The sequence below is a fragment of the Vibrio injensis genome, from assembly GCF_001895205.1.
Classification (GTDB): domain Bacteria; phylum Pseudomonadota; class Gammaproteobacteria; order Enterobacterales; family Vibrionaceae; genus Vibrio; species Vibrio injensis.
Window position 1 is genome coordinate 115,344 of record NZ_BDJF01000016.1, and the last position, 115,343, is coordinate 230,686.

Consider the following 115,343-nt stretch of genomic DNA (forward strand, 5'->3'; position numbering starts at 1 on the left):
ATTATTGATTCGTGTCTCGATGCTTACGGCCATAACATCAGCCGTGACGCCGTTCGTACGCATCTTTTCTGGCTGCAAGAGAATGGTTTGGTATCTCTGCGTGAAGTAGCAAGCTGCCAAGTGGCGCGCTTAACTGGACGCGGTGAAGATGTCGCAACAGGTCAAGCTGTTGTTCCTGGTGTGAAGCGTCCACGCGCTTAAGGGGTAATCATGCAAGTCGCCAGTAACCGCAAAAGCAAGGTTGAACTGCTGCCGGAAGAGATTCGAAATACCCTGAATATCTTTATCCGCAGCGGCAACATGACGCAGAAAGACATTCTTGAAGCGGTCAATCAAATGATTGATGAGGCCGGACTGCCTGATGATGCAAAGCTGAGTCGCACAGGGTTTAACCGCTACGCCAAGCGGATGGAAGATTTAGGCCAGCGCTTGCGCCAGTCTCGCGAAGTCGCTGAGGTCTGGGTTTCCAAGCTCGGTGAAGCGCCCACCAGTGATGTCGGTAAGCTGCTGCAAGAGTTCGTTAGAACGATGGCGTTTGATACTTCCATGAAAATGATGGAGCAGTCCGAAGGTGAAGAAGGCGAAGTGATTTCACCGAAGGCACTCGGACAGCTCGCGCTAGTCGTGCAGCGTATCGAAACCGCCGCCATGTCTAGCATGAAGCGCGAGAAAGAAATCCGTGCCGCTTATGCAGCTGAGGCGGCAGATGCTGTCTCTGATGAATTGCGTGGGGTTGATGGAATGAGCGAGCAGCTTGAAGATCGCATTCGTGGCATCTTGTTAGGTAAAGCATGATGACAAAAAAGCAACCCACACTCAAAGCGCTGACAGCACCAAGAAAAATTGATCTCGCGGAGGAGATGGCGAGTCTTGGTGTGGACGTGCCGACAGCAGAAGAGTTTCAGGTTCCAGACAAAGAGCCTGTTTTTTTACCATATCAACAGCGTTGGTTTGAAGATGAAAGCCAGATCATGTTCGCCGAGAAAAGTCGTCGTACAGGTCTGACTTGGGCTGAAGCTGGGCGAAATGTGCTGACCGCATCTAAACCAAAGCGCCGTGGTGGCCGTAACGTCTTTTATGTTGGGTCAAAGCAAGAAATGGCGCTGGAATACATCGCCGCATGTGCTTTGTTTGCGCGTGCATTTAATCAGCTTGCACAGGCTGACGTGTATGAGCAAACCTTCTGGGATAGCGAAAAGAACGAAGAAATTCTGACTTATATGATCCGCTTCCCGAATAGCAGGTTTAAGATCCAAGCGCTGAGTTCTCGCCCCTCTAACTTGCGTGGTTTACAGGGTGATGTGGTCATCGATGAGGCCGCATTTCATGAGAGCCTAGAAGAGCTACTAAAAGCAGCGCTGGCACTCACTATGTGGGGCGCGCGTGTACGGCTGATCTCCACTCACAATGGTGTAGACAATCTATTCAACTTGCTCATTCAGGAAGCAAGAGAAGGCAAGAAAGACTACTCGATACATCGCATCACCTTAGATGATGCAATTGCTGACGGCTTATATAAACGCATCTGCTTTGTGACTGACCAGCCATACAGCAAACAGGCAGAGCAAAAATGGCGTGACGACTTGTACAAGAACGCGCCTAATAAAGAATCTGCTGATGAGGAATATGGCTGCGTTCCTAAGAAATCTGGCGGCACTTATTTATCGCGGATCTCTATTGAGCAAGCAATGATTGCAGATCGCTCATTGCCAATTGTCCGTCTCACTTGTAGCGACGATTGGCTGGAGTGGACGCCAGAGCGAAGAACGCTGGAAACGACTCAGTTCTGTGAACAGACGCTAAAGCCGTTGCTCGATATGCTCAGCCCTGACCATGTCCACTATTTCGGCGAAGACTTTGCGCGCCGTGGCGACTTGACGGTCTTTGTGCCGCTTGAGGTGACGAAAAACTTACGTAAGCGTGTGCCGTTTATTTTGGAAATTAAAAACGCTCCATACGAAGTTCAGAGACAGGTGATGGAGTACATCATGAGTCGCTTGCCAAGATTCCGAGCCTCAGCTTTCGATGCAACGGGTAACGGTGGTTACTTGGCTGAGGCGGCGGCATTAAAGTACGGCACCGAGGTCGTTGATCGAGTAGACCTAAGCCAGAAATGGTACGCAGAGTGGATGCCAAAGCTCAAAGCTGAATTTGATGATTTCAACCTCACGTTACCCCGACATCAATCCGTTTTGGATGACTTAAGCAGCATTAAAGTCGTGAATGGCATCCCTCAAGTTGACAAGGGGCGCACTAAAGACACCGATGGCAAAAAGGGTGACAAGCGCCACGGTGATATTGCTGTGGGTCTAGCTATGGCTATTCGCGCAAGTTGGATGGAAGGTAGCGCGATTGAGTTCACACCGCTGCCCTCCAAAATTGAATCAGATGAAGACGATGATGATTACCACAGTTTTGACCGTGGAGCATGGTGATGTATGACTAAAAAACTTTCGACCATTGTAGATATTTGGGGACGTCCGATTGAGTCGGGCGTATTTGATGAGCCGCAAACAGAAGCGGATGCGCGCCTTGGTCAGTTGCATCGTTTGTATGCCGATCACCCGTCGTCTGGTTTAACGCCGGGCCGTTTGGCTACGCTAATGCGTGATGCCGAACAAGGTGACTTAAAGGCTCAGTGCGAACTCGCCGAAGATATGGAAGAGAAAGATGCACATATCCAAAGTGAAATCGGCAAGCGTCGCATGGCGCTACAGAGCGTGGAGTGGAACATTAAGCCACCCCGCAACGCCACTGCCGCAGAGCAGCGCGATACAGAAATGGTACAAGAGTTACTTGAGGATGCAACGTGGCTTGATGATGCCATCTTTGATTTAAGTGATGCCACGCTTAAAAGTTTCTCAAACCTCGAAATCGAGTGGGATTATCAACTGGGTACTCACTACATCGAAAATGTTCATCATCGCGATCCCTCTTGGTTTAAGACTCACCCCGATAGACGCAACGAGTTGCGTTTAATTGATGGCTCGTATGAGGGACTTGCTTTGCAGCCGTTCGGCTGGATAAGCCACACCGCTAAAGCTAAGTCGGGCTACTTGTCACGTCGCGGCTTAGTCCGTGTACTTGCGTGGCCTTTCCTTTTTAAAAACTACAGTGTGCGCGATCTCGCTGAGTTCTTAGAGATTTACGGCTTGCCAATCCGCCTTGGTCGCTACCCTGAAGGGGCCACCAGTCGCGAAAAAGCCACGCTGATGCGCGCCGTTATGAGTATCGGCCATAACGCTGGCGGTATTATTCCGAAAGGCATGGACATTGATTTTCAGAATGCCGCCGAAGGCCAGTCCGACCCATTTATGGCAATGATTGAATGGTGTGAAAAGTCGCAATCAAAAGCGATTCTAGGCGGCACGCTAACTAGCCAAGCTGATGGAAAAACCAGTACCAATGCGCTCGGCAACGTGCATAACGAAGTGCGAACCGAGATACGCGACTTTGATTTAAAGCGATTAGCTCAAACGCTAACGCGCGATGTCGTGTATCCGCTCTATGCACTGAACGGTAAAAGCTATCAGCACCCGCGCCGTCACCCGCGATTTGAGTTTGAAATTGCGGAAGCTGAAGACATTAAAGCGCTGTCTGAATCTCTTCCTGGTCTAGTCGGCTTAGGGATGCAAATCCCTGTTCAGTGGCTGCATGATAAAACTCAGATCCCAATGGCGAAAAATGACCAAGCTGTATTGCAACCCAAGACAACGCCCTCGCCATTTGCCGATCTTGCTGCGCTGAGCGCTCAAGCTCCGCGTGATAAAGCCGTCCCCGCGAGCTCTATTGTTGATACTCAGCTTGAGCGGTTTGGGGAAGAAAGCGCGGGGTTAATGTCGATGATGGTTGAGCCTGTTCGCGAGCTAGTTAAGAGCGCTCAATCGCTAGAGCAACTGAGAGACGACATTCTAGCGTTGGAAGGTAGCATTAGCATTGATGATATGGCAGAGACGATTGCTATGGCAATGGCGGCGGCAACGTTGGCAGGCATGGACGACGCTAAGGGGGCGTAATGGTTGCAGCGAAATACGGCAAATTACCTTTTAAAGAACAAGTCGCCTTTTTGCGCCAAAAGACCAATGTGCCAACTAAGACATGGGATGGCCTTTGGAAAGAGTCTCATAACAGTGGGTTTATGGTTGCTGGCGCAATGAAAGAAGATTTGCTTGCTGACTTTCGTAGTGCGATAGATACGGCAATCAGTGAAGGTAAAGGGCTTAACTGGTTTAAAAAGCAGTTTGATCAAATTGTCGAGCAGCGCGGCTGGGAGTTTAATGGCACAAAAAACTGGCGCGCGGAAGTGATTTACGGCACCAACGTCCGCAGCTCGTATGCCGCAGGGCGTGAAATGCAAATTGATGCGATAAAAAAACTTCGTCCATACGCGATATACAAGCACTCAGGTTCAGAAAACCCGCGTCATCAGCACTTGGCATGGAATAATCTCGTGCTTCCGGTTGATGACCCGTTTTGGGAGGCTCATACGCCGCCGAACGGCTACGGTTGTAACTGTAAAAAGTTCACGCTATCAGAGTCTGACTTAGAACGTCTTGGACTCGAAGTTAGTCCGTCGCCTGCGGTTAATACTTACAACTGGACAGATAAAAAAACAGGCGAGAGTCATCAACTGCCTGTAGGCGTTGATCCCGGTTTCGATTACACGCCTAGAACGCCTGTTCAGTTGCGAAGAAAAATAGAGCAAGCGGTTAAGTCTAAACCGCCTATCGCCGAACGATTAACGCCAAGAGTGGTTGACAGTGCTTATTCGACTGTGAGTGATGTGAGTGCAAAGTCGCTGAGTTTAGCACTCGATTCTGCGGCCAAAGTTGATGTATCTCCACTCAGAAGCTTTATACAGCAACAGCAGATTAAAACGGTGATCATTAAGCCGAGTGATCGTGCAGGTTTGTCGTCTGGCGTTATGAGTGATATCAAAGATTATCTTGGTAGTGCTATTGCTTTGGATGCCGTGCAAGATGCTGTCGCAGCGACATCGAAGGAGTGGAGTCATATCTTACTTGTCGCCAGTAGCGGCCAAGGTGTTTCTCGCTCGTTGCTAGAAAGCTGGCTAGTTCAACTGGGTCGTCAAGTGTTCTTTCGTCGTTCGATTCGATCAATGGATGAGATGGAGTTTGCGCAGTTGTTGGCGAGATACGTGCTCTCTGACACATCGTTACTACCAAGTGAGCGCTCAGCGCTTAAAGCAGCATTAGGTGTTTGAAATGACAGCAAGAATTAGAGTTGAGCTGGATGGTTTAAAAGAGGTTCGGGATTCGCTTAGCGATCTGATTGCTCGTAGTAATGATCTCACGCCAGCCATGGCTAGCATCGGCGAGCTGTTGCTGTTAAGTCATGATGAGCGTTTTACTAGCCAAACGGCTCCTGACGGTACACCTTGGCTGGCTCTGTCAGAAACCACTCAGGCGATGAAACCAAGGAACTCAAACTTAATTTTGACGTTCAATGCTAATTTAAGAAAGCTTAACTATAATGCTTCAGCCAAAAGTCTTGAGTTTGGTTCCAATGAACCCTATGCAGCAATGCATCACTTTGGTGGCACTACGTCTCCAAGAAGTATGATCCCTAATAAAGAGATACCGGCTCGTCCATTTCTTGGCGTGAGCAAGAGTGATGAAGAGGGAATTCTGTCGGCTCTCTCTGATTATTTAATGCAATTATAAAAAACGCTCTAAAATCGCCATTAAGCGCGATACAATGCAAATCCTCACAATCTGGCGACTAAAAAAGTTTAAACGCATGTGGAGCGATTTAAACGGTGTTTAAACGGGGTTGTGTGGTGCACTTCCCCTCTCTTTCTTATTTTCTCATCCGTTCCAATAAAAATCATTAATTCGTCTTAATTTGGATTTCTCTGCCCAAAATCCAAAATGGTCACTGTTATCTCAGTTTTCTAACCGGACAGTGGCATGAACAAAACCTTTATCGCAACCGCTATCAGTCAAGCTGCCTTAAGTGCCTCTGCTTTCGCAGGGTTCGCAGGGTTTGCCTCGTTAACGGCAAACCTTGAAGCGGAAGATGGTTGGTATCAACTGCTGCCCGCTGGCAAGTTCAAAGCACGTGATGGTCGTCCGCACGACACGGCTGACGGTCATTGGCATTTGGATGCTGATTCAGCAGCCGCGCTGATTGCTGCGACTAAACAAACTTCTGATCGCGTTCTTGTGGATTATGAGCACGCCACACTACGCGCAAAAGAAACTGGAACGCCTGCTCCTGCGGCGGCTTGGTTATCCAGTAGCGATATTGAATGGCGTGAAGGGAAAGGTTTGTATATTCGTCCACTGTGGACTCAGCGCGCGCAAAGCCTGATTGATGCTAAAGAGTACGCCTATCTTTCCGCTGTCTTTCCTTACGACAAAGATGGTCGCCCCTTGCTGTTGCGAATGGCTGCGATCACTAACGACCCCGGTCTTGTCGGCCTTGAGCCTATTGCCGAGCTGGCCGCGGAATTCAACCTTAGTTTTTACCACCCAAACGGTTCCATCAATCTGCATGGACAAACGGAGGACTCCCTCGTGAATAAGTTACTAAAAGACTTACTCGCTAAAGTCGGCATTGATGTGCCGGAAAATGGCGAGCTAACGCAGGAGCAGCAAACCGCTGCGCTCTCTGCGCTCGATGCGCTCAAAGCAAAAGCGGAAAGCGCAGACACGCTGCAAACACAAGTTGCAGAGCTGTCAGCAAAAGATGCTGGTGTTGATTTTGCCAAGTTTGTGCCCATCGAAGCTTACAACGCGTTGGTCGGTCAAGTGGCTGTGCTTTCTGCTAGTTCGTCGGAAATGTCGCTTGAGAAAGTGATTGCCAATGCTAAAGCCGAAGGCAAGGTAATTGAAGCGGAAACCGACTACTTAACACAGTTCGGTCAGCAACAAGGTGTTGCGGCGCTCTCTGCAATGCTGGAAAAACGCCCTGCCATTGCTGCGCTGACTGCAACGCAAACCAAAAATAAGCAGCCGCCAGAAGACAAAAAAGAGTCAACTGACGCGCTATCTGAAACTGAATTGGCAGTGCTAACAGCAACGGGCTTGACCCAAGCGCAGTACCTCGCCGCAAAGAAAGAAGGATAAGCGATCATGAGTTCTGTTTTAGCTCGTCGCGCTGGCATTAAGCGCGGCTACCCAATGAAGGCCAGCACAAAGATTCGTGCCGTGGTTGCAGTTTTTCTTGCTAGCGGCTTGGCCGTTCCGTTTGCTGACGCAACGGGCACGTCAAAATTCGTCGGGGTATCGACTTTCGAACGTGACAACGTGGGCGCAGATGGCGAACTGATCATTGAAGTTGAACATCAAGAGTTTGCGTTGCTTAACTCCGGTGACATTACGTTTGCCCATGTTGGTAGTGAGGCTTACTTCACCGATGAGTACAACGTGTCGATTGACAGTGACACAAACGCGCGGCCCATCGCGGGCACTATTACGCAGCTTGAAGGTGAGCTGGTCTGGATTAGCCCTGCTGTGGCTTAAGCCATAGCAGTACAGGTTTACATAGCGTAGGAGCTATACAAATGATTACATCAGGTGCAAACCTATCCATTTTGTACACGGCAGTGAAGGCGAACTTCCAGCAAGGCCGTGGCATGTATACGCCAATGTGGCCTAAAGTGGCGACGTTGGTATCTTCAACCACTTCAACAGAAACTTATGCTTGGCTGGGCGACTTTAGCCGCCTGCGTGAGTGGATTGGCGAACGCCAAGTTAACCGCATGAAGCAGCATGGTTACTCGCTCACTAACAAAAAATTTGAAGCCACAGAAGGCATTCCTCGCGACTACGTCGAAGATGACACCTACGGCGTCATGATGCCGAAGTTTCAGGATATGGGTTATGCAGCAGAAACTCATCCGGATGAAATGACTTTTGCTCTGCTAGCGTCGGGCTTTACCACTAAATGCTATGACGGCCAAAACTTTTTTGATGCAGACCACCCTGTGGGTGAAGAGGGCCAAGAAGAATCTGTATCCAACATGCAATCGGGCGCAAGCAATCCTTGGTTCTTGCTCGATACCAGCCGCCCATTAAAACCGCTGATCTTTCAGCGTCGCAAGGACTACAACCTCACTAACAAAACTGATGCATCTAGCTCTGACCATGTCTATATGACCGATGAGTTCCTCTACGGTGTTGATGGTCGTGGTGAATGGGGCTTTGGATTCTGGCAGCAGGCTTTCGCTTCCAAAGCGGCATTGAATGAAGAGAATTTCGATTCTGCTGTACAAAAGATGATGGAATTCAAATCCGACAAAGGTCGTCCACTTGGAATTAAGCCGTCCATTTTGGTGGTTGGCCCATCAAACCGTGCCGCTGCTCGGGCTTTGATTGAAGTTGAGAAAAAAGCGAACGGTGGCGACAACCCGAACTACAAAGCGGTAGAGCTGCTTGTGGTGTCTTGGCTGAAATAAGCTTTTCTGCATAAGCATAAACAGGCGTTCGCGCCTGTTTGATGAAACTTAGGAGAGACAATGCAATGTCTGATACGAATCCAATCATTATCGTTAAAAATGCTGCGCACGCTGGGTATCGCCGCGCAGGACTGGCTTTACAAGAAGGTGAAAACCGCTTTGACAAAGCCAATATCACCGACGCCCAGTTGGCCCAGCTTAAGGCCGATCCTCGCTTGGCGGTTATTGTTGAGCAATCTCAAGCAAGTGCGAGTGGTCACGCGTCGGGGGCCGTGGATGGGGGCAGTAACGGTAACGCTCTGTCGATAGCCGAAGCGATCATGCAGCTTGATCCAAGCAACGAAGCGCACTTTACAAAGTCAGGCAAGCCAGAGCTTAAAGCGCTGTCTACCATTCTTGGTCGTAACGTGACTGGTGCAGAGCGAGATGATGCTTGGAGCGCAATGCAAGAAGCGACTGACGCGGCAAGCGGAGAGTAACGATGTACTGCACTGCTGAAGATATGATTAAGCGTTTTGAACATGATGAGATTGTGAAGCTCACAGACAAAGACGGCACCGCTGGTGAGATTGTTGTGCCAGTGCTTGAACAGGCGATCAGTGATGCGACAGCAACCGTCAACGGCTATTTGTCGGGTGTTATCCGTTTGCCGCTGTTGAGTGTGCCTGAAAACCTGAATCGCATCTCAGCAGATATCGCTCGTTACTACTTGTATGACGACGTGCTCGATGACGCTCACCAAGCAGCGCGTCGTTATAAAGAGTCTATTGATTATCTAAAGCTTATCGCTGCTGGAAAAATTCGTTTAGACATGCCCGCCGAAGCTGCCAATGCAAGCGCCACTAATCTGGCTGAGTTTTACAGTGCTGGCAGCGTGTTTGCGCGAGATAAGTCGAAGGGATTTTTATGATTGACATTAACAATGTTATTCAAAGGCTTAAGGCTGGCTCTCCTGCAGAGCCGCTTTGGACTGACGTCAAAGCAATCTCTGATTTATCAACATTGGATGTCAATCGCAGTGGTTTACGCGGAGTAACGCTGTTTGTTGTTCAGCAAAGCGAGTCGGCATCTGCTGATGTGCGCGGGTCTGGACCTTATTTGCAGACGTTAACTGAAACGCTAGGCATTGTGATTGTTGCAAAAGTCGTCAATAGCGATCAGTTCGATTTTAAACCAGTGCGACAGATGTTGCGTGAGCGTCTTTTTGGATGGTCACCCGATGATGACCACGAACCGTTTTGGCTGGGCAGTGGTCGCTTGATGAATGTTCAGCGCGGTCAAGTAACGTGGGTGGACAATTTTATTACTGAATACACAGAGGATCAGAATCGCTATGGCTCGTAAAGCTCGAAAAAAAGTGATCGCTTATGCCACCGAAACGGTTTACGGGCAAGATGCGATCCAATCTGGAACGCCTAAGTATTTGTTAGGGCGTGAATTCTCAATCACCCCAATGGCGGGCGAATCTACCGCTTTGGATTATGACGACGGCTTGCTTGGCCGTTCAGGTGAAATTGTCACTGAGCTGTATGTCACTGTGGAATTTACTGTGGACTTTGCTAGCGGCGGCGCGGCGACCACGCCTGCCCCATGGGGTGATTTGATGGCGGCATGCTTGCGAAAAGTTGTTTCGCATACTGTTGATCCCGATGGAGCGGATGAAACCGTCTATCAAATCGATGATGAAAGTACGGGATCATTGACGTTCTATTACTATCAGTCGGGCGTATTGCATCGTGTCGTTGGCGCGCGCGGTTCGCTCTCTTTAAGTGCTGCGGCAAAAAACTTCGGCGGCATTAAATTTACTTTCACTGGCTTGCACTCACTGGTCAACAGTGCCGCGCTACCCGCTGCGGATTTTACGCCGTGGCAAACGCCGCTGAAAATCGGTGTTGAAAACTCGGCATTTACCATTGATGGCGCGGCAGTGAAGATGATTAGCCTTGAATACGACCAAGCCAATACCGTGGTTTATCAAGAGTATGTCGGTCATGAAGAAGTATTAATCACCGACTTTGCCCCCACCGGAACGCTAGTGATTGAAGCCCCGACACTGGCTGAACTTGATGTGTTCGCTTTGGCGAAAAACGCCAGTGAGCATGCGGTTGTATTCACAAACGGCCCGGTTGGCGATCAGGTCGAGTGGTCATCAAGTCGGGTGCAGTTTGGTCGCCCAACTTATGCAGATCAAGACGGCACGCAGACGTATAGCATCCCCATTATGCCACTTGGCAATAGCGATAAATTCGCCACTCGTTAAGTTATTGAATGCGCCTTAAGGCGCGTTCAAACCCTATTTAAAGCCCGTTTATGGAGAAATAAATCATGTTCGTTTTGCAAAAAGAGCGGTTAGTAAAAGCGTGGCCTGCGGTTGTTCGGTTGCCAGTGGATGGTGGCGAAGTGATTGAAGAGAAAATCACTTTAGATATGGCCATCCTTGATGGAGATGGCAGTTATAAACTGCTCAGTGGTCATGAAGAGACGTTTAAGAGCGTGATTAAGGGCTGGTCTGGCATTGGTGGCTCAGATGGTGCTCCGCTGCCATTCAATAGCGAGAACTTAAGTTTGCTGATCAAGGATCAATATTTTGTTGCTGCGGCTATTCGCGCTTATCAACAAGCGGCGGGTGGTCAGGCTGCTGAAAAAAACTAACAGATGCGGTGTTGGCGTTTTTAAGCCACTCCGCCCCTACTCAGCATGACAATGATGAATGGCAAGCAGAGAAAGCTTTGTGGGGTATTGAGAGTCTAGAAGATGAAAAGCCAGAGCAGATTGAGTTGTGGGAAGAAAACCTTTCTGTTGTCGAGTGGTGGCTCTCTATCCCTAGTTTTTTGAAGTGGAATTTTAATAAGTGCGTCGGAATGGACGTGATAGCGGTAAAAGCTGATGCAGAGATGGCTCAGCGAGACATTGATCCTGATGATTATCACAAGTTGAAAGTCATCGCTCGAACCGTAACCGAGGAGTTAAATCGACGTGAGCAATAATGAGTTAAAGCTAACGCTACGATTTGACGCTGATAACAAGGCGTTTGTCGGCAGTGTTAAAGCGTCTGATGAGGCGGTTCGTCACTTCTCTACTCGTGCCGATCAATCCAGCGCGTCGGTTAATAAGCTCAGTAAAGAAACCACGGCTGCAACCAGCGAGTTTGCTGGGCTAAATAGCACTCTGAAAGGATTGGCAGGTGGTTTTGCTGCATTGCTCGGTGCTGGAGCGATGAAGAGCATGTTTACTCAACAAGCTCTGCTTATCGACCAGACAGCAAAGCATGCAGATAAAATTGGCATTACCACTGAAGCATTAACACAGTTGCGTTACGCCTCTGAATTGACGGGGGTTGGTTCAAGTAACTTAGATACCGCACTGCAACGTATGACGCGCAGATTAGCTGGCTCTGATGCGAATACAGGTCTGTCTTCTGAAGTAAAAGAGCTGGGACTAGACTTAAAAACCCTTCAGGCGATGTCGCCTGATGAGCAGCTTGCTGCAATTGCAGATGGCTTTAAGAACGTCGAAAGTCAAGCGACAAGAGTGAAGTTAGCGTTCCGTTTCTTCGACACAGAAGGTGTTGGCATGGTTAACATGCTCGCCAATGGTTCGGCAGGCTTGCGTGAGATGCAAGCGGAAGCTGATCGTGTTGGCGTAACGCTAAACCGAATTGATGCCGCCAAGATAGAAGCCGCTAATGACGCGATTTTTCGGGCGTCTGAAGTCGCTCGCGCGTTAAAGCAAAGCTTGGTGGTTGAGGCCGCTCCATCCGTCGAAAAGCTGGCTGATTTGATGTTAGTGCTTAATGATAACGGGCAGTTAGTTGCTGATGTAATCGGTGTGACATTGGTTATGGCGGCAGCTCGTGCAGCGGCCTCGGTTGTCAACTTAACTAACGCGAAAGTCAGCGCTGTTTTAGTTGAACGTCAAAAACTTCAAGCGACGGTAGCCAGCACGAAAGCAGAGTTAGCGGCAGTGCAAGCTGAAATCGCAAGAATAGAAGCAATGAGAGCCTCTAATGCACAGGGGTTAATTAGCGCTCGTCAATCTGAAGCGCATGCAGCCTTGCGTGTTAGAGAGAAAGCATTAATTGATTCGCTAACGGCTTCTCAGGCCCGCTTAAATGTAGTGGCAAGAGCGGGTTCGGCTGTAATGGCTACTCTCGGTGGCCCCGCAGGTATAGTGATGCTTGCTGCTGGAGCTATTGGGTATTTTGCAACGCGAACAAAGACTGCTAAAGAATCTACGGATCTTCTTTCAGAGTCTGTCGAAAAGTTAGGCAATAAAACGCTTGAGCTTAGACGAATTCAAATAGCAGAGGAGTTGTTCAACTTTGACTCTGTAGAGAGTGACTTCAGAAGAGCAGAAAAACGAATTGATGATTTGCGAAAGCTTATCGATAGACCTATTGGCTCTACGGGTGGTTTTAGTAGCGTTTTTGGTATGAGCGATGAGGCGCTCGCAAAGGAAAATGAGCGAACCGAAGCTTATAAAAGAGAGTTGGCTGAACTTAATGCGTTTATTGAACAGCAGCAAGAAAGGCGTGAAGCATTATTAAAACGCCAGACTGAAATTCAAAATGCGTTAGAGAATGCTAGGTCGGAAAACACTGGCCCAGCGGCGCTGGTTAATGAAGAAGCCGTTAAATCTGGCGAAAAAATGCTGGCAATGCTGTCTCGTCAAGTGGCTCTGTATGGACAGACTTCCGAAGTTGCTAAGGTTCGTTACGAACTTGAGCATGGCGAGCTAAAAGGCATTAATGATGAGCTAAAAACCCAACTGCTTTTGCAAGCTCAGTTGCTTGACTCAAAGCGTCCACAGGATTCGGCGGTCACCGACTTCTTTGCTGAAACTGATGAAATGGAAAGCGCTTGGCTTAAGCGTCTTGCCATGAACGCGGCGATGGAAAATCGCGCTATCGTCGAGCAGAACTACGCACACAATGATCGCTTATCAAACCTTCGTGAAATGTATGATCGCGCAGTAGAGGCAGCGCGTGGCAATAAAGAGCAGCTTGCTGCGATAGAGGCTGAATATCGCTATCAACAAGAAATTGCTGAGGCTGAGCATCAACACCGTTTGAACGAAATTGAGGCAGAGCTTCGCAAGCAGCGTGAAGAAGCTAATAAGGGCTATTGGCAGCGTTATTTAGAAAGCGCTAAGTCAAACTTGGAAAACTTTGACAGCTTATCTAAGGCAACGATTGATTCGTTTTCGTCGGGAATGGGCAATGCGTTTGAGTCGATGATTTTTGATGCAGATAACCTCGGCGATGCGATGTTTAACTTAACCGAAAATATGAGTCGAGCAGTGATTAATGCGCTTGGCCGCATGGCTGCGGAGTGGTTGGCCTATCAAGTCGTCCAGCTTTTGGTTGGTAAAACGATGGCTCAGCAACAAGCGCAAATGGCTGGGATAAACGCTTACACTTCTACCGCTGCTGTACCTGTTGTTGGTCCTGCGCTTGCTCCTGGTGCAATGGCGGCGGCATTGGCAACCACAATGCCTGTGGCTTCATCTATTGGTGCAATGGGCATTGCAGGTATGGCTCACGATGGCATTGGCCGAGTCCCCAAAGCTAACGAAGGTACGTGGTTGCTCAAAAGAGACGAAATGGTCATGAACCCTGAGCAAACCGATAACTTTTATTGGATGCTCGATGTGATGCGTCAAATGAAAACCATGTTTTCTGCTATGAGTGCTGGCAGTGCTAGTCAGTCTCAATCGTCTGGTGTTGTCGTGAATATTCACACGCCGTCTGGGGTTGCGGCTCGACAAGAAAGTAGCACCACTCCTGATGGCCTTCCCCAACTGGATATTTTTATTGAAGAAGCGAAAAACGCAACGCTGAACGCATTGTATGACGATGCTGACAACGGCGGGCCTATTTCAACACGCATTCGTATAGGTGCCTAATGAGTATCCCATTATTGACAACAAAGCTGCGCCCTGTGCTTTCCGATTTCAAACTAAAAAGAACCGAGCGCATTAATACCAGCAAATTTACTGAAGCATCGCAGTCTATCTCCAGCCCGACTGGACTTTGGACGGTATCGTTACAATTTCAGAACATTCGCCGCGCTGACGCTCAAGAGCTGATCGCTTTTTTATGGTCGCTGCGCGGTACTTATGGGCAGTTTCGTTTGTTTGACTGGTCTGCTCCGAGCGCTAATGGCGCTGGCGGCTCTTACCCTATTACTCAGTTGTCCAGCGCTTTGCCCGGCATGGTCAAGCTGATAAGCGCTCAGGCATCAACAAAGTTGGCTAGTGCGGGTGATTACGTTGAGATTAATGGCGAATTGAAAGGGCTGCTTGCTGATGTGGTGACGGACACCTCTGGTATTGCCACTGTCATTTTTGAGCCGTTCCTGCGCGCACCGGCTAACGCCGCAACGACGATTAATTTTAATCAGCCGACGGGCATTTTTCGCTTAGCGCCGGGTTATGAAGTACCTCGGCCAACGTCACGCAAGCTTGTCATGACTGACCTTACTATTTCTTGCGTTGAGTACGTAACGGCTTAAGGAGCGAGTGATGGATTTTTTCTCACCTGAAATGATGGATGCGTTATCGGCTCCCAATGTCCGAGTGATATACGCAGTACGGTTGGACTGGCCGAATGAGATTGTACGCTTGCATACCGAAATCGGCGTGTTTACTCACTTTCCGTTTGATGCGGGCTCGGCGTACTACGGCTTGGGCGGTTTGGCATCAGTCGGTGATGTGACTTATGGCGATGGCGATGAAACTTCGCCGTCCATCACGTTAGAGCTGTCAACTAAGGATGATGCGGTTCGATCACAAATGTTGGCTGGCGGCTACCAAGGCCGAACGGGTGAGCTGTTTATGCTCGTGCTCGATGAGCAAGGTGCAGTGACTGCGTGGGCGTTGCTGTTTGATGGCGTGATGGATAGCGCAACCATTAAACAAGGTGAAAACAACGTGATCCAATTGCCACTCACAGCTCCTGATGATGCGCTTGAAAAAGGCTTAAATTGGCGCTGTACCGATGAGAGCCACAAGGCCCAATTTTCAACGGATAATTTTTATAAGTACATCAAGCACATGGAAAATTTTGTCATGTATTGGGGCAGCAAGAAAGACGGTATTCCGCTGAGGAAGTTTTAAATGAATAAGCTCGAATTATTAACTGATTTTTTGAATGAACATCGAGATAAGCCATTTGAGACGGGCCAGAACGACTGTGCCCTTTTTATTAGTGATTGGTTTCGCTTGCTGACTGGTATTGATTTTTCTTGTGAGTTCCGTGGGTGCTATAGCTCAGATGCGGGTAGCGCAAAGCTTATTGCCGAAAAAGGCTATGGCGATCTATTTGGATTAGTGTCAACAGTGCTCGATGAGCACGGCGTTCGTCTTGAAACGCCTAAGCTTGCTCAGCGCGGTGATATTGCATGGTGTAAACGCGGTGATGTGACGTTGTGTGGCATCGTGGGTGGTGACGGTATTTATGCGTTGTCAACAGATGGTTTGGTTTGTGTTCCTTTACGCTTTGCGAGTGTTGCTTGGCGTGTAGAGCTTGGGGAGCGTTGTAGTGTCGTCTGCTAAAAAAGTTTTAGGTGTTGTCTTTCCTGTACAAGCGATAGGTACCGCTCTTTTTGGTGCACCTGCTTACGTTGCTATAGAGGCTCGCCGTCAAGCGAAAAAAATGAAAAACGCGATGGCTCAGCGTGGTGCCGGAGAAGCCTCAAAGCAGATGTTTAAGGATGCTGCATCGCCAAAGCAAATCATTTTGGGTCACCCTGTCTTGTCTGGCCCGATGGTCTTTGCTAGCGAAGAAGGTGCGCCAAACGATGAGGGCGTGGGTGAATGGGCAAACGTGGTCGTGCATCTTGCAGGTCATGTGTGTGACGATGTGACGCATGCTTGGTTAGATGATGAGCTATTGGTTCGGCAAGCTTCTACGACGTCAGGCGCTGATATCGAGTTTCGCCATAAAAATGGTGCTGGATGGGTGTATATCTATTTAGGCGATCACAATAAAGTGCCACCAACGCTGGCGGGCTTGCCTGACTGGGATGGTTCAATGCGCGGTGATCAGCAATGCTTTGCTCATATAAAGTTGCGCTCTGATCCTGATAAATGGCCGAGTAGCATTCCAAATGCCAAATTTTCAGTTAAAGGCATGCGCTTATTCGATCCGCGAACTGGGCAGACTCAATGGAGCGATAACCCCGCTTTGATGGTTCGTTGGTACAGAACGGCGCTTAAGCTTGGTGTGCCTATCGATGAGAGCTACATCTCATCGGCGAACATTTGTGATGAGCTGGTTTCTACGCCAGTCGGTACTGAAAAGCGCTATCGCTGCAATTATGCTTTTTTTGCTGATACGAATCCGCGCCAAGTGCTGCAAACTATTCGCTCGACCTGCGCTGGCGAATCGCTGCGGGTGGCTGGTCGTCACGCGATGCAAGTCGGTGCGTTTTACGGGCCCGGTGTTGTTACATTAAATGAGAATGACGTGGTAGGCGACATTACTGTTAATCCCGATGTGCGCCGTCGTGATCTCATTAATACAGTCTCTGCTAAATATGCCGATCCAGAGGACAACTGGAATACGGTTGATATGCCTGTATTCACTCATGCTGGCTTCGTTGCCCAAGACGGCTATGAAGTGGTCGATGATTTAGATTTGATGTCTGTCCCATCCCCCTACCAAGCGCAGCGGCTTGCAAAAATTCACTTACTAACAATTCGTGATGCGTTAACGATTAACTTTTCATGCACGCTAAAAGCCATGCAGCTCCTGCCCGGTACCGTTTTTCGTTTCGATTTCCCTGAAAACGAGTGGCAAGGCGTTGAGTTTATCGTCACAAACTGGAAGCACTCCAAAAATGGCGTTGTGGCTCTTGAGGCCCGCCAAACTAAGCTAAGTCATTATGAATTTAACGGCAGTACAGCCAAAGTGCCTGAGCGCCCCGGATTGCCATCTTTAGTCAGTCGCGATGTTGAAGCCGTCACTCATCTCACTTATACAACGCTCTTTGATTCGAATACTTTGCAAGCATTGATCACTTGGCAGCACCGTAGCTTAGGTGGCACTTCGTTTGAATTGAGCTTTTATAAAGATGGTGAGTTCCTGCGCAAAGAAAACGTGATCGACAAGCAATACCGATTGCAAGATGGCTTTAGCGTTGGTCAGTACGAGGTGCGAGTTGTTGCGATCAGTTATGAGCGACGCTCTCCGGTGGCTAGTTTGGCGTTTAATGCTGCGGCTCCTCAGACCCCAATCGGCTGCGAAGTTAATGCGGGGAACTGGGTGTTAGAGTTAATGCCTGTTTCCGCTGGCGCTGTCAATTTTGACACCATGTATGACTTTGCATTGGGCTTTGAAGAGACGGCAACAGATACAGAGCTTGAGCCATTTATCGTTGGTCGAGCCAAAGTGATCACAGTCAGCAACTTAAAAGCGGATACACTTTATCACATTGCTGTTCGTGAGGTGTCGCGTTGGGGCATGTCAAGCTGGTACCGTACAAGCGCACAAACCACGTTCAATAGTGATGATGTTTGGGAAGTGATTCACGGCGATATTGATCGCGTCTTAAATGAGTCTCTAGAAAGCACAATTAATCAAATTGAGCAGCGCACGAACAACTTAAATGAAAAGCAGGATGCAGGGCTGAATGCTCTCTTAAATGAAATTGGTGACTATCATCGTGAGGATGAAACTCAGCGCCAAAAAATCAGTTTAGCGTATGCGCGACGTATGCTCAGTCAGCAAGCGGATGATATCTCGGCCCAAGCCAAGGAGTTATTGGATCTGCTCGCGAAATACGATGAGAACACGGCATATATTCAAGAGCTAAGTAATGCTGTCGCCAATAACGAACAAGCGCTGGCTGAGTCTCAGCAACTGCTGCTCGCTAAAATCGAAGATGGTGATGAGGATACGCTGGCGCGTGCTAACAATTATACGCGCGCTGCGGTGGGTTATTGCGTCGATGCCGAGGGCAACGTGACATCTCATACTGATGCGGTAGCTTGTGTTGCCGCGGGACATTCTTGGCTTGATGGGCCTCTGGCTGAGTTTATTCGTAATTTGCAAGTTGATAATGGCAGTGGTCAAACTGCGTCAATTTCTCAGTTAATGCAGGTTTTTGAAGATGTGGATGGTAACTTGATTGCTCGCGGTGGGCTTATCGTTAACAACCAAGGCCGTATCACTGGTTTGGTCAATACAAATGACGGAGCGACAACATCATTAGACTTGATTGCAGAGCACTTTAGGGTTGGTGATCAAGATGCGTCTGGTAATTTCATCCCCACGTTATACATCGATTCAACTAGCAAGAAAATGGTCTTAAAAGGTCGTTTAATACTCGATGACGGTCAGATGATTACGTCACGAGATGAGCTGCAAGGAAAATCAGGGACTATTTGGGGGACGTTGAAGTTACGAAATGGTGTATTCCCTAGCGATGCTCTGGCTACCGCTGATTTTACTGCAAGATATGGCCGCGCCCCGATACTTGATGACATGCTGACGTATGTATCTAACGATGAGCTAGTCTCAAGCGTCAAAAGCTTCGATGGTGTGTCATGGGTATCTCCGGGGGTTCGTTTTAACGGTAACCTCATCACTCCCGGAACGGTTTTCGGTGATCGCTTCGTGGCTGGTTCGGAGCTATCAGCCCCTGTGATCAAGGGTGGGACTGGGTGGTTTGAAGGTTATGTATATGCAAAACAGATGATTGGTTCACAGTCGTCTAGCGTCATTGCCACGTCGTCAAGGGATAATGGCGCCCAAGCTGTGTTTCTAGACTTTCCGGCTATTTCTAATTATGTCTTTGGTACCACTCAGTTGCAGTTCGTGACCGTCGGCGAGATTCTAATTCCTCAAGCTGACTTTAGCCAACGCTTGCAAGTTGAGTTATTTATGGATGCGATGATAGATAGCTCAGGGGTTACAAATGGGCAGTTAAATGAAACCATTGCTAACTCATCATCTTATCCGCATCAAGCAAGCTTGGCCGTACGCTTACGACGTAAGTTTTCTAGCTCAGTGTTCCCTCTAGAGTCAAGTTGGGGGCGCTCAACGCTAACGATGGTATGGCGACCTTTTAACACGGGTTACGTTTATCGATTTACGCGCAATTCATTCAGTTACATCGACCTGCCGAGCACGGATATTGGCGAGGACTTCCCACCAGTCGCTTATGAGCTTCAGGTCGCATTGCGCCCTAGGAGCGGTCAGTCTACGCCAGCTATTTCGCTCATGGTTGAAGATGTAGTTATGCGTGCGCTACTCAGTAAAACAGAAGACTATGATTTTTCAGCGTCAATTAAGTATTAGTAAGAGGATTAGCAATGAGTTGGATTCAGTTAACATCCGTCACTGCGACTAACAACAGCAATGTTATCGTTGTAAATACAGGTAGCACCGTCGGTATAAAAACGGGTGATGCTCTACTACTAGCGGGTTTCGATTTAGTTGAAGTTGAAGGCGTTTTTGCCAACCAGTTACAGTTGCGAAAACCATGGGCTTACGCGACCCAATCAAGCGTTCAAGCGGTTGTCGTGCCGACATTCGGTGATTTTAACAACGCTGTTGAAGAGGTTAGAAATCTAAGAAAAGCAGCATCAGATACCCTCAACGAGCTTTATGCTAATTTTGTAGAAAAGGAAGAAGGCAAGGGATTATCCACTAACGATCTAACTGATGAGTTACTTGAGGATATAAATAACAAAGTCGATAAAGAAGAAGGGAAAGGCTTATCTACTAACGACTATGATGATGATGCCAAAGAAAAAGTTGATGGCCTTAGGTTAACGACACCGAGGTTCGGCGTGTCCGATATGGACGAAGCCCATACGTTATTGACTGATGTATATAGAGCGGATGGCTCGGTAGCCAATAGGCCACAAGGTTTGTCTGGCACTTATTCCGTGCTAAGAAACGGTCAATTTGTGACAGTCTTTTACACGGCACTTGTGCAGTCTCGTAGGTTTTTCCGTACGTACAGTGCGGAGCATGGCAGCTCTGGATGGCTTAGCGGTTGGCAGGAAATTTTGCATTCTGGAAATGTGGTGAATTCACCCACGGACGTGACCGCGGGAAAAGTAGCTATTGTGGGCTATGGTGGCATCGGCAGAATAACTTCACCTATTCAATCCGATTATAACATTCCACTGCCTAGCGGAATGTACTCTTTTTCTAATGTAGCCGCTCCATCACCTGGGGCTGGGGCTAGGACAGTACTTAATCTAGTAAATTCGAATAACTCAGGGGTGCAGATTGCAGGTCGAGCTATAAACAATCAAATATCAATAAGGTCTGTCAACGGAGAAAACGCAGACCCCTTTGTTGATTTGTACCACACCGGCAACGCAGTAGCTCCTGTATCTGCTGGAGGCTTGGTAGAGTTCGGAGTAACCCCGAATGGTAGGTTCTGGCGCTATGCTGGAGGAATGCAAATTACACAAGCGCAAGTATCAATAGACTTTACAAACTATCTGTCATTGCTTAGTGGTGGTGTATTTTCGCTTACGATTCCAGCGGTGGCCCCATTTCAATCGAGCCAGAACCCATCAGGGTTTATTTCCATGGTACATGCGGCATATTCAGCAGTCGCGAATAGGTTTTTAGCTAATACGCATCTCAATGTTGACCCATCGAACGGGTCAGCAACATTATACAGGATAGATAATAGTGATATGTCTAACGCCGATGTCTCGAGATCGTTTCTAGTCACTCTGATAGGGAAGCACAACATATGAAAATAGTTTTAAGTCCTTACCCGGTGTGTCATACAACTACAGTATCCGTAAATGGGCTGATTATCACTGTTGATGGACAAGAATATGATTTGTCCATTATACCAGAAGGTGGGCAAGCAGAGGCGGAAGAAGGTAGTCCGTTCATTGGTATTGTTACTCGTGATGAAGTAACAGTTCAATACTGTTACGATTCTAGTAAAGCTGAACCACTTCAATCTACTGAGTGGGCAGATTACACTTTCGATATTGAGCAAGGAGAAGTTCCTTGCCCTATTCGCTGGCTACCTGATCCTGATATTGAATTGTCTGGGGGTGACTCTAATGACATTTAAAAACATTAAAACCGCAGAAGACTTAGAACGTGAAAAACATGAGTCGGAAGCTGCGCGAGTGCGTTCGCTGCGAGATATGAAGCTTAAAGAGCTCGACCAATTTGTGATGAACCCTTTGCGATGGGGTGAGTTGTTAGATGATGAAAGGCAGGCGCTTGCAGTGTATCGGCGGGATTTGCTTGACGTGACAGATCAGGAGGGTTTTCCGTTGGAGATTGAGCTACCCACTGAGCCGGATTTAATGCGGGTTTAAACGAGTTTTAAACATAATGACTGGTTAAATGAGCACTTTTTTTAGTGCTCATTCTTTTAGTCCGAAGTGCTCACAACTCGCGGCGCGCTACATCCGTTAAATAGAGCACGCGGCCATCTTTTTGCATCACACGGCAATATTCCAAGTAATACATATTGGCGCGCTTTGAGTGCAGGATGGTTTTTAAATCGGAAGGGGATAAATCGTCCATGTTTTATTCCTTATGCATTCTCGCTGATCTCGACACTCAACGCTCACCTACAACGCCACATCATTTAACGCCAGATCAAGTGGTTTACTATCTTGATTTGGCACCTAACACTATCGTCTCACCCTAACATAAGCACACCTAAGAGGCTTTAGGCTCTGTTGCATAATGCCGAATCAATCATGCTTTTATTACTGCCTTAATTCACATTTTCGCGAACTGCGTTCACGGATAGCTGCACATTCTGTTGCAGTTTCACGATATACTGATGATCTTATTTTTATCTTGGTTATCAGGGCTAAACGTACAGTCCATCATCGTTAGGCGGGGGCATGAAACTAAAAAGTTATTTAGCATTAACGACGATTGCGACAACGTCTTCGATTGTGATTGTCGTCACTTGTGCGATCTTCTTTCTGCTCCAGAACTCTTATACTGAGGGGCTTAAAGCTCGTGGCTTAGAGTTAGCACGCGTTATCGCCAATGACCCAGCCGTGATTGATGCGGTTAAAGCACAAAATTTAGCTCTCCCTAATGCCTCAATTGCTGATTATATGGAACATATCCGCGCCCAAACCGATGCTTCTTATATTGTGGTTGTGGATAAAAAGGCGATTCGGTTAAGCCACCCCGATGCAACGCGAGTCGGTCAAAAATTCATTGGTGAGGATATTTATCCGGTATTAATCCAAGGCGCTGAATACAGCAGTATTCATTCAGGAACTTTAGGTAAAGCCATTCGTAATTTCTCACCTATTTACTGGCAAGACGAAGTTATTGGTGCGGTTAGTATCGGTTATTTATCTGAGAAAACATCGGATATTTTATTGGCACAATATGGTCATCTTGGTGGCTTAATTGCTCTTGTCTATTTACTAGGCATCGGGATCAGCAGTGCGTTTGTTTTTAAAATGAAACGAACGTTTCTTGACTATGAACCGGAATTTATTATTCATAAGTTTCGTGAGCATGAAATGGTGTTAGACAGTATTCGTGATGCGATTATTGCCATAGATAACAATATGAATATTACCACCATCAATAATAGTGCGATGCAGAAGCTCTCTATGGGGGTATGTAATCGTTATGATTATTTAAACCAACCACTCTCCCGTTATTCAACACCATTAAGTCACTTGGTTTTAGCTAAACCGAGCCAATTACATCAAGGTGAATTTTTAATTGGTCAATTAAACTACAAAGTAGATATTTACCCTATTACTACTCCGAAAGGACTTAAAGGCCAAGTTATTGTCTTTTTTCCTAATCTGGAACAAAATGAACTTGAACGTGAGGTGGTTTATCTTAAAAATTATGCTCAACTCTTACGCAGTAAAACTCATGAATACTCTAATAAATTAAATGTCTTATCTGGTATGTTACAAAGTCAAAAATACCATGAGGCGATTGAATTTATCCAACAAGAAACCGATCGTTACCAGTCTATCATTCATAATATTGTTTTTTCAGTCAATGATAGTGTGGTTGCAGGTCTACTACTGGCTAAGTTTAATAAAGCTTCAGAAATTGGCGTTAAGTTTATTATTGATGAAGATACTCATTTATCGAGCTATCCAAAAAATCTTTCTGAAAAGTTTGTGACTATCTTAGGCAATCTTATTGATAATGCTTTACTTGCGGCGTGGAAAAATCGGGCGAGTTGCTCTCCTTTAGTGCATATTTATCTTAGTGATCGAAGTAATCATATTATTTTTGAAATACAAGACAGTGGCACTGGAGTGAGCGAGCAAATTGCCAAACATATTCTAGAGTTTGGGGTAACAACGAAACTCGATCATGAACAAAGTGGCGTAGGCTTGTATTTGGTCAAACAATGGGTCGATAATTTTAATGGCAGTATTGACTGGGAAAGAACCGACGAGAATACCACCCTATTTAGTATTTACTTAGATAAAAATAAAGTTCTCCATTATGAATAAAACAACTGTGATGTTACTTGAAGATGATCACCGAGCTAGCTATATGCTTGAATCAGCGATTAATCAACATCCTGATTTTATCGTCGTTGCTGTCAGTGAAAGTTGTGCCGATGCTTTATTGCAATATACCGCTTTTCAACCGCAGCTGATTTTTGTCGATATTAGCCTACCAGACGGCAGTGGCATTGATGTGATTCGTCAATTACGCAAGCAACAAGTAAGCTGTGATTTTATTATGACGACCGCCGAGCGTGAAACCACCACCGTACAAAAAGCCATTCAATTAGGTGTAACCGATTATTTGGTTAAGCCACTGCGAATTTCACGAGTCCATCAAGCATTAGATGATTACAAACATTACACAGCAAAATTGGCACGTACTGCCACCGTTGATCAAGGTGATATCGATGATATTCTCGGTAAATCAGCCATTAAATCATTAAGGCAAACTCCCAAAGGGATCGACGCCACGACCTTAGCATCATTGAAAACACTCCTAAAACAACCACAGTTAGCCGAATTTTCAGCGGATGAGATTGGTGAACTTATGAATGTGAGCCGAATTACTGCTCGTCGTTATCTGGAGTTTTTAGAATCAGAAGGAGTGGTTCGCTTAGCACTAAACTATAAAACGGGCGGTAGACCGCGCCGTTTGTATCATTTGGTCAAATAATTTTTGCTCTCTTGAGTTCACTCATCCTTAGCCAGCTCACCACTTAATCGCTGGCATAAGAATGAGTGAATCATGAGTGCGCCTAATCGTTAACCATTAATGGCCATCGATAAAAAATAGCCCACGATGGTTGCAGTTGAAACACCGATAAATCCTGGCATCAAGAAGCTATGGTTTAATACATACTTGCCGATCCGAGTTGTCCCTGAGCGGTCGAAGCTTATTGCAGCGAGATCGCTTGGGTAGAAGGGAAAGAAGAAATACGCGTAACAAGCTGGTAATACCCCAATGATCACTTCTGCTGGGATCCCTAACGAAAAACCCAATGGCAACATAATGGTTAATACCGCCGCTTGGCTTTTTAAGAAGATAGAGACAGCAAACATCGCTATCGCAAAAGTCCATGGATGATGATTCACCACATCACGCACCATATCGATCAAAAAGGTTTTATGATAACTGATGATAGTGTCACTGAGCCAAGCAATACCAAAGATAATAATTACCGCGGTCATCCCAGCAATAAAGACATGGCTGTTGACGATTTTCGACGGCTGAATATTGGTGGTCAGTAAGATGATTGCCCCAACTGACAACATTAAAAACTGAATCGCAACCGACATATTGACGCCATTCGGTAGTAACCCTAACTCTTTACCAAACATGGCAACAAAAATGACAGAGGCAATACCCAGCATAAACACCAATAAACCTGTTTTGGCTTTTTTATCTTCGCTAGAGCCCTCAACGACTTCGGCTTCAGGATCGATAAGGCCATTACGGAATTCTTCATCTTGGCAACGTGCTTGAAACTCAGGATCTTTATCGAGATCTTTGCCTCGGTTTAAACTCCACGTACAAGCAACCAATAGACCTATCAGCGTGGCTGGTATGGTCACCATCAACACGTTGTGTAAACCAATATCTAAATTATTGTCAGCAGCAGTGGCCATGAATACCGCAGCCGCAGCGGCGATGGGGCTGGCTGTAATGCCCATTTGTGATGCCACTGACGCAATCGCCATTGGTCGTTCAGGTCGAATGCCTTTTTTATACGCAACATCGTAAATCACTGGTAACAGCGGATAAACCGAGTGACCAGTGCCGACTAATACGGTTAATGAATAGGTGCAAAGTGGGCCGAGATAAACAATATGATTAGGGTGTTTACGCAACATTTTTTCTGCATATTTAACCAACAATTTTAATCCGCCGGTGGCTTCTAATGTCGCTGAAGCCGATACCACTGCTAAAATGATCAGCATGACGCCAATTGGCGGCGTTCCGGGAGCGACACCAAAAACAAACGCGAGAACCGAAACCCCTAAGCCACCAAGCAAACCAAACGCGATACCGCCATAACGGATACCAGTAAAAATCACTGCAAAAAGAAGCAGCATATGTAGATAGAACATGTATTTTCCTTTATCGAGGGGGCAATTAAACGCTTATCGAAACCACTAAGTTGTGACTCGACGTCACTCAGAGACTGTCATCAGTGTCGGTCAATCTAGAGCCGATACCGCGCTCAAAATACGATCACGCATAGCGATGCTTCCCGAAGTACAATCGAAGCCCAATCATACTATTGGTAATTATAGTGCTGACTATCACTAACACAACTTAACCCGTAAAGCGTTAATCGAAGGCGTCATTTTAAGAGTTCGATGATGAAGGTCGCCATGATTAGCATCAAAGCCCCACCAATGCGTGATGAAATTTGCGCGAAAGGCATAAGCTCCATCCGTTTGCTGGCCGCAAGCACCGCCACATCTCCCGTTCCACCCATGTTTGCCATGCATAAGCCGGCGGTGATCGCCGCTTCAATAGGATGAAAGCCGATTAATCGGCCCATCAACGCAGCCCCAACTACTGCACCGAGCACGGTTGCCAGAACCATTAAGAAATAGACCATAGTTAATGAAGCGAGAATTTGGTTAAGATCAGTGTAAGCAACACCGATTCCGACCAGTAACGCTGGTGTTAAGTTATCCACTACAAACTTATACCAACCATGAGCGGCTTTTTCTAACTCCCGTGGAATCAACCCCATGACTTTGACCAATGCGACAAATAGGATCATTAAAGCATAAGGGTGCATGCTGATCACATCGCTCAACATCGTGCCAACGAAATACATAGTGATAGCCAGCAGTGCACCTATCCCTAACACATTGATCGATACCGGTAACTCTTTTTCAGAAACCGCTGGTTGTTCACGACTGCCTCGAAGCAGTTGTCCGTTGCCAGTTAATGACGGATATTGTTTACCCAACTTATCCAGCAGCCCTGCGATCACAATCGCTATCGCGTTACCTATCGCTAATGCAGGAACCATTTTCGACAACAGCATTTCGGCTGACATGCCTGTATTACCCGACATAATTTCAACCAAAGGTACCGCACCAGCGCCCATACCGCCGCCCATGATCGGTAAAGCAATCAACATGACAGAAGCAAAGAACCCCTCACCTAATAAACTGCCAACAATGCCCGCAAATAAAAAAGCACACCCAACACCGCCTAAGATCACTGGAATGTATTTTAGCGCCGCTTTTTTAAGAACCTGCGTGTCCATGCCAAGAATGGATCCAGTCACTAGACTGGCGATAAAAAAGGATAAAAATCCACCGCCTTTAACAAAAGTGGTCACGGTTTCGGTGGTTTCATGTGGCATTATGCCGCTATGAAAAAGGTAGGAAGAGCCAAAAATGACCACAATCGCCCCACCACCAAAGAATTGATTTACAATCGGCGTTTTATCGCCAATTAGGTTTAGGATATAACCAACCACAACCATGATGCCAATCGCACCAATGATTCCTGTTGGTAAGTTATTGGACAGAGTCGAAAAGAGTATCACAGCAGCCGATAGAGCAAAGATGATATTAATCATCCGCTTATCTTTTGAGGAGGTCACATTATTGGCTAACATATTCTACCTTTTTATAAGATTGTTAAAATTATGCCGTTATTCTAACAACCCTTCATCAATCGAATATTGAGCACCCGATTAATGTAACTATCTTTATCTTTTGTAACTTTTGTTCATGGCGGTAGGAATTCCTATAACGCAGACAGACATACTGTGTTCATTAGATAGGAATGACAGCATTTGCCCCTTTTTCATCAAACGAAGATTTAACCAAAGAGCAACTCATTGCTTATTAAATGATATAAAAATCAAATTGAAAGTTATTTATAATCATGACAAGATTGTTATGTTATAACGTATTTCAATCAATCCAAAAGTTCGTATTATGAAAAATAAGAAAAAGATTTTAGATGTCAGAAACTTAAGCTTACGCATTGATGGAACTCAACTTTTGGATAACGTTAGCTTTCAGTTATATGAAGGGGAACGCGTTGCTTTATTAGGCGCTTCGGGATCGGGGAAATCACTGACCGCTCGAGCGATCAGCGGAACTTTACCCCCTTACTGCCATATTGAGGGAGTCATTGATTTCGATGGCGATAATATCGCAAACCAACCCACTCTGATTCGTCAAGCTCAATCACGTGTCGCGACGATATTTCAAGATAGTTTCAGTGCACTTAACCCACTGATGAGCGTCGGTAAGCAGATGATGCTCAGTACTCATCTTCGTTCACAGCATGAGCTACAAACACTAACGGATAAGATGCAATTAACCAATATACTGTCTCGTTTACCTTGTGAACTGTCTGGCGGACAACGCCAACGCTTATGTATTGCTTTTGCACTGCTAAGTGGATCAAGCCTGCTCGTCGCCGACGAACCAACTACCGCACTCGATGTCATTAATCAAAAACAGGTCATCACGTTACTTCAGCAATGTTGCGGTGAGCGTTGTCATCACGATCAACAGCTACATAGCCGTCGTCTCTCTTTACTGTTCATTACTCATGACATTAATGTCGCAGCTCAACTGTGTCAAAGAGCGATTGTGATGCAAAATGGTCGAATTATAGAAACAGGCAGCATGAATGAGTTACTCACATCCCCCACTCATGTCTATACCCAGCAGTTGGTTCAAGCGACAAGTAAGAATCATCTCAATAACCTTATCGTACCTGCTAGGATGGCCAGTGCATGCTAAAAAATATCGACCCGTATGTGCATTTCCTTATGCTCAATGCCATCAATTACGGTTATCACTCGACAGGTTGGAGAGCGGACAAAGCACACCCCATCATTAATCAACTGTCGCTAACTATTGGCCAACAAGAACGCATCGGCCTAGTCGGTGAATCTGGCAGTGGTAAATCGACACTATTAAAGTTAATCCTAGGCTTAGCCGCGCCCCAAACTGGACAAATATATTGTGCTGGAACTCCTATTATCCATTCTTCTTGGCGAGTGCTAAAAAATTATCGTCGCTTAGTACAATATATCCCACAAGATCCTCATACCGCCTTGCCTCCCAGTCAAACCGTAGCAAAACTGCTCGCGGAACCGTTGAAGCGATTAACCGCAGGAAAACCTTGCCAAACCGCGTTAGAACGTGCCGTAAAACAAGTCGAGTTACCGGTTAGTATTCTTTATAAGAAGGCTGGTGAACTGTCAGGTGGTCAAGCTCAGCGGATTGCATTAGCTCGTGCATTGATTATACAACCTAAATTTCTATTAGCAGACGAGCCAACAAGTGGCCTTGACCTACCATTGAAAGAGCAAATTAAGTCGTTACTGAAAAGGGTCTGTCATGAAAACCAGATGGGATTACTCGTCGTGACCCACGACATTTCGTTGGTATCGGATCTTTGTGAACGAATGTTAGTCATGCATCAAGGACAACTTATTGAAGATCGTGCGACACATGATGTGATCCTATCACCCGCACACGCTTACAGCCAAAGATTGATTGAAGCAGTACCTAGAATCAATTTCCACCCTCTCCATGATCGATCATCTTCCCACACAGTTTAATTATGTAAGGATTCACAACGCGATGCTACAGGTAAAAATTGGATTAATATTTGGCCTTGCTGCCCCTTTGTTTTTATTAACTGGCTGTTTTGACTCAGATAACAAGACGGCCCCCTTCGCTGAAAATGATAATCATCGAATTAGAATTGCTATGTTATTACCGCCACGCTCAGGTTTAACGCCGTTAAGTGATGATGCATTCAAATTATCTCGATGGAGTACGGCCGAAACACTACTTAATTTAAACGATGAAGGGCACCTCACTCCTGCATTAGCAACTGAGTGGCAAAGACTTAGTCCAACGACTTGGCAATTTCAGTTACGTTCTGAAGTGATTTTTCATGATGGTACGCCCTTTAATGCCAAGGCTGTTGTCAATGCTATCAATACCGCAGCAACAGCGAAACCTAAGCCACGTATTTTGGATGGCGTTGATCTGACTATTGAGGCTGACGGTGAATACTCGGTAATTGTACATACTGCAACGCCAGACCCACTGCTACCGCAACGTTTAACAAGTCCACAGTTATCGATTTTGTCACACAATGCTTATGCTGATAATGGCGTAATTAATCCTATTAATGCAGGAACGGGGGCGTTTGTATTGGCTACGGTTAATGGAACGAGTAGTGCTCAGCTGAATCGTTTTGAACATTATTGGGGCGAACCTGCCAAAGCAGCGGGGATTGACGTCAGTTTTGTTCCCGATGGCCTCGCCCGAGCTGCCGCACTGCGTACACATTCTGTCGATATCGTCGAAGCCGTGCCGGTATCTCAAGCTCCTTTATTAGACCCAAGCCTAGTTCATGAAGTGCCGATGCCACGAACCAACACCTTGTATCTTAATACTCGTCAAGGAGTTATGGTCGATCCTACGATGAGAGCGGCCGTTCGTGAAGCGATTAATCGAGAACAAATCGTTAATACTGTCTATGAAAAACGTGCTGATGTAGCTCAAGGTCTACTTGGTCCAGCTATCCCTTGGGCAGCGAAATTACGCCAACCCATTGAGCATCCAATATCAGCACGTCACCCTAATGGTGCCACCATTACTTTAGCCACATTTACCGATCGCACAGAGCTTCCAGAAGTCGCGGTATATTTAGCTCAACAGTTGACGCAAGCAGGGTTTACGGTCAAGCAAGTGGTACGTGAATACTCTCAAATTGAAGCTGATGCTTTAGCGGGAAAATTTGACGCCTTTATTCTCTCTCGGGCAACCGTGCTCGATTCTGGCGACCCCGTGGCTTATATGTACAGTGATTTCAGTTGTAAGGGGTCGTTTAATATTGCCCAGCTCTGCCAGTCAGACATTGACAAAGCGTTGGAAAAAGCTTCTCAATTACCAGCAGGTTTAGAAAGACAACAAGCTATTATGGACGCTGAAGCACTGATTTTAGCTAGTGATGCGGCTATTCCTATGCTGCATGAACGAGTTATTCAAGGAGAATCTACTCGTGTTCGCCATGCCGAACGTGATCCTCGTGAGCGTACTTTAATTAGCAATCAAACTTACCTGGCCACAAGTATTGAAATATCCCAATAATGGCCTCGCTATCTATGATAATAACACCACGATTCACGAGAAAAATAGGCATGCCTTGGCAAGTATCACGCATTAATATTCCGACGTTGGTGACGCTCTGCTCGCGCATTTTTACCATGGCGGGCGTTGTCGTTATCATTGCTTTGTTGCCTTGGCTATCAGGGCAAGATCCCGCTTTAGCTTTACTGAGAGCACGTTCAGCTGAGCAAGATCCAAGTGAGGAAACCTTAAACGCTATCCGTGAATCTCTAGGATTAGACCAAGGTCCTTTACCATTAATGTTGCACTGGTTAACGAATCTGCTACGCGGCGATGCGGGAATATCATGGGTTACTGGCAAGCCAATTCTTAATGATATCTTGAACGCAGCAAGCGTATCATTACAGTTAATGACGCTTGCTCTTGGGGTGGCGTTTTTTATCGCATTCTGTCTAGTTCTGCCAACACTGCGTCGAGGGTTAAAAGGTCAAGCCTATCGAAGCAATGGCATCCTTGCTGTTGGATTAACCGCACTACCGGAGTTTCTACTCGCATCGTTACTGCTCTTAATTGGTGCGGTATGGCTGCGCTGGTTACCACCGTTCGGTTGGTATGGTTTTAGTTATACTATTTTGCCTGCGTTAGCATTAGGTATTCCTGCGGGGGGGTATTTAGGTCGTTTATTTTCTGATGCGATCGCGCAAGTTTTTACTGAAGCTTGGGTCGCAACTTGGAGCGTGGCTGGCATTCGCCGTATCCATATTATTTTAGCGGTATGTAAACGAGCTTTAACAACCGTCCTACCAATGATTGGTTTAGTCATCGTGTCATTGACAGGAGGGGCGATTGCGGTCGAAAAAGTGTTTGCTATACCGGGCTTGGGAAGAACAACTCTCGAAGCTGCAATCGCAAAAGACTTACCCACTCTGCAACTGGGTATTTTATTCATTCTTCTACTGGCGTTTATAGTTGGCGTGGTTGTAAACATCATCAAGGCTTTGCTGTTAGGTCGAGCTCTGACACAAGGTGCAATGCCGCTACCTAAAGAATCAGATATCACGATGAGTAAAAACACACGGCGAGTTCCTATACTATGCATCATGATATTGGCTGGTGTGATGTTATTTGGCTTGGGGCGAGATCCTTATACCATCGAATTTATGCGACTCGAATCGCCTTCATTGTTATTACCCTTTGGAGCCGATGCTATGGGACGAGATCTACTAGCTCGAGTTGCTCATGGAAGCCTTTATACTTGCTTATTGGCGATTGGCGTTGCCATCTGTTGTCTTATGATTGGTTTGCTTATTGGTCAATTCCCTCGATTAATGACCGGTCCGATCGAAGTCGCTAACGCACTCCCTCCGGTAGTGAGTGGCTTGTTAATCGCAGCAATCTATGGCCCTGGCTTATATGGCGCAGCCCTCTCTGTTATTCTTATTAGTTGGGCACCTATCGCCGCTCATGCGGCAGCATTGACAACCGAAGTTCGAGCCAGACCTTATATCCAAATGTTACCACTTATGGGTGTTGGGGTGATTCATCGCCACCTATTTTATATATGGCCAGCCGTTATTAAACCATTATTACGTCATGCTATGTTACGTGTACCAGGCATTGCTCTTGCTCTCGCCTCTCTTGGTTTTTTAGGCTTAGGAGCCATGCCTCCCAGTCCTGAATGGGGGCGGATTCTTGCAGAAGGAATGCCCTATATTGAACGCAGCTATTGGGTCGTCCTTGCCCCATCAGTGGCATTAATAACGTTATCCGTGTTTGCGGTCAGTTCAGTGAATGCTATTGGATCGAGAAAGCTCCTTAAATAAAGCAGGGGGGAGCTCAAAAACTCTCAGTAGTTTTGCAGTACTCAACGTTCATCGGGCTAAGTTTTGATACCCGACGAACGTTGAGCGGTTAAACAAGCATTGAATTTTACCTTACGGTTTTAAAACGCTGCACGTGACGTTTGCCGATGCAGCCATACACCAGAGAAAACACCTAATAAGGCTAATGTTATCCAAATCCAGTTGGTTGAAAAATTCAAACCTAGCAACCAACCTGCGAGACTATTGCCAATAAACGCAAAAATACCGCCAATACAAGCTTGTAAACCGTAATAGCTAGCCAATTTCGTTGAAGAGGCAAAATTAGGCACGTAAGCGCTCAGTAACGGAAAAACCATCATTGAGCCAAAACTAAGTAATGCGGCACATAAAACAAACGGCAATGCAGGCCAAAGCGGAAAAGATAGAGTCAGGATTAAGAATGCCCCTCCCATCAGTGACATTCCCCATCCCATCCCTTTTGCTGTGCCTAATGAGCGATCTATCCAACGGCTTATTATCATTTGTAGTGTCACCCCCATCAGTGACGAAACCATAAATACCCAAGTAATAATGCTAGGGTCATTAGTTTCTACGCGCGCATGATAAGGTATTGCCATATACAGTTGATGAAATAATACCTGATAAATTGAAGCGGCCATCACAAAGGCCATAAAAGGTTTATTGTGTAACATCTCTAGCCAGTCTCGCCAAAATGGCTGTTGAGCTGAGCGGTTTATTTGATGTTTTTGATCCGGTAGAAAAAACCATTGCAACAACAGTAAGAGGACAAAAATACCAGCAGATAACACGCCAACCAACGTAAAACTAACGCTTAATAACATCAAACCAAGCAAAGGCCCTAATAACATGCCGGCTTCACTAGCAAGGTTTTGTAATGCAAAGACTCGATTTCGTTGTTGATTTTCAGGATATTCCGCAGCCAGAAACGCTTGACTACTCGGTGTAAACAGTGCACCAGCAAATCCAGTGGCGAAAGCCCCAACGATAATCCACGGTAATTCAACACTCAGTGCAAGCATTAAAAATCCGACAATACGCACCATACATCCAAACAAAATCATTGGTTTATAGCCAAACCAATCACCGAGAGTCCCTCCAACTAAAAAGAGCCCCTGTTGACTAAGAACCCGTAAACCTATAACCAGCCCAATATAGGCGCTACTTAAACCTAAACCTTGTAAATGGTCAGCTAAATAAGGCATCAACATATAGAAACCTAAGTTAAAACTTAGGCTATTCGCGACCAAAACTTTTCCTGCCGAGGAAAGAAGCTGCCAATCATTAAGAAGAGCAACCGGTGGGCGTTTTATCATTGGATTAAACTCGTTTGTTGATTGAGAAGAAGAAACTGAATGAGAAAATTGTAATATTATAACAATAATCAATCATTAAACGCTATTGAATACTAATGATAGGCATTAACAGATATTGCTAGATCACTGACGGCATTGAAAACGGTAAAAAGTAAGGGGAAACAAGAAAGGAAACTTAGGGATAGATACAACAAAGCCCGCTAAACAGCGGGCTTTGTCTAAAATTTGGTGGGTCTAGGCAGACTCGAACTGCCGACCCCTACCATGTCAAGGTAGTACTCTAACCAACTGAGCTATAGACCCAAATTCTTATCTGTTCACATTGGTGCGTCCGAGTGGACTCGAACCACCGACCCCCGCCATGTCAAGGCGATACTCTAACCAGCTGAGCTACGGACGCATCACTTGAGAACGGGGTGGATATTAGCGATTGATTTTGCTCAGTGCAAGCGTATTTTTACTATTTTTAAATCAACTGACGCTTAGGTGATCAACTTGATGTTTTTTTGCCCTAAAATGAGCGTTGCTATAACATTTATTGTTGAGTTCTCTTTCACACTCAATGAGTCATAAGCAGGAAAAGTGATAAACCTAATGACATCAAAAATCCAAAAGACGAGTAATTAGAACTAGCTCTTCTTTTTGTGATTTAGATTCAAAAATAACGTTGATTGGTGAAAACAAATGAGTACTATAACGGCTATTGGAATGAATATGCAATTGAGTCGGTAGAACATGGATGCAAAACTGTTTAATAACTCGCAAACATTAAGAGCATCCGTGCTTCGTGGGCTCAGCTTATTTTTGTGTTTTATTGCTCTGTGCATGGCGATCTTCAACATTGTCTACCATCAAACACTAGGACTAGCGAGTATTGAAGTCCTGTTCGCTGGCTACTCTTTTTATATCCATCAATGTGCTAAGCAGAATAACTACTCTGAACGCTATGCTCAGTTCTACGTGTGCTTACTCTTAACAATCATTATCTTGGCCACTTATTTACAACCGATTAGCCATGGAACGTATATATGGGGATTATTTGCTCCGGTAGTGCTTTACGTCTTTCTAGGTTTAAAACTGGGAGGAGCGGTGACAGGGATCATTTTAGTGCTCATCAGCTGTCTGCTATTTATTCAACTCCCCTACACATCGAATCCTAACGCCATACCTATACTGATTAATTTTAGTTTTTGCTATAGCGGCCTTTGGTTTATTGCTCATATTTATGAATCTAATCGCCATAAAATTGAATTTACGCTGACTCATTTAGCCACTCGAGACCCATTAACTGGATCTCATAATCGACTGTCTCTGCACTCTGCCTTTGACTATTTTGAACAAAATAAGAGCGCAAATACCTCGCTTTGTTTATTGATTATTGATTTAGATTACTTCAAACAAATCAACGATCAGTTTGGCCATGATACTGGCGATAAAGTACTAGTAGAAACTTGTCGATTATTTGCTCAACATGTTGGGGAGAAAAACTTATTTCGAATTGGTGGAGAAGAGTTTTGTATTACTCTCTTTGATCATTCATTGTTACAGGCAGAGCAAATCGGCGAAAGGCTACGCAATCTTGTTGCTAATTACTCATTTTCTCAACAACAAGCTATCCAGTTAACGCTCAGTGTCGGTATTTGTGAGTATCGCAACGGAGATAACTTGAATGATTTAATTAAATTAGCGGATATGGAATTATACAAAGCGAAAAAGAATGGTCGTAATCAGGTCTGCATTTGTCAATCATCAGCAGAGCAAGAGTACATCGAACTCCCACAGGTAGATTCAATTTAGCCGTTTAATCTCAGAAATTGGCATCTCATTTTCTTCACTTTCAAAAACAACATTATAGTTCTCAGTATAAGTACAATGAGGTAAACGACTACAAGTAAAAAAGCGTCTCCCCTTAAACTCACCTTGACTAGCCGTTTTGATGACCATTGGGCTGCCACAACGTTTGCAGAAACGAACCTCTTTATCCGGCTCAATCAGATCAATATGTGCAGCAAGCAGTCGGCGTAACTTACCGACTTGATAACTGTATTTAATATTGGCACCAATTAATGGAATATTGGCTGACTGACACACCTGCAATAGCAGCTTTTGCCGTTCTATTTTCCCTTTATTCAGCGGTTTTCCATCATCAAGCTCAATGATAACTCTTGGTTCTAATGTTCTGGCATCACAAACCACAAAACTAAAAGAATGTTTAGCGATCCGACTATGAGCAATAAACCACTGCTTTTTATTTTTCAATGACTTGGGTGAGACAACATGATTAACGCCGACTTTAGCAAGCACAATACCATGCTCACCGACAGCGGTAGTTAATGCATTAAAGAAGGTACTTTCTGCGATATTCAGTAATGGCCCATTTTTTTTGTAAGTGTAATCTTTACTATCATCATTACGAATTAAATATTTTTGAATGAATAGAAAAAAACCGACTAAAAGAGCAACAATAATAAAGACGTTCGCCATAGTACCTATTCTTCATAACGCTAACAAAAAAGCTTATCGTTATATTGACTATTATTAAAAAATAAAGCTATCCATTAAACCAACCATCTTACCAATTTCAGGTTTAGTGATGGTATCGTTAGCACCCAAAGCAAGTGCTTTAGCTCGGTTATCATCACTCATCAATGATGAGAACATGATGATCGGTGTTTGATTATAAGCTTCATTCTCACGTAACCGTTTGACTAAATGCATCCCGTCCATACGTGGCATTTCTACATCGGTGACAATCGCATTAACTAACTCACTAACAGAGGTATTTTCTTCTTTAGCCACACGTTGAATCTCCATCAATTTTTCGTATGCTTCTCCTCCATCTTTACAAGCAATCACGTTATAGCCCGCTGAACTTAATGTTTCCTGAATCATGCTACGAATGAAGGCCGAATCATCAACCACCATAATCGTTTTCGCGTTACGCTTACTGACCATTTTCTGGTTCAAATCAATCGAGCGATCCATTTTAACATCGTACTTACCCATACTTAATTCTGGGTTAATGTCGGCAATGATCTTCTCAAAATCTAAAATCATGATCAGCTTTTTATCTTTACGTACTACTGCAACCACGCAATCTTGCTCACCAGCTTCTAAAAATTGACTCGGTGACTCAACATCATTCCATGAAATACGATGAATTCGACTAATACTGTCAATTAAAAATCCGTTGGTCATGCGGTTAAAATCAGTCACTATAACGTATTTATTCTTGATGTCGGGACGAGTGGGAACACCGAGCCAACCAGCAAGGTCGACCAAAGGGGTTAAAATTTCCCGAGAAGAAAATACGCCTATCATATGAGGCTGAGCATTGGGATAATCGGTGGTTTCAGGTACACGAATAACTTCTCGGACTTTAGCCACGTTAATTCCGTAATAACAAGTTTTCGTCTCGCCACTAGGCAATAGTTTTTCTAGATGGAATTCAATAATTTCCAGCTCATTAGTACCACTTTCTAATAAAATTGTATTATTTGGATTGCTCATAATCATTCACATCTTTTCGGCAAAGCGTTAAGTTCGTTCCTTTTTGTAGTATATACGCAAGTCGCTCAAAGAAAATGATAATGGCGTAGATTGTTTATTTAATTTGTTATCTATACCCAATTACTAAGAAAAAAGTGTCTATTTACCCCACCTCAGCCCTCTTGAAAAAGACCATTACCAGCAAGTCTATGAATATCGGTGAATAGTTGTAAAAAAAGCGCCAGAGTGAGAATGATTAACCAGTTAAGATGGAAAAATCGCACCTCAATAGAAACTCTTTTGCATATCAATATGTGACATCGATCACCTATAATTTCGCTTATTTTTTACTCAATAGATACATTCTTCTATATACTGATAGGTGCAGTGAGGTGCTCAATGATCAGTCATTCCCTACTCACACAATTATTTTAAAAGACTAGGGAGCGATAAACTTATCTCATTTACATCGTCAGGAGGAAAGTCATTATGGAAAAAGATGCCTTAGGTATATGCCTTTCACGAGACATGCTAAGCGAGCATCTTCTGTCAACGTTCACTCATGTTCGGGCTTACGAACTGGCGGTAGAGAACGATGAACAAGTCCGCGTATTATTCGCTTTTCCACAAATGTCAGGCAAGGATGTGCTCACTACGATGCAAGGCACGAAAAAGTTGATTTGGCGAGCAGATTTCTTCTGTCCCCATTTCCCTCATCGATAAAACAAAGCTGGTTCGTTACTACGAATCAGCTTTGTCTCTTGTTACAACAAAATACTACTCTCTCGAAAAAAAACTCGCTACTATAGAGTAATCACTCTAAATCGAACTCTGAACGGTAACATGAAGCTAAAAACCATTACTTTGATGTTGTGCTCGTGGGCGGGTAGTGCTTCTGTCCACAGCATGCCTATTTCGTTTCAGCAAGCTTGGGATATTTTGCAGCAAAGCAATCACTCATTAGCCGCCGAACGGGCCAATGTCGAACACTACCAGCATTTGCAAAACGCAACGAGTCATCTTAATTATCCTTCTCTATCCGTTAGCGCAACTTATGCTAGAATTGCTGAACGAGATATCACGCTTCCTACACCTCATTTAGAATTACCACTACCGATCCCCAATACAATCGGTATAACTTTAGCCGATAAAAATGCTTATAGTTCATCCATTCGCGCTATCTGGCCTATCTTTACTGGTGGACGAATCACCGCAGCACAAACAGCTGCAGAAGGACAAAAACAAGAGGCTGAAAGTCAATTTGCCATGGTAGTGCAAGCTCGTTATGAGGATTTAGCCAAATACTATTTTAGCGTGATACTTGCTCAAGAAGTATTACAAACACATATTGCTGTCGAACAGGGCCTAACCAAACATCGCGATAATGCATTAAAACTTGAACAACAAGGACAAATTGCCTTAGTTGAACGTTTACAGGCAGAAGCATCGTTAGATAAAGCCACTATTGAACGTAAAAAATCAGAAAAAACATTAGACATAGCTCAAAGTGCATTGACACAGATTCTGAACCAAACTCAGCCAGTCTCCCCCAGTGGTCAATTGTTTATTAATAAAAGTCTTCCCCCGTTAACTGCTTTTATTGAGCAAACATTAGCCACCTACCCAGGTTTAGATCTCTTGAGTGCTAAAGAGAAACAAGCTAATAGCCTTATTAAGGCTGAAAAAGGTAAATACTATCCCGACGTATATCTGTTTGGTCATTACAGTTTGTACGAAGATGATTCACTTCTCAGCCAACTCACACCCGATTGGATGGTCGGTGTTGGAGTAAGTATTCCGCTGATAGAGAACACTGGGCGCAGTCATCAAGTACGAGCCGCAAACAGTTTAGTCTCTCAAGTCCGTTCTTTACGTGCACAAGCAGAACAAGACTTAACAGTATTGGTTGAAAAAACCTACAAAGAAGCTGAACAAGCTTTAGAAGAAGCTCAAGGACTTAACTCGAGCTTACGGTTAGCTAAAGAAAACTTATCCTTACGTCAAAAAGCATTTAATCAAGGTTTGGCTACATCGCTTGACGTGGTCGATGCCGAACTCTATTTAGCCAGCATTAAAACTCAACAAGCCGTGGCTGGTTTTAACTATCTTATTTCTCTGAGTAAACTTTTAGCACTATCGAGTGAGATGCAAACCTTCTCTCATTATAAGCAAATGGCAGTTCCTTTAACTATGCTGCCAAATCACCTTGTCCATTCACAAAGGGAACCTTCATGAAAGCGGTTAAATCTTCTGTTATTGCAATCTCTGTCGTCGCCGCCGTCGCTTGGATAGGTTATAGCTTTTATCAAGCTTATCAGCCTCAACCCATTCGTCTCCAAGGGCAAATTGAGTCTCAACAATACAGTATCTCATCCAAAGTACCTGGACGTATTGATCAAGTTTTTGTTCGTAAAGGCGATCTCGTCAACAAGGGGCAGTTAATTTTCACCATTCATAGTCCAGAGATCGAAGCTAAGTTAGAGCAAGCGATGGCGGGACAAAGAGCAGCTGGCGCATTAGCTCAAGAAGCGGAAACCGGTTCACGTAGTCAACAAATACAAGCGGCAAGAGACCAATGGTTAACCGCAAAAGCTGCCGCTGATTTGGCTGAAAAAACGTATTTACGAGTGAATAATCTCTTCGAACAAGGCGTTGTTGCTGAGCAAAGACGAGACGAAGCAAATACTCAATGGCGCGCAGCCAGATACAGTGAAAATGCCGCTCTACAAATGTATGAAATGGCTAAAGAAGGGGCTCGTAAAGAGACCATACTCGCCGCCTCTGAAAATGAACGTATGGCCGCAGGAGCAGTGGCTGAAGTTGAAGCTTATGCTGCCGATACACGCATCGAAAGCTGGTTTGATGGTGAAGTGTCTCAGGTGTTAATGCAAGCCGGTGAACTCGCACCACAAGGCTTTCCGGTTGTTACGGTTGTTGATCGCGCCGACTCTTGGGCTGTATTTAATGTCCGAGAAGATCTGCTGCGCCATTTTCAACAAGGTTCAACCTTTAAAGCCTTCTTACCTGCGTTGAATCAATACGTTGAGTTTACCGTAACGCATATTGCGGTAATGGGCGATTTTGCTACTTGGCGCTCAACGGACTCATCACAAGGTTTTGATCTAAGAACCTTTGAAGTTGAAGCCCGCCCCACACAACCTATTGATGGGTTAAGAATGGGCATGAGTGTTGCTGTTGAGTTATAAGACGATGCCAAATCATCTACCTTCACAGTGGCAGTTATTACGTCACGATCATTGGCTACTCTCATGCCTAACCTGGGTGCCCATTGCGCTCGCGGCTCTATTATGGTGGATATTTTCCCAAGGTATCCTCCATAATTTACCGATAGGTGTTGTCGACTTATCACACAGTCAGTTATCGCGGCAAATGATTCGTCAACTGGATGCCACTTCAACCTTATCGGTAACCCACCATTACCAAAGTGCCTCAGAGGCGAAACAAGCATTAGTATCAAGTGATATTTATGCTTATGTGATTATCCCTGCACAATTTGATAAAAGCATTTATCGTGGAGAGCAGCCTCAAGTTAGCACTTTTTACAATAGCCAATACATTTTGATTGGACGCTTAATCAATTCAGCGGTTCTTCAAGCGCAAGGGACATTCAATGCTCAACTGGATGGTGCTCGAACCTTAGCGAAAGGAGAGCAAACGCTCCTCAGTGCGATGGGACAAGCAGTACCTGTGCGCACTCAAGTCACCCCACTGTTTAATAAAAACAATCACTATGCCCAGTTTTTAGTCTCTGCGGCAGTGCCTGCACTGTGGCAAATTTTTATCGTGGTCACGACAATTTTGATTTTGACTGCGAACTATCGTGAATACGGACTACAAAGTTGGTTAGCGGCTCAACCTTTACGAAACCTGAGTAAAACACTGGCCCCCTATTTTGTCATTTTCCTTCTACAAGGAGTTGGCTTTTTAATTTGGTTCTATCAAGTCATGCAATGGCCAATGCATGGTCGTTTTTCAATCATTATTCTGGCCCAGATAGCAACCATTTTAGCGTGTATGATTATGGGCGGTTTTTTCTATTTTTTAACCTTGGATCCGGCTCGGGCAATGAGCTTTGCGGGCGCGTTTACCGCACCGAGCTTTGCGTTTATGGGCGTCACTTTCCCTGCCTCTGATATGAGTAATGTCGCTCTTGCTTGGCGAAGTTTATTGCCCATCAGTCATTACATTGAAGTACAGATTAGTCAGGTCAATTATGGGTTAAACGCTCTACAATCACTCCATCATTTATCGCCAATGCTCGGTTATGGATTGCCTTTGATAATCACACTGGCACTTATCAATAAACATAAAAACAAAGAAACTGCGCTAAGGAGTAATCATGACTCTGTTTAATCTGCTTAAAGCTGAGTTAAAAGCGCTACTCACTAATCCTGTCGTGATGTTAACCATGATTGGAGGAGTGGTTTTTTATTCTTTCCTCTATCCATTACCGTATAGCCAGCAAACCCCTCGTGAATTACCCATTACTGTTGTCAATTTAGATAAAAGCCAGACTAGCTATCAACTTGAGCGAATGGTAGACGCTACCCCACAGATAAAAATCATCCAACGAAATCACTCTATTGAGGATGCCAAAACCGCTTTTTTAGCTGGCGAAGTAAGCGGTATTTTGGTGATTCCTGAACATTTTTATAAAGATTTGCTGCTCGGCAAAAGTCCAACGTTAGCGTACGCTGGAGACGCGGCTTACTTTCTGGTCTATGGCACAGTAGTTGAAGGATTAGTGCAAGCCGGAGGGACATTGTCGGCAAAAGCTAAAGTGGCGCGCTTAGTCGTCGATGGGGAACCTTTAGGTCTCGCAATGGAACACTGGTCTGCATTGCAGTCCAATATGAAGCCCACTTTTAATCCTAAAATGGGTTATATCGATTACGTTGTGCCCGGCGTATTTGTGCTGATATTACATCAAACACTGATTATGGCGGTGGGATTAATGGTCGGCACCCAAAAACAGGGCAAAGGCTACTGGCAGCGCGTCTCTCCATTTCGATTGATTGCAATAAGAACGCTACTGTTTGTCGCCTGTTATTACCTCCTCAGTATGTATTACTTTGGCGCTAGTTTTAGTCGTTTAGGTATCACGACCCTCGCGAATATGGGGCAATTGCTGACACTTTTATTGCCCTTTTTATTGAGTGCTTGTTTTCTCGGTATATGGCTTGGCGCACTCGTACCAAGGCGAGAGCTCGTTACCGTTGTTGTCTTAATCAGCTCGATGCCGTTAGTTTTTTCTTCTGGCTTTATTTGGCCACTAGAAGCGATTCCGCCGCCCATCACTTGGCTGGCTAGCCTATTTCCAAGTACGCCGGGAATACAAGGTTTTCTTGCTCTGAATCAAATGGGCGCTGAATGGTGGCAAATAGCGCCACAATGGACACTGCTTTGGTTACAAACCTTAGGCTGGGGTTGGCTAGCGTGGTGGCAATACCGTCGAACCGGCAAAGGAAAACTCGCTCATCATGACTAACTAATCTCTACTCAGGATAATGAAAATTCTACAAGCTTTCTTATCCTGAGCTAGCATTAAATCATAAGAGCAAAAGCATGACTCCGGTTGCTTGAACAGCGCACAAGCCTTTCTTTTATCGCCATCACTCCCCCTGCTACATACATCTGTTACCGCTATTAACACGATATCTTTCCTTTATCTTATCTCTTATCGAAGTTAAATAAATATCCATGATAGATACCACTTAGCTATCGACTTTTAAAGTTGCATAGGTTATAAGTCTAGAAGTATAGACGTCCATTAGCTTAGGGAGCAAGCCGTGCCAATTAAGATCCCCGATCAACTACCTGCAACCGATGTGCTACGCCAAGAAAACATCTTTGTTATGTCCGAATCTCGTGCATCAACGCAAGGTATTCGACCTCTTAAAGTATTAATTTTAAACTTAATGCCCAAAAAAATTGAAACCGAGACACAGTTCTTACGACTGTTGTCTAATTCCCCTTTGCAAGTCGATATTGAGTTATTACGCATCGATGACCGTCCGAGTAAAAATACACCGGAAGCTCACCTCAATGCTTTCTATCGTCAATTTGATAAAGTCAGTCAACGTAATTTTGATGGCCTTATCATTACTGGCGCGCCTCTCGGATTGGTTCAATTTGAAAATGTCGCTTATTGGGATCATCTACAGCGCGTCATGAGTTGGGCTAAACATCATGTCACTTCAACGCTATACATTTGTTGGGCTGCGCAAGCCGGGTTAAAACTGCTGTATAACCTTCCCAAACGCACCCGAGAAGAAAAACTCTCTGGGGTTTACCAACATGAGATTCATCAGCCTTTTCATCCTCTGCTAAGAGGATTCGATGACACCTTCCTCGCCCCACATTCTCGTTATGCCGATTTCGCCGCCGATTATCTAGAACAACATACGGATCTCGATCTGCTTGCAACATCAAGCATTGCGGGTGTTTATCTAGCGGCAACGAAAGATAAACGAAATGTATTTGTTACTGGCCATCCCGAGTATGATGCTGATACCCTACACCAAGAATATATTCGAGATCTTGCAGAAGGTTTGCAACCGCCAATACCGCTCAATTATTATCCTGATGATAATCCGGAACATTCACCGCGTGCGAGCTGGCGAAGTCATGGACACTTATTGTTTGCCAACTGGCTTAATTACTGTGTTTATCAACAAACGCCTTATGATCTTGAGCACTTTAGTGAAGATAAATTCACTAAAGACGATTAATACCACCTCTCCTCTTACCTTAGGCTAACTGAGTTTGCTAACTGACTCGCATCCTTGTCAGTTAGCCATTTTTCAAATACCCAATCATTCTATTATAGACGCCACAACAACTTGAATTTACAGCTGTATTTGGGCTTCACCAAGATTTCTAAATCGCTCTGGCTAATCCTATCGATGATGCGATGTCAGAAAATCACTGTAGTAACACGACTGAAAATTCAAGCAAAACAAACGTCACAGCGTTGCTGAATGGAGAAATGGCATGAAATGGGGATTCGTATTGGGCTTAGGGATCAGTGTCTTGTCGCTAAGTGGCTGCGTTACTATGACTGAACAGGGACAAGCAGAATTACGAAGTACTCCAATTGAAATGGCAGAATCAAGAATTGCGTTAGGCTTAGGTTATCTTGAACAAGGTAACCGAGTAAGGGCTAGGCAAAGCCTACAAAAAGCGCTCCAACATGCACCGCACTATTACCGTGCTCAGCTATCAATGGCGCATTACTTTGAAATAGTCGGAGAGACTAGCGCCGCTCAGCAGCTTTATCAAACGGCATTAAGAGAGCATCCCAGAAATGGGAACGTACTCAATAACTACGGTGCTTTTTTGTGTAAACAAGGAGAATACAGCCGAGCCGATCAGTACTTTATGCGTGCCGTTGAACAGCCTTATTATTATCTGATTCCCGCCAGTTATGAGAATGCGGGATTTTGCGCTTTAACCTCGGGTGATAAACAAAAAGCGTACTACTACTTCGAACGCTCGTTAGATCATGATCCCAATCGTGTTCGTTCAATCCTACAACTGGCTAAATTGGAAATAGATGATCGTCAGTTTATTCCGGCACGACTGCGTTTAATGAAGTTCCATCAACAGTATGGTTATCAAAAAACATCACTAGAGCTACTGATTGAACTAGAAAAACGCAGTGGTAATCCTGCGTTAGAAAACAAGTATCAGACATTGTTAGCAGATCTAGTCTGACTATTTTTTGATGTTGGTTGGACGACCGTCTCTACCGCCTTTACGATCGCGATAATTGACACGGCGCTGCTTTTTAACGGCTTTAGCACGCTCAATTTTTTTATATTCACGATAAGCGATACGGATAAACTTAACCAGTCCGGCTAAAAGTAGCAAACCAAAGACAGTCATAAAAGGCACGCAAAGCCACTCAGGTTGACATGGCATGTAGAAGTCGATGTCCATTTGTGGCCTCCTTAGATTTAGGCGCTATTTATACCTCTTACTGATTTATCGGCAGATAAGCCATATTCTTGACCCTCATGTCATTATACACGTAATTTACTCAAAATTTTTGCTTTCAGAATGACTTAACCTTGTTGAGATCTCAATTCTAGTACCATCATGTATAACCGAGCATCAAACTCTAACTGATGATAATTAGGTTCCATATGACAACACAGCTGATAAAAAGCTTTATTGTGGTCTTTTTCGCGTAAATGGGCTAATTCGTGCACCACGAGCATACGTAATAAAGCTTCTGGTGCTTGTTTAAAGACACTAGCAATACGAATCTCGTTTTTGGCTTTTATTTTGTTGCCATGTACCCGAGAAACATAACTGTGTAGACCGAGCGCATTATTAATGAGATGAATTTTACCATCGTATACCACTTTACTTAGCGGTGATGTCTTCTTCATATACTGATTTTTAATTGCCAGTGTGTAATTAAACAGCGCTTTTTCACTCTGTATAGCGTGCCGCTCAGGGTAACGCTGCTCAAACCAAGGGATCAACTTATCTTGCGTGATTAATTGTTGAATTTGTTCTATTAGCGAGGTGGGATAACCTTGAATATATTTTAATACCGGATGCATAAATTCACTCTGTCGCATCGATTTTCGACATGGCAGTGTAACTTAAATTGGTCAAGAAGTAATGCCGATTGCCAATGCTAGCTGGCTTGTGCATTGGCTCAGCCAGCGTTAGAATTCGCCCTTTTGCATCAAAGTGAGTCTAAAAATGAAACGTGTTGTCCTCTATGTCAAAGACAAATGTCCTCATTGTAAAGATGCCCAGCGTTATTTGGATACGAAAGGCATTCCGTACCGTTTGTGTAATGCGAAAATGGCGCGCGGCCGCAAAGAGTTAGATGCCCTCGGAGCAAGAAGTCTACCTGTACTCAAAATTGGCGATCAACTTTTAATCGGTTGGAACATCAGTAATTTTGAACGACTCTATACTAAAAAAGACTAAGCACGGCTGATTAAACGTATTGCTTTACAAATTCAATAAACGTTCTATCAGCATTCGATAGATAGCCCTCTTTACGCCATGCTAAAGCGAGATCAATGGAGACGGGAGGCGTGAAGGGGATTGCTCTGACTTCTGGTTCATTATCAGCAACCAACTTTAATAATGCGGTAATCGCATGCTCTTGTTTAACAATACTAAGAATCATCGGTAGTAAGTTAGTCTCAAAAGCAATCTTGGCATCATGTTGATGTGTTTTACACACCTTATCAATAAACTCTCGGTGGAAATAACCCGCTTTAAACATCACCAATTGATGGTCAAAAAATTGCTTAAAGTCGATCTGCGTTTGAGCGGCCAGTGGATGATGCTGCCCTACAACAGCAACCATCGGCGAAGAGAGTAACGGGTCAGTCTCTAAATCAGCAGGCACATCTTGATTTAAAATCACGCCAACATCGAGCTCTCCAGCTAATAACATTTTGCGTATCGATTGAGTTCCCGCATCAATGACCGTCATTTTTAAATTCGGGAACTGGGTTTTAAACGCCATTACTATCGGTGGAAAAAAATAGCTGCCCATCATACTTGGTGCACCTAAGCGCACTTCCCCTTTCACCAGTCCTTTGAGTTCATCCATCGCCAATTGTGCATTGTCGATTTGCTGCAAAATTCGCCGAGCATGGTCAACTAATACCGTACCTTCATGCGTTAAGCTTACCTTACGATCACCACGCTTAAATAAATTGACACCCAGCTGTTGCTCAAATTTTTTAATAGCAATACTTAATGCAGGCTGAGCGATATGCAGGTGCTGTGCGGCGTGGGTAAAGTTTTCATGTTCTACCACCGCAAGGAAATACCGTAATTGACGACTGTCCATTGACTATTAATTAAAGTTATTGCTTCGATATTTATAATATATTTTATTAATCCAGATAACGCTGCTAGTTTGATCACATTAAGCTTACTAACGACTTAACCTGACCAATAAACCTATGATTGAACAACACAGCCAAGCCTATCGTCGAGTCACTTTTGCTCTTGCCCTTGGATCTTTTTTGATCTTCTGTAACTTGTATCTTTTCCAACCTATGCTGCCTTATCTGGCTCAACACTTTGCGGTGTCAGAAACTCAAATTAACTGGCTATTTGCCGCCTCAACGTTAGCATTATCAGTAAGCTTAGTACCTTGGGCGATCAGTTCTGAAGTTTTTGGCCGCCGCGGAGTGATGCTAATCGGGCTATTCGCGATGCCATGGTTTGGTTTACTGAGCTTGTTAAGCGATCAATTATGGATCTTAATCATCAGCCGAGCCTTAATGGGAATTGCGTTAGCCGCTTTTGCATCTGTTGCTGTAGCTTATATGGTTGAGGAATTATCGCCACAAGCATTCAATAAAGCGATTGGGGGATATATTGCCGCCAATTCACTCGGTGGGATCAGTGGTCGTATTGCTGGCGGGTTGTTAACGGATGCTTTTGGCTGGCAATCGGCCGTCGTTGCGATGGCTATTTTTACTTTATTGGGTGCATTGATTGTTTATTTTTCTTTACCCGTACAACGCCATTTTACGCCACAACGTGGGCGTTTTTTACAACATAATCAAGCACTGCTCTCGCATCTAAGGCAACGTCACTTGTGGCTAGCCATGCTCATCGGTGGAACCAACTTTGCGTTATTCGTCAATCTCTATTCGGTAATGGGCTTTCGATTAGTCGCAGAACCATATGCACTACCCGTTGGCATTGCCTCATTAATCTTTCTCTGTTACCTCGCTGGAACCATCAGCTCACGACTAACTGGCCGCTGGGTATCTTATTATCATCCTGTTGCTGGAATGATTCTTGGTGCAATGGTCAGTATGGCCGGAATGTGGCTAGCCGCCGTCGAATCATTATGGTTCATGGTGTGTGGTTTACTTTTAATAAGTTTCGGTGCTTTTTTCACTCACACCTTAGCTTATGCCTGGGTCAGTCAAAAAGCGCTTCAAGCCAAAGCGACCGCGACTGCTTTGTACTTAGTGCATTATTACGTAGGAGGAAGCCTAGGAGGATTTTATCTGCTCTATTGTTGGCAACAGGGTGGCTGGGTAATGGTCACTCTCGGTGGTTCAGTATGTTATTTGATTTTGTTCTTACTTTGCTGGCAGCTATACCCAAAGCAAGAAAAAGTGGCCATCAATAGTAAGTAACCGATACAATCCTGTACTCATCGATGTCTGAGTCGTATTATGCTACTCAGACAATTATTCATCACTATACCCAAACGACTTGGAAAAATAGATAAGCAACCAGTGAATCAATTGCCATCAGCATCAAGCAACGATGTGATTGAAATAAGTGCTCTCGCCAACACCACTGTAATTTCAAGTCGTAGAGGTATACTAATCACTGTGCTTAATCATTATGTCAACACTTAGTCCCTCGAAGATTACCGAACATGTCAATCAATGGCTCAATGAAGTCGTGATTGGCTTAAACTTATGTCCGTTTGCTGCAAAACCTCAACGCAATCAGCAGATTAAAATTTTCGTTAGTCAAGCGAGCCGTGAAGAAGAACTACTACAAGACATCCTTGATCAATTGCTTGAACTGGATACGAAAGAAGCACAAGAGCTAGAAACAACCTTAGTGGTAGTCCCGAATATGTTAGATGATTTTATGGACTACAATTTTTTTATCGATTGGGTTGAAGCCTTGATACGTCAGCAAGATTGGGAAGGCATTTTCCAAGTCGCGACTTTTCACCCCCAGTATTGCTTTGCTGGAACCTGTCCAGAAGATGATGAGAATTTAACTAATCGCTCACCCTACCCTATTTTTCATTTAATTCGGGAGCAAAGCATGGAAAAAGTACTCAAACATTATCCAAACCCAGAAGCAATCCCTGAGATAAATATCCAACGCGTTAGTCAGCTCTCTGCCGAGGAACGTAAAGCGCTTTTCCCTTATTTGTTTAATCAATAAAAGCGAGTAAAAAAGCCGGATGACTCTTTGTTCGCAGTGGATATTATCGAAATCTTAATGGGATTTATGCCTTGAAAATGCTACCCTAGCAGCATCATTCTTAGTGAGAGAATAAAATGAGCAAATTAACCGCAGACATTCAAGCGAACCTAGATCTTTTCATCAAAGAGTCCCAAGAAAACAAATTAGTATGGGGACTACGTAATGAAGAAGGTTGGCTTTCTTGTGAATCGACTGAGTTTGAAGACAGTGAAGTGATGCCTTTTTGGTCTTCAAAAGAAGATGCTCAACTGCATAACGTTGAAGAGTGGTCTGATTTTGAAGTGCTTGAGATCCCTTTAGATATCTTTGTCGAAGATTGGTTAATCACTTTAGCTGAAGATGGTGTGCTAATTGGACCGAACTGGAATGCAACGCTAGACGGTAAAGAGATGGAATCATCGGAACTGGCTAAGCTGTATCTATAATCTCAGTGAATCACAGACAAGACGCAGAGCGCGTCTTGTCTGTCTCCTTAAGCGGTAAGAGCTCAGTAATCAATACCCCCTCTCCTGAACAATAATCCATTATTCTAGTTATAACGTTCTTTGAGAGAAGCAACGATCACCACGGTATTATTACTGTAAGTGGCCGATAAATGGCTGTCACTAAAGCCTTACCTGTAAACTCTTTTAACTATTTCAACCACGGACTAGACCATGCATTTATCTAAGCTGACTGACGATATCTATCAACACCTCTATCGTGATATTAGCGAATTTCGCCATACGTTTGATCTCCCTGTCGCGGATCCATCGAGCTTAGATAGCCAAGCCGATACCCTGCATACGTCGCTAATTATTGAAGAGCTGACGGAGCTAGCGGAAGCCGACAGTAAAACTGAGCAAGCTGATGCAATAGTTGATAGTGTCTATGTGTTAATGGGACGTCTGGTTCATTTAGGTCATAATCAGATTACCGACAATCTAACAATCAGTTATCTTATTGATTTACTACTAAATGTTGCCGTTAATCGTGGCATTGATTTTCTACCCTGCTGGGATGAAGTACATGCGTCAAATATGAGTAAAGTTTGTCGTAACGAGCAAGAGTTCGCCGATACTGAAGCGTTTTATGCCAAACAAAATATCTCGCTGACGGCGGTACAAAAAGGCGACTATATCATCGCCAAGTGTGCCCATGATGTAATGATGGAAGGCAAAACTATCCGTCAAGGTAAGGTGCTGAAATCGGTGTATTATCGTCCGGCGGACCTAGCCGCACTCACTCAATCCTAAAACAGCTTTAATCGCTCTGTCGTCTGGCTTACCTAAGATAAAAAATGGCCGTCTCGTTAAAGAGACGGCCATTTTATTACGCTTTATTAAGCACGAGCGTTTTATGCAGAAGCTTCTGACTCAACTTTCCCTTGATGTAAGTCTTTGGCTAACAGTAAATACATAGCCGGTACAACGAACAAAGTAAATAACGTACCAATTGACATACCACTGGCAATCACTAAGCCCATTGCATAACGAGAACCTGCACCGGCACCAGTCGCAATTAACAGCGGAATCATCGCCAATACGGTTGCCGCTGTCGTCATTAAAATAGGTCGTAGACGAATCGCGGTGGCTTCTTCAATCGCATCGCGCTTACTCTTACCATCCATTTGTAATTGGTTAGCAAATTCCACAATCAAGATACCGTGTTTAGCGATCAACCCGACCAGCGTCAACAAACCCACTTGGGTATAAATGTTGATACTCGTAAAGCCGAGGCTGGTGAAAATCAATGCACCACAGACACTCATCGGTACGGTAACCATGATAATGATCGCGTTCTTAAATGACTCAAACTGAGCGGCAAGGATCAAGAAAATCACAATCAAGGCAAAGAAGAACGTCACAACCAGTTGCTGCCCTTCACTCTTATATTGACGAGATTGTCCGGAATAATCGACGCTAAACCCAGCAGGCATCACTTCCGCCGCAATATTATCCAGTACGGCTAATGCTTCACCCAATGGAACACCCGGACGTGGCACACCAGAAATTTTCACCGCATTAAGTTGTTGGAATCCACGTAGTGCTTGTGGCTGAACAGATTCACTCAGTGTCACTAAGGCAGACAGTGGTACTAACTCCCCTTGTTTATTACGAGTGTAGTAGTTAGTCAACTGGTCTGGATTTAGACGCTCACTGCGCTCAACCTGTGGAATAACGCGATAAGAGCGGTTATCCAGTGAAAAGCGTCCGGTTTCAGCGCCCGATAATAAGCTGCCTAAGTCAGCGGCAATTTGCTGCATCGACACGCCCATAAGCGCCGCTTTTTCACGGTCCACTTCGACGGTTTGTCGAGGACGGTTAATTTTTAAATCGCTGTCAACAAAGATAAAACGTCCACTCGCCATCGCTCGGCCTAAAATCTCTTGTACCACCTCTTGCAGTGCTTCAAAAGGTTGAGTTGAGCCGATAATAAATTCAACTGGCGTGCCTCCACCTGGAGAGGGTAAGGACGGTGGCACTAAAGCAAAACTATTAAGCGCGGGTTGCTGAGCAAGAAAAGGCTGAATGTCTTTAGCCAGCACATCATGAGTGAGCCTATCACGACGTTCCCAAGGCGCTAACACGATCCCAGCAATGGCCGTGTTGGTTCCACCCAACCCATTAATGATGAAGACGTTCTCAATTTCTTCCACATCATCAACCAATCTATCGAGCTCTCGAGTACTTTGTGTCAATGCATCCAGTGTGTGATAACTGTCACTTTCCAAGATCGAGAACACAAAACCTTGGTCTTCTGGTGGCTCTAACTCTGAAGGGCTAGTGACAAATAAGAAGTAACAAGAAACCAGTACAATCGCACCAAAGGTTAACACGACACTCTTACTATCCAGTAAGCTGTGCAGAGTACGTTGGTACGAATGATGTAATCGGTCAAACTGCTTATCTAACCACTGCTCAAGCGATTTCTCTTTTTTGTTATCGCTGCTGTGTGGTTTAAGAATATAAGCACACATCACTGGCGATAACGTTAACGCAACAATACCCGATAGAATAACCGATGCTGCAAGAGTAAAGGCAAATTCAACGAATAATACGCCCGTCAAACCACCAACAAAACCGATCGGCAGAAAAACTGCAACCAAGGTCGTTGACATGGTAATGATTGGCCATGCAAGCTCACGAGCCCCTTGGATCGCCGCATCAATACGACTTTTGCCTTCTTCAATATGACGGTGAATGTTCTCGAGCATGATGATCGCATCATCGACCACAACACCGATCGCCAGTACCATCGCCAGTAGCGTCAGTAAGTTGATGGAGAAACCTAACAACCACATCAAGAAAAAAGTACCAATCAACGATACTGGAATCGCCACCGCTGGGATGATAACCGAGCGAAATGAACCTAAAAACGCATAAATAACGAAAACAACGATTGCCAACGCCAAAATAATCGACATTACCACTTCATCAATCGCATTTTCGATATATTCAGTCGAGTCATAAGCGATGTACGCAGAAAGTCCTTGAGGCAGCTGAGGGATAACATCTTGATCCCACACTTGACGAACATCCGCGATCACATCCAAGGCGTTAGCATCCGGAGAGACTTCGATACCAATAAAGGTTGCAGCTAAGCCATTAAAGCTCACCGAGCTCTCATAACTTTCTGCGCCTAATTCAACGTCTGCCACATCCGCTAAACGCACAACACTTTGACCATCACTACTGATCACCAGTTGTTTAAACGCTTCAACATCGCGTAAATCAGTCGCCGCCGTTAAATCAATCGCGACCATCTGCCCTTTAGTACGACCTAACGCCGCTAATACGTTGTTACTGCGTAACGCCGTCGCGACATCGCTCCCCGTTAAGCCATAGGCAGCCATTTTGACTGAATCTAACCAGACTCGCATTGCAAACGTACGCGCACCAAGAATTTCCGCACGTTGCACGCCAGGAATGGTCGATAACTGAGGCTCAACGACTCGAACTAGGTAATCGGTAATTTGGTTATCACCCAAGACTTCTGAGTAGAATGCCAAATACATCGCCGCGACACTTTCGCCGACTTTCAAGGTCACCACCGGCTCACGAGCATTTTCCGGTAACTCTGAGCGAACTTTGTTCACCTGAGCAGCAATTTGCGTCAACGCTTGGTTAGGATCGTAATCGAGGCGTAGATACGCTTCAATAGTACTGTTACCCGCAACCGAGGTAGAGACTAAATAATCAATCCCTTCTGCTGCGGCAATTTCCCGCTCTAATGGTGTAGTGATAAAACCTTGGATAAGATCCGCATCAGCTCCGACATAAGTGGTACTGACACTGATCACCGCATTTTGGATCTCAGGGAATTGGCGAACATTCATATCCATAATGGCTCGTAAACCAAGTAAGATAATGAATAGGCTCACCACCGATGCTAAGATCGGTTTTTTAATAAAAACATCAGTAAAACGCATGAATACTCCTACTGATTCACGGGTGATGGGTTCACTTCCGCACTCGGTTGAACTCGCGGATTGTCACTGATTATGATTTGTGACCCATTACGCAGCTTAAGCAAACCTGAAGTCACAATTCGATCACCAACCTCTAAGCCCTGCTCTACCGCAATCAGATCACCGCGGCGTTCACCCGTTTGCACAAAGCGTTGCTGTACGACCAGCTTGTCGTCTTGCTCTTCAATCACAAACACTGAATTACCATAAGGGTTAAACTGAATCGCGGTTTGCGGAATTAAGCTGACTGAACGAGGTTTACCCGTATCCAACTGTACGCGAGCAAACATCCCCGGACGCAATGCGAGATCTTGGTTATCCAGAGTGGCTTGCACTTCAATACTTCGGCTCGCTTCACGTACCGAAGGCGCTATCGCTGTAATTTTTCCGCTAAACACTCGACCAGCAACGGAATCAACATTGACCTGCACACTTTCTCCCAAGCGAATATTAGCCAGTTGCTGCTCTGGTAAAGTGAAGTTGAGATAAATTGGGGCAAATGATTGCAACGAGACAACGACACTACCCGGAGAAAGTAGCTGACCTAAGCTGACTTGACGCAACCCAGCAATACCATCAAAAGGCGCACGAATGGTCTTTTGCGCGATCCGAGCTCGTTGGCTTTCTACAGCGGCAGACGCTTGCTTTGCTTCACTTTCGCTACGACGCAGCTCTGACTCAGAGACATTCTTCTCGCGGAATAGGCGCTGATAACGCGTTAACTCAATATTGGCTAACTCTTCCACCGCTTGTAATCTTTTCAGCTCTGCTCTATCGACCGAATCATCCAAAGTGACAAGTAGTGTCCCTTTTTTGATATTGCTACCGTTAGCAAAATGGATACCGTTGATGATACCACTCGCTTCAGTGGTCAAATCGGTACTATTAACGGCAACAAAACTGCCTATTGCGCTGACAAAGGGCTGCCATTCATCGGTGGTGACTTCGCTGGCAGTAACGGTTACCGGTGGAATCGGCATGTTATCGAAAAATTGATTCATAAAATGGTTGCCGACCGCTTTGTAGGCAAAAATGCCACCAAAAATCAGCGTACTGACGATTAACATCAGGATCATGCGTTTTAACATGAAAACTCCTTGCTGGTTGATCCTAAAAATAAAAAGGGTTAGTGAAAAGCTGGATGCTTTTCTAGTTCGATCTTTAATGCCGTTACTTTTTGTAAAATAACGCTATCCTCCAGTGATAATAAAGGCTGCCACTCCATCCCATTGAGTAACATAGTAATGTTGCGATAAAGCTGCATCGAATTAGGCGACACCGCCAATGCTTCCAGTAAACCATCAGCGTTGACTAAAGCATGATGACCTTGGCACTGTGCCCAAGGCGCTAAAGAGAGATCCATAGCGTGATAGCCATAATCAGGTAACTCACCACAATCAAGCGCATCTTGGGTTATTCTACTGACGATATCGCCAATAGGTTTACAAGATTGGAAAATTTTCTGTTTATGGGTAACAGAGACATTTTCCCACACCGCTTCGGTAAAAACGTATTGTTCTAATTTAGTATGCTGAGGATAGCGCTGTTGGAACCAACGGTCTGCAATCGCTAAAGCTAACATTTTATCGCGCCCATTAACGTCTAATTGAGCAATACACTCAAAACGTTCGGTTCTATCCGCTGCTTTTAAGCCAACGATAGCAGCTAATAAATCTTCTCGGCTTGAAAAATGTTGATAGAGCGTCCCCGTCGCGTATTGACACTGCTTGGCCAACTTCGCCATATGTAAATTCAAGAATCCATCTTGCTCAATCATGTCGCAAGCGGTCATTAAGAACAGTTGTTCCCTTTCTTGCCGCTCACGAAGTTTTCTTTCTGATGTTGTCATAATCAAACCATACTTGAATGGGAAACAGATTATGAACGTGATTCAAAAAGCGATCAATTTTCATTGTTCACACTTAGTTCACAATTTGTATCAAAATGTGAACCAAAGCATAAATACAGATATTCAATAACTCAATATCGATAAGGCCATCGCGAATGGGCAAAAATAAAAAAAGCCACCTTAAGAGCAAGGTGGCTAAAGACTATAACAGCCTAACAAGAACGAGAATGTATCAATACTTTTAATGCGATTGGCATGCCAAGTTTTTACAATCAACCATCTTATTGTTTATAAAGGATTTTTATAAAACGCCATTGCCAAAGGCTAATCATTATTGAACCACGATGGTGCTTGATGCACCACCATCAATCAAAGACTAAATAAGGCTGCCCGGCAATCTCCACTTGTTGAACGGCAGTATGAAAGACTTGTCGGATACGCTCGGCGGTTAACACTTGTCGAGGTTCACCTAATGAATGCATCACCCCATTATCTAACAGTAATACTTTATCTGCATAACGTAGCGAACGGTTCAAATCGTGATTAGCCATGATGACCGTGATCCCATCGCTGGCAATACGCTGGATGAGGTCATACAGCAGTCGCTCTTGCGCAATATCTAACGGAGCAGCAGGTTCATCGAGGATCAGTAATCGACCAAATGGATTTAACGTCGGCCAAATTTGCAAACAGCTCCCCGCTAAACGTACTCTCTGCCACTCGCCACCAGATAAATGATGGATGGAACAATAGAGCTTATTTTGTAAACTAAGCAACGAGACCAATTCTTGCAACACTTCACTGACCCTAGGATCCTGATAACGGATCCCTTGCGGAAGTGATAACGCTAAATATTGAAATACATCTAGATGAAAAGCTGGTTTATCGCTTTGCGATAAGTAAGCGCGAACCTGAGCTTGTGCGGGTAATGATCGTGATAACAAATCAACACCATCTAACTGCACCAATCCTTGGCTAGCAATTATCCCCGCTATCGCCGCCAATAAAGTACTTTTACCACTCCCATTAGGACCAATAACATGCAGTACCTCTCCAGCGACGGATTGAAAAGAGAGCGGTAGCAAGCGTTGCCCAACCTGTAAATGACTAACGTCTATCATGACTTCTTACCAGCATCCAAATAAAGATTGGCGCTCCGATCGTTGTTGTCACTACACCGACAGGCAATTCTGCAGAGGTAAGAGAAAGTCGAGCCAGCATATCTGCCGCCACCAACAGAAGAGCACCGCACACCGCGCAAGCGGGTAACAGCATACGATGCTCACTCCCCAATAAAAGACGCAACAAATGTGGGATAACCAAACCGATGAAGCCGATGATGCCAGCCAAAGCAACACTGACACCGACTAATAAAGAGACAGCAACAATCAATTTCCAACGAATGGCTATGATGTCTAATCCAAGTTGTTTGGCATGAGTTTCACCAAGCATCAACTGATCGAGAGCTCGTGCTTGAAACAGTAACCAGACAATCACCGGGAACGCAAAAAGAGACAGGGCATGTTGATACCAACTGACACCACTTAAACTGCCCATCAGCCAATACATTAACTGCCTTAAGCTTAGGTTATCACTAAAATAAAAAGCCCATGTAACGACAGAACCTGACAAAATACCTAAAGCAACCCCAACCAACAAAAGACGCGTCGTCGTTAAATTGGTCAGCTTGGCAATCAACACCAAAAGAAAAGTAAAAACTAATGCCCCTATTACGGCTGCGAACATGAACACCGATGGTACGGCAAGAGCGGGGAAAAAGAATAAAACGATCACCATCGCCACACTCGCACCACCTGAAATCCCCAACACTCCCGGCTCGGCTAATGCATTGCCTAATAGCACTTGTAGAGTGGCTCCGGATAATGCCAACGCACTACCGATAACGATAGCCGCCAGTAAGCGAGGTAAACGCAACTCTAAAACTAATTGTTGTTCAAGAACAGTCCAGTCCGAGCCTGGGCCAATAAAACGCTCACCGACCATTAAATAGGTCGCACTTAACATCAATAATAAACAAGTAAAACTACCAATAACCCATCGCCAGCGGCGCTGTTTATTAGCAATTAAGTGGTTAAAGTCCATGAGCCTAGCAGTATAAAAAATAATGGGGCTAACCTTATCGTTAACCCCATGGAAGCTCAAGTGCTTTACTTAATCATAGACCAATTGATCGTCTTCATATCGCGTATCTACTTTACAGACCATCAACGCCGCGCGTTGACCTATCGCCACCTTTCGATTGGGAAACACAATCGCCTCCCCTTCATTTTTCGCCATTAAAGGTTTATCTCCATCATGGCCAAATACTTCCCCATGCATAAAGGAAGTGAAGTTTTCTACATCGTCACCAAAGCGAAAATCGAAATCTTCATGCAAGCGAACAATCGTTCGGCTCACTCGATACATAGTGGTTTTCTTCGCTAAATGTTCCGACTTCTCTGCCGCGACTAAATCGCGTAATGCCAGATCAAATGCAGCAAGGCGTGCCAAATCATTTTCACCCAGTTTTGCCACTTGACCTAACTCGACAGTCATCGCTTGTGCGGCAAAATGCTCGGCACTGAACCAGCTAAAGGTACTTGCAGGGGCATTAGAAAGCATGACCGCTTCAATATGAGCGCTCTCAATAAATTCCATTAAAGCACGGCTACGAACTGGGTGGCGAGTTTTCGGGCTCACTGCAAATGAATAGTGCTTTGATAAACGAATGGCACAGTGTAAATCCAAATGCCAACGAGTCTCAGGGGCGGTTTGAGCAAAAAACTGGCTCACCTGCGCTTTTAACTGATTGGCGATATCGGCCTCTAAACTGGCAGCATGAGGCTTATCATCAAACAATCGATTGAGGTTTTCTTCTATAAAACGGGTATGGCGTAAGGTGGCCTGTGGATGAGCGATGATAAATAAGCAGCGTTGCTGTACACGTTGAAATCCGCTGACGATATCGTCAATGAGTTTGTCAACCAGCTCCATCGGCGCCGTTTCATCGCCATGCACACCACAAGAAATCACCATGTTTTTACTATCAGCAGAATAGTGTGCTGGTAATACTTCAAGAACACCACGTTGCCACAATTTAAGCCTGACACCTGCTTGAGTGGTTATTTCTCCGCTTGGCATCGGCTGGTCAATATCTAAACTATCGAAAAGAAAAGATCGACGAAAGAGGGATGTCGTCATGCGCTACTCCTTTATTGCACAGCGGGTATGGTAAAGAATTGTTTAGCCAATTTATGTAGAGAGGATCTCACTTATCAACACCCGAAGGCTGAATAACCTGCAAGTAAGCATCACAAACGGATTTAACTGCCCGAATTCTAACACTAAATATTGCTATTACACTAGAGTTGGGTTATTCGTGCTGATAATCAACCACTGGATATGCTGAGCATAAACCGTCTGACTATCGATGCGCTTTAGGAGTCAATATGAATAACACAACTCGAGATCCGGTGATCATGATTGCTGGAGCTACTGGCCTAGTGGGCTCTTGTGTATTGCAACGTTTATTAGCAGAGCCAGCCATCGAGCATGTCTATACCTTGAATCGACGGAGTTTATCGCTACCTCACCCTAAATTAACCGAGTTGATTGATTCTGAACTCAGTATTACCCATTGGCCAGAGCGGCAGCCTCGTCCCCAATATGGCGTTATCGCACTGGGTACAACACTCAAACAAGCTGGTTCTAAACAGGCTTTAGAAAAAGTGGATTTTGCATTGGTCTGCCAAGTAGCGCACAGCATGAAGATATTAGGCGTGACTCGAATTGTTATTGTTTCTAGCTACGGAGCCAATCCTAGCGCCCGCTCCCATTACTTACGCTGCAAAGGACGTATGGAAGAAACCATTCGACGACTTGGTTTTGAACATGTGGTCTTTATCCGTCCAGGTCCTTTGGTCGGTCAACGTGAACAGCCGAGAAAAGATGAGATTTGGTTACAACGTGTTATGAAATTAGGGCGCTTTTTTCTATTTGGCCGCCTAAAAAATCTGCTCCCGATTGACGCCGATCTGGTCGCTCAAGCACTCTTGTACGCTTTGTTTGATCAATCAACAAAACGAGTGGTGGTTTTACATTCCATAGAAATGCGTGACTTGCTGAAAAAATACCAATAAACCGATTATTTCACAACCACCTCGTCGATAAGGCATACAAACCAAGGGTTCAATAACTATTTGTTCTAAATTATACCGTTTTGGTCTTTTAAGGTTGATTTGGATCACGCTATTCTCAGCCTGTCTTATCACCTCTATACCTACATCATTGATTGACGCAGAACGGTAGCCGCTGAAATGCGATGGATGACCCTACCAGATAACGTTAATGGACTTAACGCTCTGCATTGTTAAATTCAATGTTGTTTTTATCCCTGTTAAGGATGTCTATTATGTCAGTTGCAGCTATCGCTATGCTTGCGGTATTTGTCGGTATTTTGCTGTTCCTGTTTGGTCAACAGAAAAAAAGCCATTCTCTGTCGCGCTTAGTTCTATTAGGTCTTGTGCTTGGTAGTGTCTTTGGACTCGCGCTTCAGCTTATTTTTAACGAAGGCAACCCTATTATCCGTGATGTACTTTCATGGATTTCCATTGTTGGCAGCGGTTATGTCGAACTCCTGAAAATGGTTATCATGCCATTGGTATTAGTGTCGATGATTTCTGCTGTAGTGAAATTGGATAACAGCGGTTCGTTGGGTAAAATCTCATTTTTAACCATCTCAATTTTGTTGTTCACAACAGCGATTGCCGCTTTGATAGGTATTTTGATCACTCATGCGTTTGGCTTAACCGCTGAAGGGCTAACCGAAGGCACACGCGAAGTTGCTCGGATGGGGCAACTTGAATCTCGCGCATCAACAGTTGCTAACTTAACTATTCCGCAAATGCTGATCGGTTTTATTCCATCAAATCCTTTTGCTGATCTGACTGGCGCACGTTCGTCTTCAATCATTGCCGTGGTTATTTTCGGTATCTTAGTCGGTATTGCTGCACGTAAAGTGATGCAAGAGAAAGAACAACTTGAAGCCCCTATTCGTCTCTTTGTTGATGCGCTGCAATCCATTGTGATGCGATTGGTTAAAATGATCATCGCTCTCACGCCTTACGGTATTGCTGCTCTGATGGCGAGAATGGTTGCAACTTCAAGCGCAAGCGATATTTTGAACTTACTCGGCTTTATTGTCGCTTCTTATCTCGCCATTGCTTTGATGTTCGTTGTGCATGGTTTATTGGTTGCTTTGGTTGGCGTTAATCCTAAAACCTATTTCCAAAAAATTTGGCCCGTACTGACTTTCGCGTTTACTTCACGTAGCTCGGCGGCCACCATTCCATTAAACGTCGAAGCTCAAATCACTAAGCTTAATGTGCCACCAGTGATTGCTAACTTGTCAGCCTCATTTGGAGCAACAATTGGACAAAATGGCTGTGCCGGAATTTATCCTGCAATGCTAGCGGTGATGGTTGCTCCATCAATGGGGATTAATCCACTGGATATCCATTTCATCTTGTCATTGATTGCCATGATCACCATTAGCTCGTTTGGTATTGCTGGCATTGGTGGTGGCGCTACGTTTGCCGCGCTGATTGTACTTCCAGCGATGGGGTTACCTGTGACAATCGCAGCACTGCTTATCTCGATTGAGCCTTTGATTGATATGGCTCGTACTGCGCTCAATGTGTCGGGATCAATGACGGCTGGAACAATCACCAGTCGACTCATGAAACAAACTCATGAGCCAGAAGCTGAAACACAACCTGTCCAAGCGTCTTAATCATTAACGATTGCTTAATCACTAAAAAGCCGACCTGTATATTGGTCGGCTTTTTTGTCTCTTTTTTCTATCCATGAACACTTAATTCTGCTGTTAATTATCGCCAACGCAGGATCCCTAAACGATACAGTGCTAACGCCGAAAGTAACAAAGCACAGCCAAAGATTTTATTCAAAGGCATAGTTTCCGCATAAACCAGCATACTAAGAATCAAAGTCCACACAGGTTCTAATAACATTAATAGCGCCGCATTGGTTGGATTAGCATGCTTTTGACCAATAGTTTGCATCAGATATCGTAAGCTCGTAGCCAATAGCACACTCAGCGCAAACCACTTCCAAGTCATGAGGCTGACAGATTCAGGCCAACGCTCAAAGAGCCAACAGAGCAGTACCCCCAAACAACCGACAGTAAAAAGCTGTAACGTGGTTAATAACATTGCGGGCAATTTCGCCGAGTATTGACTGTTGAAGTTAAAATGTAATGCCAGCCCCATCGCCGCGGCTAAAAACCACAACTGATTGACCGCAATTTGCCAAGCGCCATTCCAAGAGAGCAGAAACAATCCTAATACTGCAATTGGAAAAGCCAGCCAAAAAGCTCGATTCGGTCGATTACCGTGTAGTGGCCAAGCCAGTAAAGGGACAAACAACATCGACAAACTCATGATGAATGCACCTTCACCCAAGGTGGGACTCAATGAAATCGCATGTATCCAGCAAAAGAGCGACCCACCCAAAAATACACCGACCCCCATTGCGCGCAGACAATCTTGTCGAGAGGTTTTTTTTAAAGCAGGGAAACAAAACGGCAGCAAGATCAGAGAAGCAGCAATGAATCTCAAACCAATAAAGCCAAACGGTGGTAATTCTTCAATGGCTTGTTTTGAGAAAACCCAACCCGCAGCAGCGAGCAATGTTGTTAATACAAAAATCGATTCAGCGCGAAATTTAACCATCATGGTAAGGTCACACAAAGGCAGGAAAGAGTGAACAGATTGTGCGCCAAATGTAAAAATAAAACCACTCTTCATCGACTAAATATCAATGATTTAGCTTTGCTATAACGTGTTAACACCCCATCTGCAAGCAACACATAAATAGAGATTGATTCGATATCTGAATCATCAAGAACAGCCGTTCTCATATTCATACAACTCTAAAAATTAACTTAAAATAGAAATTAAAACCCAATAAAAACAATTAAATTAGAATAAAAAACCAACATTTTCACTTTTACATAGTTCCATTGGGCCGGCAACTTAGGATTAATCAGTGAATGTGACCACCACCACAAAAAGCCTTCATCCACTAAATGTGATAAGTTTTACCACATTATCATTTCTATATGGCTCTAATTTCAGTGAAAGACTCCCAAGAAACATTGCATTTCAGCAGCACTCCAGAAAAGACCGCCTGGAATCGACATGACACTTATTGGTCACTCAGCTTATTTGGTACTGCCGTGGGTGCTGGCATTCTTTTTTTACCCATTAATCTAGGGCTTGGTGGGTTTTGGCCGTTATTGATTATGGCGCTTCTCGCTTACCCAATGACGTACTACTCTCATCGCGGCCTAGCAAGATTCGTTTTATCTTCTGCTCATCCTAACAGTGACTTTACGGATGTGGTTGAAGAACACTTTGGAGTCACGGCCGGCAGAGCGATTGCTTGGTTATACTTTCTGTCTATTTTCCCTATCTTATTAATATATGGCGTGGGACTGACCAATACTGTTGATAGTTTCTGGGTTAACCAAGCGCAGCTCAGCGCTCTGCCTCGTTGGTTACTCTCTGGTGTTCTGGTCAGTGGCTTGATTGCGATTATGCTCAGCGGTGAAAAAATCATGTTACGCGCGTTTGCCGTCATGGTTTATCCACTGGCAGCTATTTTAGCGGCTTTATCGCTCTATTTGATTCCCCGCTGGCATCTGCCTTCTCTTGCTTTGCCGAGTGCTGGGGAATTTATTCATACCGCTTGGCTATCAGTGCCGGTGATTGTTTTTTCATTCAGTTACGCTGCGGCTATTTCTAGTTTTGCTCATAAGCAGCGACGCTATTATCAGCAACAAGCCCTAAAGAAAAGCGAACAGATATTAAGACGCACGAGTATGGTGTTGATTGCTTTTGTACTGCTGTTTGTTTTTTCATGCGTATTAACGCTATCCCCCGAACAACTCCACGATGCAAAGACACAAAATCTCTCTATTTTGTCTTACTTAGCGAACGCGACTGATAATCCGTTTATTGCAACGCTCGGCCCACTGGTGGCTTTTATTGCCATTACCTCCTCGTTCTTAGGACACTTTTTAGGCGCTCGTGAGAGCCTAAATGGATTGCTGACTAAGCACAGTTCTCTGAATTACGCTCAGGCGAATAAATTAGGAATTGGATTTCTATTTCTGACTATCTGGGCGGCGGCAATACTCAATCCAAGTATTTTGGGCATGATGGAAGCGTTATCTGGGCCAGTTATCGCCTTAATTTTATTTATCATGCCAATGATTGCCGTTTACCGTGTTAGCGCCCTCACTGGTTATAAAAAAAACCTTAGCACTTACTTTGTATTTGCTGTTGGCATGATGGCTGTCTCGGCTTTGCTTTATCGCCTACTTCATTAAATCTCGCAGGTCTCTTCTCTCCTCTCCACTGAAAACTTATCGCTGGAGAGGAAATCATCATGCTCATGGATAACCCTCTTTTTTATCAGAGAGTTAGTTCAATCACTGATCTACCTTGGTTAAAATACTTGCAGAACTCATTGACTAATATTTAACCAAGTCGTACCTTGTAATGTAATCTTCATCACATTAGGAGGCTATTCCATGAAACGCTCTAGCGCAACTTCACGTCTGCAAATGATTAAAGAGGTTGCAAAACGCAACACCTCTCCTACCAAAGCCGATCCTATGGCGCAATATATCAATACATTAATACACAGCAAAACCAGTCAACCGAAACAAGACCCGAAACGGACTTTCTCTGGCTTGCATTTTGATGAGCATGCTGGGGGATGGGTTAGCGATCATTGGGATAATAAATAACCCAATTCACTAGCTATTTTATTGCTCATACCCTACCGATGCGAAGTCTGAACATTAAGCTAGATTGAACCAACAGATTGGTCTTTAGGGTATGATAGGTAATGTTGTCATTAGAAATGGATTTCGTTTGATGCTTAACCGCCACTCACCACACTGACTGCCCTGAAAAAACGACACTATCGGCTAGAACAGTTCGTTTTGTCGATCCTCATTAACCATTTCCACCCTATTCTTGGTCTGATTCTGCTGCGAACGTTGTTTACGCCGATAACGTTGCCGACAAAGATGGATGACATGCAGTTGTTGAGCTGGCGTCATGTCTAGCCACGTAAAACGTTCCTCTCTTTTACGCATACAGCCCTGACAATAGCCTTTCTCATCCACGCTACAGACACCCACACAAGGGCTTGGGATCTGGAAAAACTCCAACTGCTCCATAACCACTCCATTGTTTTATGTCCTATCTGACCCCATAAAAAATTCGGTTAGCGATTAGCTCATGATCGCCCACGCTTTAGGCATGACAGTCCGCTAACACAACTTAACCATGGCCCGTTATACTCTATGCCAATCATCTCATCAACTTAACGTGATTAGGTTGTCCTGATGCTATTTGATATCCGATTGTTGATTAGGAGTTCTCACATGAAGCTTAGTTCAAAAACCCTACTTGCCGCAATATCCTTACCGGTCTTACTCTCTGCTTGTGCAGGTTACCAAGATAAAACCGAGATTACTGCCGACGCACTGCAGCATCATCATTGGCAACTGACTCATATTGATGGGCAGCCGTTGGTCATGGATGAGCATTATGATGCACCAAGACTCGAGTTTGGCGAAAAAATGATGGCCAGTGGAAATGCAGGCTGTAACAACTTTTTCGGTCAAGCCGAGCTAAAAGATAACAAACTGCGTATTGAAAGAATGGGCATGACGATGAAAATGTGTATCGGTGATGTTATGGATACTGAGCAACTCGTCTCTCAATCATTAAGTGACTGGAATGACGTAACATTAACCGAAGAAACGCTAACCTTAACAAACCAAGTACATACGTTGACTTTCACGTTGAGTGATTGGGTTAAGTAAACGCCATCGGTTTTTCATATTCCCAGTGAGCAATATAAAGACAGCAAAAAGCTGTCTTTTTTATTAAGCTAATTTTGTTACACAGAAGGTTAACTTATTTAATGATTTTCCTTCATAATGGATTGATGTGACTGTTCGATAAAGGGTGAGGACTGCGGACTCTTGTTGCAAAATGGCTCTGCATTAGCGATCAACGCCACCCTCAATAGAAAAAAAGATTAAGGATAATAATGAAAAATTGGCTAGCTCTACTCTGCGCAAGTTTACTGTCGTTTGCGCTTCACGCTCAATCTTGGCAAGAGATCACTCAACAAGCTCGGGGAGAAACGGTCTACTTCCATGCTTGGGGTGGTAGTCAAGAAGTTAACAACTACTTACGTTGGGCGGCTGTACAACTCAAACAACAGCACGATATCAATTTAGTACATGTTAAAGTGTCTGATATTGCCGAAACGGCCAGTCGATTAGTCGCAGAGAAAGCAGCAGGCCGGAATGATGCTGGTAGTGTTGATATGGTGTGGATCAATGGTGCGAATTTCAAGTCCATGAAAGATAATGGGTTATTATACGGTCCGATCGTTGGCATGCTACCCAACTGGGCAATCGTCGACTCATCACTTCCTGTTGATCGCGATTTTGCTGAACCCACAGAAGGGTTAGAAGCCCCTTGGGGAGTCGGTCAGTTGGTGTTTATTCATGACCGCCAAAAGCTCAATAATCCACCACAATCTTTTGCAGAATTACTCAGTTATGCCAAGGTATACCCTAACCGGATTACTTACCCTCGCCCACCTGAGTTTCATGGTGCCAGTTTTCTTAAAGCATTATTGATTGAATTAACCGCTAACGATGCCGCATTAGGTTTACCGGTTGATCAGGCTTCTTTCGCCATTATAACCAAACCATTATGGGATTATTTGGATCAACTGCATACCGTTGCTTGGCGATCGGGGCGACAATTTCCATCCGGCTCATCAGAAATGCTCCAATTACTGGATGATGGGCAAATTGATCTTGCGATTACTTTTAATCCTAATGCTGTTTTTGCCGCTCAAGCTGCGGGTAAGCTATCGAAAAGTACACAAAGTTACGCGATGCAAAACGGCGCTCTAACCAATATTCATTTTTTGGCTATCCCTTGGAATGCCAATGCCAAAGCGGGCGCTTTAGTCGCAATCAATTTTTTACTTAGCCCTGAAGCCCAATCTCGTAAAGGGGATTTGGCTATTTGGGGAGATCCTGCCGTTATCCAAAGGCAGTACCTTAGCGGCTCTGCCAGCCATTCAATATTGTATCCTTCGATAGATGAACCTCATCCCAGTTGGCAAACCGCGTTAGGGGAAGAGTGGCAGCGTCGTTACGGTCATCGTCAATAACGATCATTATGCGATTACGACTGGCTTATTGGGGCGTACTACTGATTTGCGTTGCGCCCATTATTCCTGGAGTGCTCGGTATCGTCAGCTCTGCATTAGGTTATATCCCCACCGTAGGATTGAATAGTGTTGGCGTTGAGGCTTTTCAGCAAGTTGGGCAATGGACAGGTATTGAACGTTCCTTGCTGCTCTCGCTTAGCTCAACCCTATTGAGCACCTACCTTGCCTTAGCGATCAGTTTTGCCATTTTAGCCTCGCTTTGGCACTCTCCATATTGGCGAAGGGTTGAACATGCGTTATCCGCACTGCTTGCTCTTCCTCATGTTGCTTTTGCCATTGGCTTTGCCTTCCTATTTGCACCGACAGGAATGGTTTCGCGTTTGCTCCATGCCATATCGGGTTATCAACCCTCTACTCAAGGTGCCACTTGGCTAGTTCAAGATCCCTACGCATTGGGACTCACTATCGCCTTAGCATTAAAAGAAGTTCCTTTTCTGCTCTTGATGAGCCTCTCGGTGGTACAACAATTACGTATTCCGTCCTTACTCACCGTTGCGGCTTCTCTCGGCTACTCACCTCGTCAAGCTTGGTGTAAGTTGGTTTTTCCACAATGGCTATCTAAAATGCGCTTTGCCTTATTTGCCGTCACTAGCTACGGTATTTCGGTGGTCGATCTCAGTCTAATTTTAGGTCCGAATACCCCTCCGACCTTCGCCGTCTTAGTCTGGCAATGGTTCAGTGATGCCGATTTGCAGCAAATTCCCCGCGCCGCCGCTGGCGCGTTACTGCTCTTAGGATTAGCGAGTATCATGCTGCTGTTAGTATTACTGATTGAGCGCATACTCTTGGGCTTATGCCGCCAATGGATGTGGTCAGGCCGTTACGCCTTATTCTTACCAGGAAAAAGCTTACTCTGTTTAGTGTGCTTTATTTCTTTGAGTATTTTCCCTCTGATGATGTTATGGAGCATTGCCCAGCGCTGGCGTTTTCCTGAGTTGTGGCCCAGCGAATACAGTTGGCGATTTTGGCTAGCGGAGTGGCCGACTATGCTACCTACCCTCTATCAAAGTGTTGGTTTAGCGCTGATCAGTGGTAGCCTAGCATTGCTTTTTGCTGTTCTGACTCATGAATATCGTCAAGCTTCGCCTCGCTCAGTACCGACCTATTTGATCGTCATGCCAATGCTAGTCCCTGCGCTCTCTTTATTGTTTGGCGTACAAATTCTCACCTTGCTGATCGCAGGCTCAAACTATGTCTTATGGGTCATTTGGGGGCATCTCTTCTTTGCCTTTCCGCTGGTGTATCTTGCGCTTGATGGGGCATGGAAAAGCTATCCTACTGACTACCATAAAATCGCCACCAGTTTAGGTAAAAGTGATTGGTCTATCTTTTGTAAAGTCAAAGCCCCACTATTGAGACCGGCTATGCTCTACGCTTGGGCAGTAGGAGTCAGTGTGAGTTTAGCGCAATATTTACCAACGCTGATGCTTGGGGGCGGTCGCTTCGCCACCATTACTACCGAAGCAGTGACACTATCCAGTGGTTTTGACCGCCGGGTAATGGCTATTTATGCCCTTTGGCAAGCCGTGCTACCGTTTATTTTTTTCTTGCTTGCGATTATTCTTAGTCGCGCCTTTCAGCCTCAATCTTTAACAAGAAGCCGTTAACTAATGAGTTTTTATCTCAAAGATCTTACCCTATATAAGCCAGATGGCCAGCCACTGCTAAACCACTTTGATTTAACCATTCATCGAGGTGAGATCGTCAGTCTAATGGGGCCAAGCGGCTGTGGTAAATCGACCTTACTCAATGCTATTGCCGGACATTTACCTACCGATTTTCGTTATCGTGGAAAGATGACATTTAACCAGCAAGACTTAACCACGCTGCGTCCGCATCAACGTCAAATTGGTTTACTGTTCCAAGATGACTTGCTGTTTCCGCATCTTAATGTGTGGGAAAATTTAGCCTTTGCTTTACCTAATGCAGTCAAAGGTCAACATCGCAAACGACAAGCGCAACAAGCTTTAGAGAACGTATCGTTACTCGCTTTAGCGGAGTCCTTCCCAGATCAACTGTCAGGTGGACAAAGAGCCAGAGTCAGTTTGCTGCGTATGCTGCTCGCTCAACCTCGCCTAGCGCTACTTGATGAACCGTTCAGTAAATTAGATAAAACACTACGGATACAATTTCGCCAGTGGGTATTTGAACAGTTAAAAGCCTCGCAAATTCCAACCTTAATGGTCACTCATGATGAAGAAGATGTGCTTCACTGTGATCGCGTAATCCAATGGCCAGAGGAGCAACTCAATGCTTGATCGCTACATTATCCCGGTTATTCGCCGCCCCTTATCCTATGCGGCAGAGCAATTGGATGAACTCAACGTGACCGCTAATCAAGTAACACTCTTCGGTTTTGCTTTGGGGTGTTTGGCTTTTCTAGCGTTATTATTAGAGCAGTATACCTTGGCTTTATGGCTGATCCTCGCTAACCGGCTTTGTGATGGGCTGGATGGAGCATTAGCGCGAATTCAAGGACTCACTGATGCAGGGGGATTTCTCGATATTAGCTTAGATTTTCTGTTTTATTCGTTAATCCCTTTTGGTTTTATTCTCGCGAATCCCGAAGCAAACAGCATTGCGGGCGCTTTTTTGATTTTTTCGTTCATTGGTACCGGGTGCAGTTTTCTCGCTTTTGCCGTCATGGCCAGCAAGCACGGGATCATCAACCCTATTTATCAACATAAGTCTTTGTATTATATGAGTGGATTAACCGAAGGGACAGAAACGATCGTCTGTTTGGTTCTATTTTGTCTCTTTCCTGATCATTTTTCACTGATTGCCTATCTGTTTGCAGCGGCTTGCTGGATGACAACTGGGACACGGCTCTATTCTGGTTTTCATACACTATCAACATTAGAGAAAACCAATAACTCACATTAAGACGTTCCTACACAACCCATTAGTGACAGTATCACTAATGGGTGACCCGAAAAAGAACGACACTATTCAACGGTTAATATAGCAACTCATCACGACACTTCGCTCAGCGAGCTTTGATCTCCGGCCAGACGATCTTCCAAGGTTTGATCCAACTATCAATACCTTGACTAACCATAGGTGAAGACCATTTTTCGCCCAGTACAGGAGTATTTCTTGGATCACAAACAAATTCAAAGTGTGTGCCCTGAAAAGGGAAACGCAAAGCAAAAGCATGCAAATAGCCACGATCCGCTTGGCTAGTCGGCAAATAAATCGGATCACCGACGATAGGCGAGCCTATCGATTTGAGCGCTACTCGAATTTGATGGGTTTTACCAGTGTGCGGTTTACATAAAAACAGCCGCTCGCCTGGCTCAGCCGGTAAAGAGAAAAATTGCGTGATGGCGGGGTTATCATACGTTGGTACTAGTTTCCAACTGGCTCGACGTGAACGTTGCATATCACCACTGATCAACCCTTGTTTCTTCTTCGGTTTTTTAGCACCTATTGCGAGATAATATTTCTCAACCTTTCGCTTAGCAAAAGCCTGCGACAATTCACTGGCTGCCGCCGCATTGCGGGCGAGCAGGAGCAAACCAGAGGTCATTTTATCTAAGCGATGCACCAAATACAGTTGTGTATCGCCACTTTGCTGCCCGATTTCATGCAGCAACATCGTCTCCCCATCATCTTTATGAACAGAAACATTAGGGTGTTTATTAACGACTAAAAAATCCGTATGCGTCACAACTATATCAAACATGGTATTTTCCGAATAAAAACGACATTCATCTACAGCGACTTCAGACTGTAGATTAAAAATAGATACCTAGGATCATAAAGCAACGACTAAGTTTCACCTAGGTTTAGTTAATAAGCGAAACCGACGGTTTCTGTCGCGAACAAGGTGGAGTGATAGCTAGACGTTAGCGAATGCTGAAAGTTCATAACCACTTATTCAATACCCCATAAACACAAACACCGTCATAAAAGACGGTGTTTGGGGAGAAAATTAAACGGGTTATTTAGGCAAAAAAGACCAATAACATCAACACGGGGCAGACGATACGCACATACGTAGGCCAAATTTTCCAAAACCAGCTTTGTTCGATTTCTGGATAACCCTGCTTTAACTCATTGAGAATGTGGTTACGATGCCAAATCCAACCGACCATTAAAGTGATCAAGAGAGCAATAATTGGTTGAGAATAAACGGTAGTAAATTGAATCACTAAACCAAATAAGGCCGAGAAATTAAATACAATCACCGCTGAAAATAACGTAACTAAACCTCCAATCCACAATACTGCCGAGCGGCGGCTCTGCTGCAACTCTTCAGTGGCACACGCCACGGGCACTTCAAGCATTGATATTGATGAAGTCAATGCAGCGATAACCATCAACAAGAAAAACACTAAACCGATCAAAGTACCAACGGTGCCCATAGTATCAAACATCGCCGGTAGAACCGTAAACACCAAAGTGTCTGAATTAAGTAACTCACCCGAGGCAGAAAAAATTTCTACGCCATTATGTTTCGCCACGAACATCGCAGGCAAGATCATCAAACCAGCAATAAAAGCCACACCGGTATCAATCAGTGCCACTTGTGCTGCCGTTTTAGGAATGTTGGTTTCTTTTTTCAAATAAGAGCCATAGGTTGTCATCACACACACACCTAATGACAGCGAGAAGAAGGCTTGTCCCATTGCACTAACAATCAGTTGCGGTGTTAAGTGGCTGATATCGGGTACTAAGTACATGGTTAACCCATCCCATGCGCCTGGCTGAGTAAAAATATACACCGTCAATAAAGCAAATAGGATAAATAACAGAGGCATTAGACGAGTTGACCACTTTTCAATCCCATTCGCGACACCATTACTGACCACAAACATGGTTAGCGCCATAAAAGCCATCATCAGAATTAAGTTACGCTCAGTACCAAAACTGGTTAACCATTGGCTAGCACCCTCTATGCCTACCAATTCCAAACTGCTGCCAAATAATGACCCTAATAGCCAACCAGCAACAATCGCGTAAAAACTGAGAATTAAAGAGACGACGACCATACCGACAACGCCAAGTAAGATGGCACCGAACTTGCCTTTTGGCCATACCGCACGAAACGAGCGTATCGGGTTAGATTGCCCATAACGCCCTACGGTCAATTCGGCCACCAGCATAGGAAACGCTAATAAGAACACCATCAGTAAATAGACGATTAAAAAAACCGCACCACCGTTACTCGCTGCTTGAGTCGGAAATCCCCAAACATTACCCAAACCGACCGCAGAACCTGCTGCTGCCATAATAAAACCAAATCGGGAGGTGAATTGGCCTCGAGAACTACTCGCCATAAAATAGATACCATCATGTAATTGTAAACGCGCTAATCGCCCTTAGTGTGTACAAAAAAATATACACCAAAACAAAGATCGACTATCAACGTGGATATAGCAAGTAAAACAGTTTAATTATAAAATTGGAAGTCCGAACCCTATAAATAAATACCAAGATAAAGCCTCTTTTGTCTATTTGGTGCTTTTTTGTTCGACCGATTGATCATCTTACGCTCCTCAATCCCGTTCTTCTTTTAGCGATCACTTTTTTGCACAGTTCTGTTTCATATCACCTTTCGACCCTTCCTTCTCTGACGCTTTCCCTTTACTATCCACATAGACAACAATCAATACCGTGAGTATATGGATAAGATTTATCACTTTTTAACGTTAGCAGGCATCGTGATTTATTGGCTACTGGTCGCAGGGGTCACTCTACGTGTTGTTCTTAAGCGAAAGGCCATGAGTGTTTCCCTCGCTTGGTTAATGATCATTTACATCATTCCTATTGTGGGCGTGATTTGTTATTTCATGTTCGGGGAGCTCAACCTTGGCCGAACTAGAGCCGAGCGAGCAAAAGAGATGTTTAAGCCGTTTGGGGAATGGTTTCGAACACTCAATGACTGCCAAGCGCATATGCCTGAAACGATGGGCGCTCATATCTATAAAATTGATGAACTATGCAACCGTCGCATGGGAATTCCGGCGCTAAGCGGCAATACACTCTCGCTACAAAACTCGCCTAATGAAATCCTCCATTCGATCATCGCTGATATCGAAAAAGCGCAACATAATATTCGCATGGAGTTTTATATCTGGTATCCCGGTGGTCTGGCGGATGCCGTTGGCTCGGCTTTAATTCAAGCGGCTAAACGCGGCGTCGATGTCAAACTGTTGCTCGACTCCGCAGGGAGCCCGAAATTTTTCCGTAGTCATTGGTACAAATTAATGCGCAGTTCTGGCATTCATGTGGTTGAAGCGCTGCAAGTCAGTCCTTGGCGGATGCTATTTCGCCGTTTAGATCTTCGTCAGCACCGTAAAATTATCGTCATCGATGACAGCATTGCCTATACCGGCTCAATGAACATGGTCGACCCTGCGTTTTTTAAGCAAGACTCTGGCGTCGGGCAATGGATTGATATTATGGTGCGTATCACCGGACCTACCGTTAATGTCCTCTCGGCTATCCACTGTTGGGATTGGGAGGTAGAAACCGGGTCGCGGATGTTACCTAATGTTCCAGAGTGTCAACTCGATACAAGCCAACCCCAGCACCCGATACAAGTCGTGCCATCCGGACCGGGAATGCCCGAGCATTTAATTTTACAAGTATTGATTCTTGCTATGCATCAGGCTAATCAATCCGTACGGATTACTACGCCTTACTTTGTGCCAAGTGCTGATTTATTGGCCACGTTAAAAATGACGGCACAGCGTGGGATTACGGTTGAATTGATTATTCCGCAAAAAAATGACTCAATGATGGTGCAATGGGCCTCTCGTTCATTTTACGAAGAGTTACTTGCAGCAGGCGTCACTATTTACGAATTTCATGGTGGATTACTGCATACCAAATCGGTCGTTATTGACGAAAAATTCTGTTTAGTTGGCACCGTTAACCTTGATATGCGTAGCTTATGGCTTAATTTCGAAGTCACGCTAGCCGTTGATGATCAAGAATTTACCCAACAACTCTATTGGCAACAACAAAGTTATATCAACCAATCACAAGCCGTCCAAGCCAGTGAGTGGGAGAAGCGATCCTTAGGTCATCGCTTTTTAGAGCGGGTCTTTTACCTGTTCAATCCTCTGCTGTAATCGACTAGGAAACTTTAGACAAGGACTCTGACATGTCACACAATAAAAAGACTCAATTGATCACTGCTGGTCGAGATAAAAAATGGACACAAGGTAGCGTCAACCCTCCGGTTCAACGCGCATCAACCATTGTTTTTGAGACGGTTGCCGATAAGCATCACGCGACCGTAAACCGAGCCAATAAGACTCTTTTTTATGGTCGCCGAGGCACCACCACTCATTTCGCCTTTCAAGAAGCGATGAGTGAATTAGAAGACGGTGCAGGTTGCGCACTCTACCCTTGCGGTGCCGCGGCGATCAGCAATGCAATTCTGGCGTTTGTTCAATCTGGAGACCACTTACTCATGGTCGATACTTGTTATGAACCAACGCGCGATTTTTGTAACACCATACTCAAAAAATTTGGGGTTGAAACGACGTATTATGACCCGATGATTGGTGAAGGGATCAGCGCGCTTATCCAACCCAATACCAAAATTTTATTTACCGAGTCGCCTGGCTCTATCACCATGGAAGTTCAAGATATTCCGACTTTAGCTCGTATTGCTCATCAGCATAATATCATTGTGATGATGGACAACACTTGGGCTGCTGGTCTTCATTTTTCGGCGTTACAGCATGGTGTTGACATATCGATTCAAGCGGCGACCAAATACATTGTTGGTCACTCCGATGTGATGCTTGGTACTGCCGTTGCTAAAGCGGAATATTGGGACCAATTACGTGAAAATAGCTACTTAATGGGCCAATGCATTTCACCTGATGATGCTTATTTAGGTCTTCGTGGATTAAGAACCTTAGCGGTCCGTTTAAAGCAACATCAACAAAATGCCCTTGCGGTGGCGAATTGGTTAGCCACTCATCCTTTAGTGGATGAGGTTCGTCATCCGGCATTCGCCAGTTGTCCGGGAAACGAATTTTTCCAACGTGATTTCACTGGTGGCAACGGACTTTTCTCATTTGTTCTTAAAACCAGCTATCCGCGTGCAACCACCGCTCTGCTCGATGGTATGCAACATTTTAGTATGGGTTATTCTTGGGGGGGATTTGAAAGCTTAATTTTAGCGAATGAACCGAAAAGCTTTACCCAGTTACGAAGTGTCTCTCGACCCAATTTTGACGGGACTTTAATCCGTTTACATATTGGTTTAGAAGCGGTAGAAGATTTAATTGCTGATCTTGAACAAGGGCTTGCTCGCTATCAAACCGTATTAGATTCGCGTAGCTGAACATCCTGCTAGCCGATAACTGAACGATTGGGTTATCGGCATGGACAACCCAAGAGGTGATCATTAACCATACCTACCGCCTGCATAAAAGCATAGCATATCGTCGGTCCGACAAATTTAAAGCCCTGTTGCTTTAAATAATGGCTCATAGCACTCGACTCCTCACTGTAAGCCGGAACTTGATCTGCGCTTTGCCAATGATTGACTTTTGGCTCTCCGCCAACAAAAGACCATAATTTATCGCTCAATGACCCGTACTCATTCTGTATCGCTATCGCAGCACGAGCATTAGTAAACACCGACGCTATTTTTCCACGATGTTTAATCACATCAAACTGGCTCATGATCGATTCAACATCAGCATCATCGTATTGAGCTAATACGTTCAAGTCATAATTAGCAAACGCTTGCCGATAAGCTTGACGTTTTTTTAACACCGTTAACCAACTCAGGCCCGCTTGAGCGCCTTCTAAGGTGATGAATTCAAACAGTACCCGATCGAGATAGACAGGCCTACCCCATTCTGTATCGTGATATTCACGCTCAAGAGGGTGCTTTAGTGCCCATGGACAGGTTAAATTACTCGTCATTGTTACCTACTCGTTGAATGTTTGGTTAAGCTCAAAGGATAAAATTATTCAGCTATACTGTGATGACCGAGAATAAAAAGCAATCGAATCGACAGGAGTGATAACTTTTCACGATGATTTTTGTAGTGCTTAAAATCGATACTCATCGTTCAAAGCTAAGCTCGAACGATCAACCACGCCTTGCCAAGGTATCAATTTTCCTCGAAAAGTATCTCTTCGCTTTACTTGGGTATGCTAGCACAGCAACTTCAAGTAGAATAAGCAGATCTTGCTTAGTCTCGTTGCTCAGATGCGCACTTCTATTATGAATAGTTTATTACGATACACCATAGGCTTATCTGGCCTAATGTTGTTAATTGGATGTGGTGAAAGTATCGAACATCATCAAATCCGCCAATCTGGATTTGTCTATTGTGGGCAAGGTAGCCCTAGTACATTTAACCCTCAGTTGGTTGATAGTGGCATCACTTCCGAAGCTTTAAGTCCACAATTGTATAATACCTTGCTAACCATAGAGCCAGATTCTCATGTCGTTCAACCAAGCCTTGCCAGTGAATGGTATGCTACCAATCAAGGCACCGAGTATATTTTTACTCTGCGTTCCGGCGTTGAGTTTCAAACCACACGCTGGTTTACTCCAACTCGGACATTAAATGCAGAAGATGTCGTTTTTAGTTTCAAGCGTATTATTGACCCTACGCATCCGTTCCATAATATCAATAACGCTAGCTACCCTTGGTTTACGAGCTTAAATATCCCTAGTACCATCAAAGACGTCAAAGCGTTAAGCACTAATACAGTAAAATTTACCCTGACTCGACCAGATAATACCTTTTTGGCTAATATCTCTACAGCACACGCCGTTATCCTCTCTGCGGAATATGCACAGCAACTGCAAACCCGCAATCAATTAGCAAATATTGACACCCATCCTGTCGGTACCGGACCATTCTATTTGGATGAATATCAACCCCTTGACCTGATTCGCTTACGTCGTCATCCGCACTATTGGAATGGACCAGCAAAAATGCAGCAAGTTGTTTTCGATATCTCCCAACGTGGTACCGGAACACTGGCCAAGTTATTGCGTCACGAATGTGACGTGTTAACATCACCCATTGCTAGTCAATTACCGATCATCGAAAATCAGCCACATCTTTCTCTCAGCTCTAAACCGGCGATGAATATTGCTTTTATCGCCGTGAATACTTCCCATCCGGCACTGAATGATGTTCGAGTACGTAAAGCGCTCAATTTTGCGATCAATCGGCAAAATATCTTAGATTCGGTGTACTACGGTACTGGCAGTATTGCTTATAACCTACTGCCGCCCAGCTCATGGGCCTATCAACAAGATACGGTACAAATTCGCTATGATCGTAACTATGCACTCGCTCTATTACGTGAAGCTGGCGTATCATCAGGTTTGGAACTCACCATGTCGGTTCCTAATGAGCCTCGGGCCTATAACCCTAGCCCAAGAAAAACGGCGGAGTTGATCCAAACTCAATTAGCCGAGGTTGGTATTACGCTACATTTGGTTACGGAAGATCGTCTACAGCGAGGTGAACTGTCACAACGTACCGAGGTCGATTTGCTGCTGACCGGATGGATTGGACACACCAGTGATCCGGATAATTTCTTACGCCCTTTGCTTTCTTGTAGTGCCAATCGCGCAGGACTAAATGTCGCTATGTGGTGTAATGATGATTTTGATTTTCTCCTTGATCTGGCAAGGGAAGTTGAACGACCACGCTATCGGCTAAATCTTTACACTCAAGCACAAAACATCCTTAACCAAGAGTTTCCAATTATTCCTTTAGCGCATGGTAAACAATTTAAAGCGTACACAACCTCACTGTCTGGTTTTCAGCTAAGTCCGTTTAATGTACAACCTTTCAATACTATCGAGAGGATCAGTCAATAATGTTTAGCTATACGTTTCGTCGCTTTAACCTCTTTGTGGTGACTTTATTTATTCTAACCTTAGTCGGTTATAGCCTACTGAGATTAGAGCCTAACGCCCATACACTAGAAGAAAACTATTGGTTAGGCTGGTGGTCTTATGTGCAAGATCTGGCTCGTTTTAATTTTGGTGTCAATAAAAGCGGTACACCAATCATAGAAGAACTGTGGGTCGTCTTTCCTGCCACTTTAGAACTGTGTCTCATCGCTTTTACGCTTGCTCTTGTGATTGGAATTCCTGTCGGCACCATTGCTGGAATGAAGCAAGGTAAATGGGTAGATACAGCGATCTCTTTTACCTCAATTTCTGGTTACTCTGCTCCGATTTTTTGGGTTGCACTGATGATGATCATGCTATTTTCCCTCAATTATGAAGCACTGCCCGTGGCCGGACGTTACGATTTGCTTTATCAGATTCAACCCATTACTGGCTTTGCATTAATTGATGCCTTTCTTGCTCAAGGACCAGATCGTCATTATGCGCTGCAAAGTGTCATTGAACACATGATCTTACCTTGCTTAGTCTTAGCTTTAGCCCCAACCACTCAAGTGATCGGATTAATGCGCGCATCGGTTTCCAACATCATGACTCAAAACTATATCCGTGCCGCTCGTATTAAAGGGTTATCGTATTATCGAATTATCACCCAGCATGTTCTGCCTAATGCGATTCCACCGATTATCCCTAAATTTGGTTTTGAGCTCTCTAGCATGCTGACCCTGGCGATCATTACTGAATCGATTTTTAACTGGCCTGGTATTGGTCGATGGCTACTAGAAGCGCTCTCTAATAAAGATTATGTTTCCATGCAAGCAGGGGTAATTGTGATTGGGGTATTGGTATTAACCGCCAATATTTTATCCGATCTCGTCGGAACTCTCGTCAACCCTCTGATAAGGAAAGAGTGGTATGCTAACAAATAGTATTTACCAAGAAGAGCACATCCCTACTCAATTTGAGCGTTTTTGGCGGAGTTTCAAAGCCAATAATCTCGCAATGTTTGGATTGTGGTGTTTGTTAATCATCCTCTTTCTCACGCTGACTTCCTATTGGATCACGCCTCACGATCCTCACAGTCAATCCGGTGAATTACTGATGCCGCCATCTTGGGATCCTAGCGGAACCGTTAAATTCTTTTTAGGCACTGATGACTTTGGGCGTGATATTTTATCTCGCTTGATTGATGGATCTCGCTCAACGTTGGGCGCAGGATTATTGATTACTTTTATCGCAGCACTGATAGGATGTTTAATTGGAGTCTTAGCCGGAATGACTAAAGGGCTGTTATCAAGCACTCTCAATCATTTATTAGATACGGTCATGTCTATCCCTTCCTTGCTACTGGCGATAATCTTCGTCGCTTTTTTAGGCCCTGGAGAATTTAATGTCTTACTGGCGATCGGTTTGGCTTTAATTCCACGTTTTGTTCGCTCGGTCTATATCGCTGTGCATAACGAGGTAGAGAAAGATTATATTTTGGCCGCTCGTCTTGATGGAGCGAGCGATATTTACCTCTTGTGGTATTCCATTTTACCTAACGTACTGCCCGTAATTGCGGCAGAGATAACGCTGGGACTTTCAGTGGCCATTTTAGATATTTCTGCCCTCGGTTTTTTAGGTCTAGGTGCTCAATCACCCAGTACCGAATGGGGAGCCATGCTCGGTGATTCCGTCGAGCTGATTTACTTAGCACCTTGGACAGTAACCCTACCCGGTATCGCGATTATGTTTACCGTGGTAATGATTAACTTAGTCGGCGAAGGCGTGCGTCAAGCCTTAAACGCAGGAGTGGAATAATGCCTCTGTTAGATATTCGCCATCTCACAATTGAAATTGATACGCCGCAGGGATTAGTGAAAGCCGTAGATCGGATGAGCTTAACCATGAATGAAGGCGAGATTCGGGGCTTAGTGGGTGAGTCTGGATCAGGTAAAAGCTTAGTCGCTAAAGCGATTGTAGGTGTGAGCAAAGATAACTGGCGTATTACCGCCGATAGGATGCGTCTTGGTAATATTGACCTACTTCAACTGACACCACGTGAGCGCAGACGAGTCATCGCTCGTGACATTGCCATGATTTTTCAAGAACCCTCTACCTGTCTTGATCCTTCTGATAAGGTGGGTGAACAGTTAATTGAGTCAATTCCTTTTCGCACTTTTGAAGGGCGTTGGTGGGAGCGATTTACTTGGCGAAAAAAGCAAGCCATTGCTTTGCTGCATAAAGTCGGTATCAAAGACCATCGTAAAATCATGGCAAGCTATCCTTATGAACTAACCGATGGTGAATGCCAAAAAGTGATGATTGCCATGGCTATCGCGGCAAAACCGAAATTACTGATCGCCGATGAACCGACAAATGACTTAGACCCCATTACTCAGTCACAAATCTTGCGTTTACTCAGTCGAATGAACCAAGTCAATAATACCTCTATTTTGTTAGTCGGCCATGACTTAACCACCATTACCCAATGGGCAACCCGCATCACTGTTATGTATTGCGGTCAATCCGTGGAATCCGCCGATACACCTAAGATCATGACTGAACCTAAGCACCCTTATACCGTTGCGCTTCTCAAAGCGATGCCCGATTTCAGTGACTGGATCCCTCACAAACAGAAACTGCAATCATTGCCAGGCTCCATTCCCCCGTTACAGCATTTACCTATTGGCTGTCGCTTAGGGCCCCGTTGTCCGTATGCTCAGCGTCAATGTGTCGAAGTCCCGGCCACTCGGTTTATCAAAAGCCATAAATTCGCCTGTCATTTTCCACTGAATATGGAGTCATAAGCATGAGCGCTTCACTGCTAGAAGTTCATCAATTATCCAAAGATTTTGTGAACCGCTCAGGGTTGTTTCGTAAAACTATTCATCATGCCGTTAAACCGGTAAGTTTTAGTTTAGAGGCTGGACAAACCATCGGTTTCATCGGTCAAAATGGCTCAGGAAAATCGACCCTAGCACGTATGTTAGCTGGCGTAGTAGAGCCATCAGGCGGCGATATTTTTGTTAATGGCGAGCGTTTGGCGCATCAAGATTACAGTACACGTTGCAAATTAATTCGGATGATTTTTCAAGATCCAAATACCTCGCTAAATCCGCGCCTACAAATAGGTCGAATTTTAGAAGGCCCACTGAAACGTAACACCAGCATGACACCAGAAGCACGAATGAATCGCGTAAGAGACACTTTGCTGCGCGTAGGACTACTTCCTGAACATGCTTACTTTTATCCACAAATGTTAGCCACCGGGCAAAAACAGCGGGTTTGTTTGGCTCGGGCGCTGATTTTACAACCTTCGGTGATCATTGCTGATGAAGCGTTAAACGGTCTAGACATGGCTATGCGCTCACAAATCATCAACCTTTTCTTAGAGTTACAGGAAGAAATGGGCGTCTCTTTTATTTATGTTTCACAACATATTGGCATTGTTAAACATATCACGGATAAAATCATGGTCATGCATGAGGGTGAAGTTGTTGAGTCAGGTGACACTTTACAAGTCTTAGCTGATCCTCAGCACCCCATCACTCAACGGATGATTGAAAGCCATTTTCAAAAAGCACCGAACTTTAAGTAACGGCTTAACGGATAACATAAAGTAGTATTTAACTGTGGTGATCCCTGATGGAATACCCTCTCGAATAAGACAAAGGCCCAAATTATTGGGCCTTTGTTCTCTCTATCATAGTATTAAGCAGACTTTTGTTTGCCCAATTCTCTATCAAATTCATCGGGAAATAAAACTACCCCTTCTTCATTCTCATTCGGACAAACTACAACCGAAAGATCATCATCTGCCAATCCAGGGGTCCAGCGACTACGCCATTGATTAAGAGGAATCGACTGCGCTTCACACTCGGCCCACTCACCAGTGGCCCACGCCTCAGCTAACTCACGATGTGGCCAAACGGGCACGCACTCTTCGTCTTCAGTATTGAGCATCACACAGCCATCTTGATCTTTTAAAATCCAGATTTGCTGATTGGCCACAATATGTTTAAGACAATACGTTAAACGTTGTTCAGAATCATACTGATTGACGGCCGCGATTTGTTCGGCACTAAGTGAATTAGACATAATATACTCCGCTTTTTTTAAGCCCAAAATGATACCGTAATTTCATCATTACACCAGCTCCGTTTGCGCCGCCACGACAATATCACATTCATACTCATCGCTGCCGCTGCACCTTAGCCGAGCTATCACTGCACGAATATCGTGCATCATTTATACTAAAAATCATTCAGTTAATGTTACGCACTGAGTTTGAAAGCACTTATCCACAGAAAATGTGGATAACCAACCAAACGATAAAAACCTACTCTTTGAGATAAATTAACCAATACCAAATCCCCACAAACACACCACCACCGACAATATTGCCCAAGGTGACAGGAATTAAGTTATCGACAATAAAGTTCATCATGGTTAAGTCCGCATACTGAGCAACATTTGCTCCAGTCATCTGCCAGAAAGCCTCAGGAGCCACATATTTGATACCAATCGCTAATGGCACTTGGTACATGTTCGCAATACAGTGTTCAAACCCCGAAGAAACAAACATCGCCACGGGTAAAATCAGCACCATAACTTTATCTGTTAAAGAGCGAGCGCTAAAAGTCATCCATACGGCTAAACAGACCAAAATATTGCACATCAACCCAAGTGAAAAAGCCTGTAAAAAATCATGATGAAGCTTATGCTCAGCAATCGCCATCGCATTGAGCCCCAATTGCCCACCATCGTCCATAAACTGTTTGGTTGATAACATGATCGCTACGAGTAACACTGAACCACATAAATTACCAAAATAGACCACGATCCAGTTTTTAACTAACTGTGGCCAAGAAATTTTCCCACTCGCTTTAGCGACCAAGGTTAACACCGAGCTAGTAAAGAGCTCTCCCCCCGTGATCACCACCAAAATCAATCCCAGACTGAAGGCGATTCCTCCGATAAGCTTAGCAATACCGTAGGGAATGTCTTGTGCGCCAGTGGTTACTACGGTGTAAAACACAAAAGCGATACCGATGTGAATGCCAGCAGAAATCGCCAACAAAAACGATTTATACATAGGTTTAGTGGCTTTGCTTTCTCCAGTGACGGCAGCACGTTCCGCCATTTGTGGGGGAAGCAAAGAGTCGAATTGGTTCAGATCCATAATTAATGTTACATTTTGATACAGGTAAAAAGAGTGGCGGATAATCGCTCTATTTCCTTTTTTGTTCAAGGGGTATTATGGCCGTTTACTAAAAATGTTTTACATCCCGATGCATGCCGCTTTTTCTCGGTCCTTGAACTGGATAAAAAAAGCCCATAATGGATTAAGATAACAGTTCTCTATGTTTATGATTGCGTCTTTTTCTTTCGCCGATTAAGGTGAATTTAAATCAACCATAGTAAGGGTTTACGATGAAATTTTCTCCACAGCACCTAGACGAGTTAAATCTGCTGATTCAATTTGATGTCAGCAGCGCAGCAACGGGTATCAAGGTACACAGCGATGCTCCAGATGCACTCCAAGCCGCAGCTAAACGGCTTCACGAAAAGGGCTTATGCAGCTTACCGGATGGTGGCTATTTAACTCACGAAGGGATTGAAATGGCTGAACTTACTCAACGTCTTTTGCATGTGTTAACTCACGCTTAATCTTCTTCCATCAAACCATGCGATAATAACGTTAACTTTCAGTTCATCATTCACGATGGTTTTGGGGTTAACGCTATTGTCCTCTCAGTGACAAGCTCTCTAACACCCCCTACCAATAGGTAATCGTATGCAACGTATCGCCATTATCGGTGCAGGTTGGCTGGGCCAACCACTGATTCAACATCTCAAGCAACAAAATTATTACGTTTGTGCCAGCCGCACCAATCTATCAGGTGTCGAGCAATTGCACACACAAGGTGTGGATGGTTTTGTTTGTCAATTACCAGAAGCCTCTAGACTTGCCGAAGAATTACTGACCTTTCGTTGCGATGCGTTGATTGGCTGCTTTCCTCCCGGTTTTCGCAAAGGTCAAGGCAGCGATTATCACACAAGCTGGCAAGCTTTAGTTCATGCGGCACAACAAGCGGGTATTCGCAAAATCATCATGATCAGCTCAACCAGTGTTTATCCTGACCAAGCACAAACGATGCGTGAAGAAGATGCCTCTTTAGTTCAGTGTGAACAAAACCCTATGTTTTCAGAGAAAGCCAAAATCATGCTATGCGCCGAACAAGCCGTGATCGATAGCGGTATCGAGTATGCTATTTTGCGTTGCAGCGGGTTAATCGGTCCCAATCGTCACCCCGCTCGCTTTGCGGCTCGTCTTTCTCAAGTCAGCGATCAGGCGCCCGCCAATATGGTCCATCAATACGATGTATTACAAGCGATTACTTTTGCGCTGACGGAGATTAGCAACCAGATTGTTAATGTCACCACACCGACAACCGTTAATAAAGCCGAGTTTTACCGAGCGGCTTTGTCTGCAGTCCAATCGTCTCATCCTTTACCACCGATTGTTCATTTACCAGATAAACGAATTGTCAGTGATAAGCTGATCACGATGGGATTTCATTTTCACTACGCTAATACATTAGAGGCGCTGCACGGTTATGAGTAAACGTCTTTATCAACATTTAGAAACTCTGTGGCAGTTTATGCAGATGAAACACGAGTTAAAATCTGCGGATGTCATCATTGTTCCAGGTAGCAATGATATACGCGTTGCCGAAGTCGCTGCAGATTTATATCAAAAGGGCTTGGCACCTTGGGTATTATTCTCTGGTGATAAAGGGCGTTTTACGGAAGATTTATTTGAGTACAGTGAAGCAGAAACCTTCGCGATGGTCGCTAAAGAGTGCGGCTTACCCAGTTCTGCAATCTTATTAGAAACTCAAGCGACCCATAGTGGTGAGAACGTGTGTTTGAGTCATCAATTACTTAGTGAGAAAGGTATTCAGGCTCAACGTTTACTGATTGTGCATAAGCCATATATGGAGCGGCGCGCTTTCGCGACCTTTACTAAACAATGGCCAGCAACGTTGACGTCTTTGCAAGTGACCTCTTCTGGCGGAGATTTTTTTGATTACTTGACTGAATCCCTGACACTCGATGTAGTACTCCATGCCTTACTGGACGATTTTCAACGTTTGTTGGATTACCCAGCACGAGGTTTTCAGATCCCACAACCGATCCCCGATGAAGTGCAGCAAGCTTATCAAACCCTTAAGCGGTTGTTTTAAACATTCATGATTAGGGGCAAATGAAGACTTGCCCCTAGTCTATTGAGATGATTGACTGCAAAGAATGTCGTGAATAGAACTCAACGCCCAAGCGCTTGTTTATAGTGCTGACGGCATACCGAGACATAGCGATCATTACCACCAATATCGACTTGGTCACCTTCGCTAATCGCATTACCTTGTTCATCAGTCCGAATAACCATGTTCGCCTTGCGCCCACAGTGACAAATGGTTTTCAATTCAATCAGTTTATCCGCCCACGATAACAGATATTTACTGCCTTCGAATAACTCACCGAGAAAGTCAGTGCGTAAACCGTAACACAGCACTGGAATATCTAATTTATCAACCACTTCCGTTAATTGATAAACCTGTTCACGAGTTAAAAACTGGCATTCATCAACCAGAACACAATGCCGTTTCTGCTCAGTATTTAATTGAGTGATCGCTTGCAATAAATCGGTGGTGTCATCAAACAAATGAGCATCGGCTTCAAGACCAATACGCGAGCTGACCTTGCCAACACCAAAGCGATTATCAATCGCGGCGGTAAAAATCACCGGAGTCATACCCCGCTCTTGGTAGTTAAACGACGATTGCAATAAGGTGGTTGATTTACCCGCGTTCATTGCGGAGTAATAAAAATACATCTGAGCCAACGGAGAGGTTTCCTATTAAAACTAAAAAGCGCGCCATTGTAGCAAACCATCATCAAATGTGGACGCTTATTAGCAATGAGGGTGCTTTTCGATAGATTAAAGGCGAATGTCTACGATAAAAAAGGGCGGCCAAAGCCACCCTCTTATTATTATTAACCGATCATCGTTTACTGTGCTTTTTCTTTAGCTGCCGTCACGGTAATCGCTAATTCTTCAAGGGCTGCAGGGTTAGCCACACTTGGCGCATCCGTCAATAAACAAGCCGCGGCGGTCGTTTTCGGGAAAGCAATCACATCACGGATGTTTTCCGTTCCACACAACAGCATCACTAAACGGTCTAAGCCAAATGCAAGACCAGCGTGTGGTGGTGTGCCGTATTTTAGTGCATCTAACAAGAAACCAAACTTCAAACGTTGCTCATGCTCATCAATACCCAGCAAATCAAATACCGCTGATTGCATGGTCGCATCATGAATACGAACAGAGCCACCACCAACTTCATAACCGTTTAAGACCATATCGTAAGCATTAGACAATGCATTACTTGGGCTAGCTTTTAATTCTTCTGCCGTCATATTCAACGGTGCAGTGAATGGGTGGTGCATCGCCGCAACATTGCCTTCGCTGTCGGTTTCAAACATAGGGAAGTCAACAACCCACAATGGTGCCCAAGTTGCCCCGTTGGTGATGGCCAAATCTTTGCCTATTTTAAGACGTAAAGCACCCATCGCTTCCGCGACAACATTGGCATTATCTGCGCCAAAAAGAATGATGTCGCCATTCTCTGCTTGAGTACGCTCAATAATAGTTTGCACAATCTCTGCATTTAGGAATTTAGCGACTGGCGATTGGATACCCTCAAAACCAGCAGCGCGATCATTAACTTTCAACCACGCTAAACCTTTCGCGCCATAAATAGCAACAAACGCGGTGTATTCGTCAATTTGCTTACGCGATAGTGCTGCACCACCAGGTACGCGAAGCGCAGCAACGCGGCCTTTTTCATCATTGGCAGGACCAGAGAAAACTTTAAAATCGACGTCTTTCAGTAAATCTGCGACATCAACCAGTTCCATTGGGTTACGCAAATCAGGCTTATCACTACCAAAACGACGAATCGCTTCGCTATACGGCATGACTGGGAACTCACCCAAATCAACATCCAATAGTTCTAGCCACATCTCACGAATCATTTTCTCAGTTACAGCGCGCACTTGATCCGCCGTCATAAATGAGGTTTCAATATCGATTTGAGTAAATTCTGGTTGGCGATCGGCACGTAAGTCTTCATCACGGAAACACTTAACGATTTGATAATAGCGGTCAAAGCCAGACATCATCAGTAACTGTTTGAATAACTGAGGAGACTGAGGTAGCGCATAAAAACTGCCTTTGTGCACTCGACTTGGGACAAGATAGTCACGCGCACCTTCTGGTGTCGCTTTGGTCAATACTGGTGTTTCAATGTCTAAGAAACCATGTGTATCAAGGAAGCGACGGACAAAACTTGACGCTTTAGCTCGTAACTTAATCCGATCGCTCATCTCTGGACGACGCAGATCTAAATAACGGTATTTGAGACGCTGCTCTTCCGAATTCTTTTGATTAGAATCTAAAGGTAAAGCTTCAGAGCGGTTGATGATCTGTAAGTCTTTAGCCAGCACTTCCACTGCGCCCGTTGCCATATCTTGATTGATTTGACTGTCTGGACGAGCGCGGACTTCACCGGTTAATTTAATGCAGAACTCATTACGTACTTGGTTTGCGATGTTAAATACATCCACCATATCGGGGTCGACAACAACCTGAACGATACCTTCACGATCTCGCATATCAATAAAAATCAGACCGCCTAAATCACGACGGCGGTTAACCCAACCGCAAAGTTCTACTGTTTGTCCAACAAGGGACTTGTTCAGGTGACCACAATAATGGCTACGCATAATGAAATTCCCAACCTCTATTTAATTCATCTTATTCCTAGCCGCAGAGCATCTCGCTGCGGCGCATGATTCCATTTATACGCTGAAAAAAGTTGAAAATCGACCTTCCAGAATACAATTTTGCTGTGTTTTCCTCTGCCCTGCTTTTTCCGTACAATAATCAAGCAAAATATGCACAAAGCATCGACAGTAATAAAATTGGCGCTGATTATAACGCTAAAATAACGTATTCTTCAAAGAACTCATGCTCGCCGACAAGAAAAACCTCATCAGCGCAGAGATACCTCTATCACTGGAAGTCAAAAGAGTACAAATAGTGACAATGACAAACTTACCATTACGTCTAGGACTGACCCTATGGTCACACGCTGGTTGGCAAGGGCGTTTTTATCCTTCTGGTAGTTCAGCGGCCGATCGTTTAGCGCACTACGCAACCGTTTTTCACACCGTCGAAGGTAATACGACGTTTTATGCGTCGCCCTCGCCACAAACGGTGAATAATTGGCGAGCCGCAACTCATGACCATTTTCGGTTTACATTTAAGCTACCGAAAAGTATTACCCATCAGCATCAGCTGGTTGGATGCCAAGGCGAACTCAAACAGTTTTTACAATTAATGGCTCCACTGCATCAGCGAATTGGTTTATGGACCATACAACTGCCGGCTTCGTTTAGTGCCGTGCATTTTGGTCATTTACAAAAGTTTTGCCGTTATTTCCCCAAAGATTTCCCATTAGCGGTAGAAGTACGTCATCGTGACTATTTTGCCAAAGGTGAGGAAGAGCGCCGTTTTAACCAATGGCTGATTGAACAGGGAATCAATCGAATTATTATGGATAGCCGCCCTGTTTTTGCTGCCGAGCCAAGCAATGAAACGATTATTGATGCACAAAAGAAAAAGCCGAAAGTACCCGTCCACGCATTAGCCACGGCCGATAACCCCATGATTCGCTTTATCGGCCATCCTGATTTAACCGCGAATTACGCTTTTTTTAAGCCTTGGCTACAAAAGTTACCTCAATGGATCGCCGCCGGAAAACAACCCTATCTGATGATTCATACGCCAGATAATTTTTACGCTCCAGAACTTGCCGTTGATTTATATCAACAGCTACAAACCCGTCTTCGCCATGCACTTCTCAACGAAAGCGCTGCCAATCAAACGGTGTTACCAGACTTAACTGCTTTTCCTGCCCAAAATAGTCAGCAAATGTCGATTTTTTGACGACACCTTGTGACCCACTCTGGGTATATAATGACAGGCCATCAAATTTTTCATAAAATGCCTCACTTTTTTATCCAACCAGTCACTTTATTCCTCATTATTAACGAGGCTATGCCTACTACGTAATAAAGTTCGTAATAAGGTTATAGTTATAAAGGACAGGTGAAATCAAGCGTGCATAAGGTTTACTCATGGCCAACAAAGACACCATATTCTCCGCTCCTATTGATAAAATCGGTGATTTTACCTTCGATGAGAGAGTGGTTGAAGTCTTCCCCGATATGATTCAGCGTTCGGTTCCGGGATACAGTAATATTATTTCCGCAATTGGTATGCTCGCCGAACGTTTTGCTAAGCCGCACTCTAATTTGTATGATCTTGGCTGTTCATTAGGTGCAGCGACCCTATCGATGCGGCGTCATATTCAACAAGAAGGGTGTAAAATTATCGGCGTCGACAACTCATCGGCGATGGTGGAACGTTGTAAACTGCACGTGAATGCTTACCGTTCTGATACGCCAGTCGAGATTATCGAAGCGGATATTCGTGATATCCAAATTGAAAATGCCTCAGTGGTGGTGCTTAACTTCACACTGCAATTTTTATCTCCTGACGATCGTTATCGCCTACTAGAAAATATTTATGCTGGATTACGTAGTGGCGGCATACTGATTATTTCTGAAAAATTTATTTTCCCGAATCAAACGGCCCACGAGCTGCTGATTGATTTGCATCATGACTTTAAACGTGCCAATGGTTACAGCGAATTAGAGATTAGCCAAAAGCGCAGTGCGATTGAAAATGTGATGCGCCCAGACTCCATAGAAGCTCACAAAGCACGCTTTAAAGCCTTAGGTTTTTCCAGCTATGAAATGTGGTTCCAATGTTTTAATTTTGGGTCGATGTTCGCCATCAAATAACTGAATCGTACTTTGTGGGATTACCTCAAATAACCAGCACGCTTTTTCCTTCATGGTAGATATGGGTTCTCTACCATGAGGTTTGTACTCATTAGGAATAGATAATTATGTTTAATTTTGGTCCACTTTATCAGCGCATTGCGCAAGACACCCGTTTACAGCCTTGGTTAGAGGTGTTACCGAAACAACTTGCTGAATGGCAAGCGAAACCTCATGGGGATATGGAGCGCTGGTTACGTGCTTTAAAAAAAATTCCAGAGGCGAGCCCAGATCATATTGACTTGAAAGAATCGGTGTCGGTGAGTAATACTCAACCTTTGCCTGAAGGCGAGCAAAAAAAACTAACCAGCCTATTAAAAACGCTCCATCCATGGCGCAAAGGTCCTTATTCATTGCATGGCATTTACATTGATACTGAGTGGCGCAGCGACTGGAAATGGGATCGCCTTCTACCTCATATTTCCCCTCTTCAAGGCCGTTCAGTATTGGATGTCGGTTGTGGCAATGGCTACCATATGTGGCGCATGCTCGGCGAAGGTGCGTATCAGGTGATGGGTATCGATCCATCTGAGTTGTTTTTAATCCAGTTTGAAGCTGTGCGTAAATTAATGGATAACGATCAACGTGTCCATTTGGTGCCGCTTGGTATTGAACAACTCCCTGAATTACAAGCATTTGATACTGTATTTAGTATGGGAGTATTGTATCATCGTCGTTCACCACTGGATCACCTTCTCCAATTGAAGAATCAACTGGTTAGCGGTGGTGAATTAGTCTTAGAAACACTGGTGATTGAAGGTGACGAAAATGCCGTTCTCGTCCCTTTTGATCGCTACGCTCAGATGCGTAATGTCTACTTTTTCCCATCAGCGCTGGCCTTAAAAGGTTGGTTAGAAAAAGTTGGGTTTGTAGAGGTAAAGATTGTCGATGAGAACATCACCTCGCAAGATGAGCAACGCAGTACCGAGTGGATGACTCATAATTCATTACCTGATTATCTGGATAATGAGGATCCCAGTAAAACCGTGGAAGGCTACCCGGCACCACGTCGAGCAATTTTAATTGCTCAGAAACCATAATTGACACAGCCTTAACTCGTCAGGCTACGGATAAGTCTACCCTAATGGATGAGATCAGCGCCGCTGGGCGCTGATCGATGACTTAAGTATCGAGATCATCCCTTAAGTCATCGAGGGTATAACGAATGAAACCATCACATAATAATAAGGTTGCCAATGTTTAAGCGAATAGCTCCCATCGTCGCACTAAGCCTACTTTCAGGCTGCACCCTATTGAAGGGAGATGAATATCATCAGGCTACGCTGGCCGCACTTCATCAATCTGAATCGAACATTGCTAATAAAATTGTTAATTTAGAACTCCATATAAGCAATCAGATGGATTATATCGATAGCCTTGAAGGTAAAGTCTCTGGTCTACAAAATGAGATGTATGAGCTAAAAAACCTCGCCAACCGACCGATCATCATCAATGAACCATCGCAATCTGCTGACTCAATCGTTACGGTGAATGCTACTCAAACGATACCTCGTCAAGATCTGGTATTAGGTGAAATAGAACGCGTAACCATCGACAGTATTAAACAGTCATTTGATGCTCGAATTGATACTGGTGCAGCGACTTCTTCGCTGAATGCGGTAGACGTTGAAGAGTTTGAACGCAATGGCAAAAATTGGGTACGATTTCACCTTACTGGCGATAATAGCGTCAAAGACGATAGTAATTGGATAGAAGCCCCTATTCTCCGCTATGTTCGTATTCGTCAATCCACCAACGAACAAACCGAGCGCCGTGCTGTGGTCGAATTATGGGTGAAATTGGGGCCTATTCATCAAAAATCTCAATTTACCCTCGCTGATCGTTCACAAATGACCCATCCTATTTTATTAGGTCGGGAATTTATTCGCGATATCGCCGTGGTGGATGTAAGCCGTCAATACATTCAGACAGAAACTAAAGCAAAATAAGGCCCATTATGACGTCACGAATTCCGTTTTATCTATCCATATTCTTATTGATTGTGGTTGGGATTACTTTAAGTGTCATGCGTCATCAAAGCTATGGTGTACCATGGACACCCGGTGAAACTCGCCAAGTCTGGGACATTGAAGCGCGCATTGAATTTAACGCGCAAGGCCGAGAAGTCAAAGTCTCTCTCGCTGCACCTCATACCCAAGATGGCTTTACGCTGATTGGCGAAAATGCCTCTTCTCCGGGTTACGGTATTTCTTATGTCACCACGGAAAGTGGTCGCCGTGCAGAGTGGACAATTCGTCAAGCCAAAGGCCCACAGACCATTTATTACAAAACTCAGTTCTTAGTAGACCCACAAGCTAACGCGCTGCCTGTCCCTCCGAGTGCGCCTATTGTTAGGCCGACATTTGACGGTCCGGATGAAACCTCAGCCATTGCACTTATCGAGCAAGCTAACCGCCGCTCCGCGAATGACGTAACCTTTACTCGCGAACTGATTAAAGCGCTCAACGAAGCAGAAAATCAAAATGCTGCATTGCTGCTTAATAAAATGAGTAAAGTGGATGCGGCGCAAAAACTCCTCTCTTATGCACAAATCCCCAATAAAGTGGTCGGCGTCATTCGCCTTGAAGATGGGCGTCGTCGCCAATCGATCCAACATATGAATCAAGTCTGGGATGGTAATAAGTGGGTGCTATTTAATCCAGAAACTGGAACTCAACCGACTCAACCCAATTTATTGGTGTGGGATGAATCGAATGTTTCTTTACTTGATGTGATGGGTGGACAAAACAGCCAAGTCCATTTCTCTATGATTGCGCAAGATGTCTCGCCTCAACAGGCGACCAACAGCAAAGTCAGCGCCGATGGATTATTAAATCTGTCTATTCATAGCTTACCGCTTGAAGAACAAGCGATGTTCAAAAATATCATGTTGATCCCTATCGGTGCACTGATTGTGGTCTTTTTACGTGTGATCATTGGCTTAAAAACCTCGGGGACTTTTATGCCCGTTTTGATTGCCGTCGCGTTTGTACAGACCCAATTAACCACTGGGATCATCGGATTTTTATTGATTGTCGGCACAGGCTTAATTATTCGTAGTTATCTCTCCAAGCTAAACTTATTGCTGGTCGCTCGAATATCGGCGGTGATCATCTCGGTGATATTGATCATTTCAATGTTCACTGTGGTTGCCTTCAAAATCGGCCTGACCGAAGGTTTAACGATTACGTTCTTCCCGATGATCATTTTATCTTGGACCATTGAACGGATGTCAATCCTCTGGGAAGAGGAAGGCGCTAAAGAAGTGATTCTGCAAGGTGGCGGCTCTTTATTGACTGCCGTGCTGATTTATTTAGCCATGACTAACCCTTATGTGCAGCACTTAACCTTCAACTTTATTGGATTACAGCTAATTGTCTTAGCGGGCATTTTATTATTGGGAACGTATACCGGTTATCGCTTAACCGAACTACGTCGCTTTAAACCCTTGGTAGACGGAGATTAATATGTTTTTTTCTCTTTCTGAATACACCTCCCCTTTCAAATTGCGCCGTAAGGGGATCATGGGCATGAATAAGCGTAATCATAGCTATATTGGTCGCTATAACGATCGCTCCAAGTACCCTCTGGTCGACGATAAACTGCAAACAAAGCTGATTGCTCAACGCGCAGGTTGTACGGTGCCAAAACTGATTGGTGTGATCAGCAACCAAGGGGATGTTAAACGCATCCACGAAATGGTTAAGGAGTGGCCGGGGTTTGTCATCAAACCGGCACGAGGCAGTGGCGGCAAAGGTATCTTAGTCATCACTTCCCACCAAGATGGCCTTTACACCAAACCTTCTGGATCGACGATTAATAAAGAGGATGTTGAGCGACACATTAGCAACGCTTTAGCAGGTCTTTTCTCACTGGGCGGTAAAAATGACGTCGCGGTGGTCGAAAACCTAATTAAATTTGATGACTGCTTTGATGGTTTCAGCTATGAAGGCGTTCCCGATGTACGGATCATCGTCTTTAAAGGCTACCCAGTAATGGCAATGATGCGGCTTTCTACCTCCGCTTCAGATGGCAAGGCTAACTTACATCAGGGAGCAGTAGGCGTCGGGGTCGATATCCGATCCGGTAAAGCAGTACGTGCCGTACAGTTCAATCGCCCAGTAACTCATCATCCCGATACCGGTAAATCATTATCTGAGCTCACGGTACCGCATTGGGAACGCTTATTAACCTTAGCGGCCAGTGCATGGGAAATGACCGGTTTAGGTTATATTGGGACTGATATGGTGCTGGATAAAGAAGAAGGCCCAATGGTGCTTGAGCTTAATGCCCGCCCAGGTTTAGCGATTCAAACCGCTAATGGCGCAGGGTTACTACCGAGGTTACAGCATATTGAAAGTATCGGCTCACCGTTGATTTATCCGACCCCAGCTGAGCGAGTCGCTTATGCCGCGAAACAATTTGGACTAAATAACGTTTAATCCCCCGTTGTGTTACCCTTTCAAAAAACCGTTCCGCGGAACCATAAAAAAGCGCCTTATCCTTAAGGCGCTTTTTATTGATAAGTGGCTAAGCCCTAGCTAAGCGCATCGGCTAGCGGCAGAGACTCATTTTTCGGTTTTTCACTGGTGAAGCCACGTAATCCTACGACATGCACGTGTTCGTGATCTTTAAATACCTTACGCACCAGTTTATAGGTGGTTCCTCTTTCTGGGCTGATATTTTCTGGAGCCGCAATCAACAATTGCATATCCAAACGTTCACACAATTCAAATAGCGTTGCTATTGATTTAGCATCTAAACGTGCCGCCTCATCTAAGAACAATAAACGGCATGGAATAATATCTTTACTGCGTAGACGACGAGATTCTTCTTCCCAGCTCTGCACGACCATTAGTAAGATGGACTGACCCGTACCAATCGCTTCACCTGTTGACAATGCGCCCGACTCAGCTTGTAACCATCCATCTGAACCACGATTAACCTCAACACTTAACTCTAGATAGTTACGGTAATCGAGCAGCTCTTCACCCAATATTTGTGGTGAACGCTGTCCCATATCGATATGGGGATTCACTCGTTGGAATAGCTTCGCCATCGCTTCTGAGAAGGTATAACGTGAACTTTCAAACAAATCTTTATGCTGAGCTTGCTGCTCGGCTAAACCACTGAGCAGAACTTCATGGCTTTCACGAACTTTGACATTTAAGCGCACACCGTTAACTTGCCCAAAAGCGATATTCGAGAGCCCTTGGTTAAGCATGCGGATCCGGTTTTGTTCACGTTGAATGGTTTTACGAATAATGCTCGCCACCGAATCTGAGCTGATCGCTAATCGGTTTTCCCGCTGAGTCAGCTCTTCTGTTAGACGAGCTAGCTCGACTTCCATCTCTTCAATCGCTTCGACAGGATCATCGGTACGAATAATATCTTGTCGAATTCGTTCACGTAAGTGCTGATAAACCGCAATGTAAAACAGTACCTTACGTTCAGGATAAGCATTATCCTCCGAGAGACGTAGCGCATCACGCAGCGCCTCATTATTCGCCACGGCAAGACGTAGCGCCCCGAGCGATTTATCCGACATGGAGCGTAACTCGTCAGCCGATAAATAAGCCAATTCACGTTTATGCAAACGACGTTCAACATCATTTTGGCGGGCTAAACGAAGTACCGCACACCATCCTGCTTTAGCATTCACAACGAAGGTGCGTAAATCTTGATACTCTTTTTCTAATTTTTTCAATCGCTTGGCAAGCGATTTCATCTCAATTTCGGTTGAGGTGATTGTCCGCTCATAGTGACTCTTACGGCTACGAGAGCTGTGCAAACGTTCATGCAGCTCATCACGGCGCTGCTGAGCTCTGAATAATGCGTTTTCATCTGGATGTACGCCAAACTCCTGTAGCTCTTGCTTAAACTCTTGCATCGTTTCCAATTTGGATTGATGAGCACTTTTTAACGACGCTAATACTTGATTATATTGATTGAATTGCGCTTGCGCTTGTTTTAGCTCTTCTCGTGTACGTTGACGTAAACTCTCGGCTTGAACTAACTTGGCTTTTAGCTGCTCACTGAGTTCGCTACTTTGATTGAGAAGATCCACCGAATCTGCGTAAGCAAAGTGGTGACGACGTTCAACCAAATCCGCTAGGGCAAAAATCTGCGCCTTCAGTTGTTGCAGCGAACGATCCGCAGCAAGATACTGCTGTTCTAAAACTTCAAACTGTTCAGGATCAACCTCTAACGCTGAAGCAATTGGCGCGAGCTGTTCAACCGTTCTACCATGTGCATTCAGCCAAGCCTTGGCTTCCATCAACTGAGCTAACTTGGCATCAATATCTGCAGCTCGTTCGGTTAATCCAGACTCAGATAACAAACGAAAATTAGGTGCAATCTTCTCTAATAGTGCTAATGCCTGTTTACTCAATTGACGCCGACTGGTTTGTTGCTGTTGCTGATGCTCTAACTCGACTAACTGGCGAGTAAGATGATTGAGCGCATCACGAGCATGACTGAGTGCTTGTTCAGGATCCGACTCAAACGCAACTTGCAAATGCTGAGCAACAAAATCATTAAAACTACGGTATAAGCGCTGTAACTTTTGTGAATCAAACGCGGCCTTAGCATGCGCTTCTACGACTTCATCACGCTCATCGCGCAGTAGTTCTAAACGCTGCTCACGAGCAGCACGTCCAAACAGTGGAATTTTTGGAAAACGTGAATAGCGCATTTGACGCTGATTGAGCTGAACACAGACCGCACCTTCCAGTTCTGCCGCATTAAATGAGCTGTCATCGAACGCATCAATATCACCCTCAATCAGATAAAGATCTTCTGGACAGTCATCTAACTCAACCAGTTTTTCTTTTATGCCTGAAAGATCAGAGACCACAATCGCGTGGCGGGCAGGACCGTACATGGCACTGAAGTACGGCGCATCTTCTAACGTAATATCATCGTAAATTTCAGAAAGTAAAACGCCACCAAGGGTATCGGCAAGGCCTTTAAGACGAGGATCATTCGATCCGCCCGGTGAAGCTAAACGTTCAATATCATTTTCTAATTGCTCGCGACGTTGAGCCAATGCGTCTTTCTGAGCCGATTGATGTTTTTCACGCTCTAGAATGGCTTGCATTTCAGCCATTACCGATTGACGGCTGTCTAAACTCGCTCCACTTTGCTCTCGCAATAGCTGCAACGCTTCTGTCGCTTGGTGCCAAGCCGGTGCTTGTGACTCTAGCTGTTTAATCGCATTACGCTGTTCTTGTTCAAGACCACGCTGTTGACTACGCTGATCGCGTAGTGCTTCTTGTGCTTGTTCAAGCTCTTCCAAAAGTGCAAGGTGCTGCTCACGCTCATGCGGCAATTGAGAGGGATCATCCAGCATTACCTGAAATTGCTGATGATATTCAGCCACCGATTGACGCACGGATTGTTGCTGTTCGATACGGTGCTGTAAATCTCGCTGCTGTTCATACCATAGCGCTTCATTCTGTACGAGTTGTTGTGCTTGCTGTGCTTGAGCGAGTAACTGGTTTGCACACTCTGCTGCTTGGCTACGAGCCACATCACCTAAAACGCGACTCACTAAGTGCAAGGCTTCGTTAAACCGTGCTGAAGCAGCTGAAGACATATCGAGCTTATGTTTAACCGCCAATAATTCGCTGGTGGTTGACTCTTGACGCCCACTTAGCTCAATCATCACCGCCTGAGCACTTTCCGCCGTCAAGTTATCATCAGCGAGCTGTTGACGTGCTTTGGCCAAGGCTTGCATCGCTTGTTGATACTGCAAAGCTCGCGTTTGCTGAATGTCCAAAGCTTGTTGATAATCCGCGAGCTGAGTTTTCAGACTATCGACTTCCTCTTCAGCAGCAGTAGCTTGGTCTTCAACCATCACTAAGCGCTCTTGCGCTTCCTCAACCACCATCAACTGTTCTTCAAGACGCAAACTCAACTCTTCAAGATCATCTTGATAACGGGCAATTTTTTCTTGCTGACGAAGGGCATTTTGTACTAACTGTAGATGATCGGCTGCACTTTGATGATCCTGTTCCAGCGCAGCTTCTTGTTCAAGCAATATTTCCAGCTCTTCGTGCACTTGATTCAATAACCGATTGTGCTCCAGCAAACTATCACGTGCGCTAAATAACTCTTGGCGTAAGGTCAACGTTTGCTGCACTTTACTACGACGTTCATTAGCGTGACGCATATAATCAGCGGCAACATATTGGGTCGATTCGGTGATTAAATGTTTGAATAAATCACGATCGGCTTGGGTGTTTTTTATCGCTTCCAGCGTCATACGGTTTTCTCGCAGCGCTGACTCCATATCTTGGAAAGCTTTTTTCACCCCACCATTTTGTGGCAGTAAGTAATCGCGTAATGAGCGGGTAATCGCACTGGAAATACCTCCGTATAAAGAGGCCTCAATGAGACGATAAAATTTTGAGCGGTCACTGCTATTACGCAGCTTTTTCGGTACCACACCAAATTCAAACATTTGACTGTGATAATCAACGATGGAACTGAACGATTTAAAATGTGCCCCTTCAATACCATGAACGGCTTCTTTAACTTCGTTGAGCTGCCTCACTCGAGCGTGTTGATCGGAAACACTTTCAATCAAAATATCCGTCGGTTTGATATGGCTAGGTAAACCCTGAATGACAAAAGGTTTAATATCGACTTTTTTATCACGGCCAGCGACTTGTTGCAGTTTTACCGCAAACAGCAAGCGTTGATGACGAGAATTCACCACATCCAATGCCGCATAACAAGCGCCAGGTTGTAATTTACCGTAAAGACCTTTATCACGAGATGCCTGAGAGCTGCCTGCTTCTGTGGTATTACGAAAATGCAGTAGACTTTGATCGGGAATTAATGCGGTGATAAACGCCGCCATCGTGGTTGATTTACCTGCCCCATTGCCTCCAGATAACGTCGTCACCAAATTATCAATATCAAAAGTACGTGCGAAAAAGCCGTTCCAATTGATCATGGTCAGCGATTGATACTTACCTCTTTCAATCATGCTTCATCTTCCCATAATGTCGGTTGATCTTCATGTTGTTCGTCAGCAGATACCGTATCCAATAAGCTTTGCTGACTTGGCTCTTGACTATGAACAACGGCTTCACCATCTCGTATCAAACGCAATTGCGCCTGACGTAAATCGTCACCAATACGCACATCGGCCCCAAAACGAAATACCGCTTCGGTAATTCTAAATTTGGTCGTTTCCCCAAGATGGATAATCATCCCTAGGCGGCGTAAACGACGTAGCGAGGTACGGACTTTTTCAAACAGTTTCTCTTTATCCAAATCTGAACCTTGCGCACGATTGGTCGCAAGCTTCATCAATTTCTTCTCATCGGTCAAACTCAATAACTCTTCATAGAGTTCTTGATACGTAAATAAACCTTCATGGGCAAGACGCTCTGGACTTAGATATAAAAAGCACAGCACTTTACCAACCAGCATATCTAATTCAGAAAGAACGCTGCGGTTGATCAACGAAGTAGAACGTGGGCGTAAGTAAAAAAAGCCCTCTGGAGCACGAACTAACTCGGTATTGTAGCGCTGATAAAAAAGAGCCAACTCAGGTTCAAAATCACTGAGAAATGCATGGTTATCTAAATCATCACTAGACACATGACGTCCAGCGCGTAATTGGCTGTCTAAAGCCGGGAAAAGCGGGTTAACAATCGCTTTAGCCAGATTTTCTGGCATGTAGTGGTTAATATCGGTCAATGACATTAGCTTGTACCTTTGCACCAAATTGGTTAATCGCTTGCCAATCAGGTTGAATGGCTTGGTAGTCGGATTGTGAATAGCCCAAGCGAACCGCTTGGTCGACAACAATGCGGGCTAGATCGAAATGATGGGTTCTTGGATGTGCGGCAAGATAATCACGCAGAACATGACCAAGGTTGATTGGTTGGCCCTGCTGCTTGTGACTCTGGAGCATATCAGCAATACGTTCCGCAAGCTCATCGTGAACCTTTTGAAACGTTTCATATTCAACTTGTGGTGGAATATGACCAGTGACTTCTTCATCTCGTAGCATCAATGTCTCGTCACGCAGATCAGATAAACGCTCTGCTTCTGCATAAGTGAGTAACCAAGGCTGTAAAAAATAGTCCTGTAACGACTGACGTAAACGTTGGCTGAAGGCACGATTTTGGTCCATGTCGATCGCGGTACGAATAAACTTATGTACATGACGATCATAACCAATCCATAAATCGATCGCTTGTTGCCCCCAACTGATGATTCGGTCTAACTTCATTTGCAGCACAAACAGCACTTCATCGATAAACTCTAATTCTGGATCGCCATAAACAATCTCTTGAATATCAAGAATTTGAGTTTGTAATTCGTCGCCTGCAGCTTGAAGCGTATCTTGCAATTCTCGTAATGTTGATGAGGTTTCAGACAATAAACTTTCACAATTATGAATCGCTTCTCGCCAATCTTTATTCAATAGATCGGCTATTTGTTGTTTCACTGATTGCTGCTGCTCATCCAAGACGCGTTGGTTAAGATCGATACGATCAAAGATTTCACTCACTGAGTATTTTAATACACCATAAACATTCTTTTTCCAATGTGCGGGTGTACCACCTTGCTGAGCCGATTTAACCGCTTTAGCCATTTCATCTGCTAACAAAGAGAGTTGAATAGAGAGTTTTAATTTCGAGAATTGACGATGACGAACATAATAATCGGTAATGCCAATCGCTAAGGGAGATAAGCGATAAATACTTGCGCCATCGGTAACCTCACTAGTAAAACGACTGAGCAAACGCTGTTTAACCAGTTCATTAATAGCATTATTAGCCCGAAATGCAGAGACTTCACCCGTTTCAGTAAATAGGCGGCTAACAATTGCAAATGCATCATGCAATTCTCCTTCACCTAATTCTTCATCGAATTTTTCATGGCTCAATACAGCAATCGCTATTAAAAACGCCAGCCGTTCAGCAGGTAAGTTCAAAGAAAAATCGTGCTGCTTCACCCAACTGACGAGTTCATCAATCGGTTGTTCAGTCGCATTGTGAGTCATATCACTCATTGTTCTTCCTGTGGTTGTTTCCTAGCCCAAACATGGATGTAGCGTCCTAAAGATAGATAAGGCTCTTGGCGGCAAAATTGTTGCTCTAATGCCAACAGGTCTGCAAACTCAAACTCGCCCATATTGGCCATATTGCCGATATAGTCACTAAAGCAGCGAATACCTGACTTACCCATGATTTGATATCCAGCATGTTCAATCCACTGATATACATCAGCGGGGATCAGCCCTTTTTGTGGCTGTAATTTAAATCGTTTACGATGTGGCATGCCATTTAAAATATGTGGAATATTGCCACATACCGCATTTTTATAAACTAAGCCATGTTGGTTGTAAAACATCACCGAGACAATACCGCCGGGACGTACCAGTGTTAATAACTGCTGTAAAGCCTCTTGGGGATCGGTCAACCATTCCATCACTGCATGAAATAAAATGATATCAACGGGCTCCGTCAAGTGTTGCTGCACAGCTTGTACCGAGGAATGCACAAAGCGAAACCTCTCTAATAACCCTTGGCCAGTCACTTCTTGTTTGGCCAAATCGAGCATCTCTTGTGAAAGATCACATAATGTAATCTGATGACCAAGCCTCGCGAGTTTTTGCGACATTTGCGCAAGGCCACCGCCCGCATCCAAAACATGCAGTGGTGTTGTTTGGCCGTTAAAATGGGTCAAAATTTGCGTGAGATCATCCCAAACAATGACTTGACGAATCTCGCCTTTGTCAGAGCCGTAAATATTTTTTGCAAATTTGTGGGCAATATCGTCGAAATTGCGATCTTCAGTCACAGTAGCTTGAGTTATGATAATAAATCGTGCTGCTATTCTGTCATAGGAATGGCAGGAATAAAGGACCTTTCGCTGATTTTATTATCAAGTGCTGTTTTTTCGGACTATTTAATCTATGTTTGAGCTGAAAAAAATCGTTTCTTCTCTACTGATGCCATTACCAGCGCTGCTGTTGATTGGTTTTATCGGCTTAATGCTGATTATGTTTACCGCTAAGCGTAAAACTGGTTGCCTAGTAGTATTGTTTTCTTTGTCCAGTTTATTCGCCATTTCTTTTCAACCAATCTCCAATCAGTTATTGATGCCTTTGGAGCGTCAGTACAGCGCTTTTTTACCAGTTGAAGGTACTATCGATTACGTAATGGTACTAGGTAATGGTCATGTCGTTGATGATAGCATTCCACCAACCTCAGAACTCAGTCGAGCCGCTTTAATGCGTCTGACGGAAGGTATTCGTGTCATGCGAATGTATCCCGGTTCAAAACTTATCTTGTCCGGCTATGCAGGAGGTAGTGAAATTAGCCATGCACGTATGTTGGCTAAAGTTGCGCTGGCGCTTGGTGTTGCTAAATCGGACATTATTTTGCTTGAAACCGCGCAAGATACGTGGGAAGAAGCGAGACAAGCGGCGGCTTTTGTTCAGCAACGCACCTTAGTACTGGTCACTTCGGCCAGCCACATGGCCCGAGCGATGAATGAGTTTCAATCTGCTGGACTAAATCCAATCCCAGCACCAACCAATTACCTAGCTCAAACTAATATCAGCCAAGCGTGGGATAAATATACCCCAAGAGCGCTCTATTTAGAGCAAACTGAACGATATTGGCATGAAACCATAGGACTCATTTGGCAAACGATGCGCGATTGGGTCACTCATGAACCTAAGTTGCCTGAATCAAAACCTATGATAGAGGGTAACTGATTTTCTCGTTATCAGTCGAAAAGTGGTGGTGTGCACAACTTGATAAACATTGTACCTATTTAGCATTGAATGGAAGGATTATGGGCCGAATTTGATTGCGAGTTACTGCGTTGCAGTCTAGAATCTTGCTGGTTATCAACAAGATTAAATGTAACCAATAGGCCGCTATTTAACAGCGGTTTTTGTGTTTTTATTACTTTTAGGCTGACGTTAGCCTATACCCGAATCATGAGACTTTGCATAAAGGGCAGCTCCGGTAATACCCTTGGCAAACCTCTCGTCTATCACACTCCCTAGTAGGATGATTGCATTTTCGGGCACACAACTACTGCTCCAGTTGTCTCAACACCGAGCAGTCATCGACAGGATAATTTTATGGCTACGATTAAAGACGTTGCACGCCTAGCGGGCGTATCAACAACAACCGTATCTCATGTCATCAATAAAACTCGTTTTGTGGCAGAAACCACCCAAGAAAAAGTCTTGGACGCTGTTAAACAGCTAAATTATGCACCGAGCGCGGTCGCACGCAGCTTAAAATGTAATACAACGCGTACAATCGGTATGCTGGTGACTCAATCAACCAACTTATTTTTTTCTGAAGTAATCGATGGGGTTGAAAGTTATTGTTACCGCCAAGGCTACACACTCATTCTCTGTAATACTGGTGGTATCTACGAGAAACAGCGTGATTATATTCGCATGCTTGCTGAAAAGCGGGTCGACGGAATGTTGGTCATGTGCTCCGATTTAACGGAAGAGTTACTTGAGATGTTAGACAGTCATCCCTCCATCCCTAAAGTTATTATGGATTGGGGCCCACAAACGTCACAAGCGGATAAAATCATTGATAACTCTGAAGAAGGGGGTTATCTGGCTACAAAATATTTGATCGAAAATGGGCACACTGAAATCGCTTGTCTAAGCGGTCACTTTGTTAAAGCCGCCTGTCAGGAGCGTATTGCCGGTTTTCGTCGTGCCATGGCAGAAGCTAACCTAACCGTTAAAGAAGATTGGATCTTAGAAGGTAACTTCGAATGCGATACTGCCGTTCTGGCCGCGGATAAAATCATTGCGATGGATACACGCCCTACTGCGGTGTTTTGCTTTAATGACACCATGGCATTAGGCTTAATCAGCCGTTTACAGCAACGTGGTGTACGCGTACCAGACGATATGTCTGTTATTGGTTATGACAATATTGAGTTAGCTGAATATTTTTCTCCACCACTGACCACTGTGCACCAACCTAAACGCCGTGTAGGTAAAAATGCCTTTGAAATATTGTTAGAACGTATTAAAGATAAAGAACATGAGAGACGTATTTTTGAAATGCACCCAGAAATCGTTGAGCGTGATTCAGTCAAAAAACTCACTAATTAATAGATAAGCACTTCATTACCCCATCATAAATCACAAGCTCCAATCATAACTCTAGGCTATGATTGGAGCTATTAATACCCAAACCATTCACACTACCAATGAAATAAAAGGCATACTAGTGATGACTGAGTGTGATACTTATTCAATGATTTGTTTATTTTATACATCCACGTTATACTATTTTGTCAATAATGAAACGTGTCACGCACAGGGCAAACCATCTGAAAAGATGGGACGCAAAGCCTCCGGCCTAAACCAAAGTGGTAGGTAGCGGGGTTGCCGATGACAAAATAGCCAAAAGAAGAAGTCAACTCCCCTTACTATTATGCTTTTTGACTTTTTGCTATTTTCTCGGACCTGATTTTGCTGGCGAATTGCTTAATACACCGAGAATAACAGCATGGATAAACCCGTATTAAAAGATTCAATGCGACTATTCGAACTGCTTGGCCAGGTCAAGTCGCGCTCAATGTTTGGTGGCTTCGGGATTTTTGTCGATGACACCATGTTCGCTTTAGTTGTCAATAATCAACTGCATCTTCGAGCTGACGATGAATCGGCCAAAGTTTTTTCCGCAAGAGGTTATCTACCCTATGTTTATAAAAAACGGGGCTTTCCTGTGGTGACTAAATACTTTGCGTTACCTGATACCTGTTGGCTTAATCCAAACCATATCTTGCAAGAAGCAACCATTGCATTACGCCATGCAAAAGCTGAGCGAGAGCAACAAGAGCAAACGAAACCCACTCGCTTAAAAGACCTGCCTAACCTACGCTTAGCGACTGAACGGATGCTTAAAAAAGCAGGTATTCACTCCGTTGACCAGTTACAACAAGCTGGTTCTGTTGCGGCTTATCAAGCAATTAGACAAAGTCACTCATCGGATGTCAGTGTAGAACTATTGTGGGCATTAGAAGGGGCAATTGAAGGTAAACACTGGTCGGTTATCCCCCCAAGCCGCCGAGAAGAACTGAAAAAAAGCCTATTCTAATTCAGATACCTAGCCCGCTAGCCAGTCAGGCGTAGCGGGCATATTGATCCGTAATCACTTACCCTGATAGATATTATAGCCGTTTGAAATTCATCATTTCGGTATCATTGACACGACTTGAATGGACAAAACTGCAAGCCATCCCCTTCCATCGCTATCGTTATAAATCAACAACATAATAAAACTAGGGCAACTAAACCTAGCTGCCTCACAATCGTATTCTTCTATTAGCAAATGGAGAAATTAAAGCACAGAATGAGATAAAGTGGTTGGTGTGCTTTGCCGCTGGATAAATTGAATCGACAGCTGGTTAAACAACTCCGGTTGTTCGACATTACAAACATGCCCACAGTTTGGAAGCTCCAACAGCTCACTTTGCCGATGAGCGGCGACCATTTCACGTACTGGGCGAATAAACATGTAATCACGCTCTCCCATTAAATACAACGTCGGAATAGGCAATTCTCTATCTTTAAAATAACGCATTAATGGATTCACTTCGGCAGTCAACGTAAACCAACGTTTAAATTCTTGCTGACACAATTTTTTAGCTTCTCGAACAAACAAATGACGAGACTCTTTCTGACTGCGTTGTGGCATCACAATGTAAGCAAACAGACGATATAACCACATATAGGGGATGAGATGTTTACTTAAATGACCGAGCTTAACTAATAGTTGCGAACGAATATTCAAGCGAGTAACCGCCCCACCTAATACCATAGAGCGAACTCGCTGAGCAGATAATTCGGCAATATTACGCACGATGATCGTGCCCAAAGACATCCCGACAAAATGAGCTGAAGCTATTTTCAAGTGATCCAGTACTTTGAGGACGTCGATGGTCACCGTTTTAAAAGTATATCGATTAGTAATCAGATCTTTGATAATACGATGAGATTTTCCGTGACCGCGTAAATCAATCAATAACAAGTTAAAATGCTGTTTGTACGCTTTGATCTGTTTAAACCAAATAGATGAGCTTCCGCCAGCGCCATGCACAAACACCACCCATTCTCGGCTAGTTGGGTGTGGATAGACTTTATGGAACAGTAAAGATTGAGACATGGATACCACAGAAAATCAAAATCATTGATACTGAGAGATTAGCATATTTTAGTGTCAAAAATCGTTTTTGAGTTGTAAAAAACTATTGTGAGTAGACCGATGAGGAAACGCTCCCCATCGGTACAGAAGAACATAATTCAGAAAAGGAATAATAGGCTATCCGCTCACCAAGCACTTGTATACACTTCTAACCTTTACTCGCATTAGTCAAAAATAGCTAAGCGATACATTTTTATATATTCAAGGGCAGACTCGCGCCAGCCAAAATCTTTGCTCATCGCTCGTATTTGAACATTGAGCATCTCTTCTGGTTGCTGTAGATAAAATAGTAATGCTCTTTGCATTGTGATCAATAATGCTGAAGGCGATGGCTCTTGAAAACCAAATCCCGTCGCTTGCTGCGGATACTTATCATAATCTTGTACGGTATCTTTTAAACCGCCGACCTCTCGTACAATAGGTAAAGTACCATAAGCCATACTGTAGATTTGGTTTAGTCCACAAGCTTCAAACTCTGAAGGCATCAGGAAAAAATCCGCTCCAGCCTCGACTAAATGGGCAAGACGATTACTGTAAGTCTCAACGAACCCTAACCTATGAGGGTGATGTGCTGCCATTTTATGTAATGCTGCCGCAATCTCCGGTTCACCAGTACCGACGATCACCACTTGTACCTGATTGCGTAAAAACGATTCAAGAATAGGCAATAAATAATGAAACCCTTTTTGATGAGTCAAACGACAAACCATACCAAACAGAGGCGTAGCGACTTGTGGTAAATTTAACTCTTGTTGTAAGGCCAATTTACTGGCTGATTTTCCAAGAGTCAGTGATTGGCGCTCAGCATGATAAGTCTGAGGAATATACCGATCTGTTAGAGGGCTCCATTCAGAATAATCGCATCCATTGACAATACCATGTAAATCTCGTGCTCGACGGACAAAATCATCCACTAATCCATGAGAACCTAACGGCGTCAATAATTCAGAAGCATAGTTAGGACTCACTGCATTGATCTTATCGGCAAAAGCAATACCTGCTCTAAGCATACTGACATGATCGTGGCCATATTGAAGGAACTCCATCCCAGAGAGATTTAACTCAGGAATAACTTCCAATTGGTAATAAGAAAAAATACCTTTGAAAATGGCATTATGAATGGTCAGTACTGACTTGACTCCGAAAAAATAAGGATCTTCACGATAGCGAGTTTTTAATAAAAAAGGCACTAAACCCGTGTGCCAATCATTGGCATGAATGATGGTGGGTTTTATGTTCAGCTTGGGCAAAATATCCAAGCTTGCCGCCGAGAAAAAGCCAAAACGTTCACCATTATCTGCGTAAGCTTGATTGTGTTCCGCATACATTTCTGGTCGGTCAAAATAAGCGTCACAATCAACCAGATAAACCACAACGCCGTCCAGTTCACCTTGCCTAACTTGATAGCGGGTATGGGGCCAATGGGTTAACTCGGTTTCAAGTATAACGGGAAAATCCATTTTATTTGGAATTGAACGATAAGCAGGTAGCACAATGGCTACCTGATGACCTAACTCCTGTAATGCTTTTGGTAAAGCTTTCGCGACATCAGCTAAACCACCGCTCTTCACTAAACCTTCTGCTTCGGATACAACAAACCAAATATTCATTTTTTCAAGATTAGAATCCAACTTTCGTTCCTTTTTCGATGACCACAATGCCTTCATCAGAGACGTGGAAGCGCTGCCTATCTAATTGTAGATCTTCTCCAATCACTGTTCCTGGGGCAATCTCAACATCTTTATCAATGATGGTGCGCTTAATTGTACAACCTGCACCAATTTTAACATCACCGAGAATAATCGATTCACTGATCCATGAGCCTGCACCAATATTCGTTCGAAAGCCTAGCACGGATTTATAAATTTTTGCGCCTTGAATATAACTTCCGGCCGAAATGAGACTATCGGTGATACAAACCTTTTTCTCGCCTTCATTGACAAAGGTCGCCGGTGGTAACGGTGGATAATGAGTATGTAAAGGCCAACTGCGGTTATAAAGAGAAAATGGTGCATCTTTTTGCAATAAATCCATATGAGCAGACCAATAAGACTCTATCGTTCCGACATCACGCCAGTAGGCTTCGCCCTTCTCACCTTTGATTTTATTGGTTGAGAAATCATAAACGAAGACCTCGCCCTGCGGAAACATTTTAGGGATGATATCTTTGCCAAAATCGTGGCTTGATTGCTCATTAGCAGCATCTTCACGAAGTTCACGGCATAATGTTTCAGTATCAAAAATATAGTTACCCATTGAAACCAATGCCCATTCTGGCTCACCCGGTATCGATTTAGGGTGTTGTGGTTTCTCTTCAAAACCAATCATCTTCCCTGTGACATCAACTTCGATAACACCAAATTGAGAAGCCTGTGAAAGGGGCATACGAATAGCCGACACGGTCAGCTTTGCTTCCATTCGACGGTGGAAATCAAGCATCTGACGAATATCCATTTTATAGATATGATCAGAACCAAAGATACACACGTCATCCGCTTCAGAGATTTCAATAAAACGTAAATTCTGATAAATGGCGTCAGCCGTACCTTCATACCAGCGCTTACCATCACGCATCTGTGCTGGTATGGAGTCAATAAAACTGCCGCGAATACTGGATATGTTCCACCCTTTTTTCATATGTAGATACAGCGATTGAGATTTAAATTGCGTAAGTACATAAATTCGCATTAAATCCGCATTCACAAAATTATTGAGCGCAAAGTCTATTAAGCGATAACTACCACCAAATGGCACGGCAGGTTTAGTACGCGATTCAGTTAAAGGCTTTAATCTTGAGCCTTCACCACCAGCCAGAATCATTCCTAGTACACCGGTCATTATTATTCTCCATTAAGTTTTATTGATTATCATCATGTCAATACTATTGGGGGGATGACGATACTATCCTTAGTTTATTACGGCCTTTCGGCCAGCCACGAAAAGTGCAATTGGTTGTGTATTACTTTATAGCGTTTGCATAAAAATACAAATGGCAATTGTCTATTTTGAGCCAGTAAAACAGCCAATCTATTGAACTCCTAATCTTGTTCACAATTAACGCATCATAACGTTATGAAATTGCATTTTTATGTTTCATTTTTGGTAACAAAAATAACGAATATTTATTGATGACAAGGAAAATACGATGGAGATTAGATGAAAATTTTTCTTGAAAATACACATGAATTACCCATTAAAGATAACTCTTTCTAAAAACATAGAGGCAGCCTATGGCTGCCTCTATGTGTCGACTAATCAAGAGAAATTTCTCTTATTTGGCTGACTTACGTTTGTCCGTCACTTGCCAATCACCATCGTCATAGATTGCCGTCCAACCAGAAGGTTTACCATTTATTTCCGTCCGTACGTAATGCTCTTTGCTCTTACGACTGAATCGTACCACCGCTGCAAGCCCATCAGGATCATGAGTGGGCGCCTTCGCTAGATATTGGTACTTTTCAGGTAGACGTTGTTTAAAACGCTGTAACTCTTCAACAAGAGGTGCTCGGGTTTCACGAGATTTAGGAAAATTGCTGGCGGCTAAAAATAGTCCAGAAGCACCGTCACGTAGCACAAAATAGGCATCTGAGTTTTCACACGGCAGTTCAGGGAAATGAACCGGATCTTCTTTCGGCGGAGCAACTTCACCGTTTCTCAATATCTTCCGAGTGTTCTTACAATTGTCATTGGTGCAGTCCATGTACTTACCGAAGCGCCCAGTTTTTAGCACCATATCTGATGAACATTTATCACATTCAACAACAGGGCCATCGTAACCTTTAACTTTAAACTCACCGGTTTCAACAACATAACCTTCGCAGTTTGGGTTATTACCGCAAACATGCAGCTTACGTTGACCATCAATCAGATAAGCGTCCATCGCCGTTTCACAAATCGGACAACGTTTTTTCGCTCGTAATGCTGCGGTTTCGACATCTTCCTCAAGAACATTGATAATGCCATCTTCATCGCCCAAATTAATCGTCGTTTTACAACGTTCTTTCGGAGGCAATGCATAGCCTGAACAACCGAGAAAAACTCCTGTTGAAGCCGTTCTAATCCCCATAGGACGAGAACAGGTTGGACACATAATGTTGGTCATTACAATATGATTAGGCTTCATACCGCCGTGATCTTCGTCCTGCTCGGCTTGCTCTAAATCACCGCTAAAATCGACGAAGAAGGCATCCAATACTTGTTTCCAATTCGCTTCCCCCTCTGCAATTTGGTCAAGTTTTTCTTCCATCCGAGCGGTGAAGTCATAGTTCATTAAATCGGTAAAACTACCATCGAGACGGTCGGTGACGATTTCGCCCATTTTTTCAGCATAAAAACGGCGCTGATCAACTTTTACGTAACCACGATCTTGAATAGTGGAAATGATCGATGCGTACGTTGATGGACGACCAATGCCACGTTTTTCTAATTCTTTAACCAATGCCGCTTCCGTAAATCGTGCTGGCGGCTTAGTGAAATGCTGCTTAGGATCCAGCTTCTCAAGGGTAAGAACTTCGCCAACTTGCACCGCAGGTAAAATTTGATCCTCATTTTTACCGAGTGGACGCTGCACACGAGTCCAGCCATCAAATTTTAAAATCCGTCCTTTCGCTTTCAACGTATATTCATCGGCTTTAACACTTACTGTCGTTGAATCGTATTGAGCTGGCGTCATTTGACATGCGACAAATTGATTCCAAATCAAGGCATAAATTTTATGTGCGTCTGCTTCCATACCTTGTAAATCATCGGCTTTGACATTAACGTCAGAAGGACGGATCGCTTCGTGCGCTTCTTGAGCCCCTTTCTTGCTGCCATAGACAATCGCTTGCTGTGGCAGATACTGTGGGCCAAATTGCTGCTCGATAAACTGACGCGCTGATTCCACCGCTTCGGTGCTCAAGTTGGTAGAATCTGTACGCATGTAAGTAATGTAACCTGCCTCGTACAAGCGCTGCGCTAGCATCATGGTTTTCTTCACGCCATAGCCTAAGCGGGTACTGGCCGCTTGCTGAAGCGTGGAAGTAATAAATGGTGCACTCGGCTTACTTGTCGTGGGTTTATCTTCACGTTTACAAACTTCAAAGCGTGCTTTTTGCAATACGGATAGAGCAGCTTGTGTTTCAGCTTCATTGCTTGGCTTAAAAGCAGAGCCTGCTTTTTGAGCGACCATCAAGCGAAAATCATCTTGCATGCTGGTTTTCGTGTCCGCATGAATATCCCAAAACTCTTCAGGAATAAACGCTTTGATCTCACGCTCACGCTCAACGAGGAGTTTCACCGCTACCGACTGCACACGACCAGCAGAAAGACCACGAGCCACTTTTTTCCATAACAACGGCGAGACCATAAAGCCCACAACGCGATCCATAAAACGACGTGCCTGCTGTGCATTCACGCCATCCATGTTCAGTTCGCCAGGTTGTTCGAAAGCTTGTTGAATCGCATTTTTAGTGATTTCGTTAAACACAACACGTTTATAACGCTCTTCATCGCCACCGATGATCTCACGTAGGTGCCAAGCGATAGCTTCTCCTTCGCGGTCCAAATCGGTTGCGAGATAAACATAATCTGCGTCTTTGGCTAATTTTTGTAACTCAGCGACCACTTTTTCTTTGCCTGGAAGGATTTGATAATTCGCTTCCCAACCTTGAAAAGGGTTAACTCCCATTTTCTTAATCAGAGCGGTCCGTTCTTTTTCTTTTTTTAAACGCTCTTTTTCTTCCAACGAAAGTGCTTTATTGACCGCTGGTGTGGCTTTTTTAGCCGTAGTAGTTGTTTGACCTGCGGTAGGCAGATCGCGGACATGACCGACACTAGACTTAACAATGAAGTCTTTACCAAGGTATTTATTGATTGTTTTAGCCTTGGCTGGCGATTCCACTATAACGAGTGATTTACCCATAATTTGATTCAAATGCCCTTAATCATACTGCGAGTAATAAATCGCATGATGTTCTAAAAATATTGCTTCTTTTTTTACTATCGAGCCAGTTAAGCAGAAGATCAACCTGTTTTTGAAAAAAAACGCTTGTTTGCTCGACAAATCGACGAAACCGCATCCGCAAGACAAAATTAGCATGATAGTAAAGAGTGCCTGTTTTAGGTGCGACCGCTAATCTAGAAAGTATGTTGTTAATCACAAAATTAGGTAAAAGTGATTTTTATCCATTTCCTGTTTCTGATCATGGTTTTTACGTGGCACAATTCTACAATCACGTCACCGATTGATGAAAAACGGGGATCTGCTGGGCGGCAGCATAGAGAAACGTAATACCGAGAGCAAGTAAATCAAAGAACAATCTAAAATAAAGAGAGAAATATGCAGACCAAACAACTCATCAGTGAATTCGATTTATTACTTATAGCCAATCAATTAATTCAAGAACACGACAGCTATATAGAGGGAATGCGCACAACTAGCGTCGAGGAAAAAGACAGTGTATTAGTATTTAAAGGGGATTATTTTCTTGATCCTCAAGGTCTACCTAGTGAGAAAACAACCGCTGTATTTAATATGTTTAAATATTTGGCTCACCATCTTTCGAAACAATTTACCCTTAAAAAATAATAAAAGCCTCTATATTGAGGCTTTCACTTCTTATTAGTACGAAAAATTTATTGCTCTAAATCACTCAGTGGGATAATTGAGCAAACTTCTCAAAATAATCTGGGAAGGTTTTTGATGTACATTTAGGATCATTAATCGTCACTGGCGTCTCACCAAGGGCAACTAAAGAAAAACACATCGCCATACGGTGATCGTCGTAAGTATCAATCGTCGCATGTTGTAGATGGCTTGGAGGAGTGATGATAATGTAGTCCTCACCTTCTTCGACCTGAGCACCAACTTTACGCAATTCTGTCGCCATCGCCGTTAACCGATCGGTCTCTTTCACTCGCCAATTATAAACATTGCGAATTGCCGTTGAGCCTTTAGCAAACAGAGCCGTTGTCGCAATTGTCATCGCAGCATCCGGGATGGCATTAAAGTCTAAATCGACCGCGGTTAACTCTCCTCGACGAGCAATCACATAATCGTCTCCCCATTCAATTTGCGCGCCCATTTTTTCTAACGCATAAGCAAACTGGACATCACCTTGAATACTATTTTTACCAATGCCCGTCACTTTAACTTGACCGCCTTTTATCGCGGCAGCAGCAAGAAAATAGGAAGCAGAAGATGCGTCGCCTTCAACCAGAAAATCACCGGGAGAAACATAAGATTGGCCAGCAGGAATCACAAATTGTTGATAGTCATGATTGATGACCTGAACACCAAATTGTTCCATCAGATGTAGCGTGATATCGATATAAGGCTTTGAAACTAACTCGCCTACAATATCAATGGTCATCGTGCCTTCTGCTAAAGGTGCAGACATTAAGAAGGCCGTTAAAAATTGGCTTGAAATAGAACCGTCAATCGAAACATGGCTTGCTTTTAGTCCTGTGCCTTGAATACGCAACGGAGGATAATGCTCACTTTCCAAATATTCTATGTTTGCCCCAGCTTGACGCAAAGCGTCCACCAAATGACCAATTGGTCGCTCTTTCATTCGTGGTTCGCCAGTGAGAATACACTCACCGCGCCCCAAACATAATGCCGCAGCTAATGGACGCATTGCCGTCCCCGCATTACCGAGAAAGAGTTCTTGTAAACCTTCGATAACAAAGGGGTGCCCTAAACCCTCCACCTCACATTGTGTTTTATCCGCGGAGAGCCGATACTTAACGCCCAATTGGCTCAATGCCTTAAGCATATGGCGGATATCATCACTATCGAGTAAATTGGTTAAGCGTGTCGTTCCGGTGGCTAATGCTGCCAAAAGAAGCGCTCGATTCGAGACACTTTTTGAACCTGGCAAATTAACTTCACCATTAATATTAGCAATAGGCTGTAAGGTAAGACTTTCCATTAAACGTGTATTTCCTTGCACTGTCATCATAGCCGTGAATATTGAAGGCAGTAAAATTCTTGGTAATGGCAGACTAACCAAAATCCCTTATCCTCGCTAGTCTTTATCCATTAATGAAGACAAAAAATCTTGCTTACCTTTCTTTATCCACTCTCACCCCATCCGAGAAGTATAAGATTCTGACTAGATCGCCTCGGTTAAAGATCATTTGGTTATCGAGATCTTGAATTACATCAATCAATTGACCGTCATTCGTTTTAATCAATAGCTCAACCAATTTATACTCAATAAGATGAGTTTTATTTCCATGATGATGAGCAACACCCGCACCGGCTGCTGCGCCAACCGCGGTGGCGACTTGCTTACCCCGACCATCACCAAACTGATGACCGACAAGTCCGCCCACGACTGCGCCAAGTAACGTCTCCCAGCCCTTCGATTTAGAGTGAATGATCTCTTGTTGAGTAATGTAACGGACCGTTTCTACCTGTCCAAAGACAACCTCATTCACGGGCCTCGCTTGATTACGCTGATACACAGCATTGGCAAACAGAGGAAAAATCAATAAGATCCATATCCACTTTGTCATTTTGTACTCCTATTAGGATAAGTTGGTTAAATAATGGCACTCTATCTCACTGAATTAGCGAGCGATAATTTCTCTTTCCCCTCGCCTTTATTTGCCTCAGATGAGCCCAATGGTCTATTGGCTTTTGGTGGGGATTTGCATCCCGATCGTCTTATTTCAGCTTACCACAACGGTATCTTCCCGTGGTATGGTCCTAGTGAACCGATCCTTTGGTGGAGTCCGTCCCCGCGTGCCGTGTTTTTTCCTAAGACCTTTAAACCAGCAAAAAGTGTGCAAAAATTTCAGCGCAAACACACGTATCGAGTGAGTGTAAACCATGATACCGCACGGGTGATTGAGTTATGTGCTGCGGTACGTCCTGCTGATCAAACTTGGTTAAATGCCGATATGCGTTCATCCTATCAACAACTTGCCAAGCAAGGCATTTGCCATTCCGTTGAAGTGTGGCGTGATGATA

Annotated in this window: 104 protein-coding genes, 2 tRNA genes, 3 pseudogenes and 1 riboswitch (2 of these 110 cut by a window edge); of the genes and pseudogenes, 73 read left to right on the forward strand and 36 right to left on the reverse strand. The window is 44.3% G+C overall.

What is annotated here, in order from left to right; all coding sequences use genetic code 11:
* The 23 genes from BSR11_RS05680 to BSR11_RS05790 form a co-directional block, all read left to right on the forward strand.
* A protein-coding gene (locus BSR11_RS05680; RefSeq protein ID WP_072669490.1) for a VpaChn25_0724 family phage protein crosses the window boundary here: on the forward strand, positions 1 to 201 show its 3' portion. 90 nt of this gene lie to the left of the window's left edge; the window shows 201 of its 291 coding nt (coding positions 91-291); its start codon lies off the left edge, out of view; it ends in the stop codon at positions 199 to 201.
* A gap of 9 nt (positions 202 to 210) precedes the next feature.
* Positions 211 to 795, forward strand: coding sequence for a DUF3486 family protein (locus BSR11_RS05685; RefSeq protein WP_072669491.1), 585 nt, complete (start codon positions 211 to 213; stop codon positions 793 to 795).
* Positions 792 to 2,435 carry a hypothetical protein gene (locus BSR11_RS05690; protein ID WP_208604772.1) on the forward strand — a complete coding sequence of 548 codons (1,644 nt, stop codon included), beginning with the start codon at positions 792 to 794 and terminating at the stop codon, positions 2,433 to 2,435. Before BSR11_RS05685 ends, BSR11_RS05690 begins: the two co-directional genes overlap by 4 nt.
* Before the next feature lie 3 nt (positions 2,436 to 2,438).
* Positions 2,439 to 4,016 (forward strand): DUF935 domain-containing protein, encoded by a 1,578-nt coding sequence (locus tag BSR11_RS05695; RefSeq protein WP_072669493.1) that lies wholly within the window; start codon positions 2,439 to 2,441, stop codon positions 4,014 to 4,016.
* Complete coding sequence (locus tag BSR11_RS05700) at positions 4,016 to 5,224, forward strand: phage head morphogenesis protein (RefSeq protein ID WP_072669494.1); 1,209 nt, start codon at positions 4,016 to 4,018, stop codon at positions 5,222 to 5,224. Before BSR11_RS05695 ends, BSR11_RS05700 begins: the two co-directional genes overlap by 1 nt.
* A gap of 1 nt (position 5,225) precedes the next feature.
* Positions 5,226 to 5,684, forward strand: coding sequence for a phage virion morphogenesis protein (locus BSR11_RS05705; RefSeq protein ID WP_072669495.1), 459 nt, complete (start codon positions 5,226 to 5,228; stop codon positions 5,682 to 5,684).
* 246 nt (positions 5,685 to 5,930) lie between these two features.
* Entirely contained in the window at positions 5,931 to 7,091 is a 1,161-nt protein-coding gene (locus BSR11_RS05710; protein WP_083544876.1) for a phage protease, read from the forward strand.
* Between the two features lie 6 nt (positions 7,092 to 7,097).
* Entirely contained in the window at positions 7,098 to 7,487 is a 390-nt protein-coding gene (locus BSR11_RS05715) for a hypothetical protein (RefSeq protein WP_072669496.1), read from the forward strand.
* A gap of 41 nt (positions 7,488 to 7,528) precedes the next feature.
* Positions 7,529 to 8,422 (forward strand): Mu-like prophage major head subunit gpT family protein, encoded by an 894-nt coding sequence (locus tag BSR11_RS05720; RefSeq protein ID WP_072669497.1) that lies wholly within the window; start codon positions 7,529 to 7,531, stop codon positions 8,420 to 8,422.
* 65 nt (positions 8,423 to 8,487) lie between these two features.
* Entirely contained in the window at positions 8,488 to 8,901 is a 414-nt protein-coding gene (locus BSR11_RS05725; RefSeq protein WP_072669498.1) for an HI1506-related protein, read from the forward strand.
* 2 nt (positions 8,902 to 8,903) lie between these two features.
* Positions 8,904 to 9,332 (forward strand): gp436 family protein, encoded by a 429-nt coding sequence (locus tag BSR11_RS05730; protein ID WP_072669499.1) that lies wholly within the window; start codon positions 8,904 to 8,906, stop codon positions 9,330 to 9,332.
* A complete protein-coding gene (locus tag BSR11_RS05735; RefSeq protein ID WP_072669500.1) occupies positions 9,329 to 9,766 on the forward strand; it encodes a phage tail terminator protein in 438 nt (145 codons plus the stop codon). The genes BSR11_RS05730 and BSR11_RS05735 overlap by 4 nt, the downstream gene beginning before the upstream one ends.
* Complete coding sequence (locus BSR11_RS05740) at positions 9,756 to 10,682, forward strand: phage tail tube protein (RefSeq protein ID WP_072669501.1); 927 nt, start codon at positions 9,756 to 9,758, stop codon at positions 10,680 to 10,682. The genes BSR11_RS05735 and BSR11_RS05740 overlap by 11 nt, the downstream gene beginning before the upstream one ends.
* Before the next feature lie 65 nt (positions 10,683 to 10,747).
* The gene (locus BSR11_RS05745; protein WP_072669502.1) at positions 10,748 to 11,074 is read left to right on the forward strand and encodes a hypothetical protein; all 327 of its coding nucleotides are present in this window, start codon (positions 10,748 to 10,750) and stop codon (positions 11,072 to 11,074) included.
* Positions 11,075 to 11,085: 11 nt separating this feature from the next.
* Positions 11,086 to 11,409, forward strand: a complete 324-nt coding sequence (locus tag BSR11_RS05750) for a DUF1799 domain-containing protein (RefSeq protein ID WP_072669503.1) — start codon at positions 11,086 to 11,088, stop codon at positions 11,407 to 11,409.
* Positions 11,399 to 14,326: a coiled-coil domain-containing protein gene (locus BSR11_RS05755; protein WP_072669504.1), complete on the forward strand. Its 2,928-nt coding sequence runs from the start codon at positions 11,399 to 11,401 to the stop codon at positions 14,324 to 14,326. The genes BSR11_RS05750 and BSR11_RS05755 overlap by 11 nt, the downstream gene beginning before the upstream one ends.
* The gene (locus BSR11_RS05760) at positions 14,326 to 14,934 is read left to right on the forward strand and encodes a hypothetical protein (protein ID WP_072669505.1); all 609 of its coding nucleotides are present in this window, start codon (positions 14,326 to 14,328) and stop codon (positions 14,932 to 14,934) included. The genes BSR11_RS05755 and BSR11_RS05760 overlap by 1 nt, the downstream gene beginning before the upstream one ends.
* A 10-nt stretch (positions 14,935 to 14,944) precedes the next feature.
* On the forward strand, positions 14,945 to 15,538 hold the full coding sequence (locus BSR11_RS05765; protein WP_072669506.1) for a hypothetical protein: 594 nt from the start codon (positions 14,945 to 14,947) through the stop codon (positions 15,536 to 15,538).
* On the forward strand, positions 15,539 to 15,976 hold the full coding sequence (locus BSR11_RS05770; protein WP_072669507.1) for a DUF6950 family protein: 438 nt from the start codon (positions 15,539 to 15,541) through the stop codon (positions 15,974 to 15,976). It begins immediately after the preceding gene.
* On the forward strand, positions 15,963 to 19,724 hold the full coding sequence (locus BSR11_RS05775; RefSeq protein ID WP_072669508.1) for a phage tail tip protein J-related protein: 3,762 nt from the start codon (positions 15,963 to 15,965) through the stop codon (positions 19,722 to 19,724). The genes BSR11_RS05770 and BSR11_RS05775 overlap by 14 nt, the downstream gene beginning before the upstream one ends.
* A gap of 14 nt (positions 19,725 to 19,738) precedes the next feature.
* Positions 19,739 to 21,148 (forward strand): hypothetical protein, encoded by a 1,410-nt coding sequence (locus BSR11_RS05780; RefSeq protein WP_072669509.1) that lies wholly within the window; start codon positions 19,739 to 19,741, stop codon positions 21,146 to 21,148.
* An 89-nt stretch (positions 21,149 to 21,237) separates the two neighbouring features.
* On the forward strand, positions 21,238 to 21,480 hold the full coding sequence (locus BSR11_RS05785; RefSeq protein WP_208604773.1) for a hypothetical protein: 243 nt from the start codon (positions 21,238 to 21,240) through the stop codon (positions 21,478 to 21,480).
* The gene (locus BSR11_RS05790; RefSeq protein WP_072669511.1) at positions 21,470 to 21,733 is read left to right on the forward strand and encodes a phage tail assembly chaperone; all 264 of its coding nucleotides are present in this window, start codon (positions 21,470 to 21,472) and stop codon (positions 21,731 to 21,733) included. Before BSR11_RS05785 ends, BSR11_RS05790 begins: the two co-directional genes overlap by 11 nt.
* Positions 21,734 to 21,806: 73 nt before the next feature.
* On the opposite strand, the pseudogene BSR11_RS17120 reads toward BSR11_RS05790, so the two are convergent.
* Positions 21,807 to 21,944, reverse strand: a pseudogene (locus BSR11_RS17120) (type I-F CRISPR-associated endonuclease Cas1f); the annotation flags it as partial.
* A 329-nt stretch (positions 21,945 to 22,273) separates the two neighbouring features.
* On the opposite strand from BSR11_RS17120, the gene BSR11_RS05795 reads away from it, so the two are divergent.
* A complete protein-coding gene (locus tag BSR11_RS05795; protein ID WP_072669512.1) occupies positions 22,274 to 23,881 on the forward strand; it encodes an ATP-binding protein in 1,608 nt (535 codons plus the stop codon).
* Entirely contained in the window at positions 23,874 to 24,554 is a 681-nt protein-coding gene (locus tag BSR11_RS05800) for a response regulator (RefSeq protein WP_208604774.1), read from the forward strand. The genes BSR11_RS05795 and BSR11_RS05800 overlap by 8 nt, the downstream gene beginning before the upstream one ends.
* Before the next feature lie 89 nt (positions 24,555 to 24,643).
* Here BSR11_RS05800 and BSR11_RS05805 read toward each other — a convergent pair whose 3' ends face one another.
* Positions 24,644 to 25,969, reverse strand: coding sequence for an anaerobic C4-dicarboxylate transporter (locus BSR11_RS05805; RefSeq protein ID WP_072669513.1), 1,326 nt, complete (start codon positions 25,967 to 25,969; stop codon positions 24,644 to 24,646).
* Between the two features lie 236 nt (positions 25,970 to 26,205).
* The gene (locus tag BSR11_RS05810; RefSeq protein ID WP_240004045.1) at positions 26,206 to 27,450 is read right to left on the reverse strand and encodes a 2-hydroxycarboxylate transporter family protein; all 1,245 of its coding nucleotides are present in this window, start codon (positions 27,448 to 27,450) and stop codon (positions 26,206 to 26,208) included.
* 364 nt (positions 27,451 to 27,814) lie between these two features.
* Between BSR11_RS05810 and BSR11_RS05815 the strand changes: the two genes are divergently transcribed.
* The 4 genes from BSR11_RS05815 to BSR11_RS05830 are packed head-to-tail and all read left to right on the forward strand — an operon-like array spanning position 27,815 to position 32,808.
* Positions 27,815 to 28,633 (forward strand): ATP-binding cassette domain-containing protein, encoded by an 819-nt coding sequence (locus BSR11_RS05815; protein WP_083544879.1) that lies wholly within the window; start codon positions 27,815 to 27,817, stop codon positions 28,631 to 28,633.
* Positions 28,627 to 29,460, forward strand: a complete 834-nt coding sequence (locus BSR11_RS05820; RefSeq protein ID WP_083544881.1) for an ABC transporter ATP-binding protein — start codon at positions 28,627 to 28,629, stop codon at positions 29,458 to 29,460. Before BSR11_RS05815 ends, BSR11_RS05820 begins: the two co-directional genes overlap by 7 nt.
* A 22-nt stretch (positions 29,461 to 29,482) precedes the next feature.
* Positions 29,483 to 31,006 carry an ABC transporter substrate-binding protein gene (locus BSR11_RS05825; RefSeq protein WP_072669515.1) on the forward strand — a complete coding sequence of 508 codons (1,524 nt, stop codon included), beginning with the start codon at positions 29,483 to 29,485 and terminating at the stop codon, positions 31,004 to 31,006.
* A gap of 50 nt (positions 31,007 to 31,056) precedes the next feature.
* Positions 31,057 to 32,808 carry an ABC transporter permease subunit gene (locus tag BSR11_RS05830; protein ID WP_240004046.1) on the forward strand — a complete coding sequence of 584 codons (1,752 nt, stop codon included), beginning with the start codon at positions 31,057 to 31,059 and terminating at the stop codon, positions 32,806 to 32,808.
* A 119-nt stretch (positions 32,809 to 32,927) separates the two neighbouring features.
* On the opposite strand, the gene BSR11_RS05835 is transcribed toward BSR11_RS05830, so the two are convergent.
* From BSR11_RS05835 to BSR11_RS05845, 3 genes are all read right to left on the reverse strand, one after another.
* Positions 32,928 to 34,142: an MFS transporter gene (locus BSR11_RS05835; RefSeq protein ID WP_072669516.1), complete on the reverse strand. Its 1,215-nt coding sequence runs from the start codon at positions 34,140 to 34,142 to the stop codon at positions 32,928 to 32,930.
* A 226-nt stretch (positions 34,143 to 34,368) separates the two neighbouring features.
* Positions 34,369 to 34,445 (reverse strand) — tRNA-Val (locus tag BSR11_RS05840).
* Between the two features lie 20 nt (positions 34,446 to 34,465).
* A tRNA-Val gene (locus BSR11_RS05845) sits at positions 34,466 to 34,542 on the reverse strand.
* Between the two features lie 335 nt (positions 34,543 to 34,877).
* Between BSR11_RS05845 and BSR11_RS05850 the strand changes: the two genes are divergently transcribed.
* Complete coding sequence (locus BSR11_RS05850; protein ID WP_072669517.1) at positions 34,878 to 35,939, forward strand: GGDEF domain-containing protein; 1,062 nt, start codon at positions 34,878 to 34,880, stop codon at positions 35,937 to 35,939.
* Here the strand turns inward: BSR11_RS05850 and BSR11_RS05855 are convergent.
* The gene (locus BSR11_RS05855) at positions 35,931 to 36,626 is read right to left on the reverse strand and encodes a DUF2726 domain-containing protein (protein ID WP_072669518.1); all 696 of its coding nucleotides are present in this window, start codon (positions 36,624 to 36,626) and stop codon (positions 35,931 to 35,933) included. The two genes, BSR11_RS05850 and BSR11_RS05855, sit on opposite strands and share 9 nt — an antisense overlap.
* Positions 36,627 to 36,680: 54 nt before the next feature.
* Positions 36,681 to 37,652, reverse strand: coding sequence for a chemotaxis protein (locus BSR11_RS05860; protein WP_072670044.1), 972 nt, complete (start codon positions 37,650 to 37,652; stop codon positions 36,681 to 36,683).
* 468 nt (positions 37,653 to 38,120) lie between these two features.
* Between BSR11_RS05860 and BSR11_RS05865 the strand changes: the two genes are divergently transcribed.
* The 7 genes from BSR11_RS05865 (at position 38,121) to pilW (ending at position 45,368) form a co-directional block, all read left to right on the forward strand.
* A complete protein-coding gene (locus BSR11_RS05865) occupies positions 38,121 to 38,354 on the forward strand; it encodes a hypothetical protein (RefSeq protein WP_040904267.1) in 234 nt (77 codons plus the stop codon).
* Between the two features lie 120 nt (positions 38,355 to 38,474).
* Complete coding sequence (locus BSR11_RS05870) at positions 38,475 to 39,866, forward strand: TolC family protein (protein ID WP_072669519.1); 1,392 nt, start codon at positions 38,475 to 38,477, stop codon at positions 39,864 to 39,866.
* Positions 39,863 to 40,837, forward strand: a complete 975-nt coding sequence (locus BSR11_RS05875) for an HlyD family secretion protein (RefSeq protein ID WP_072669520.1) — start codon at positions 39,863 to 39,865, stop codon at positions 40,835 to 40,837. Before BSR11_RS05870 ends, BSR11_RS05875 begins: the two co-directional genes overlap by 4 nt.
* A gap of 4 nt (positions 40,838 to 40,841) precedes the next feature.
* The gene (locus BSR11_RS05880; RefSeq protein WP_072670045.1) at positions 40,842 to 42,005 is read left to right on the forward strand and encodes an ABC transporter permease; all 1,164 of its coding nucleotides are present in this window, start codon (positions 40,842 to 40,844) and stop codon (positions 42,003 to 42,005) included.
* Positions 41,992 to 43,140, forward strand: a complete 1,149-nt coding sequence (locus tag BSR11_RS05885) for an ABC transporter permease (RefSeq protein ID WP_072669521.1) — start codon at positions 41,992 to 41,994, stop codon at positions 43,138 to 43,140. Before BSR11_RS05880 ends, BSR11_RS05885 begins: the two co-directional genes overlap by 14 nt.
* 301 nt (positions 43,141 to 43,441) lie before the next feature.
* Positions 43,442 to 44,383, forward strand: coding sequence for a homoserine O-acetyltransferase MetA (gene metA / locus BSR11_RS05890; protein WP_072669522.1), 942 nt, complete (start codon positions 43,442 to 43,444; stop codon positions 44,381 to 44,383).
* A gap of 262 nt (positions 44,384 to 44,645) precedes the next feature.
* Positions 44,646 to 45,368: a type IV pilus biogenesis/stability protein PilW gene (gene pilW, locus BSR11_RS05895; RefSeq protein ID WP_072669523.1), complete on the forward strand. Its 723-nt coding sequence runs from the start codon at positions 44,646 to 44,648 to the stop codon at positions 45,366 to 45,368.
* Here the strand turns inward: pilW and BSR11_RS05900 are convergent, their stop codons facing one another.
* Both BSR11_RS05900 and BSR11_RS05905 read right to left on the reverse strand, forming a co-directional pair.
* Positions 45,369 to 45,593, reverse strand: a complete 225-nt coding sequence (locus BSR11_RS05900; RefSeq protein ID WP_072669524.1) for a hypothetical protein — start codon at positions 45,591 to 45,593, stop codon at positions 45,369 to 45,371.
* 125 nt (positions 45,594 to 45,718) lie between these two features.
* Positions 45,719 to 46,225 (reverse strand): M48 metallopeptidase family protein, encoded by a 507-nt coding sequence (locus tag BSR11_RS05905; protein WP_072669525.1) that lies wholly within the window; start codon positions 46,223 to 46,225, stop codon positions 45,719 to 45,721.
* A gap of 145 nt (positions 46,226 to 46,370) precedes the next feature.
* Here BSR11_RS05905 and BSR11_RS05910 point away from each other — a divergent pair, with 145 nt between their 5' ends.
* Complete coding sequence (locus tag BSR11_RS05910) at positions 46,371 to 46,604, forward strand: glutaredoxin family protein (protein ID WP_072669526.1); 234 nt, start codon at positions 46,371 to 46,373, stop codon at positions 46,602 to 46,604.
* Between the two features lie 10 nt (positions 46,605 to 46,614).
* On the opposite strand, the gene BSR11_RS05915 is transcribed toward BSR11_RS05910, so the two are convergent.
* The gene (locus tag BSR11_RS05915; RefSeq protein WP_072669527.1) at positions 46,615 to 47,484 is read right to left on the reverse strand and encodes a LysR family transcriptional regulator; all 870 of its coding nucleotides are present in this window, start codon (positions 47,482 to 47,484) and stop codon (positions 46,615 to 46,617) included.
* 115 nt (positions 47,485 to 47,599) lie between these two features.
* On the opposite strand from BSR11_RS05915, the gene BSR11_RS05920 reads away from it, so the two are divergent.
* The 4 genes from BSR11_RS05920 to BSR11_RS05935 all read left to right on the forward strand — a co-directional run bounded on the left by BSR11_RS05920 (position 47,600) and on the right by BSR11_RS05935 (position 50,848).
* Positions 47,600 to 48,796 carry an MFS transporter gene (locus BSR11_RS05920; protein WP_072669528.1) on the forward strand — a complete coding sequence of 399 codons (1,197 nt, stop codon included), beginning with the start codon at positions 47,600 to 47,602 and terminating at the stop codon, positions 48,794 to 48,796.
* A gap of 214 nt (positions 48,797 to 49,010) precedes the next feature.
* Positions 49,011 to 49,571: a DUF1415 domain-containing protein gene (locus BSR11_RS05925; protein WP_072669529.1), complete on the forward strand. Its 561-nt coding sequence runs from the start codon at positions 49,011 to 49,013 to the stop codon at positions 49,569 to 49,571.
* Between the two features lie 116 nt (positions 49,572 to 49,687).
* Complete coding sequence (locus tag BSR11_RS05930) at positions 49,688 to 50,038, forward strand: DUF2750 domain-containing protein (protein ID WP_004395137.1); 351 nt, start codon at positions 49,688 to 49,690, stop codon at positions 50,036 to 50,038.
* A gap of 231 nt (positions 50,039 to 50,269) precedes the next feature.
* Entirely contained in the window at positions 50,270 to 50,848 is a 579-nt protein-coding gene (locus BSR11_RS05935; protein ID WP_072669530.1) for a nucleoside triphosphate pyrophosphohydrolase family protein, read from the forward strand.
* Between the two features lie 101 nt (positions 50,849 to 50,949).
* Here BSR11_RS05935 and BSR11_RS05940 read toward each other — a convergent pair whose 3' ends face one another.
* From BSR11_RS05940 to BSR11_RS05965, 6 genes are all read right to left on the reverse strand, one after another.
* Positions 50,950 to 54,024 carry an efflux RND transporter permease subunit gene (locus BSR11_RS05940; protein ID WP_072669531.1) on the reverse strand — a complete coding sequence of 1,025 codons (3,075 nt, stop codon included), beginning with the start codon at positions 54,022 to 54,024 and terminating at the stop codon, positions 50,950 to 50,952.
* A gap of 8 nt (positions 54,025 to 54,032) precedes the next feature.
* Complete coding sequence (locus BSR11_RS05945) at positions 54,033 to 55,151, reverse strand: efflux RND transporter periplasmic adaptor subunit (protein ID WP_072669532.1); 1,119 nt, start codon at positions 55,149 to 55,151, stop codon at positions 54,033 to 54,035.
* A 38-nt stretch (positions 55,152 to 55,189) separates the two neighbouring features.
* The gene (locus BSR11_RS05950) at positions 55,190 to 55,912 is read right to left on the reverse strand and encodes a TetR/AcrR family transcriptional regulator (protein ID WP_072669533.1); all 723 of its coding nucleotides are present in this window, start codon (positions 55,910 to 55,912) and stop codon (positions 55,190 to 55,192) included.
* A gap of 365 nt (positions 55,913 to 56,277) precedes the next feature.
* Entirely contained in the window at positions 56,278 to 57,033 is a 756-nt protein-coding gene (gene btuD, locus BSR11_RS05955) for a vitamin B12 ABC transporter ATP-binding protein BtuD (RefSeq protein WP_072669534.1), read from the reverse strand.
* Entirely contained in the window at positions 57,020 to 58,015 is a 996-nt protein-coding gene (gene btuC / locus BSR11_RS05960) for a vitamin B12 ABC transporter permease BtuC (RefSeq protein WP_072669535.1), read from the reverse strand. The genes btuD and btuC overlap by 14 nt, the downstream gene beginning before the upstream one ends.
* Positions 58,016 to 58,084: 69 nt before the next feature.
* On the reverse strand, positions 58,085 to 59,113 hold the full coding sequence (locus tag BSR11_RS05965) for a succinylglutamate desuccinylase (RefSeq protein ID WP_072669536.1): 1,029 nt from the start codon (positions 59,111 to 59,113) through the stop codon (positions 58,085 to 58,087).
* Positions 59,114 to 59,361: 248 nt separating this feature from the next.
* On the opposite strand from BSR11_RS05965, the gene BSR11_RS05970 reads away from it, so the two are divergent.
* Complete coding sequence (locus tag BSR11_RS05970) at positions 59,362 to 60,051, forward strand: NAD(P)H-binding protein (protein ID WP_072669537.1); 690 nt, start codon at positions 59,362 to 59,364, stop codon at positions 60,049 to 60,051.
* A gap of 272 nt (positions 60,052 to 60,323) precedes the next feature.
* The gene (locus tag BSR11_RS05975; protein WP_072669538.1) at positions 60,324 to 61,703 is read left to right on the forward strand and encodes an L-cystine transporter; all 1,380 of its coding nucleotides are present in this window, start codon (positions 60,324 to 60,326) and stop codon (positions 61,701 to 61,703) included.
* Positions 61,704 to 61,800: 97 nt separating this feature from the next.
* On the opposite strand, the gene BSR11_RS05980 is transcribed toward BSR11_RS05975, so the two are convergent.
* The gene (locus BSR11_RS05980; protein ID WP_072670046.1) at positions 61,801 to 62,664 is read right to left on the reverse strand and encodes a DMT family transporter; all 864 of its coding nucleotides are present in this window, start codon (positions 62,662 to 62,664) and stop codon (positions 61,801 to 61,803) included.
* Between the two features lie 401 nt (positions 62,665 to 63,065).
* On the opposite strand from BSR11_RS05980, the gene BSR11_RS05985 reads away from it, so the two are divergent.
* On the forward strand, positions 63,066 to 64,322 hold the full coding sequence (locus BSR11_RS05985) for an aromatic amino acid transport family protein (RefSeq protein WP_072670047.1): 1,257 nt from the start codon (positions 63,066 to 63,068) through the stop codon (positions 64,320 to 64,322).
* 204 nt (positions 64,323 to 64,526) lie between these two features.
* The gene (locus tag BSR11_RS05990) at positions 64,527 to 64,745 is read left to right on the forward strand and encodes a hypothetical protein (protein ID WP_072669539.1); all 219 of its coding nucleotides are present in this window, start codon (positions 64,527 to 64,529) and stop codon (positions 64,743 to 64,745) included.
* 183 nt (positions 64,746 to 64,928) lie between these two features.
* Here the strand turns inward: BSR11_RS05990 and BSR11_RS05995 are convergent, their stop codons facing one another.
* A complete protein-coding gene (locus BSR11_RS05995; protein ID WP_072669540.1) occupies positions 64,929 to 65,183 on the reverse strand; it encodes a DUF1289 domain-containing protein in 255 nt (84 codons plus the stop codon).
* Between the two features lie 207 nt (positions 65,184 to 65,390).
* Between BSR11_RS05995 and BSR11_RS06000 the strand changes: the two genes are divergently transcribed.
* The 5 genes from BSR11_RS06000 (at position 65,391) to BSR11_RS06020 (ending at position 70,153) form a co-directional block, all read left to right on the forward strand.
* Positions 65,391 to 65,834 carry an META domain-containing protein gene (locus BSR11_RS06000; protein WP_072669541.1) on the forward strand — a complete coding sequence of 148 codons (444 nt, stop codon included), beginning with the start codon at positions 65,391 to 65,393 and terminating at the stop codon, positions 65,832 to 65,834.
* 230 nt (positions 65,835 to 66,064) lie between these two features.
* Positions 66,065 to 67,210 (forward strand): ABC transporter substrate-binding protein, encoded by a 1,146-nt coding sequence (locus BSR11_RS06005; protein ID WP_072669542.1) that lies wholly within the window; start codon positions 66,065 to 66,067, stop codon positions 67,208 to 67,210.
* Between the two features lie 8 nt (positions 67,211 to 67,218).
* A complete protein-coding gene (locus tag BSR11_RS06010; RefSeq protein WP_072669543.1) occupies positions 67,219 to 68,877 on the forward strand; it encodes an ABC transporter permease in 1,659 nt (552 codons plus the stop codon).
* Between the two features lie 3 nt (positions 68,878 to 68,880).
* Positions 68,881 to 69,528, forward strand: coding sequence for an ATP-binding cassette domain-containing protein (locus tag BSR11_RS06015; RefSeq protein WP_072669544.1), 648 nt, complete (start codon positions 68,881 to 68,883; stop codon positions 69,526 to 69,528).
* The gene (locus BSR11_RS06020) at positions 69,521 to 70,153 is read left to right on the forward strand and encodes a CDP-alcohol phosphatidyltransferase family protein (RefSeq protein WP_072669545.1); all 633 of its coding nucleotides are present in this window, start codon (positions 69,521 to 69,523) and stop codon (positions 70,151 to 70,153) included. Before BSR11_RS06015 ends, BSR11_RS06020 begins: the two co-directional genes overlap by 8 nt.
* A gap of 103 nt (positions 70,154 to 70,256) precedes the next feature.
* Here BSR11_RS06020 and BSR11_RS06025 read toward each other — a convergent pair whose 3' ends face one another.
* Both BSR11_RS06025 and BSR11_RS06030 read right to left on the reverse strand, forming a co-directional pair.
* Positions 70,257 to 70,955 carry a TIGR01621 family pseudouridine synthase gene (locus BSR11_RS06025; RefSeq protein WP_072669546.1) on the reverse strand — a complete coding sequence of 233 codons (699 nt, stop codon included), beginning with the start codon at positions 70,953 to 70,955 and terminating at the stop codon, positions 70,257 to 70,259.
* A 262-nt stretch (positions 70,956 to 71,217) separates the two neighbouring features.
* On the reverse strand, positions 71,218 to 72,552 hold the full coding sequence (locus BSR11_RS06030; protein WP_072669547.1) for a sodium-dependent transporter: 1,335 nt from the start codon (positions 72,550 to 72,552) through the stop codon (positions 71,218 to 71,220).
* A 345-nt stretch (positions 72,553 to 72,897) separates the two neighbouring features.
* Between BSR11_RS06030 and cls the strand changes: the two genes are divergently transcribed.
* On the forward strand, positions 72,898 to 74,352 hold the full coding sequence (gene cls, locus BSR11_RS06035; RefSeq protein ID WP_072669548.1) for a cardiolipin synthase: 1,455 nt from the start codon (positions 72,898 to 72,900) through the stop codon (positions 74,350 to 74,352).
* 32 nt (positions 74,353 to 74,384) lie between these two features.
* Positions 74,385 to 75,581 (forward strand): cystathionine beta-lyase, encoded by a 1,197-nt coding sequence (locus tag BSR11_RS06040; RefSeq protein ID WP_072669549.1) that lies wholly within the window; start codon positions 74,385 to 74,387, stop codon positions 75,579 to 75,581.
* Between the two features lie 32 nt (positions 75,582 to 75,613).
* Here the strand turns inward: BSR11_RS06040 and BSR11_RS06045 are convergent, their stop codons facing one another.
* Positions 75,614 to 76,171: a DNA-3-methyladenine glycosylase I gene (locus tag BSR11_RS06045; protein WP_072669550.1), complete on the reverse strand. Its 558-nt coding sequence runs from the start codon at positions 76,169 to 76,171 to the stop codon at positions 75,614 to 75,616.
* A 304-nt stretch (positions 76,172 to 76,475) separates the two neighbouring features.
* Between BSR11_RS06045 and sapA the strand changes: the two genes are divergently transcribed.
* From sapA to BSR11_RS06070, 5 genes are read left to right on the forward strand one after another with little or no spacing between them, the layout of a single operon-like run.
* A complete protein-coding gene (gene sapA, locus BSR11_RS06050) occupies positions 76,476 to 78,098 on the forward strand; it encodes an ABC transporter substrate-binding protein SapA (protein ID WP_072669551.1) in 1,623 nt (540 codons plus the stop codon).
* Positions 78,098 to 79,060 (forward strand): ABC transporter permease, encoded by a 963-nt coding sequence (locus BSR11_RS06055; RefSeq protein WP_072669552.1) that lies wholly within the window; start codon positions 78,098 to 78,100, stop codon positions 79,058 to 79,060. The genes sapA and BSR11_RS06055 overlap by 1 nt, the downstream gene beginning before the upstream one ends.
* On the forward strand, positions 79,047 to 79,934 hold the full coding sequence (gene sapC, locus BSR11_RS06060; RefSeq protein WP_072669553.1) for a putrescine export ABC transporter permease SapC: 888 nt from the start codon (positions 79,047 to 79,049) through the stop codon (positions 79,932 to 79,934). The genes BSR11_RS06055 and sapC overlap by 14 nt, the downstream gene beginning before the upstream one ends.
* Complete coding sequence (locus BSR11_RS06065; RefSeq protein WP_072669554.1) at positions 79,934 to 80,923, forward strand: peptide ABC transporter ATP-binding protein; 990 nt, start codon at positions 79,934 to 79,936, stop codon at positions 80,921 to 80,923. The genes sapC and BSR11_RS06065 overlap by 1 nt, the downstream gene beginning before the upstream one ends.
* Positions 80,924 to 80,925: 2 nt before the next feature.
* Positions 80,926 to 81,714: a peptide ABC transporter ATP-binding protein gene (locus BSR11_RS06070; RefSeq protein WP_072669555.1), complete on the forward strand. Its 789-nt coding sequence runs from the start codon at positions 80,926 to 80,928 to the stop codon at positions 81,712 to 81,714.
* Between the two features lie 113 nt (positions 81,715 to 81,827).
* On the opposite strand, the gene BSR11_RS06075 is transcribed toward BSR11_RS06070, so the two are convergent.
* Positions 81,828 to 82,214, reverse strand: coding sequence for a DUF2750 domain-containing protein (locus tag BSR11_RS06075; RefSeq protein ID WP_072669556.1), 387 nt, complete (start codon positions 82,212 to 82,214; stop codon positions 81,828 to 81,830).
* 241 nt (positions 82,215 to 82,455) lie between these two features.
* Positions 82,456 to 83,298 carry a formate transporter FocA gene (focA, locus tag BSR11_RS06080; protein ID WP_072669557.1) on the reverse strand — a complete coding sequence of 281 codons (843 nt, stop codon included), beginning with the start codon at positions 83,296 to 83,298 and terminating at the stop codon, positions 82,456 to 82,458.
* A 251-nt stretch (positions 83,299 to 83,549) separates the two neighbouring features.
* Here focA and BSR11_RS06085 point away from each other — a divergent pair, with 251 nt between their 5' ends.
* From BSR11_RS06085 to BSR11_RS06095, 3 genes are all read left to right on the forward strand, one after another.
* Positions 83,550 to 83,786: a TIGR02647 family protein gene (locus BSR11_RS06085; protein WP_072669558.1), complete on the forward strand. Its 237-nt coding sequence runs from the start codon at positions 83,550 to 83,552 to the stop codon at positions 83,784 to 83,786.
* A gap of 127 nt (positions 83,787 to 83,913) precedes the next feature.
* The gene (locus BSR11_RS06090) at positions 83,914 to 84,744 is read left to right on the forward strand and encodes an NAD-dependent epimerase/dehydratase family protein (RefSeq protein ID WP_072669559.1); all 831 of its coding nucleotides are present in this window, start codon (positions 83,914 to 83,916) and stop codon (positions 84,742 to 84,744) included.
* Positions 84,737 to 85,366 (forward strand): YdcF family protein, encoded by a 630-nt coding sequence (locus BSR11_RS06095; protein ID WP_072669560.1) that lies wholly within the window; start codon positions 84,737 to 84,739, stop codon positions 85,364 to 85,366. Before BSR11_RS06090 ends, BSR11_RS06095 begins: the two co-directional genes overlap by 8 nt.
* A gap of 80 nt (positions 85,367 to 85,446) precedes the next feature.
* On the opposite strand, the gene BSR11_RS06100 is transcribed toward BSR11_RS06095, so the two are convergent.
* Entirely contained in the window at positions 85,447 to 86,025 is a 579-nt protein-coding gene (locus tag BSR11_RS06100; RefSeq protein WP_072669561.1) for a thymidine kinase, read from the reverse strand.
* Positions 86,026 to 86,192: 167 nt separating this feature from the next.
* On the reverse strand, positions 86,193 to 87,968 hold the full coding sequence (gene aspS, locus BSR11_RS06105; RefSeq protein ID WP_072669562.1) for an aspartate--tRNA ligase: 1,776 nt from the start codon (positions 87,966 to 87,968) through the stop codon (positions 86,193 to 86,195).
* 322 nt (positions 87,969 to 88,290) lie between these two features.
* Between aspS and BSR11_RS06110 the strand changes: the two genes are divergently transcribed.
* The 7 genes and pseudogenes from BSR11_RS06110 (at position 88,291) to BSR11_RS06135 (ending at position 94,594) form a co-directional block, all read left to right on the forward strand.
* Positions 88,291 to 89,193, forward strand: coding sequence for a DUF72 domain-containing protein (locus tag BSR11_RS06110; protein WP_072669563.1), 903 nt, complete (start codon positions 88,291 to 88,293; stop codon positions 89,191 to 89,193).
* Between the two features lie 191 nt (positions 89,194 to 89,384).
* Positions 89,385 to 90,113 (forward strand): carboxy-S-adenosyl-L-methionine synthase CmoA, encoded by a 729-nt coding sequence (gene cmoA, locus BSR11_RS06115; protein WP_004395102.1) that lies wholly within the window; start codon positions 89,385 to 89,387, stop codon positions 90,111 to 90,113.
* 107 nt (positions 90,114 to 90,220) lie between these two features.
* Positions 90,221 to 91,192 carry a tRNA 5-methoxyuridine(34)/uridine 5-oxyacetic acid(34) synthase CmoB gene (cmoB, locus tag BSR11_RS06120; protein ID WP_072669564.1) on the forward strand — a complete coding sequence of 324 codons (972 nt, stop codon included), beginning with the start codon at positions 90,221 to 90,223 and terminating at the stop codon, positions 91,190 to 91,192.
* A gap of 156 nt (positions 91,193 to 91,348) precedes the next feature.
* Positions 91,349 to 91,538 (forward strand): annotated as a pseudogene (locus tag BSR11_RS17615) (ATP-dependent Zn protease); the annotation flags it as partial.
* A gap of 113 nt (positions 91,539 to 91,651) precedes the next feature.
* A pseudogene (locus tag BSR11_RS17620) lies at positions 91,652 to 92,101 on the forward strand (ATP-dependent zinc protease family protein); the annotation flags it as partial.
* An 8-nt stretch (positions 92,102 to 92,109) separates the two neighbouring features.
* Entirely contained in the window at positions 92,110 to 93,618 is a 1,509-nt protein-coding gene (locus tag BSR11_RS06130; RefSeq protein WP_072669566.1) for an inactive transglutaminase family protein, read from the forward strand.
* Position 93,619: 1 nt separating this feature from the next.
* On the forward strand, positions 93,620 to 94,594 hold the full coding sequence (locus BSR11_RS06135) for an alpha-L-glutamate ligase-like protein (protein ID WP_072669567.1): 975 nt from the start codon (positions 93,620 to 93,622) through the stop codon (positions 94,592 to 94,594).
* Between the two features lie 95 nt (positions 94,595 to 94,689).
* Here BSR11_RS06135 and mukB read toward each other — a convergent pair whose 3' ends face one another.
* Genes mukB through cmoM form a run of 4 tightly spaced genes read right to left on the reverse strand, consistent with a single transcriptional unit; the run spans position 94,690 to position 101,981 of the window.
* On the reverse strand, positions 94,690 to 99,147 hold the full coding sequence (mukB, locus tag BSR11_RS06140) for a chromosome partition protein MukB (RefSeq protein ID WP_072669568.1): 4,458 nt from the start codon (positions 99,145 to 99,147) through the stop codon (positions 94,690 to 94,692).
* Positions 99,144 to 99,872 carry a chromosome partition protein MukE gene (gene mukE, locus BSR11_RS06145; protein ID WP_004395095.1) on the reverse strand — a complete coding sequence of 243 codons (729 nt, stop codon included), beginning with the start codon at positions 99,870 to 99,872 and terminating at the stop codon, positions 99,144 to 99,146. The genes mukB and mukE overlap by 4 nt, the downstream gene beginning before the upstream one ends.
* Complete coding sequence (mukF, locus tag BSR11_RS06150; protein ID WP_072669569.1) at positions 99,853 to 101,190, reverse strand: chromosome partition protein MukF; 1,338 nt, start codon at positions 101,188 to 101,190, stop codon at positions 99,853 to 99,855. The genes mukE and mukF overlap by 20 nt, the downstream gene beginning before the upstream one ends.
* A complete protein-coding gene (cmoM, locus tag BSR11_RS06155; protein ID WP_072669570.1) occupies positions 101,187 to 101,981 on the reverse strand; it encodes a tRNA uridine 5-oxyacetic acid(34) methyltransferase CmoM in 795 nt (264 codons plus the stop codon). Before cmoM ends, mukF begins: the two co-directional genes overlap by 4 nt.
* A gap of 115 nt (positions 101,982 to 102,096) precedes the next feature.
* On the opposite strand from cmoM, the gene elyC reads away from it, so the two are divergent.
* From elyC to BSR11_RS06170, 3 genes are all read left to right on the forward strand, one after another.
* Complete coding sequence (elyC, locus tag BSR11_RS06160) at positions 102,097 to 102,903, forward strand: envelope biogenesis factor ElyC (RefSeq protein ID WP_072669571.1); 807 nt, start codon at positions 102,097 to 102,099, stop codon at positions 102,901 to 102,903.
* Between the two features lie 375 nt (positions 102,904 to 103,278).
* Positions 103,279 to 104,286, forward strand: coding sequence for an HTH-type transcriptional repressor PurR (gene purR, locus BSR11_RS06165; protein WP_072669572.1), 1,008 nt, complete (start codon positions 103,279 to 103,281; stop codon positions 104,284 to 104,286).
* A 201-nt stretch (positions 104,287 to 104,487) separates the two neighbouring features.
* Positions 104,488 to 104,570: riboswitch (cyclic di-GMP riboswitch) on the forward strand.
* 116 nt (positions 104,571 to 104,686) lie between these two features.
* On the forward strand, positions 104,687 to 105,277 hold the full coding sequence (locus BSR11_RS06170; RefSeq protein ID WP_072669573.1) for a TfoX/Sxy family DNA transformation protein: 591 nt from the start codon (positions 104,687 to 104,689) through the stop codon (positions 105,275 to 105,277).
* A 243-nt stretch (positions 105,278 to 105,520) separates the two neighbouring features.
* Here BSR11_RS06170 and BSR11_RS06175 read toward each other — a convergent pair whose 3' ends face one another.
* From BSR11_RS06175 to topA, 4 genes are all read right to left on the reverse strand, one after another.
* Complete coding sequence (locus BSR11_RS06175; protein ID WP_072669574.1) at positions 105,521 to 106,345, reverse strand: alpha/beta fold hydrolase; 825 nt, start codon at positions 106,343 to 106,345, stop codon at positions 105,521 to 105,523.
* A gap of 203 nt (positions 106,346 to 106,548) precedes the next feature.
* Positions 106,549 to 108,051, reverse strand: coding sequence for a glycogen synthase GlgA (glgA, locus tag BSR11_RS06180; RefSeq protein WP_072669575.1), 1,503 nt, complete (start codon positions 108,049 to 108,051; stop codon positions 106,549 to 106,551).
* Positions 108,005 to 109,222: a glucose-1-phosphate adenylyltransferase gene (glgC, locus tag BSR11_RS06185; RefSeq protein WP_072669576.1), complete on the reverse strand. Its 1,218-nt coding sequence runs from the start codon at positions 109,220 to 109,222 to the stop codon at positions 108,005 to 108,007. The genes glgA and glgC overlap by 47 nt, the downstream gene beginning before the upstream one ends.
* 433 nt (positions 109,223 to 109,655) lie before the next feature.
* Positions 109,656 to 112,286: a type I DNA topoisomerase gene (gene topA / locus BSR11_RS06190; protein WP_072669577.1), complete on the reverse strand. Its 2,631-nt coding sequence runs from the start codon at positions 112,284 to 112,286 to the stop codon at positions 109,656 to 109,658.
* A 417-nt stretch (positions 112,287 to 112,703) separates the two neighbouring features.
* Between topA and BSR11_RS06195 the strand changes: the two genes are divergently transcribed.
* Positions 112,704 to 112,952, forward strand: a complete 249-nt coding sequence (locus tag BSR11_RS06195; protein WP_072669578.1) for a YciN family protein — start codon at positions 112,704 to 112,706, stop codon at positions 112,950 to 112,952.
* Between the two features lie 64 nt (positions 112,953 to 113,016).
* Here BSR11_RS06195 and aroA read toward each other — a convergent pair whose 3' ends face one another.
* Positions 113,017 to 114,297 (reverse strand): 3-phosphoshikimate 1-carboxyvinyltransferase, encoded by a 1,281-nt coding sequence (gene aroA / locus BSR11_RS06200; protein WP_072669579.1) that lies wholly within the window; start codon positions 114,295 to 114,297, stop codon positions 113,017 to 113,019.
* A 133-nt stretch (positions 114,298 to 114,430) separates the two neighbouring features.
* Positions 114,431 to 114,886, reverse strand: coding sequence for an outer membrane lipoprotein (locus BSR11_RS06205; RefSeq protein WP_072669580.1), 456 nt, complete (start codon positions 114,884 to 114,886; stop codon positions 114,431 to 114,433).
* 33 nt (positions 114,887 to 114,919) lie between these two features.
* On the opposite strand from BSR11_RS06205, the gene aat reads away from it, so the two are divergent.
* On the forward strand, positions 114,920 to 115,343 hold the 5' portion of the coding sequence (aat, locus tag BSR11_RS06210; RefSeq protein ID WP_072669581.1) for a leucyl/phenylalanyl-tRNA--protein transferase. The gene runs 311 nt beyond the window's last position; the window shows 424 of its 735 coding nt (coding positions 1-424); it begins with the start codon at positions 114,920 to 114,922; its stop codon lies beyond the right edge, outside the window.

Excerpts from the sequence above, each read along its gene's own strand:
- BSR11_RS05685 (WP_072669491.1), top strand. The coding sequence starts at position 211 with ATGCAAGTCGCCAGTAACCGCAAAAGCAAGGTTGAACTGCTGCCGGAA.
- BSR11_RS05690 (WP_208604772.1), top strand. The coding sequence starts at position 792 with ATGATGACAAAAAAGCAACCCACACTCAAAGCGCTGACAGCACCAAGA.
- BSR11_RS05695 (WP_072669493.1), top strand. The coding sequence starts at position 2,439 with ATGACTAAAAAACTTTCGACCATTGTAGATATTTGGGGACGTCCGATT.
- BSR11_RS05700 (WP_072669494.1), top strand. The coding sequence starts at position 4,016 with ATGGTTGCAGCGAAATACGGCAAATTACCTTTTAAAGAACAAGTCGCC.
- BSR11_RS05705 (WP_072669495.1), top strand. The coding sequence starts at position 5,226 with ATGACAGCAAGAATTAGAGTTGAGCTGGATGGTTTAAAAGAGGTTCGG.
- BSR11_RS05710 (WP_083544876.1), top strand. The coding sequence starts at position 5,931 with ATGAACAAAACCTTTATCGCAACCGCTATCAGTCAAGCTGCCTTAAGT.
- BSR11_RS05715 (WP_072669496.1), top strand. The coding sequence starts at position 7,098 with ATGAGTTCTGTTTTAGCTCGTCGCGCTGGCATTAAGCGCGGCTACCCA.
- BSR11_RS05720 (WP_072669497.1), top strand. The coding sequence starts at position 7,529 with ATGATTACATCAGGTGCAAACCTATCCATTTTGTACACGGCAGTGAAG.
- BSR11_RS05725 (WP_072669498.1), top strand. The coding sequence starts at position 8,488 with ATGTCTGATACGAATCCAATCATTATCGTTAAAAATGCTGCGCACGCT.
- BSR11_RS05730 (WP_072669499.1), top strand. The coding sequence starts at position 8,904 with ATGTACTGCACTGCTGAAGATATGATTAAGCGTTTTGAACATGATGAG.
- BSR11_RS05735 (WP_072669500.1), top strand. The coding sequence starts at position 9,329 with ATGATTGACATTAACAATGTTATTCAAAGGCTTAAGGCTGGCTCTCCT.
- BSR11_RS05740 (WP_072669501.1), top strand. The coding sequence starts at position 9,756 with ATGGCTCGTAAAGCTCGAAAAAAAGTGATCGCTTATGCCACCGAAACG.
- BSR11_RS05745 (WP_072669502.1), top strand. The coding sequence starts at position 10,748 with ATGTTCGTTTTGCAAAAAGAGCGGTTAGTAAAAGCGTGGCCTGCGGTT.
- BSR11_RS05760 (WP_072669505.1), top strand. The coding sequence starts at position 14,326 with ATGAGTATCCCATTATTGACAACAAAGCTGCGCCCTGTGCTTTCCGAT.
- BSR11_RS05765 (WP_072669506.1), top strand. The coding sequence starts at position 14,945 with ATGGATTTTTTCTCACCTGAAATGATGGATGCGTTATCGGCTCCCAAT.
- BSR11_RS05770 (WP_072669507.1), top strand. The coding sequence starts at position 15,539 with ATGAATAAGCTCGAATTATTAACTGATTTTTTGAATGAACATCGAGAT.
- BSR11_RS05780 (WP_072669509.1), top strand. The coding sequence starts at position 19,739 with ATGAGTTGGATTCAGTTAACATCCGTCACTGCGACTAACAACAGCAAT.
- BSR11_RS05790 (WP_072669511.1), top strand. The coding sequence starts at position 21,470 with ATGACATTTAAAAACATTAAAACCGCAGAAGACTTAGAACGTGAAAAA.
- BSR11_RS05795 (WP_072669512.1), top strand. The coding sequence starts at position 22,274 with ATGAAACTAAAAAGTTATTTAGCATTAACGACGATTGCGACAACGTCT.
- BSR11_RS05800 (WP_208604774.1), top strand. The coding sequence starts at position 23,874 with ATGAATAAAACAACTGTGATGTTACTTGAAGATGATCACCGAGCTAGC.
- BSR11_RS05805 (WP_072669513.1), bottom strand. The coding sequence starts at position 25,969 with ATGTTCTATCTACATATGCTGCTTCTTTTTGCAGTGATTTTTACTGGT.
- BSR11_RS05810 (WP_240004045.1), bottom strand. The coding sequence starts at position 27,450 with ATGATTAATATCATCTTTGCTCTATCGGCTGCTGTGATACTCTTTTCG.
- BSR11_RS05815 (WP_083544879.1), top strand. The coding sequence starts at position 27,815 with ATGAAAAATAAGAAAAAGATTTTAGATGTCAGAAACTTAAGCTTACGC.
- BSR11_RS05820 (WP_083544881.1), top strand. The coding sequence starts at position 28,627 with ATGCTAAAAAATATCGACCCGTATGTGCATTTCCTTATGCTCAATGCC.
- BSR11_RS05825 (WP_072669515.1), top strand. The coding sequence starts at position 29,483 with ATGCTACAGGTAAAAATTGGATTAATATTTGGCCTTGCTGCCCCTTTG.
- BSR11_RS05830 (WP_240004046.1), top strand. The coding sequence starts at position 31,057 with ATGCCTTGGCAAGTATCACGCATTAATATTCCGACGTTGGTGACGCTC.
- BSR11_RS05835 (WP_072669516.1), bottom strand. The coding sequence starts at position 34,142 with ATGATAAAACGCCCACCGGTTGCTCTTCTTAATGATTGGCAGCTTCTT.
- BSR11_RS05850 (WP_072669517.1), top strand. The coding sequence starts at position 34,878 with ATGGATGCAAAACTGTTTAATAACTCGCAAACATTAAGAGCATCCGTG.
- BSR11_RS05855 (WP_072669518.1), bottom strand. The coding sequence starts at position 36,626 with ATGGCGAACGTCTTTATTATTGTTGCTCTTTTAGTCGGTTTTTTTCTA.
- BSR11_RS05860 (WP_072670044.1), bottom strand. The coding sequence starts at position 37,652 with ATGAGCAATCCAAATAATACAATTTTATTAGAAAGTGGTACTAATGAG.
- BSR11_RS05865 (WP_040904267.1), top strand. The coding sequence starts at position 38,121 with ATGGAAAAAGATGCCTTAGGTATATGCCTTTCACGAGACATGCTAAGC.
- BSR11_RS05870 (WP_072669519.1), top strand. The coding sequence starts at position 38,475 with ATGAAGCTAAAAACCATTACTTTGATGTTGTGCTCGTGGGCGGGTAGT.
- BSR11_RS05875 (WP_072669520.1), top strand. The coding sequence starts at position 39,863 with ATGAAAGCGGTTAAATCTTCTGTTATTGCAATCTCTGTCGTCGCCGCC.
- BSR11_RS05880 (WP_072670045.1), top strand. The coding sequence starts at position 40,842 with ATGCCAAATCATCTACCTTCACAGTGGCAGTTATTACGTCACGATCAT.
- BSR11_RS05885 (WP_072669521.1), top strand. The coding sequence starts at position 41,992 with ATGACTCTGTTTAATCTGCTTAAAGCTGAGTTAAAAGCGCTACTCACT.
- pilW (WP_072669523.1), top strand. The coding sequence starts at position 44,646 with ATGAAATGGGGATTCGTATTGGGCTTAGGGATCAGTGTCTTGTCGCTA.
- BSR11_RS05900 (WP_072669524.1), bottom strand. The coding sequence starts at position 45,593 with ATGGACATCGACTTCTACATGCCATGTCAACCTGAGTGGCTTTGCGTG.
- BSR11_RS05905 (WP_072669525.1), bottom strand. The coding sequence starts at position 46,225 with ATGCATCCGGTATTAAAATATATTCAAGGTTATCCCACCTCGCTAATA.
- BSR11_RS05910 (WP_072669526.1), top strand. The coding sequence starts at position 46,371 with ATGAAACGTGTTGTCCTCTATGTCAAAGACAAATGTCCTCATTGTAAA.
- BSR11_RS05915 (WP_072669527.1), bottom strand. The coding sequence starts at position 47,484 with ATGGACAGTCGTCAATTACGGTATTTCCTTGCGGTGGTAGAACATGAA.
- BSR11_RS05920 (WP_072669528.1), top strand. The coding sequence starts at position 47,600 with ATGATTGAACAACACAGCCAAGCCTATCGTCGAGTCACTTTTGCTCTT.
- BSR11_RS05925 (WP_072669529.1), top strand. The coding sequence starts at position 49,011 with ATGTCAACACTTAGTCCCTCGAAGATTACCGAACATGTCAATCAATGG.
- BSR11_RS05930 (WP_004395137.1), top strand. The coding sequence starts at position 49,688 with ATGAGCAAATTAACCGCAGACATTCAAGCGAACCTAGATCTTTTCATC.
- BSR11_RS05935 (WP_072669530.1), top strand. The coding sequence starts at position 50,270 with ATGCATTTATCTAAGCTGACTGACGATATCTATCAACACCTCTATCGT.
- BSR11_RS05940 (WP_072669531.1), bottom strand. The coding sequence starts at position 54,024 with ATGCGTTTTACTGATGTTTTTATTAAAAAACCGATCTTAGCATCGGTG.
- BSR11_RS05945 (WP_072669532.1), bottom strand. The coding sequence starts at position 55,151 with ATGTTAAAACGCATGATCCTGATGTTAATCGTCAGTACGCTGATTTTT.
- BSR11_RS05950 (WP_072669533.1), bottom strand. The coding sequence starts at position 55,912 with ATGACAACATCAGAAAGAAAACTTCGTGAGCGGCAAGAAAGGGAACAA.
- btuD (WP_072669534.1), bottom strand. The coding sequence starts at position 57,033 with ATGATAGACGTTAGTCATTTACAGGTTGGGCAACGCTTGCTACCGCTC.
- btuC (WP_072669535.1), bottom strand. The coding sequence starts at position 58,015 with ATGGACTTTAACCACTTAATTGCTAATAAACAGCGCCGCTGGCGATGG.
- BSR11_RS05965 (WP_072669536.1), bottom strand. The coding sequence starts at position 59,113 with ATGACGACATCCCTCTTTCGTCGATCTTTTCTTTTCGATAGTTTAGAT.
- BSR11_RS05970 (WP_072669537.1), top strand. The coding sequence starts at position 59,362 with ATGAATAACACAACTCGAGATCCGGTGATCATGATTGCTGGAGCTACT.
- BSR11_RS05975 (WP_072669538.1), top strand. The coding sequence starts at position 60,324 with ATGTCAGTTGCAGCTATCGCTATGCTTGCGGTATTTGTCGGTATTTTG.
- BSR11_RS05980 (WP_072670046.1), bottom strand. The coding sequence starts at position 62,664 with ATGATGGTTAAATTTCGCGCTGAATCGATTTTTGTATTAACAACATTG.
- BSR11_RS05990 (WP_072669539.1), top strand. The coding sequence starts at position 64,527 with ATGAAACGCTCTAGCGCAACTTCACGTCTGCAAATGATTAAAGAGGTT.
- BSR11_RS05995 (WP_072669540.1), bottom strand. The coding sequence starts at position 65,183 with ATGGAGCAGTTGGAGTTTTTCCAGATCCCAAGCCCTTGTGTGGGTGTC.
- BSR11_RS06000 (WP_072669541.1), top strand. The coding sequence starts at position 65,391 with ATGAAGCTTAGTTCAAAAACCCTACTTGCCGCAATATCCTTACCGGTC.
- BSR11_RS06005 (WP_072669542.1), top strand. The coding sequence starts at position 66,065 with ATGAAAAATTGGCTAGCTCTACTCTGCGCAAGTTTACTGTCGTTTGCG.
- BSR11_RS06010 (WP_072669543.1), top strand. The coding sequence starts at position 67,219 with ATGCGATTACGACTGGCTTATTGGGGCGTACTACTGATTTGCGTTGCG.
- BSR11_RS06015 (WP_072669544.1), top strand. The coding sequence starts at position 68,881 with ATGAGTTTTTATCTCAAAGATCTTACCCTATATAAGCCAGATGGCCAG.
- BSR11_RS06020 (WP_072669545.1), top strand. The coding sequence starts at position 69,521 with ATGCTTGATCGCTACATTATCCCGGTTATTCGCCGCCCCTTATCCTAT.
- BSR11_RS06025 (WP_072669546.1), bottom strand. The coding sequence starts at position 70,955 with ATGTTTGATATAGTTGTGACGCATACGGATTTTTTAGTCGTTAATAAA.
- BSR11_RS06030 (WP_072669547.1), bottom strand. The coding sequence starts at position 72,552 with ATGGCGAGTAGTTCTCGAGGCCAATTCACCTCCCGATTTGGTTTTATT.
- cls (WP_072669548.1), top strand. The coding sequence starts at position 72,898 with ATGGATAAGATTTATCACTTTTTAACGTTAGCAGGCATCGTGATTTAT.
- BSR11_RS06040 (WP_072669549.1), top strand. The coding sequence starts at position 74,385 with ATGTCACACAATAAAAAGACTCAATTGATCACTGCTGGTCGAGATAAA.
- BSR11_RS06045 (WP_072669550.1), bottom strand. The coding sequence starts at position 76,171 with ATGACGAGTAATTTAACCTGTCCATGGGCACTAAAGCACCCTCTTGAG.
- sapA (WP_072669551.1), top strand. The coding sequence starts at position 76,476 with ATGAATAGTTTATTACGATACACCATAGGCTTATCTGGCCTAATGTTG.
- BSR11_RS06055 (WP_072669552.1), top strand. The coding sequence starts at position 78,098 with ATGTTTAGCTATACGTTTCGTCGCTTTAACCTCTTTGTGGTGACTTTA.
- sapC (WP_072669553.1), top strand. The coding sequence starts at position 79,047 with ATGCTAACAAATAGTATTTACCAAGAAGAGCACATCCCTACTCAATTT.
- BSR11_RS06065 (WP_072669554.1), top strand. The coding sequence starts at position 79,934 with ATGCCTCTGTTAGATATTCGCCATCTCACAATTGAAATTGATACGCCG.
- BSR11_RS06070 (WP_072669555.1), top strand. The coding sequence starts at position 80,926 with ATGAGCGCTTCACTGCTAGAAGTTCATCAATTATCCAAAGATTTTGTG.
- BSR11_RS06075 (WP_072669556.1), bottom strand. The coding sequence starts at position 82,214 with ATGTCTAATTCACTTAGTGCCGAACAAATCGCGGCCGTCAATCAGTAT.
- focA (WP_072669557.1), bottom strand. The coding sequence starts at position 83,298 with ATGGATCTGAACCAATTCGACTCTTTGCTTCCCCCACAAATGGCGGAA.
- BSR11_RS06085 (WP_072669558.1), top strand. The coding sequence starts at position 83,550 with ATGAAATTTTCTCCACAGCACCTAGACGAGTTAAATCTGCTGATTCAA.
- BSR11_RS06090 (WP_072669559.1), top strand. The coding sequence starts at position 83,914 with ATGCAACGTATCGCCATTATCGGTGCAGGTTGGCTGGGCCAACCACTG.
- BSR11_RS06095 (WP_072669560.1), top strand. The coding sequence starts at position 84,737 with ATGAGTAAACGTCTTTATCAACATTTAGAAACTCTGTGGCAGTTTATG.
- aspS (WP_072669562.1), bottom strand. The coding sequence starts at position 87,968 with ATGCGTAGCCATTATTGTGGTCACCTGAACAAGTCCCTTGTTGGACAA.
- BSR11_RS06110 (WP_072669563.1), top strand. The coding sequence starts at position 88,291 with ATGACAAACTTACCATTACGTCTAGGACTGACCCTATGGTCACACGCT.
- cmoA (WP_004395102.1), top strand. The coding sequence starts at position 89,385 with ATGGCCAACAAAGACACCATATTCTCCGCTCCTATTGATAAAATCGGT.
- cmoB (WP_072669564.1), top strand. The coding sequence starts at position 90,221 with ATGTTTAATTTTGGTCCACTTTATCAGCGCATTGCGCAAGACACCCGT.
- BSR11_RS06130 (WP_072669566.1), top strand. The coding sequence starts at position 92,110 with ATGACGTCACGAATTCCGTTTTATCTATCCATATTCTTATTGATTGTG.
- BSR11_RS06135 (WP_072669567.1), top strand. The coding sequence starts at position 93,620 with ATGTTTTTTTCTCTTTCTGAATACACCTCCCCTTTCAAATTGCGCCGT.
- mukB (WP_072669568.1), bottom strand. The coding sequence starts at position 99,147 with ATGATTGAAAGAGGTAAGTATCAATCGCTGACCATGATCAATTGGAAC.
- mukE (WP_004395095.1), bottom strand. The coding sequence starts at position 99,872 with ATGTCATTGACCGATATTAACCACTACATGCCAGAAAATCTGGCTAAA.
- mukF (WP_072669569.1), bottom strand. The coding sequence starts at position 101,190 with ATGAGTGATATGACTCACAATGCGACTGAACAACCGATTGATGAACTC.
- elyC (WP_072669571.1), top strand. The coding sequence starts at position 102,097 with ATGTTTGAGCTGAAAAAAATCGTTTCTTCTCTACTGATGCCATTACCA.
- purR (WP_072669572.1), top strand. The coding sequence starts at position 103,279 with ATGGCTACGATTAAAGACGTTGCACGCCTAGCGGGCGTATCAACAACA.
- BSR11_RS06170 (WP_072669573.1), top strand. The coding sequence starts at position 104,687 with ATGGATAAACCCGTATTAAAAGATTCAATGCGACTATTCGAACTGCTT.
- BSR11_RS06175 (WP_072669574.1), bottom strand. The coding sequence starts at position 106,345 with ATGTCTCAATCTTTACTGTTCCATAAAGTCTATCCACACCCAACTAGC.
- glgA (WP_072669575.1), bottom strand. The coding sequence starts at position 108,051 with ATGAAGGCATTGTGGTCATCGAAAAAGGAACGAAAGTTGGATTCTAAT.
- glgC (WP_072669576.1), bottom strand. The coding sequence starts at position 109,222 with ATGACCGGTGTACTAGGAATGATTCTGGCTGGTGGTGAAGGCTCAAGA.
- topA (WP_072669577.1), bottom strand. The coding sequence starts at position 112,286 with ATGGGTAAATCACTCGTTATAGTGGAATCGCCAGCCAAGGCTAAAACA.
- BSR11_RS06195 (WP_072669578.1), top strand. The coding sequence starts at position 112,704 with ATGCAGACCAAACAACTCATCAGTGAATTCGATTTATTACTTATAGCC.
- aroA (WP_072669579.1), bottom strand. The coding sequence starts at position 114,297 with ATGGAAAGTCTTACCTTACAGCCTATTGCTAATATTAATGGTGAAGTT.
- BSR11_RS06205 (WP_072669580.1), bottom strand. The coding sequence starts at position 114,886 with ATGACAAAGTGGATATGGATCTTATTGATTTTTCCTCTGTTTGCCAAT.